A 112863-nucleotide genomic window follows, 5' to 3' on the forward strand; every position below is an offset into this window, starting at 1 on the left:
AAATCAGACAAACCTCTTGACAGATTCCTGCTGAATGTCCAAACACAAATAGCCGAGCTTGTTTCGGAAGAAACTGATCAGGTAAAAAAACTAATTACTATCATTTATTTCTGAACGATGAGGTGATAAAAAACGGAAAAGGCTTAAAAGGCTCCGCACTCGCTGGTCAGTATATCCTGGATATTTTTTTTGAAGTACATCCTCCGTATGAGGAATCATCATTCATCTGTCTTTAATCCATTTAAACCTTTCACATTTTAAAACCCAATCACATATCCATTCATTATGACATTATCTTTAAGAAAAATAATATCATTACTACTCATCACATCTTTAGTCTACAGCTGTAGTAATAAGAAGCAAAAAGAGGCCGGAGTAACCGCAACAAAAGTAATAGTAGTGCAAGTCAACCTAAAAGAGAGAGAAGATATCCTGAGTTACAGTGGTACCATTGAAGCCGAAAACACCGTATCTCTCGGTTTCAGTATACCGGGCAGAGTATTAGCTGTAAATGTTCAGGAAGGTCAGCATATCAAAAAGGGACAATTAATGGCCTCTATTGAGACTCAGGATTATCAGAATGCATTTGTGATCGCTAAAGCAGTCTATGATCAGGCGGCCGATAATTTCAAAAGATTAAATGAACTCTATCAAAAAAATAGTCTCCCGGAAAGAGACTTCATTTCAGCAAAATCGGCGATGGCACGCAAAGGCCAATAGAGATCTGTCCTCAAAAAAAGTTACTGACACCAGGTTACATGCCCCTTTTACTGGTATTTTAACAGAAAAACTGATAGAATCCGGAGCGTCAGCAGCACCAGGAGTCCCGGTATTCACTTTGGTAAAAACTGACCAGGTATATGCCAGAATATCTGTTAGTGAAAGCGAAATTGCCAATTTATCATCTGGCGTAAATGCATTAATTGATGTCCCCGTACTAGATAAAAAACTCGAAGGGAAAGTTAATATCATCAACCCTAAAGCAGAAAAAACATCAAAAAACTATGCGGTTAAAATCAGGCTGAACAATAGCGATGGGAAACTACTGCCCGGTATGATTGCTAATATCCTGATTAAGACAGGTAGAAAACGGAATACAATCCTGATTCCTGCACAATCAATTGTAAGAGATCCGGACAATATCACTTATGTTTTTATAGCAAAAGATAATAATACTGCAATCAGGAGGCGTATCACCACATCAGCTATAACTGGTATGAATGAAGTTATTGTGATTTCCGGAATCAGCTCAGGTGATCAGCTTATCATTTCAGGACAGACAAAACTTGAAGATGGGGCCCGGATCAGCTTCATTGCCAATCCAATTAGTTTAAAAAATAAAACAGAATAGGTGATGATACGGAACAAAAGAAAAATACATTTTTTAGAGGCTGCAATGAAACACAAACAAGTGGTCATTGTGGTGACTGCTATACTGCTGATCATGGGGATATTCGCATTACTGAATATGCCCAGAAGTGAAAATCCACGGATTGACATGCCTACAGCAATGGTCTATGCATTTTATCCAGGTGCAGACGAACACCAGGTAGAACAAGAAGTTACTAAAAAAATAGAGCAGTATCTATTTTCGTTTGAAGAGGTAAAAAAAAGAAAAACACGATCTGAAACTAAAGAAGGACAGACATTCATTACTGTAGAAATGGATGCAGACATCAAAGACAAGAAGAAGTTCTGGCACACGATGCAGTTAGACATAGATGCCAAATTACGTCCGCAATTGCCTCCCGGGATAATAGGCCCATTTGTCAATAGCAGTTTCAGTGAAGTAACTGCCATGATTATCGCCGTTTCTTCACCAGACCGAAATTACGCTGAAATCGAGAAATACTTAGATAAACTGGAAGATGGATTAAAAATAATCCCTACAGTTTCCAAGATCAATAGAAGTGGTGAGCAACGTCAGCAGCTATATGTGAATGTAAACGATCAGAAACTACAGCAATATGGTTTTGATATATCTACTGTTATCAATGTATTGAAACAGCAGAATATTACCGCCTATACAGGAGAACTGAATACAGGAGCTAATAACATTATTCCCATTCACAGCAGCAGCAGGTATAAATCTGAAAATGAAGTAGCAAATCAGATTATATATACAACGCCAGAAGGCACACTGGTAAGATTAAAAGATATTGCGAATATAGAACGCCGTTTTGAGGAGAAATCTTCTTTTGTCCGCTTGGTGAAGAAAAAGCAATGGTGCTATCTATTGATATGCAAGCAGGAAATAACATCGTGCAGTTTGGTAAAAAACTGGAAGCAAGAATTACAGAGATACAGCGGACCTTCCCTCCTGATGTTAAAATCAAAACAATAGTTAACCAGCCGGAAATAGTTCAGGATAGTATCAGTCATTTTATGATAGAATTTGGAATGGCAATCGTAGCAGTAATTGTCGTAGTGATGCTTCTTTTACCTTTCCGCGTGGCAACAGTAGCTTCTCTGGCAGCTCCGATTTCAATCATTGTCACTTTTGGTGTGATGTATATGATGGGACTGGAATTGCACCAGGTAACACTTGCTGCCTTAATTATCGTAATCGGTATGGTTGTAGATGATGCAATTGTGGTTGTTGACAATTATATTGAGAAACTGGACGAAGGAGTCACACCATGGACCGCAGCATGGCAATCTGCAAAACAGTTATCAATTCCTATATTGACAGCCACACAATTGCTATTATTTTCGCTTTTGCACCGCTGGCATTTTTTCAGGAAGGTATAGCAAAAGACTTTTCTGCATCCTTACCAGTTACGGTAACCATTGCTCTTGTCAATTCAATTCTGGTCGCTTTATTACTGACACCTTATATGTGTTATGTATTTATCAAAAAGGGATTAAAACATAAAATGAGTGACCGCCCTCTTGATCATAAGAGCTTATTGGACAAGTTGCAAAATGGCTTTGATAAAGGGGTTGAATGGGCTTTCAGATGGCCGAAGACAATCATGCTTATTGGAGCCGGCTCCGTTTTGTTTGCTGTTGTAATCGCTGGAAAAGTAGATCCCGAATTCTATCCGATCAGTGAAAGAAACCAATTCAATATGGAAGTTTGGTTACCAGCAGGATCATCACTCGAAAAAACTGAGAATGTAGTCAAAGATCTGGAACAGATTCTAAAAAAAGATGATCGAGTAGTTGATATTACAAGTTTTATTGGTATGAGCTCGCCACGCTTTCATACCTCTCATATGCCCCTGAAACACCAAGAAGAAATTTCGCGCAAATATTTATCACTACAAAGAGCAACAAAGCCTCTGATGATATGGTAAGGGAATATATCGGAAAATTAGATAGATTCCTGCCTGACGGTAATATCAAGCTAAAACAACTCAGTTTTCAAGAAGAAGCACCCATCGCAGTCAGGGTAATTGGCGAAAATGAAAATGACCAGAAAAGAGTTGCCTTGCAGATCAAACAAATCTTAAAGAAAGCGAAAGGCACTAACTATATAAGGTTAAATAATGACGAAGATTATTTCGGAATCAAACTCAATATTGATGAAGATAAAGCCAGTCGTCTGGGAATATCAAATCAAGCTATTACGCAAACATTAGGAGCGGGATTAAAAGGGTTCAATATTTCAACATTATGGGAAAGCGACAAACCAGTTGATATATTTCTCCGTTACGATTCCCTTAGTCGTCAAAACTCTCTTGCGCTCGAGAACCTGCACATCAGCTCTGCTGCTTATGGCAGTAAAATACCATTAAAAGAAGTTGCAGCGCTCACTCCGGATTGGCACACTGGAATGATTGCCCGTCGCAATGGTTTAAAAACATTATCAGTTTTCTCTGAAGCACAGTTAGGTATCAAACCTTCAAAAATCATGAAGGAAGTGCAGCCGGAAATTGAAAAAATAAGCCTGCCAAAAGGGATAACAATCAAATATGGTGGTGATGCTGAGTCGAGTGCTGAAAATGAACCTGGAATGATGACTTCTATGGGTGTGAGTTTAGTATTAATTTTTCTGACCCTGCTCTTTCAGTTTAAAAACCTGGGCAAATCACTGATTGTCCTGACTACCTTCCCTTTAAGTCTGTTAGGTGCATTCTCTGGTCTATATTTAACAGGAAATCCATTAGGTCTGACTGGTTTTATGGGAATCATCAGCCTGATTGGTATTGTAGTGCGCAATGGGATTATCCTGGTTGATTATGCCGACGAATTAATACGGGATCATCATTACACAAAGTTAAAGCGGCAGCAATAGCAGCAGCAAAACGCAGAATGCGCCCGATTTTCCTGACCTCATCGGCTGCCGCAGTTGGTGTATTGCCTATGATTTTAAGTAAATCACCAATGTGGGCCCCATTAGGAAGCGTCCTGGCTTTTGGTCTTATCGTTTCTATGATATTTACCTTATTCGTCATCCCGGTAATGTATAACCAATTTATTAAGCCAGAAAAAATTGAAGAAGATTCGTTAATCCAGCCTGATGTTGAGGATGAAATCTCATATAAAACCATATATCAGGAAATCCACTAAAGACAGCAGGATCAGTAGGTCTGACTAAAAATATTACAAATATGAATTTACGAAAATATCTCGCAGTTGTTTTAGGCCTTGTAGCGAGCTTAACAGCGCTCAGCAGCGATGCACAGGAAACAATAATTTCGTTAGCTCAGGCTAAGGAAATGGCCCTGGAAAACAATAAAAATATTAAGAGGGCAACACAAAATATTGGGCCGCCGAAGCTGCAAGTGCTTCAGTATATACAGCAGACAAACCATTTCTGGAAGGAAAAATCGCAGGATTATATCTGTCCAACCCGTTAAATATCATTTTACCAGAATTCAGTACCAATACCACATTGACAATAAACCAGGTAGTTTATGCGGGAGGGAAAATAAATTATGCCAAAAAAGCGGCTTCATCTCTGTTAGAAATACAAATCTCGCAAAGAGAACTAACCGTTAGTGAAGTGGTCCTAAAAACAGAAACTGCTTATTGGCAATTGGTTAACATGAAAGAAAAGAAGGTATTAGCAGAGGGTTATATTAAACTTCTAAACTCGTTGCACAATGATTTAAACAATTCTTATAAAGCTGGATTAATTTATAAGAATGATATGCTTCGCGTAGGAGTTCAATTAAATCAGGCAGAACTTAACCTGACAAAAGCTTTGGATGGAATTACCATGGCGAAATTAAATCTTGCTCAGCTAACCGGGTTAAACCATCAGATTTACGGTTAAAGACGATCCGTCTGTTTCTGCTGAAATCACCCCCGCAGCCATGAACTCATCAGATCATCGTCCTGAAATCTCCATGCTCAAAAAAGCAGTTGAAGTACAAGAGCTTCAAAGCAGAATTTTAAATGCCGACCGGATGCCAGTCATTGCATTAAGTGCAAATGGGCTATTTGCTAGAGGTAAAAATGCCAATTTTTCAAATGGGAACAATTACATGAGAGCCTTTTACGGGATGCTAAGTATTAATATCCCAATTTTTGATTGGGGAGGCAGAAAACAAAAAGTAAGAGAGCAGCAGTTTAAAGCTTCAGCTCAAAAGCTGGAACTGGAGGAAACCAGGGAGCTGATTAATTTAGAAATCCAAAATTGTTATCTGGGATTAAAACAATCCGTTCAGCGTCTGAATCTTACCGAAAAATCACTGCTGCAGGCCGAAGAAAATTTACGGCTAAACAATGACCGTTTCAAAGCAGGGACAGTTATTGGCAAGGATGTTCTTGAAGCCCAGGTATTATGGCAAGAGGCACTTTCATCCATCATTGATGCACAAGCCAACTATAAAATAAACGAGGCCATATACAAAAAATCAATTGGTAATTTAAAATAAAACAGGCCGGCAAAATCAAAGCCGGCCCTTATTTATTCACTGGTTAAGAAAGAAACTTTACCTTCGAAATAATTCCCCCCATTTCTATAATCAGCTTAAAATGGATAATAGCTCTATAATAAAATATACTATTGATGATATGCTGGCAATCCTGGGAGAGCCTTCCCAATCTGAGGGTTTGCATATACATTTCAATGAAAGGAAAGATGAAAAAATCCCATTCACTTTCCCTCATCGCTCCAATCATTATACGATTGGTTTTATCATTTCGGGCAGGATAAAAATCCAGTTAGACCTGATTACCTACGAACTCTTTGCGAATGATGTAATCGTAATTACCCCAAAAACAGTCATGCATATTTTAGAGATGGAAGGTGATTGTCAATCAATCATCGTCAGTTTCACACTCGACTTTGCCTTACAGAATGTCTTTAAGAAAAACGAAGTAGATTCGTTTGATTTCTATACAGCCAATATGATTCCAAAATTCACATTAGAGGAATCAGAACTGCAAAATTTCATTAATTTATCAAATTCGTTGCGTGAAAAGAATATAAATAATGATCCGGGTTTTTTTGGTGGTGAGATTGTATCCCTTGCTTTTAATCTATTAATGTATGAATTAGCAGCAACACACAAGAAAAAAAATGTGGACTTAAGATTGGCAATGTCACGGAAAGAAGCCTTAACATTCAAATTTCTTAAAACACTTGAAAAAAACTTCAAAAGTGAACGCAGCGTTCAATTTTATGCTGATTCTTTATTTGTAACTACCGGTCATCTTTCTAAAGTACTCAAAGAAATATCAGGAAAAACAGCTGGCCAGTTAATTGACGATGCGATTATTATGGAAGCCCGGTTATTATTAACCGAACCTCTGTCTAGTATTGCTCAGGTTGCAAATGAATTAGAGTTTGGTGATCAATCATTATTTGGCAAATTCTTCAAGAAAAATACTGGGTTTTCACCGTCAGAATATCGGAATAAAAAGCGGCATCTATAAACTAAACGATAATATCCATCGCCTGAACAAAAAGCACACACCACACTGACACACAGAAAATAAACATTCCAAAATGAACAGAAAATGAATATGAACAAGCTGTATTAATTTTCTTGTTTTGCCTAATTTCATGATGTAAAACAAGCATTTATGAAATCAACAACTAACGAAAAGTCGCTCCCCTTCCGTGTTGGTAAGTGGCTTCCATCCGACCAGACTGTTCTGGAAAAATGGCTAAATGAACTTATTACTGAAGTAGAAAAGGATAAAAGCCCTTTACTTCCGGTAATTGAAGAATTTAAAGAATTAATAGAGGATGACCCGGAGATTTTTATGTGGTTTCACCTGATGTTTGAGGAAGTCCCCCGTAAACCACCATTTAATAAGAATAAGAATCCCGCTGGCCAGCCACAGGTAAGAAATTATCATTTGATGTTGCACCTGATCAATAGAATAATGACCAAAGCCCCGGAATTCAATGAAACTGGTTTGGTTGGCTTCCCTATCAATGCGATTCTGGACTGGTCTATGGGAACTACAGCCGGTTATGCCGCGTTTTTGAATGAGAAAGTCAACTGGCAATTAAAAAGGATATTGAATGAATGGGCTATCTTTCTCTGTTCCACAGATTCTAAATATGTATTAAGTGAAAACCCAAAAACCGGGTGGTTTGGTGCAGATGCAAAAAAAGCAATGCCGGGTTTTGACAAAGAATTTAAATGTGATCCTGCCCTGCCTCATCATGGATTTAAATCATGGGATGATTTTTTCACCAGGGAATTCAGAGATGGACAGCGCCCGCTGGCAAGTCCTGATAATGATGCGATCATCGCAAATGCATGTGAATCTGCCCCATACAGGATAGCACACAATGTAAAAAAACATGATAAGTTTTGGATCAAGGCTCAACCCTATTCACTGGAACATATGATGGCTAATGATCCTCTACTGGATAATTTTATTGGAGGAACTGTTTATCAGGCCTTCTTAAGTGCATTAAGTTATCATCGCTGGCACAGCCCGGTTAGTGGTAAAATAGTGAAAGCCTATGTAGTGGACGGAACCTATTATGCCGAGGCATTGTCAGAAGGTTTTGACCCGTCAGGCCCAAATGACTCACAAGGTTATATCACAGAACTGGCTACAAGAGCACTCATATTTATTCAGGCGGATAATCCCGCAATCGGATTGATGTGCATTATGCCTGTTGGGATGGCTGAGGTTTCTTCCTGCCAGATTACGGTCTACGAAGGCCAGCATGTTAAAAAAGGTGATCAGCTGGGAATGTTTCACTTTGGAGGTTCTACTCATTGCCTGTTTTTTGGCCCCCAGGTTAAACTCGTATTTGACATGCATGGTCAGACTCCGGGCCTTGACTCCAATAATTTCCTTTAAAATCGAAAATCGCGACAGTGGGCTAAAGATTAAATTCAATCGCTTAAATCTTCAAAAAACATTTAACAGACTTAATATTACAAATTGAATAGCTATTAACTGATAGATGATAATCTGATTGTAATATGTTTTTTTAAGATCGAACGCAAAGGGTGCTCGTAAAGATTTTAAGGTAAATTAAGCAGGAACAGCCATTCAATGGTGGTTTGATTTATAAATAATCCCGAATTATGAAGATTAAAGCGATTGAATTACTTAGTAATAACATTATAGAAACCGAACATTTCTACAACAATACACTGAATATCAAAACAAATAAGAAAACCGAAACTGAGATATCTTTCTTAATAGGAACAACCCAGCTAACCTTTCAAAAATCTGAGGTGAAACATCCAAATTATCATCTTGCATTTGATATTCCAAATAATAAACTGGAAGAAGCTTTTAACTGGCTTGACCAAAGAACAGCTATATTACCAGTAACAGATGACAGTAACTTTTCCTCATTTGAAGCATGGAATGCGAAATCATTCTATTTTTATGATAACAATGAAAATCTGCTGGAATTGATATGCCGTTTTGATGCTGATAATCAATCATCTGCTTCATTTGACAGTAATGCTTTACTTTTTGTGAGTGAGATCGGTATAGTCACTGCTGATGTAAGCGCAATGGGAGAACAGCTGATCAGACAATATGATCTGGAATACTATGTAAAACAACCAAAAACAGAAAGTTTTGCGGTAGTTGGCGATGAAACGGGATTATTCATCCTGGTTAATCCAGACAGGGACTGGTTTCCTACAAAAAAGAAAGCACAATCATTTCAAACTAAAATTCAATTCAGTACAGTTCATCATCCTGATCAGCAGGTGTTCATTGGGGATTAACCGGCCATTTATTTTAAATAGTTTATTGATTGTTCTTTACAATTTCACAAAAGAATAATCAATGCTTTTACCGTTTCCTGATATGGTCGCTTTTAAAAATCCCGCCGGATAATTGATATTCGATTTTTTTTGGAAAATCATGCTCAGTATTTTCACATACGAAACCGCTTGAACTGATTGTTGTCAGCTTAAAATAAACAAGCCCCTTATTCTCCTTTACATCAACTACATAAAAAATATCATTATCCTTCACTATTAATCTGAGCTTTTCTACAAAGACAGTATCTTTTCCTTTAACTACTACACCAGTGCCCTTAAATTCATAAGCAGCTACTTTCACCCAGCTTTCAGTAGCTGTTTTGCCTGGTTTAACATCGGTACGGTTCCAGTTCCCAATCAGCCATTCCAGCTTTTTAAATTCCTGTTTTGCATTAAGCTTTCCATTAACTTTCGCCTGTCCGTATATATTGGTATTGATTACCATAATCAGGACAATAAAAAACAACCGTTGAATATTCATTATTCTTTTTTTTATTAAATATAATAATTTCGGTTAATATGCGCTCAAAACACATTGTAAATCAGCTATTAGCCAAGCTCCTCTTTGCATTGCATCATGATAAAATTTATTTAATTATAATAAAAAAAATATATAATATATCATTATATTCACTTATGGTTTATTTAATTAATCAATAACAAGACATCAACTCACATTACAACCACCTAAACATTAAACATTTTACCCATGAGAAAAACAAAAATTACAGGAATCACACTGGCATTGAGTTGCCTTTTTTTACTGACAAATTGTAAAAAACAGACTGACAATGCTACCCGGCAAGATGACCTTAAAACTTCAGGTTCACAAACCAACGCGGTTGGCACCTTAGCTGTTCTGTTTAATGGAGATGCTGCAAATGGCAGCAGTAATGTATGGAAAAATATAAACGTTGAACAAAACGGGAGTGTAACCACAGTAACTGATGAAACCGGAACTTTATGCTGGAGTTTCATCAAACCTGAAGGAAGTCACCGCGCGGAAGGTCACGGCGCAAAGAATTTTCAGGCAGTTGAGGGATCAGATATTTATATATGGGATGGACCAGTAAAATATATACATCCCTCTTTCTTTAAAAACTGAAGCCGTATTCCAATGGAAATCTTATCCTACTTCTTCAGATGGTGCTAATCATCCTTTAATGCTTCGTACAATTAGCGGAACATTACAACTACAGCACTTTGATGAAAATCATACTGCTACAGTTCCCTGGTCGATTCCGTTAGTATCCGGAACCTGGCAACAATTTGTTATCCGTATGAAAGTATCAAAAGACGCTTCAATTGGCTTCATAGAATTATGGTACAACGGGACACAGCAAACCTTCACCAATGGAAGTAAAAGATTAAAATGCAGGACTCTGGACAGTGATTACTGTGATCCAAAATGGGGTGTTTACGGCGGTGACTCATCAAAAGTGAACCACATTGTAAAGAAAATACGTATTGCTTCAACCTATGCTGATGCTGCTCAATAACAGCAACGTATTCTGCTAAAAAATAATACCACCAATTTAATCAGGCCTGCTAACTTTTTAGCAGGCTTTTTTGATCAGTGACAGACAGAAATCGCCTGCCCCAATTCACATCATATTTAATTAACATTATTATTAATCCTCAGATAAATTATTACCTTTTACTAATTAATTGCCTTCCATAAAAAACTGAAAATAATAAAAGATGAAAAAATTGTTATTGCTTGTTCCTATGTGCGCGAGTATGTTATTATCCTGCAAGCCTGGAAAACCAAATATCGATCCCAGACAAAAAGACCAGCTTTTATTCATTCATAAAATTGATCAGTTAGATCAGAAATTTTCGGAAAAAGATTCAGTAACAGACCAAGAGCTGGTCAATACTATGAAGGAACTATGTACTTTCACTAAAGATTCTCTGAATGCCAGTTTTAACAACTGGGCAGCTGAAGTTACTGAAATAGAAAAAGCACCGGATGGAAAAGTTGTACGTTGTATGATCAGAAAAGACTTATTCAAAAAAAAGAAGTACCCAGAATACTCGTCAATTATTTTCTTAAATTATGTATATGCTTCTGACAAAAAACTAACGGAAAAAATCAAAAACATAAAAGTACGTGATACTATACTCATAAGTGGTGCTTTTCGTTGCGAAAAAAACATGATTTATGTAACCCGTAAGCCAGATTTCGTGAATGACGATTCAGCATCATCAAAGACCCGGGATCTATTTAAAAACCCTAGATTAGCTGTTAAAGTATCAGATATAACAGCGGTTCATATCAAAAGGTAAATGAACCCTACCCTAATAGTTGTTGTCCAGAATCCTTTGAAGAACCAATTGCGACTGGCTTAGCTTTTTGCTCTTAATTGCTTTAAACAATTGCTCATGTAAATGATGGTTCATTGCAAAACGGCTGATTCCTTGTTTTTCTCTTGCAAGAAAAAAATTACGCATGATCAAGGTGAAACTATAATATAAATCAGATAATACAGGATTTAAAGAAGCCTTGGCAATCGCTGTATGAAAAGCAATATCTGTATCAGCACAAAGCTGAGCATCTTCAGCCTGAATAGCCAGTTTACGATTCTCTAAACATTGTTCGATCTCCTGAAGCTGTTCCTCTGTACGATTTTGCGTAGCCAATTTCACAATTTCCTTTTCCAGTAATCTCCTTACCGCATTGACGTCATCAAAATCTGCACGTCTTAACCGCTGCTCAATGCTGACTTCCTGGAAACTATTATTAACAAAAGTCCCTGACCCCTGCTGCACTTTCAAAATCCCTGAAATAGCCATTGTTTTAATCGCTTCTCTGATACTTGAACGGCCTACGCTATATAACTTCATCAGTTCAGGCTCGGAAGGTATCTTTTCGCCCGCTTTATATTTCCCTTGAGAAATATCTTCCTTTATCAGACTAATTACCTTTTCGTAAAGTTTCATGGTTTGCTTAAAATAACTACTTTGCAACAAACATACGATGTTTCTGACAAACATCATAAAATACATTACAATTCAATACATATTAATTCATAAAAACATTATTTAGCCACAAAAAACCGTTCACCACTACAAAGAAGCATTGGCCACAAACATATGATGTTAAATCAAACATATGATGTTTTATTTTAGAATATCATATTTGCATTCTATATTTGCCCTATATTAATCTAAAAAGATATGGCAACTACAAGACGCGGATTCATTTCCGCAGCATCTTTATCAACCTTTGGTTTGGTAACAGCAGCAACAAGCCTAAATTTATTAATTCCTAAAAAGGCTGAAGCAGCAGTAAAATCATCAATAAAAAATGGGCCAGACGGCCCACAGGCAGAATTGGAAGATTTTGTATACGACATTGAAAATGGAAGTAAAGGCTGGGTCGGTACCGGTGGCACTGCCAAAGAAGCCACTGTCGAAGAATTTCCAGTATCGCAAAGTATCGCAGGAGTAATTATGCGTTTAAACCCAGGTAGTTTCCGAGAACTACACTGGCATTCTATTGCAGCAGAATGGGCTTACGTTTTAGAAGGTAAAGTACGTACAACAGTTGTTTCTCCAGATGGAACCACATCAACTGATGACTTCGAAAAAGGTGATATCTGGTATTTTCCAAAAGGTCACGGACACTGTTTACAATGTTTAGGTGATCAATCATGCTTGTTCTTACTAAGCTTTGATAATGGCCATTTTTCCGAATTTGGAACCTTTAGTTCAACAGACTGGATCAGCCATATCTCCCCCGAAATACTTGCGCGCAATTCAGGATTATCAGCAAGTACATTTGCCTCCTTCCCGCACAAAGAACTTTATATTGGTACCGGAAAAATAGCCGTAGAACCAAAACCACAAAATATAGACCCTAATATTCCAATCAGTGATTCTGCCCATAAATTCCGTATGGAAACAGACGGCGTCTTTCAAAAATTTGCCGGTGGCTTTACAAGAAAAGTATCAGTTAAAGAATTTCCCATTCAAACCACATTAACTGCATTGCGTATGGACATTGAGCCTGGTGCAATTCGTGAATTACACTGGCATCCCAATGCAGATGAATGGCAGTATGTAATAAGCGGTAAAGGAAATCTAAGTATTTTTGGCTCTCATGGACGTGTAAAGACTATGGCCTACAAAAAAGGAATGGTTTCTTTCATTAAACAAGGTTATGGCCATTACATAGAAAACACAGGCACTGAAACACTCAAATTGATTATTCTTTTTTTAATGCAGGTGAATATCAGGAAATATCATTGAATGACTGGCTGACCTCTAATCCTGCTCAGCTTGTTGAAGATCATTTTGGGATTACACCAGCCCAGACAGCTAAATTAGCAAATCACAAAAAAGGAATCTTTTAGTTTAGCGAAATGTTCAAAAAGAATAATGCTCCTGAAATATGATTTCAGGAGCATTATTTAATAAAAAGGCCTTGATCTGCTGCTAGACAGACCAAGGCCTTATATCAGAAGTTAAAAAATTACAGACTAATACGCTCCAACCTCCGACAAGGCTGCAAATGGCTCTCCATCATAAGAAGACTTAGCTATTATTTTGTAATAGCGAATAGTCTGCGGAGATGGTAAATTAATGTATTGAGGGCCATTAACATTTGCCAATACAAATGATCCTGCTGAAACAAAACTTGTTCCATCAGTACTATATAGAATTTCAAGATCTTTCACAGCTCTCTGTAAACCATTCCTTTGTGTAATACTAATACCTTTCACTTGCTTAGCAACGGCCATATCTATCGTGAAAGAATGCGGATAAGCGGCTGTTGTACCTGAGTATTGCGAATGCCAGTAAGTATTGATCACCCCATCAATCAGGTTAGCAGATTTACCATCCTCATCAGAGGTTTCCTGAGAACTTACATTAATTACATTCCAGCCTGTTTTACTCAATTCATCTCTGCTGCTAAAGTTCAATACCGGGATACCATTTATAAACTCATAGTTATAAATCGTTTCGGTGACATTTCCATTATCGTGAACAAGCTTCACTTTCAGCTCATATGGATTACCATCTTTATACTTAAGCTCAGAAATCGGCATCTCAACATAAAAGCTATCCACCCCTATATTGCTTTAGATTCCCAGGTCGTAGCATTATAATCGTGGTTAACACCTATACCTTCATTATTTACATTAGGGTCATTGTAATAAACCACACTATTAACCTTATTATCTGAAGTGAATCTACCAGAAACAACAATCGATGATTTACCTGCATCATAATTCGCATGAATTTTACTGATTGAGGCTTTAACAGCTCCATAACGTGGCTTATCATCTTTATTAAAGATCTGGTTAACATTTAAAATCGCTGCATCAGTAGCGGTTAAAAATGTTTTTGAGATTCCTAATGTACCGTTACCAGCCCACATTAAAGCCATTCCAAGAGTCGCATTTTCAGATACTTTCTGACAGTTATGCGGTAAGTTTAAGCCATGACCCAATTCGTGCATCATCCCACCAAACCAAACACTAAAGCGTTTACCATCAGCATCGGTTTTACCCAGATTTTTAATATCCAATCCCTCATAATCAAGAGCATAACACCATTTTCCTGTTCCATAAAATGGCCCTCCGCTTGGTGTTCCATCAGCTTTAAATTCATAGCGTGGAATAATTACCAGGGTATGTGCACTCGTATTTTCTGTCGGATGTGCTGTGAAATAAGCATTGATCTCTTGTGAAACAGCACCATTGCCTCCAGAATAAGGATAACTGCTTTTAGGTTTAGTACCTCTGACCACAATAATCTTCACACCTTTAGTTGGGCTGGTAAATAAACCAAAAGTTTTATCGGCATAACCATTGCGGGCCATTTCGTCCTTATAATACTTCTGCCCCCATAACATCAGGTCACTTAAACGTTTCTGATAACCTGGCAGTGTATCCAGATCATTAGGTATAAAATAAACAAGATTAAGATTATGGATATGGTCACTGCTATATCCATCAACAGTAGTAATAACGTCTGCTGGAGCTCCGCCTCCGCCTGCTGTGTCTACAGCTTTCTTACAAGCCATAAAGCTAATCAGTACAGGGATTAATAGTAATAGTTTTCTTTTCATAGAAGATATTTGGTTAGGTTAGGATATTGTACTAAAGCACAATGCTTTATAGAATGTAATCTATAGATATCTATAAACAATATGCATCATAAATGATACGCAAACGTTTGACCTTACGAAAGGTGATTATTAAATATTGCTGTACGTTATTCCAGATTTCTAAAAAAAAACAGCCTGTTCAGCACTATAATTTAAGCTATCAAAGAGCTTTATTAAATATAGATCAGCCAAATTCTGCTTATAAACTAATGATAATTAGCCTCTTTATAGTAAAAAAGCAGATAATCAAGGTTTAAAGTAGCATATCAAACGTTTGCGCAAAATTATATCCTATGATTTAGAGCTTGTCTAAGCTAGCAGCAGAATTGCCCATAAGGAAACTGAAGAGATTGCAATCCATAGGATAACTCCCTGAAGAAATGGCTTTAGCCCTACCGACTTAATTACTTTAAGTGATAATCCACTTCCAATCAGAAACAGCGTCAAAGTCAACCCTACTTTAGCAATATACTGACTAAATATGGTGCGAAGGGTTTGATCGCTGGCAAATAAGTATTGGCTAACATTGCCAAAACAAACAAGCCTATGAAATAAGGAATTTTAATTTTTTTCTGATCTGTTTTAAAAAGAAAAGCAGTTCCAAAAGCCACCGGAATGATCCATAATGCACGTGCTAATTTAACTGTGGTAGCAATTTGTAATGCTTGTTCTCCATATTTACTGGCTGCACCAACTACCGAACTTGTGTCATGAATAGCAATCGCACACCATATACCAAACTGACTTTGAGACAAATTTAAAGCATGACCGATACCCGGAAATATAAATAAAGCTGCCGAATTCAGAATAAATACAATACCCAGTGCAGCTGAAATCTCTTTTTCACCGGCTTTCATAACCGGAGATAAAGCAGCAATTGCACTTCCTCCACAAATAGCGGTACCAGAAGAAATCAAAAAAGAAGTTTTACGCTCAATTTTGAATACTTTACCAAGATAAAACCCAGTGTAAGCACACCAAAAATAGAGGCTATTGTAAACAGGAAACCTTCTTTACCAGCTTTTAGTGCAAAGGACAAATTCATACCGAAACCCAGCCCAATCACTGCTAATTTTAACAGCCAGTTAGTTGCTTTATGGTTTAAATGAAGAAAAGGATGTTCCATGATCTGGGCGATGACCAATCCCAGCAATAATGCCAATGGCGGAGACATCAATGGAAAAAGGCAACATAGTGCGGCAAGGATAAATATAATTTGACGGGTTATCAGGCTCATTTGCATAATCTTTGTGTTTTGTTGTGCAAAGATGTCCCAAATGACCAGGCAGGTCAAATTGATAAAATTAATCCGCCATTACCTGAGGTTATGAGTTAATCGTGCATGACGTAAAAAAACATCTGATAAACCATCTGGTTTACCCTGAAGATGAATGAAATAGAAATTACGTTCTATATTTAATCCGGCTACGTCAATCACTCTTAATGTGCCGCGCTGCAATTCATTTGTCAAAGCATGAATAGATATAAAGGCCAGGCAATTAGAATGCATTAAATATGATTTGATACTTTCAGTACTTCCCAGCTGAATTTCTACTTTAAGATCGGATACCCTCATCCCTATTTCCTTCAAAGCATAATCAATGACTTCCAGTGTTCCAGAGCCCTGCTCACGCATCACAAAAGAATTTTCCTGAAGCAGCTCTTTACTCAGCTCAGTTTTTTTAGCCAAAGGATGATCCTTACCGCATACCAGAACAATTTCATCTCTGATAAACTCTGTATAACTAATTTCCTGATGTTTAGACCTTCCCTCTATAATACCCAGCTGTATTTCCTTCTCCAGCAAGGCTTTCTCTATTTGTTCAGTATTACCATTAATCAAATTAATTTCGATGGCTTTGAATTTGTTTCTGAACCCTGCAAGTATCGGTGCTATTACATATTGAGAAATCGTAGTACTGGCTCCAAGATACAGAATACCTTCTTTTTTATGGACAAGTTTCATATCAAAATCGATATTCCGATAGATATCAAACAAAGATTCAGTATGTTTCAGTAACAGTTCTCCTGCCGGGGTTAACTGTATTTTATTGCCTTTACGCTCAAACAATTTGTTATCGTATTGCTGTTCCAATTCATTAATATGCTTAGTAACAGCAGGTTGCGTGATGAATAATGCAGCTGCAGCTTTAGTAAAACTAAGGCGTCTGGCAACGGTATAAAACACTTCTAAACGAAAGTCTGACATAAGCTGCCAAGGTAATATATTTATCTAACAAAATTTTCCCCTACATTTACACCCTTAATATGCTATTTCTGCAATGTCATTAACATGCAAACCTGTTTGAGCATAGAAAACCTTTAAATACGAATGAAAGAAACAAAATGAAGAATAAGCAAGTCTCCTTTATAGCAATTCTGGTAATTATTGCATTCTTTATTGTATTGCTGCTAAGAACATCCTTCACCTTATATACTGAACAAAAAACACTTCAGATCACAAGTCTGCAAAGGGATGCAAATAATGAGAAGCTCTATAAACTGGATACCATTAACATGGGATTGCAGGAAGCTGAAAATAATTTCAGGATGTATACCTCTTTATGGGGAAAAAAAAACAATATTTCATCAATTACAGTAAAGGGATAAAAAACGTATCTGCACTACTGGAAAGTTTTTCAAAAGAAGACCTTAATAAGGTTTCAACAGATATTTCGAATGACATAGCCAAAAGGGATAAACAGATTTTATTATATACCAGGATAAAAAAAATGACAGACTCGTTGATGTCTGTTAATTTACTGGTAAATACTTCAAAAATCTCTGCTCCTGCATCTTTATTTAAACCATCCCCAAGACCTGTCGTTAAGAAAATCATAAAAACTGAAGTCATCGGGCCCGCTCCGGAAGTTAAAAAAACAAAGTTCTTTCAACGTTTAAAGAGTGCTATACTAAATAAAGAGGATAAAAAGGATACGGCAAAAACCAGTAAAACAGAAACTATGTCCTGTCCTGGAAGCTTCTGAAAGTGATAACCTTTACAGTAAAAAACAGATAGATGATATAGAAAAATTCTATAGAAATATTTTTCAGAATCAGAGAGGGAACCATAAACTCCTGACTGAGAATGAACGGTCAATTTTAAAATTGAATGAGCAGATCCTGGAAAACATCAAAGTAATGTTCCATGAGTTTAGTGACAGGGAACACCAGTTACAGCAAACCAGGAAGAGGTTACTAAGAGACAAAACGCTGCATTCTCTGGAAGTTATAGATGTTTCTGGAAAAATTAATTTCCTGATTAATGTGTTTTCCATTGTGATTATTATCTCATTATTGATTACACTGTATCGTGCCTATAATAAGATTGTCCAGGCAAATAAGCTAGCTTCCGAACAAGTAATTGTTAAATCGAGATTTTTCACCAGTATAAGCCATGAGATGCGTACTCCTCTCAATGCAATCCTGGGAGCAACAGAACAACTAAAAGCTACTCCATTAAACTCAGAACAACAAGGAGCTATGGCAAATTTACTGGAAACTTCATCTTCCATGTTATTGTCTGCTGTAAATGAAATACTTGATTTCTCACGTTTAGAAACCGGGAAATTATCTCTTTCAAAAACACCTTTTCTTTATAAAAGTATTTTGCATGAAATAGTTGCAGCTACTGCTGTACTGGCAAATCAGAAAGGATTAAAGTTGATCTTAAATCAAAAAGACGCGCCAGATTTACTGGTAACAGGGGACCCTTATCGTCTTAAACAAATCATGGTCAACCTGATTGCCAACGCAATTAAATTCACAGATAAAGGAGAGGTTCTTGTCAGTGTAAGCGCAAAGAGAACAGAAACCGGCCATGTTCAGTTATACGTAGAGGTAAGTGATTCCGGAATTGGAATTTCCGAGAAAGAACTACCTTTTATTTTCGATGAATTTTCGCAGGTCATCAATAATAAACGTATGGACTGGCAAAAAGGCTCTGGATTGGGATTACCAATTTGCAAAAATGGTAGATCTTCATCATGGAAAAATAACAGTACAAAGTACTTTAGGTAAAGGATCAACCTTTTTCCTGGAAATCCCTTATCCTATTGCTGAACAGGCTACTGAAAATTTAGCAGACAAAGCAGGTTTGGCTTTACAAGCAGATCGTTTTAAGAATATTCATTTGCTGGTTGTTGATGATGCGAATATGAATTTACTGGTTATTAAAATGATATTTAACAAACTGGATATTAGTTTTGATACAGCCACTAATGGTGAAGATGCCTTAAAAGCATTTGATACGCGTCATTATGATATGATATTAACAGATATTGAAATGCCAGGAATGGATGGACTAGAGCTAACAAAAAAAATCCGTTCCAACCCTGATGCAAAAAAATGCAGGACTCCAATTATTGCTATTACTGGTCAGATTTCTCCTGAATCACATCAAAATTATATCTCTTCCGGCTTGAATGATTACCTCGTAAAGCCTTATAAAGAAAATGAGCTGCTGGAAAAATACTCGATTACCTCCCATAATTTCTTGTTAATTACGATTTCAAAAGACTAGTTCTGGTAAGGGCGCTAGAGGGGTTGTGGCTAGGGCTGAACCGGTATTGAAGTGCCTCAGGCCGGTTCAGGTGTAATTCAAACCTAGCCACAACCCTACACAATCCAGCCAGTATTACTAAGTACCTGCTTTTAGATAACCACATACAAAAAGCCCATATTATTTTATTAAATATTATATCGTAATGTCTCAGATTTGAGAAATTATTCCTATTATTGCGATACCTTATGAAAAATACAAAACAAAAAATTATTGATACTGCGATAGAAATCTTCAATGATGACTATTCGAGCTCGCTTGAAAAAGTAGCTGAGCGGTCTGAAGTTACCAGGAGAACACTTCATAGATACTTCACTGACAGAAATGACTTACTCAAAGCTTGCCAGCTGGAGATGCAGGAAAACTGCAAAGCCAATATCACCAATGCAATTAATAGTTCTGAAAATCCACTGATGATCCAGTTAGAGCAGATTTTATATGCAAGTATAGACTGCGGATCAAAGTACTCATTTTTACACAAATTACATCAGCAGCAAGATCATCAGCATCAAAAAGATGATAAAGATTGTGCTGCCTACGATGATACTTTTAGTAAAACAACATCAATTATCCTGGAACTTCAAAATCGGAAAATCATTAGTCCAGATATCACTCTGGCCTGGATAACACTGTTTTTAAGTGGAATAATAACCACCACTATCCTTTCTTCTACCACAGGATCTGTAGCAAGAAATGATATTAAAAATTTCGCATGGTTCTCTTTCAGTAAAGGGATAGGAATTAATAAATTATAAAAAATGGAAAACAAAGAATTTGAAGTTATTATAATTGGAGGCAGTTATAGTGGACTAGCAGCAGCTATGTCCCTGGGCAGAGCCATCAGAAAAACATTAATCATAGATAGTGGCTTACCCTGTAACCAGCAGACTCCACACTCTCATAATTTTATTACACACAGGATGGCTTTAGCCCTGCACAAATTGCAAAAACTGCCAAAGACCAGGTTTTAGTTTATCCAACTGTCAGTTTTTTGGATGACAAAGTTTTACAGGTCACGGGTGAAAATAATAATTTCACAGTTTTAACGGCTGGAGGTATGAAACTCAGGGCAAAAAAACTCCTTTTTACCACAGGATTAAAAGATCTTCTTCCAGAAATCCATGGTATTGCATCTTGCTGGGGTATTTCAGTAATTCATTGTCCATATTGCCATGGTTATGAATATAAAGGACAGCCTACAGGAATTTTATCAAATGATGACACAACCTTTCATTTCAGTAAACTGATCTTAAACCTGACAAAAGATCTCACCGTTTTCACCAACGGAAAAATCCAGTTTAGTTCAGATGAGGAAGATCAAATCAATGCAATGAATGTGACTGTTGTTACCAAACAAATAGCTAGTATAGAACATGTAGCAGGTCAGCTAAATAGTATTCGGTTTGAAGATGGAACATATCAAAAAAAAATGATTTTTATATACCAGGCCACCATTTACTCAGCATTGTACAATTCCTCAGTCAATGGGTTGCGAAACAGATCCAAAAGGATTAATTAAGATCGATAACTTAAAAAAAACCAGTATACCGGGAATTTATGCTGCCGGAGACTGTACTGAAGCCATGAGATCTGTTGCAGGTTCTGTTGCAGCTGGCAGTGCTGCTGGTGCTTTCATTAACCATGAGCTGATTATCGCATAGATTTTAAACTGCAAATAATTAGTATACAATTATTTGCAGTTTAAATATTTTTTATCCTTAACTTAATATAACCAAATCAATCTATCTTAAAAAGGAGGTTATATGAACATGGTTCAAAAAATAGAGCACTGGGGTGATATTCATCACACCAAGTGGCTCGACGTAGTCCGCATTGGGCTCGGTTTATTGATTTTAAGTAAAGGTATTGCATTCGTCAGTGATACCGGAGTCCAGCAGAAGGAATGGATCATACAACACAACACACTAGGATTTTCAGGGTTAATGGCAGTTGCAGTATTACATACCGTCGCTTTTGCCCATCTGGTTGGTGGTTTGCTGATTCTTATTGGACTGGTGACACGTTTTGCGGCTGTGATCCAGATCCCTATCCTTTTAGGAGCAATCTTCTTTGTAAATATTTCCAAAGGATTCTCTTTTTTAAATTCAGAATTATGGCTGTCAATTATAGTATTGCTTTTGCTTGTTCTGTTTTGGATAGTAGGCTCAGGTCCCTATTCTGTAGACAACTATATGAGGACACATCGTCCAAAACCTTAATTTATAGCGTAAGTTATGCTTACGCTATAAATTAATAGATTATTGACTCCCCCCACACGCTTAAAGCAAATCAGTACCGCCATTATTGGCTATAATTACTCCCATCACTATATCCTGATAACTTCCAGTTTTAGGATCACCGTCTGCTGCATCATTTCGTGAGGTTAGTGTATATCCTTTTAAGACTGTTGCCAAAGGATAGTTAAAGATAAATTCCTATTTTTACGAGCAGTAACTAACCAATTCTTTTATATAATTTTTATGCAGGCAAATATTAGGAATAATGCCATGTCCTTGCTTGATGATGCCGAATTGGTTAATCAGATTAAACAAAATAACAAACACGCTTTTGACGCGCTATATAATAAGTTTGCAAAAACCCTTACTGGTTATGGCATGCGTCTTACAGATGATATACAAATAATCGAAGACAGTATTCATGATGTTTTTGTATGGATCTGGACAAATAGGACTAAATTTGAGATCAGGTATTCTTTAAAGAGTTATCTGATCAAATCGGTAAGAACGACTATTATTCATAAATTAAAAACACAGCAAAAAAATGTACGCACTGATTTTATAGACAACGAAGAAGAAATATTAAGCGATTTTTCATTTTATAATTCTGTTGAATCTGAATTTATATTAAAGGAAAGCCATAAATCTACAGCCGTAAAGGTTCTGGCAATGCTAGAAACACTTTCGCCAAAACAAAAAGAACTGATACATTTACGTTATTATCAGGAATTGAGTTTTAAAGAGATTGCTTCACTTTTAAATATCAGTATCAAGGGCTGTTATAAATTAATGGGCAGGGCAATAGACGGGCTGAGACAAAAACATCTTCTTATTCTATTTTTACTTTGGATACATGGGGTAATTACTTCATGAATATCCTCTTATAAATTATAATCGATAAAAATGTCATACCAGGAATATACAACAGCTGATTTTGTAAACGACGAGAGTTTCACTAACTATGTGAAAGCCTCTGATCCGCAAGCTGTTTTATTCTGGGAAAAGTGGATTCACGATAATCCATCTTGCCTGGAAAAAATAAATGAAGCTAAAGAAATCATTGATTTACTTTCTTTAGGGAAAGATCCTTTAAAGGAGGAGTTTTATGAAAGTCTTAAAAATAGGATAGAGAGTACAATTGCCGGCCAAAGAACCGAATATCCGGTAGTTGCCAAAAACAACTTCTCTTTCTTCAAAATAGCAGCAATTCTTACAGGATTGGTTATTGGCACTGGGTTATTCTTTTATATAGCAAAAAAATCCGAAAATATGGCTTTGCTGACTGTATCAGTCCCATATGGCCAAACAAAAACACTGTTATTACCTGATAGTTCTACAGTAATACTGAACGCGAACAGCTCAGTTAAATATCCTGAAAAATGGGATAAACAGGACCGGCAGGTTTGGCTAACTGGTGAAGCTCATTTTCAAATTAAACATATTGAGCCTCAAAATCAATTGCCGGTGCCATTTACAGTACATGCAAATCTTACAGATGTAAATGTTTTAGGAACGGTATTTAATGTAGACAGCCGAACTGATAGTACGTTGGTTACTTTGGTAAGTGGAAAAGTCGCTTTAAAATTACAGGATCAGTCCCTTACCATGTCACCAGGCGAATATGCTGTTTGTAGAAAAGGGGAAAAAGCCTACAGCAAAAAAGCCGGGGATAGAAGAACAACTTACCTCGTGGATTGATGGCAGATATATTTCAAAAAAAAAAAACTGCACTATCCGAAGTATGCGACAGATTATCAGCATATTATGGCAGAAAATACTTAATTAAAGACAGATCAATCATTGAAAAAGAAATTTCTGGCACACTAGAACTTAAAAATGAAGCTGTTTTAATTCAGACTTTGGCGGCTTTGCTGAATACTACAGTAAAAAAGAATGGCAGGGAAGTTTATATCGGGAGTTAATTTATATATAACAGGCATTATCCTGTTTGCTCTCCTTAATATTTTCATTGAAGATGTACATGGACAGCATAAAATCATAATCCCGAACCAAACGCTCTCCAGCGAACTGGATTTTCTTTCCAACAGGTTTAAGGTCAGTTTTGTTTATGATGCCGGTTTGATCAATGAAGCGAAATTATCGAACTATAAACGTTTAGACAATCCAAATCTGGATTTGATATTAAACAGCTTATTATCTCCTTTAAATCTATCTTTTAAAAAGTTTCTGATAGTCAATATATTATCAAAGCTGGCGTGCCTCTTTTAAAACCCGAAATAAAGCCTGTCATTATGAATCTGGATGAGGTTGCTATTTTAGGCTCCCACGCCAGAATGCCTCGTACAAAACTGCAAACAGCATTGCCAGTAGACATTTTTAACCAGCATACCCTTACACAAACGGGTCAGCCAGAGCTGGCTCAAATGCTTCACTATACGTCTTCTTCTTTCAACTCTTCAAAATATGGAATTAACAATGTAGCTTCATATGCAGAGCAATCAACCATTCGCGGAATGGGCCCCGATCAGCTCCTGGTTTTAGTAAACGGTAAAAGAAGGCATAATATCTCTGCATTAAACCTGAACAATACGATTGGAAAAGGAACTGCAGGCACAGATTTAAGTGCTATTCCGGCAGCTATGATTGAAAGAATAGAAATATTGAGGGACGGTGCTGCAGCGCAATATGGTTCTGATGCAATTGCAGGTATTATAAATATCGTCTTAAAGAAAGACCCTGGAGGCCTTTACACTACCCAGCTTGGACAAACACTAAAAGGTGATGGAATTTACACTCAAAATAATTTAAGCTACGGTTTGCCCCTTAGTGCAGGTAAAGGATTCATAAATTTCACGCTTAATTATCAATATCAACAGGCTACCAACCGTGCCAGAGACTATACAGGATTGGTTTATAATACGATTAGCGACACTTCCAAACTAAGCAATATTGCTTTTCCTACCCCTACCGACAAACTTAACGAGAATAAACGCAGAGACGATCTATTGGTTAATGAAAAAGGATTTAAACGCAGACAAGGCCAATATGGTGATGCAGAATTCAAGAATATATCCATGTGGTTCAATATGGAAACTCCTTTAAACAAGGAATGGAAATTTTATTCGTTTGGCGGTTTTTCACGAAGAAGAGCCGTAACATTCGGGTTTTACCGTTTCCCAAATTTCTATCCTGCCTCATCAGTACTTTTCCCGGAAGGCTATCTGCTGAATTTGAATTTCCCGCAGTTTTATCGAACAGATCTTTAGCCGCAGGTATTAAAAAAGTAAGTACGGATAACTGGAACATGGATTTCAGTGCCATTTACGGATATAATAAATTGAATAGTGAAGCAGTCAATACGGTTAATGCTTCCATGGGCGAGTTTTCTCCTTTAGTTTTTAGCACCGGAGGCACAATGCTGCAACAGGGAATTCTGAATATCGATTTTTCAAAGAAGCTAGCTACAGGTATAACTTTTGCAGCTGGCGCTGAATCCCGTCTTGAAAACTATCAGATTATTAGCGGGGATGAAGCTTCTTATCTGGATGCAAATCCGGCTGGCACACCTGCTTCATTATTAAAACTTCCTGGAACCAATGGAAGACCAGGCTTTCAGCCGGAAGAAGTGCTGAATAAGTATCGGGCTAATATTGGGGTATATGCCGAGTCAAATATAGATCTGTCAACGAAAACGTTGCTCTCTGCAGCTGCCAGATATGAGCGTTACGTGATTTTGGCGGTAATCTTTCTGGTAAAATAGCCATAAGACACAAATTAAGTGAACGGTTTGCCATAAGGAGTTCACTGAGCCGGAATTTCAGGGCTCCGTCATTACAGCAAGTATATTATGAGCAGCAGCAATTTCAGTTCTTTCAAAAAAATGGACAGTCTGACGTTCACCTTGTACAACATTTCCGCAATGGCAGTCCTGTTTTACTGCAGTTAGGTGTGCCGAAACTCAGACCAGAAACTTCACTTAATCTAAGTGCGGGGATTGCTGGAAGTATTAACTCTTCATTTTCTTTCTCCGCCGATTTCTACTATATCCCTATTCGGAACAGGATCGTTGTTTCTGGCAGATTAGATAGTTCTATAACAGCATTAAAACCAATACTGGCTAATGCAGGTGTTACGGATATACAGTTTTTCATTAATGCATTAAACACTTATACAAAAGGTATTGAACTCACCGCTAATTACGCAGTAGTTTTTGACAATCTACATTCGGCTGACCATTAATGGAACTGCTTCTTTTAACCAGACCAGAGTCAAAATGAGAGTGGCTAACCTACCCCTTTCAGGAGGAGGTAATATACCAGGCTCTATTTTACTTCCCCGCATTGATATTGGTATTATTGAAAAAGCCCAGCCAAACAACAAAATGATATTATCATTTATTTACCAGCTTAATGCTTTTAACTTCCTGCTCCGCAATACCTATTTCGGACAAGTAGCTGCCTGGGAAAATGACCCGGTTTTTGATCAGACTTTTAGCAGTAAAGTGATTACTGATCTTCAATTATCCTGCAGGTTAGGCAAGAAATTTACAGTCACAGCTGGCTGCAATAATCTCTTTAATATTTATCCTGATGAAATAAAAGAGATCAATGCGCTCAATACCAATCTATCTTTTGGCGGACAAATTCCTTATAGCCGGACAGCTAACCAATTCGGCTTCAACGGCATGAATTATTACATGAGTCTTCAGATTAAATTTTAATCTATTATTTTTCAAAATAATGGGGTAAAAAAAAATCAGCTGTTCCCTCTTAGCTGATTACAAACCAAATATTTAATATGAGACTCTATCATTACCTGTTAGGCTTTATGTCTGTAATGCCAGCAATTGTGCAGGCACAAAACCAAGACCCGCCAGCCGATCCCCTCAACATTTTTCTGAACAAAGAAAAAACCCATTATGTGAAGTTTGGTGGCTATTTACAGGTGTGGTTAAGAAATACACAGCTCAATCCCGGTAGTAAAATCAATGATTCTCAAGTCGGCTCTATAACTGATGTTTCTTTACGAAGAGTAAGATTAAAAGTTACAGCTATGCCAGTAGACAATCTGATGCTGGTTCTTCAATTAGGGCCAACTAACGTCAATAATCTAACTAAAACAGATACTTATGTAGATTTTCTGGATGGTTATGTGGATTATAAAATCAACAGCTATATCTCTGTTGGAGGGGGACGTTCATCCTGGACAGGTCTTTCCCGGTATGCCACGGATACACTAAAACCCTGATGTATGAAACCCCATTAATCAATCTGGGGGACATTAACAGAACAGATATTACGCAACGGAAACTAGGTTTATTTGTCAAAGGTGCAGTTGGAAAATTAGATTATCGCTTTGCTTACGCCACACCATATAATACCGGAGGTACAGCTCCTTTAGAAAATATTGCAGTTTTTAATACTAAGGTTATCAAACCAAATTGGTCAGGCTATATCAAATGGCAATTTTTTGATAAGGAAAGCAATGTCATGGCCCAATCGCCGGGAGCTTATCTGGGCAAAAAGAAAGTACTGAATATAGGAGCTGGTTTTGAAATCCAGAAGGATGCACTATGGCATAAAAACCTGGCTAAAGACACTATTTCTGATAATCTTAAACAATTTGCGGCAGATATTTTTTATGATACCCCGCTTAATAAAGAAAAAGGAACAGCTTTCACTTTTTATGCAGTTTACCACCACCATGATTTTGGACCGAATTATACAAGGTACTTGCAATTGGTAATCCCGCAAATGGTTTAGACCCCAGCAAAGCATCATTTAATGGTTCTGGAAATGGCTATCCTGTTATTGGTACAGGTAATAGTTTCAGTGCTCAAACCGGCTTTCTGCTCCCCTATTTTAATCAGAAGAAGAAAGGTGCTCAGTTATTGCCAGCTTTAGGAATCCAATATTCCAATTTTGAAAGATTTGCAGATCCAATGATTACTTATGATGTGGGTGTCAGCCTCCTGCTGAAAGGTCATGCTTCAAAATTTGTCTTTAATGCACAGAGCAGACCCATATTTATGGCACAGCCAGATGGACAAATTACAGCAATCAGCAGAAAAATGATGTACGTGCTGATGTATCATATATCAATTGATTAATAAAACATTATTTTTAAACCTTCAATATGGAAATTACTTTAAACGCACCTATTAAAACGCAGAACAGAAGTTTGATGAAAAGATTATTTACTAACCTCACTTTCTGGGTTCTAATCGCAATTATATAGCTGGTGTTGTGCTGGGAACTTTGAATCCTGCGCTGGCAATTAAAATGGAAATCTTTGGTAAAACCTTTGTGGATATTATCAAACTATTCATAGCGCCCATTATCTTTCTGACTATAGTTTTAGGGATCAGCGGTATGGGCGATCTGAAAAAAGTAGGACGTATCGGTGTTAAATCTCTGCTATATTTCGAAGTGGTGACCACGTTCGCACTTGCCATAGGGATATTTGTTGCTTATGTAATCAGACCTGGACATATTGACCGGTCAGGACTTAATATACAAGATCCATCAAAGTATACTAAGGCTGCAGAGTCTGGCGCTGGTTTTGACTGGGGCAAGTTTTTCATGTCTAATCTGACTTTACAGGTATTAGTTGTTGCTATTACTGTAGGTGTTGCCCTCAATTTTTATTCAAAAAGGCAGGCTGTTATCGGTGTATTGGGTAAGGCATCAAAGATTGTTTTTACTGGTTTAAAATATGTGATGTATCTTGCTCCTTTTAGGTGCTTTTGGAGGAATGGCTTATACAATTGGTAAATTTGGCTTACAAACGCTGATTCCTCTGGCTAAACTAATGGGTACAGTTTATCTGACCATGGCTTTGTTTATTTTCATTATTCTGGGTTCAATTATGCGGTATTTCAATTTAAGTATCCTTAGTTTTCTGAAATATATTAAAGAAGAACTACTACTCGTCTTAGGAACTTCTTCATCAGAATCGGCCCTGCCTTCTATTATGAAAAAGCTGGAGCAACTGGGATGCAGTAAATCTGTTGTTGGTTTGGTTATCCCTACTGGTTATTCTTTCAATCTGGATGGTACATCAATCTATTTATCAATGGCTATTATCTTTTTAGCTCAATTGTATAACGTTCATTTATCATTTCCGGAGATGTTAAGTATAATAGGCATACTGATGCTTACTTCTAAAGGTGCTGCGGGCGTGACTGGCAGCGGCTTCATCGTATTGGCTTCTACGCTTACCGCAATCCATAAGAGATCCCTGTAGAGGGACTGGCATTCCTGTTAGGTGTAGACAAGTTTATGAGTGAAGCCCGTGCGATCACAAATATTATTGGAAACGGGGTAGCGACGATAGTTATTGCGAAGACCGAGAACGAGTTTAATCCGGGAGAAGATAATGTGCTAGCACTAAAAAAGTAGACCGATTTTACAGAAATCCTATTAAAAGAAGAAGCCGGCCCATTATAAATGATCCGGCTTCTTTTATAAAGTCTGCTTGCGCAAAGACTGTATATAATTATTTGTCGCTGTTTTTCTTTTCAGTTACTTCAGTACGAATGTCCTGAGCAAGTGTTTTTAAATCTTGCATTGCTTTACGCACTCTAGTACCGGCAGCACCGTTACCTGAATTGTAAAACTTGTCTGCGTCTGCCTCAACTCCGGCGATTAACTCTTTTAATTTTGCGAATTTTTCCATGATATTTTGTTAATTAAATTTGATTTTGAGCTTAAAGCTTAAGTTAAGTTAATAATTGTTTGTTTTCTTCCAAATCATTAACGAACGATAATTGGGTTTTAATATGTCCGGATGTATATTTAAAACCATTTCTATGAGGTATTGTTGAAGATACTGTAATTCAGCAAACTCATAAGCGATGAAAAAGAAGAATAAACTTTAAAAACTTAAAATAACTGATTTACAGCTATTTAACTTAAATAATCTACAAAAACACACCCTATCGGGCTATAATAGTGTTACCGAACACCGTGAAGGATCTGAGCTTCCTGCTATTGAAAATCTAAATCATGTGGAAGGATTAAAAGATCAGCTAAAGAAGGCTAAAAACAATCATTCTGACAATACAATGACAAAAAATAATGATCCATTGTATGATAAAAACTCGAAAACAGATCACGGCAGTGGCCAGAGAGATGACAATGAAGACGAAAAACAGAAGATTATCCGTACCTGATCTCCCGCCATATGGAAGAACATAATTAAGCCTGTTTAATAAACTGCAGGAGACGGCTGATTAGATTTCAAGTCAATTTTTGTTCTGTTCAGTTTAGGGAATAAAGCAATAACCAGCAAAACCACGACCAGCACTATACTAATTAGCAGGTAATAATCCATCATTGCTCTCAACTGTGCCTGGCTGTCTACAGTTCTGCTCAGTAAACCTCTGGCTACCTTAGCTGCCTGATCTGGTGCCATACCTTTATTAGTCAGCGCACCGGCATATTGAGTCAATCGTTCTGACACAACTGTGTTCAGCCCGCTCAGGTGTTCCTGAAAACGGTTAATGTGATTATTTTTCTGCTGAAGCTGAAAGTAATTGATTAATGCGATACTGCTGCAAAATCCGGTAAAACGAAAAAAACACACCTGTAGCTGACGCTGAGCTCCCCAAATGTTCAGGTACCGAAGAAATCGCAAAAACAATAATAGGTGTCATCAGCATCCCCGCTCCCATTCCTTGTATAATTAAAGGGATCACATAAGTTGACGGATCAGCTTGTGTGGTAAATAGAAACCACATCCAGACATGGAAAATCAGCAATAAGACAAAACCATATAGCCAAACCAGACGTATTGGTCTTTTCATGATAATCAGGCGGGACGAGATCAAAACACTGATAACAATACCAACGATATTCGCTGCCATAATATACCCTATATGTATAGGATCCATTCCTAAGATCACAGCAAAATAAATAGAAACAATCCCTAAAGCACCGCGGATCAGATAAAGTATAAAGATCATAAACATCCCTACATTAAAGTTTCTGTGTTTAAATACATCGAGGTTTAAATATGGACGTCTCAGATGGAGCTGACGAAAAATGTGTAATCCTATGAGTACTACAGTACCGGATAAACTCCATACGATTCGCGGATCCTGTAGCCAGTAATATTGTTGTCCATATACCAATGTATATCCTAATAAACACAGGACAGAAGAATAAATGATAAAACTGTAAAAATCCAATTGATAAAGCGGCATTTTCTTGTTCAGCCTGATATTATTCATAATCACCAGCAACAAAATACCACCGGGGATATAAGCAAAAATGATAAACTTGTATAAAACATTATAATCAAATGCGTCTAATATAGGAGCCGTAATGATAGTCGATATTGGAGTAATACAAAGCAGCAGACAGTAAAATATAGAGTAACCAATTTCTCTGGCTCTTTCATTATACAGGCTTCCAAAAATAAGGGTAATACAAATACTGGTCGACATACAATTAGACATCCCCTGAAGAAATCTAAAAACCAGTAAAATATATAAGTTCTGCGTATGAAAACAGACATATGCTGTAGCCATTTGAATAACAATGCTCAGTATAAAGTATTCTCTGGTTGCGATGAAGATGAAAAATCTTCTTTCCAAAGCAAAGAATCCAGCTACTGCTGCATAAAAAACAACCATAGAATATTGGACATCAGCTGGCTCAATACCATAATATCCTGCCGCTCCTGGCCCGCTGGCCGTAGATAGTCCGAACAGTAGAAGACCAGGAAAAATCACCAGAAATATATGGTCGCCCTGATTAACCATACAGGTACCCAAGATTTAAATACAGGCAAAGCTAAACTCATTAGTCTTTACTTATTTTTACATTTACGTTCATACCTGCACGCAACTGATCCACTACTTCTTTACTTTCTGTCAGTTTAATTTTAACAGGTATACGCTGCACAATTTTCACAAAATTACCCGTAGAATTATCCGGAGGAAGCAAAGAGAACCTTGCTCCTGTTGCAGGAGACAGAGACACTATTGCTCCTTTAAATGTTTTACCAGGAAAAGCATCAGCTGTAATTTCTGCTGCTCCGTTGATCTTCATCTTGGCAATCTGTGTTTCCTTGAAATTAGCAATCACCCATTTACCAGCTTCCTGATCTACGATATAAGCAAGTGTTTGCCCGGTCTGGATCTGTTGTCCTTCCTGAATTGTCCTTCTGCCCATTTTCCCATTATAAGGCGCACGTATTATGGTATAACTCACATCCAGTTTCCCTCTGCTTAACAAAGCTTTACGACGTTTAATTTCTGCTTCGTAAACTCCTTTTTGTGATCTGATATCATTTACTTTTGATAAAGATGCCTGATAGTTCTCCTGAGCTGCCTGATATTCTGAAGTAGCCACATCCAGGGCTGCCTTGCTATTTTCCAATTGCTGCTGTGTAGCTGATTCTACTTTAAATAATTTGGAGTACCTATCGTAATCCTGTTGTTGTTTCACCAATTTTGCTTTTGCAGAAGCAATTTGAGATTGACTTGCCTGAGAAACTTTAGATGTTGTCAAAACATTGCTTTCCAACACATTAATTTGTGCTTGTGCATTAGAAAGTGCAGCCTCAGCTTCTTCTTGCTGTAATTGATATTCACTGTTATCAATGATCAGCAGCGTATCTCCCTTTTTAACTTCCTCGTTCTCTTCGTATTTAATCTCCCTGATAAAACCTCCCACACGGGAAGTAACCGGGTTAATGTATTCCTCTATCTGCGCATCGTTAGTATCTTCATAATTGTAAAGCTGAACCAGGGATATAATTCCCCAGACAGCAAGTCCTACAGCAATGATTCCAGCTATCCAAGCCGTTATTTTAGTTATCAGCTGATCAGTATTCGTGTAATTATTCTTTGTTTTCATTCTAGAGGTTACCTATTGCCTTTTGTAATTGATAAAATTGTAATTGAGCTGCGATTCTTGCCGCAGCGTAATCGAAACGAGTTTGAAGTAACTGTGTATCTGCATCCAGTAAATCTGTCACCAATGCCAGCTGATTGAAATAAGTATTATTTACAATCCTTAAATTCTCTGTAGCCTGGGTGATATTTTCTTTAGCCACATCAATGCGTGTCAGTGATTCCTGGTATCTCAGATAAGCTTCATTCACTTCCTGTCTGATTTTATCCTCAGTATCTGAATGTTCTACTTCCTGTTGCTGATATTTGAGTTCTGCTGCTCTCGCCTTATGTGTATTGTGATAAAAGGCCGAAATCGGGAAACTAGCTTTGACACCAGCCATACCCAAACCATATAATGCAATTGAATAGGGATAGATAAATATCTGCGGATACGAATAAGAGTAGGTTGCGAACAATCCCAACTTAAATGACACATTTGCTTTCACGTTTTTCAATTCCAGCTTACGCAATTCAGTCTCTTTTTCAGAGATCTTGAAAGCAAAGGAATGGGACATTGCATCAGACAAATAACTAGTGTAAGGTTTCAATACTGGTAAGTCAGCTTTTGCATCATCCGCAGGTTCTATCACAGTTTCATCCGGTAATCCGGTCAGAATATTCAGCTTTTGGTTCGCAATAGTTAAATCATTGTTCAATTGAACCAGTGCCATTTTTTGTCTGGATAATTTCAAAGTGACCCTAAGCACATCGCTCTTTAATACAACTCCGTTCTTTAACAACTGTTTGATTTCTTCCAGCTGTTTTTCCTGATCACTGATATCTTTTAATAACAATGCTTTGAAGATATTACTTCTCTGAAGATCAAGAAAGTAAGCTGTAGCTCTTAGTTTCATTTCAGCAGTAGTCAGGTTTCGCTGTTCAATAGCGATCTCATTTTCTTTCTTTTCTTCAGCAATTTTAATATTGGTTTTATTACCGTTATACAGATTCAAGTATGCGCTGCCACCAAATTTATAGGAGGTATGCACCACTTCAAACTGAGTTGGAGAATGAAATAGTCCGTTTTCATAGATTGGAAGATTACTGACTTTTGCATATTCGCCTTCGGCAGAAATTTCGGGAAGACGCTCCGCTTTAGCATCCTTTATACCTTCAACAGTTCTTTTGACGCTAAGATCCTGCATTTGGATGTTTCTATTATTTGCTGTTACTTTTTCCCAGATCTGGTTGAGAGTCATTGAGATTTTGGCTGTTTGCTGGGCATTAACCGTGTTGAACAGGAAAATAGCGCAGCAAAGCATAACGAGTTTTTTTATTATTGTAGTACATGTCTTTAAGAATGATACAAAATTACAGCTATGAAATACTTGTAATTTTATCTATTATTACCAAATATTTGTCCATTCCAGCCAATGCCACTATTAGACACAGGAGCCTATCTTAAAAACATTGATTTTAAGCCTAAAAGCATATTTATTGTACATGAGAAATTAGAGCGCAGCTTGCCTAAACACTCCCATACCAAAGGTCAGCTTACTTATGTAGAGGGTGGTATTGCCTATATTTATATTGAAAACAAGACTTATATTATACCAGCAAGACATTATGTATGGATTCCGGGAGGGCGGGAACATTACCTTAATGTAAGAAATGCAGCTACGGTTACCCATAACTTATATTTTTATACGGAAGATGATCATTTAGACCCTTTTTATCAAAAACTTGGAATTTATCCAGTAAACAGCCTGTTATTTGAGATGCTTGTTTTTGCTGAGAACTGGACGGGGACAGTTGAAAAGAAAGATCCAGGTTATCATTTCCTGGCAGCGATCAAGGATATCCTGCCTCAGTTAAGCACTAAATCATTCCCGATTGCATTGCCTACAACATCTAATTCAAGGTTAAGACCGATTGTGCTCTACCTCTCTCAGAATTTTGCGCAGCCCCTGACTCTCGAAAACCTGGCCAGCCGTTTTGGAATGGGAGAACGAACCTTATCCCGCTTATTTCAATCCACCATGAGCATCTCTTTCTTACAGTATCTTAAATTATTAAGAACCGTAAAGGCTATAGAATTCATTATGCTGGGCGATAAAAGCACAACAGAAATTGCCTATTTAACCGGATATAATAGTCTGGCGGCCTTTAGCAAAGCATTTTTTCAGCTTACTAATATCAGGCCGTCAGATTTTGGCAAGAAGGATTAATCCAGCCTTTTTAAATAAAAGTCAGTTGGTATATCAACTATCAGAGGAACCTTTTCTACTGCTACAAAGCTTAAGTCAAGACCAAACCCTCTTTCTTCCGGTACACTAAACGTTTTAAGGATGGTATAATAAGCCATTGTGAAACGCTCAATAAAACGAAGACTGTTAGCGTTCGAAAGTACTTTCTCAATCACACAACAAATCTGAAATCTCCTGCTATATTATGTTCTTTTAAGGAAGCATATTTACTGGTGATATCAATTTCACCATTTTTAACCATCTCTTCTACTACTTTTCTAAACAGTACGTTCACACGTTGTTCTACACGGAACCCAAGACGGAAATCTATTCTGATCAGTTTTTTATCCACTAACTGTTCAACTTTATATTCCATTGTAAAAGGCTCGTCGGTCACATCAACGTGCAGTAACCAATATACATCAGCTCTTTTTGGATGCTTCTGAATAATAGAATACATAATCGAAGACTCAATCTCAAAATTAAAATTGGCACTGGTCAGGTAAACAAGCTGCGAAGCATATTTAGGTATAGTGTCATCTTCACTGATCTTACTGATAATCGGGAAGTACTTTTCTATATCTACAAAGCGCATATAGCGGTTTCTGATTCTTCTGCCGTTTGACCATGCCCACATAATAGAGAAAAGGGACATACCAAGTATCAGCGTAAACCATCCTCCATGTAGTATTTTCACTGCATTACCTGCAAGGAAAGTCAACTCAATCACACCGTAAATAGTTAAGAATATCACAATCAGGTACATCGGAACCTTTTTGCGCATCAGGAAAATTGACACTAAAATGGTAGTCATCAGCATCGCTACGGTAATTGATAAACCGTACGCTGCTTCCATATGTTCTGATTTCTGGAAAATCAGGACAACCAGGATACAACCGATAAATAATACCCAGTTCATTGAAGGCACATATAATTGTCCTTTTGAATTACTTGGGTAATTGATTTTAACTTTAGGCCATAAATTTAATCTTACCGCTTCTGAAATAAGCGTAAATGAACCTGAAATCAACGCCTGGCTAGCTACAGCAGCAGCTACAGTTGCAATCAGAATACCATAGATTAAGAACCAGTCTGGCATTATATGGAAGAAAGGATTAATTTCTCCTAAATGTTTCCCCTGCAATTGCCATAACCATACACCCTGCCCCATATAGTTTAAAATCAAACAGATTTTAACATATACCCAGCTCACACGGATATTTGAACGTCCGCAGTGACCAAGATCAGAATAAAGTGCCTCAGCTCCTGTAGTACATAAGAATACTGCTCCGATAATCAGGAATGCTTCTGGATTAGTAGTCAGGATATGGTAAGCATAATAAGGGTTGATTGCTTTTAGAATTTCAGGGAACTGCATTACATAAACGGCACCTAAAACAGCAATCATAGTAAACCAGATCCACATAATCGGGCCAAATGCTTTACCTATAAATGAGGTTCCGAATTGCTGAATACCAAAAAGAAAAGTAATGATCAGAATAACGATCGGCACTGTTGGCAGATCCTTGTAAATGATCCCTAATCCTTCAATTGCTGAAGAAACTGTTACCGCAGGGGTCATAATTCCATCAGCTAAAAGTGCTGCACCGCCAATCATTGCTGGAATAATGAGCCATTTTGCTTTACGTTTAACCAATGAGTATAAAGAGAAAATACCACCCTCACCTTTATTGTCTGCCTGAAGCGTTATGATTACGTATTTTATAGTTGTTTGAAGTGTTAATGTCCAGAAAATACAGGATAAACCTCCTAATATCAAGTCTGCAGTAATTAACCTGTCGCCAATAATTGCTTTAAAAACATAGAGTGGAGAAGTACCTATATCTCCGTAAATAATCCCTAAGCTAATTAATAAACCTGCCGCGGTTAGCTTATTGACGTCTTTATGATTTGCCATTTTTTTTATTTGAGTGGCGCAAATGTAGGGATTGTTCTACATTGAAGAGCACGATAATCATAAAAAAATCATATTTAATCCAATCTGTTTAAACATCTTACAATTTTCTTAAAGGATACTCTATTCCAATATTAAATCTATGTTAACTTAAAACTATCATTAACAGAATGATAATTACACATTACCAAACTGTTAATTTACCTTTACACCGTGCCGCTACCTATTTTCATTTTCCACGAATACTCTTTAGAATCGAGCTGTTTGACCCTAATGTCGGATCTTACATTTCCCATAGCTATAACAAATCCGGTGCGACAATCGTCACCACTACCCGAACGATCAAGATTCGGAGAGGGTTATTGAATAAACAATTTAAAGACCCTACGCTCATCCCTGAAACTGATTTACGGAAATTGATTGCCTGATAGCTAATCTCATACAGATTTGATGAAGACTTAACATTACCTGTTTATTTTTACAGAAACCCCATTCCTATGAATTCTGTATTTAACTTCTTCAGTCCAAAAGATAAAAAATTCCAGCCCTTGTTTGAGCAGGATGCTAAAAATCTGGTTAAGATATCAAATAGCTTGTTACTTACTGTAACCACTGAAGATGATGAAAAGCGTATTGCTCATTTCAGAGAAACCGAAAGACTGGAACAGGCCGGGGATGATATTACGCATTCGATTTTCCTGGAACTCAGCAAGAATTTTATCACTCCGTTCGACAGAGAAGATATCCATGCCATGCTTTAGTTAGTGCGCTGGATGATGTTGCGGATTATATATATGCAACATCTCTGAATATTGAACTCTACAAAATCACTGTTTTCAGTCAGGAAATTGTACATCTTGCCAAGTTAATCACAGAAATGTCCAAAGATCTGGAATTAGCGATAATGGAGCTCCGTAATTTCAAGAATACCAAAATTATTGCTGATGTTTGTTTAAGAATTAATAAAGGAGAGAGCCAGGCAGATTTTCTTTGCAACACTGCCATTGCCCGTTTGTTTATCTCAGAAACAGACGCTATAGAGCTCATCAAGCAAAAAGAGATTCTCCAGACGCTGGAGATGGCTACCGACAAATGCGATGATGCAGCGAATGTGCTCGAGGCTATCCTGATTAAAAACGCATAGATAAGCATGTTATCAGAAAAAAAAAAAAAACACCCTTATTCAAATTAAACCAACCAGACGACAACTATAAATTTCAGCCGCTGCCTGAGCCATTTGGAGCATATCCATACCGGTTAAAACCAGAAATATCTTTACCTGATCCTCATAAAATGGTGTTTCAGGTTGCAGGTGATACCGGAGGTTTAAAATCCCCTACTTTCCAAAAGCTTATTGCAGAGGAAATGGGCAAACAATATCATCAGGCTAAAAACCCTGCCGATCAGCCTTTATTTCTTTATCATGTCGGTGATATCGTTTATCATTTTGGCGAAGCAGATCAATATGAGCGCCAGTTTTTCACGCCCTATAAGGATTATCCTTCTCCAATTTATGCCATTGCCGGCAATCATGACAGTGATGTCAATCCAAATACTAAAACTCCCTATTCGAGTCTTTATCCGTTTACGAGTGTATTCTGTGGAAAGGTTCCAAGACTGGTTCCTTTTGGCACAAAACTAAATCGTATGAGCGGAATACAGCCTCATGTCTACTGGACCTTACAAACTCCATTAGCAAATATTATAGGACTGCATAGTAACGTCCCTAAATTTGGGGTAATTACCGAAGAACAGAAGATCTGGTTTATTGAAGAACTTAAACAGGCGGCTACTGAACATGCTGATAAAGCAATCATTGTTTGCGTACACCATGCCCCATATTCAGCAGATTTTAACCATAGTTCAAGTTTGCCAATGATTAATTTTATGGAATCATGTTTTGAAGAGGCTGGGGTGATTCCAGATCTTGTACTAAGCGGACATGTACATAACTACCAGCGTTTTAACAAAACCTATGCTAATGGAAAAACCGTTCCTTTTATTGTTTGTGGTGCAGGTGGATTTGATGAACTGCATTGGTTAATGGAGAGTGATGACGTCATGTATACCAATAAGAGTGAACTTTTCGATACAGTTACTTTAGAAAATGCCTGTACAATGCAGCATGGTTTTTTAAACCTGGAGATAGAGAAAACTGACGAAGGCCACCAGATTAACGGAAAATACTATGCGATTCCGCATGAAGGACTGAAAGCTGATGAAGATGCCACACTGTTCGAAGAGTTTACGTATTTTTGTAAACATGGCGACAAACAGGTTGTTCAATAAATCTTCTTTGCAAAATTCTAAAAAAGACAGTTTAACTATAAAAGAAAGAATGGCTGCGCTGGGAAATCTGCCTGCATTCTTTAAAATGGTGTGGCAGACAAGCCCACGCATGATGATTTCTAATCTGCTATTGCGGATAGCACGATCTGCGACTCCTCTGGCTATGTTATTTGTCGGTAAACTGATTATTGATCAGATTATCCTATTCAGCACCCCCCCTCAAAACCACGACTTAACTTATCTCTGGGAGCTTATTGCACTGGAATTTGCATTAGCAATAAGTTCCGATTTACTAAGCAGGGCGATTTCATTGCTCGACAGTTTGCTTGGAGATCTTTTTTCTAAACATACTTCGGTACAGATTATGGCTCATGCAGCCACTTTAGATCTGGATCAGTTTGAGGATTCTATATTTTATGATAAACTGGAACGTGCCCGCCAGCAAACTGTAGGCCGTACAATTTTACTTTCACAAGTAATGAGCCAGTTACAGGACCTGATTACAATGGGTTTTCTGGCAGCAGGACTAATTGTATTTAATCCCTGGTTAATCTTGCTTTTATTTGTAGCTATCCTCCCTTCTTTTCTGGGAGAATCTTATTTTAATGATCAGAGTTACGCTTTAACAAGAGGACAAACACCTGAGCGAAGAGAATTGGATTATCTGCGCTTTTTAGGGGCCAGTGACGAAACGGCTAAAGAAATCAAAATATTTAATCTTTCTGGTTTTGTAATTGACCGGTTCTCGGTTTTATCAGACAGGTTTTATAATGCGAATAAAAAACTGGCTATACAACGTTCCGCCTGGGGTGTATTTTTTGCTATGCTAGGCACAGCCGGATATTACGGTGCTTATGTAGTCATTATTCTGGATGCAGTTTCAGGAAAAGTAACCATTGGCGAGCTGACTTTTCTTGCAGGTTCATTCAGACAGTTAAGGACTTTACTGGAAGGAATCCTGACGCGTTTCACGGCGGTATCACAAGGTGCTATTTACCTGCGTGATTTCTTTGAGTTTTTTGAGATCAATCCAAAAATTACAACTGCTGCAATACCTATCCCCTTCCCAAGACCTATTCAAACAGGTTTTACTTTTGAGGATGTAGGCTTCCGTTACCTGAATTCTGAGCGATGGGCAAACAGACATTTGAGTTTTACTTTGTTCCCTGGTGAAAAACTGGCTTTAGTAGGCGAAAACGGTGCAGGAAAAACTACGTTAGTCAAATTACTTGCACGCTTATATGATCCAACTGAGGGGCGTATTTTATTGGATGGAATCGATTTGAAAGCATATGATCTTGCTGATTTAAGGATGAACCTTGGAATTATTTTTCAGGATTATATCCGTTATCAAATGAGCTTTTCACAAAATATAGCGGTTGGAAACATCAAAGAGAAAGGTAATGATCCTTTGATCAGATCAGCAGCACATCAAAGTCTCGCAGATCAGCTTGCAGAAAAACTACTACCGGGACACTATGATCAGATGCTGGGTAAAAGATTTTCTGAAGGTGTGGAGCTTTCTGGTGGAGAATGGCAGAAAGTAGCCTTGGCAAGAGCTTATATGAAAGATTCACAATTACTGATTCTCGATGAACCAACTGCCGCATTAGATGCCAGGGCTGAGTATGAGGTCTTTCAGCGTTTTTCGGAGCTTACACATGGAAAATCAGCAGTATTGATTTCTCACCGCTTTTCTACGGTAAGAATGGCTGACAGAATCCTTGTGCTGGAAAAAGGAGAATTAGTAGAAATAGGTAGTCATCAGCAGTTGCTGGATAAAAACGGCCGTTATGCAGAATTGTTTAATCTTCAGGCTATGGGTTACCGTTAGTTATTGCTAACCGTATTTCAAAGGGGTCCAATGGATCAGATTTCCTGTAAATTCTTCGTTGAAGTAAAGAAAAAAATCTTCTACGGTTGCAAAACCATCATTAATTACCAGACGTACCAATGTTTCTTTGTCTCAATCAATTCGTAATTTATAAAAACAGCAGGCCCGTCATCATTAATTAAATTGGAGTAATCAATCTGTATCCTTTGAACAGACTGACATCTTAATATGGGTGCAAATTGAAATTCATCAGTTGAATTTAAATTAATAACCAATTGGATTTCCATACCGGCTCTCCATTCGTTATCTAAGTCTCTGCGGATCGTATGGATTTTTGCTTCCAGAAACTCCCCGAAAGTATCTCCATCCCAGCATTTACCAAATTTCTCAAGGTGACGACGCTGATAATCCTGATAACTCCCTTCAAGATCACCAGGACCTAGTAGTAAACCTTTCCATATTTTCTCTAAAAAATAATTAGGCTGATGATTAACTTCTGTTCCGAATGATAGTTTCATGTTATCTGTGTGCTGTATAAAATTGTGTAGGTGATACTCGTAACAGTAAATCCATTTCTTGTGGCGTAAGCTGTGGAAAATCAGCTGCAGCTGCAATATCTTCTAATTGTGCAAGCGTTTTATTCCCATAACAGCACTGTTTAAAGCCTGATGCTGTAAAACAAAACGAATAGCAGTCTGTGCAGGAGAACCATTTCTACTGGTTATAGAACGAATAATTTCTGCCGCATGAGCAACTTCTGCTGCTGTAAAGTTTAAATAAGGGGCAGCTGGTTTATCAACTAATAATCCTTGTGCTATACTTCCGCGTCCTAAAACGCCAATGCTATTGTTTTTAAGCAAGTCCAGACATTCTTCTTCCGGCCTTCTGTCCAGCAAGCTATACTGCATCATTACACTAACGACCTCAGACCGCTGAACGTATTCACGGATTACATTTGGCCGGATAGATGAAATACCGTAATGTCTGATTTTCCCTTGCTGTTTTAAAATTTCAAAGGCTTCAATTGTTTCATCAATCGGATCTTCAATAGTTCCTCCGTGTAATTGATAAAGATCAATATGATCTGTTTGCAGTCTTTTCAGACTTCCTTCTATCGCAGATAAGATATACTCTTTTTTCGGGTTCCAGTCCCAGCCATTTCCATCTGTCCTGTGCTGATTTCCAACTTTGGTGGCGATAATAACCTGATCTCTTTTTGATTTTAAAAGAGCGCCTATTTTGACTTCGTTTTCACCATGTTCATAAAGGTCTGCTGTATCAAAATAATTGATCCCAAGATCCAGTGCTTTCTCAATAATCAGCTCATTGTCCCTGGTGTTTCCAGATAAAGACATACAGCCGAACCCAATTTTGCTTATTTCCAGATCAGATTTTCCAAGTTTTGAATATTGCATCTTATTTATTTTTGTAATAAGCGTTTGCTCAATAACACGTGTCAATTATTGATTTAGTCAACCTCGTGCGTTGCCTAAATTAATTGTTTTTTTCAGAAAAGCCTTAATATTCTGTTAACGGGAATGAACAATTTAACCTATTTTGTTGTTTAAAAAACAATAAATAGAGGAAAACCCTAATTTAATTAATGGATACTTTTACTACGATTACCATTTGGGTAACTATCAGCGCGCTCATTTCTTACCTGAATCACCGCTATGTTAAATTACCAGGTACGATAGGTATCATGGTGATTGCGATTAGCCTTTCAGTAGTCATTATGATTACTGGAAAGACTTTTCCGTCAGTTTATAATTTCATATCAGAACTTACTTCAAGTATAGACTTCACTAAAACCCTGTTGGATGTCATGCTGGCATTTTTACTTTTTGCCAGTGCATTACATTTTGATTTTGAGAAACTTAAGGCACAAAAAAGACCAGTACTCATATTGAGTACCGTCGGCGTAATAGGCTGTACAACAATATTCGGTTTTCTTTTTTACTGGACTGCGTCTTTTCTCCATGTAGAAATCCCACTGATGTATTGTTTCCTTTTTGGAGCTCTGATCTCTCCTACCGACCCTGTCGCTGTATTATCAGTTTTAAAGAAATCAAAAATACCTCCTTCGCTGGAAACTATCATTGGCGGTGAATCTTTATTTATTTAATGTGTGTGGGTATTCTTTTATTCGTCACCTTAAGGGAGTTAACAGAAAATACAGGCATGGCTTTTTCCTGGTCGCACTCCTCCTTATTATTTGCACAGGAAGTATTTGGCGGAATTTTACTGGGTGTTGCTTCCGGTTATTTCTGTACCAGACTGGTAAAAAAAGTTGACGAGCTGCAAACTATAATTATGATAACCTTATCCATGGTGATGGGGATTTCTGTAGTTGGTGGATTACTTCATGTATCGATTCCGCTGGCAGCCGTTACCGCAGGACTCATGCTGAGCAATATGAAATTAGGAGAAAATGCAAATACAGTCCATCTTAAAGACATATTAGATAAGGTTTGGGGACTGATTGATGATCTGCTGAATACGATTTTATTTGTGATGATCGGTTTACAGATTGTAGTAATTCCTTTCTTTAAAAACTATTGGCTGATTAGTTTACTCTCCGTTGTTTTTGTGCTAATCGCAAGGGGCCTGAGTATTGCTGCGCCGACAATTTTGATGAAAAGATCTCTGAAAACTGATTATAACAGGTTAGGAATTTTGATCTGGGCAGGTTTAAGAGGAGGTATTTCTGTTGCACTTGCTTTATCTTTACCCGATTCACCGTATAAACCATTGATTGTCTCTGCCAGTTACATCATCGTTATATTTTCGATTATCGTGCAGGGACTAACCTTAAATAAGGTAGTTAACAAATTGGTAAAATAAATTCATAATGAATATATGCACACAAACATTTTTGACCATATTACGAAGCAGTTCCAGCTTCCATTTACGAACCCGGTACTGATATTTTCATTATTACTTTTTATCATATTAATTGCCCCGATTTTACTGGGAAAGATAAAAATACCCGGTATTGTAGGATTTATCATTGCAGGGATACTGATTGGCCCAAATGGCTTCAATATCCTTAAAAAGAATTCAGCAATAGAGCTTTTTGCGACAATAGGCTTATTATATATCATGTTTATTGCCGGTATTGAACTTGATCTTGCGGAGTTTAAGAAGAAGAAAAACATAAGAGTTTTATATTTGGGTTTCTGACCTTTGCTGTGCCGATTATTATTGGTTTCCCGGTCTGTTATTATCTGCTGCATTATTCTCTACTAACTTCGATTTTAACAGCGAGTATGTTTGCTACACATACTTTAGTCGCCTACCCTATTGTCAATAAATTTGGGATTGCTAAAAATGAAGCGGTAGCAGTAACCGTTGGAGGAACAATTCTGACCGATACTGCGGTACTGATTATTCTGGCAGTGATTATGGGCTCTGTGGAAGGTGAACTGAATAGTTCTTTCTGGATACAACTGGCTATATCACTTACCATTTTCACAGCGACTGTATTTATAGTAATCCCAAAAATCGCCAAGTGGTTTTTCACTAAACTGGAAAGTGAGAAAACTTCCCATTATATTTTCGTCTTATCTGTCGTCTTCTTTTCAGCTTTCTTAGCGCAGCTTGCTGGTATCGAACCTATTATCGGAGCTTTCGTAGCCGGACGGACTCGCTTTAAACAGACTGATCCCCCACTCTTCAATTCTGATGAACAGAATTGAATTTGTTGGTAATGCTTTGTTTATTCCGTTTTTCCTGATCAGTGTAGGTATGCTTGTTGACCTGCGTGTATTGTTCAGGGGGCCTGAGGCATTGGTAGTTGCAGGTGCGCTAACTTTGGTAGCTATTTTAGGAAAGTACTTCTCAGCTACTTTAACACAATGGATTTTCAAATACACTAAGAATCAGCGGTTGCTCATTTTTGGACTGAGCAGTGCTCATGCAGCGGCAACACTAGCGATTATACTCGTAGGTTACCAGGCTAAAATTATCGATGATAACATTCTTAACGGAACAATCATCCTTATTTTGATTACCTGTGTCTTTGCTTCTTTTGCGACCGAGAAAGCCAGCCGGAATATTGTATCTGAGGAAGAGATTAGCGGACCAGAGCCTATAAAAAACATGGAAAACATCCTGATTCCTATTGCCGATTTCAACACATATGGAGACCATGCTGGATCTTGCTGTCTTATTTAAAGATAAAGATTCCGAACGGCCGATAAGCCTTCTTTCGGTAGTTCCTGATAGTGATAATGCACAGGCCAATTTACTGATCGCCCGTAAAAAATTAAATGATTCTGTAAAGTACGCCTCTGGAAATGATACTTTGGTAAAAGTGATTGCTACATTAGATCACAATATATCGAGTGGTGTACTTCGTATTGCAAAAGAAAAATCTGCCAATATTATCATTACCGGGTGGCCAAGAAAGTCAACAGTTATTGATAAGTTTTTAGGCGATAAATCTGCTGCACTGATAGAAAAATCACCAGCTAATTTATTTATTCTGCATCTCAATAAACCAATCACTGTACATACAGGGATACAATTAGTTTGCCCTCCGGCATATTTGATGGAGAAAAATATGATGGTATGGCTGGCTAAAGTATGTAAACTGAGTACTGAGCTGAGTTTATCAGTTAATTGTTTTTGTGATCAATCAAAAAACAACAACATATCGAACATGCGTTAAAAAGTATAAAATCCAATGTTATATTTAAATTTGATGCTACTGAAATCTGGAAAGACTGGAGGATATTGAAGCAAAAAATAATGCCTGATGACTTTATGATTGTAGTCTTAGACAGGAAACTGGAGACGACTTACCTGCTTTCACTGACTTATACGCAGCGTAAGCTTGAACATCTTTTTGAATCACAGACCAAACTTTTGATTTATCCGCAGATTTAGGGGGCAATATTAGAATGCGGGTTTACACCCGCAATTATTTACCAGCCTTTTCGCTTACGCAATGATAAGATCTGCTCAGCATGGTGTTTACCATGCCAGTTGTACAAATTTGTCATTTGCCATAACGGAACATAGGTGTTATAAACAGGATGATAATATTCACGGGTCCAGTCCTCGTCTGTCATTTGCAGCAGCAAAGAAGTCCAGCGACGGTGTAAAGCATGAACAAGCGTAATAGAGACATTCAAAGGTACATCAGTAACATCAGGTAACTCTGCCCATAATTGCTCTTCGTAAGGTTTAATCGTCGGGCGGTCTTCGGTCAGTGTCAGTTTTAATCTGATATAAGCATTCATATGACTATCAGCTATATGATGAATTACCTGTATCGTATTCCAGCCTCCCTCTCTGTAAGGGACATTCAACTGTGCTTCGTCCAGATTTTCGATACAATAATCCAGTAACAAAGGAAGAGACTTGATAGAGCCTATCCATGAAGTAAGTAATTGCGGAGTATAGGTTTCAGCAGGCACATAACGTCCGATTGGGTAAGCATGCTGTTCTTGAGAATTTTCCATAGATTATATTTTAAAAGAGCTGAGTATAATGTTCCACTTTCGGAAAAGGATCATAAAAATGATGAAGCAGTTCTTTCCATTTCAAGTATTCATCTGATCCTCTGAATCCAATGGTATGATCTTCCAGTGTTTCCCATCTCACTAACAAAAGGTACTGATCAGGATTTTCTATACATCGTTCGTTGAAGTTCATGGTTAATGTAGCCCGGCATTCCGGAGATTATCTTCTGCGCTTGCTTAAAGGCAAGTTCAAATTCATCTGTCTGGCCTTTTAAAACATTTAATGTCGCTTGTTCAAGTATCATTCTATAAAATAGATTTTAGGAAATATGATATTCTTCCAGTTTACGATAAAGAGTTGTTAACCCAATACCTAATAAACGCGAAGTTTCAGTTTTTTATTATTACCAGTATATTTTAATACTTTAATAATATGCATTTTTTCGATAGTTTCCATTTTCATTCCATCTCCTTCGACAGCCCCATGATGAAATTCATAAGGAAGAAGGCTGGCACTAAGCGACTGTCCATCAGACAAAATAACCACCCTTTCTATCACGTTTTTCAGTTCTCTTATATTCCCTTTCCAAACGTGATTAAGCAGATCAGTACTAAACTGTTCATCCATCGTAAAATCAGGCTTATTTACTTTAGCCGCAAATTGTTTCAGATAATGTTTAGCGATGAGCAGCACATCCCCTTTTCTTTCATTTAAAGAAGGGAGTTCTATAGAGAAAACAGATAACCTGTAAAATAAATCCAGCCTGAAACGGCCTTCCTCCGCTTCCGTTTTCAAATCTCTGTTAGTTGCGGCTATAATACGGACATTTACTTTCGTGGTTTGTGTATCCCCTACTTTAATAAAAGTTTGATTTTCAAGTACACGTAATAATTTAGCCTGTAAATCGAGGTTCATTTCACCAATTTCATCCAGAAACAGGGTTCCTTCATTAGCTTCCTGTAACAAACCCTTTTTATCTTTCTGAGCACCGGTAAAAGCACCTTGCTTATAACCAAACAATTCACTTTCAAGCAGATCAGGATTAAAACCACTGCAGTTTAAAGCGACAAAGGGTTTTACTTTTCGCTGGCTTTCAAAGTGAATAGCCTGTGCAAAAACTTCCTTACCCGTCCCTGTTTCTCCTAATAACAATACAGTAGTATCAGTTGGCGCAACTTTTCGGGCAAGATCAAGATCGATAGCGGCCAAAATAGGTTTAGACTGCCCTAGTATAGATGTAAAATCGTATTGTTTCTGTATTTTAGATTCCAGCTCAAAGACCCGGTATTGCAGTTTCGCCTTATCCATAGCCTTATAGACCAGTGGGATGATCTTATCGTTATCATCTCCTTTAGTAATATAATCAAATGCGCCATTCCGCATGGCTTTCACCCCATCCTGAATAGTTCCAAAAGCAGTCAGATTGATAACCTCTGCATATGGTTTTATTTCTTTGATTTGTTTAACCAGTTCTACACCATTGATATCCGGTAGTTTTACATCACTGATAACCACATGAACTTCTTGCGTTGCCAGGACTTTAAGGCCTTCCTTGCCTGTATTGGCCTGGAACACAGTAAATCCTTCCAGTTCTATAATTCTCGCCAAAAGACTGCATATCTTTTTTTCATCATCAATAATCAGAACACTTTGCTGCATAGTTAAAATTTTCATCAAAAATAGTTATAATAAGACATATGTAATCCAGGGTAATCCTGTAATAATTGGTAACACGGTCATATTCATTAAAAAATCTTATTTTTGTACAATAAAAATCCTCACCGTTTTGGCTAAAATCAAAAAGAATTCACATAAAATCCTTTACAGAAAGTATTCCTCTAATATTAAATATATTATGATGGTGCTTACTGTACTTATCATTACGTTCTTTTTACCTAAACAACCGCGTTTCAGGTATGAATTTCAGAAAGGTAAAGTATGGTTAAATAAAGACCTTGTTTCTCCTTTTAGCTTTGCAATTCTAAAAACTAATCCACAGGTAACTACCGATAAACAGGATGCCCTCGAGAATGTCCTTCCTATATACAGATATAGTCCAGAATTATATACTGCTGTTGAGGAAGCTTACATGAATGAATTTGATGTAAAGTGGCGGGGAAATGCTTTTCCTGAGGAAGAGAAAAATCCTAATAAAATTGCTTCATTAAAATTATTAAAAAAAGCATTTATGAGAAAGGGATTATTGCGATTAACCCTAAGCACCAGAAAGGCCGGAAATATTACGACATATCACTACTCAACAATAATATCACGAAAACGATCAGCACACAGGATGTTTTTACTGTACAAACTGCGTTAGATTATTTCAATACGACCTTTACCTCTACCAAAGTAAAAGAAAAGGAGGTGGTCATGAATCTTGTTGAAGACCACTTGCAGCCCAATATTGTTTTCGATGAAAAACTCACTGCAATTGTCCAGAACAATACCATAAACAGCCTTTCTACGACTCGTGGAATGGTACAAAAAGGAGAACTGATCATCGCTAAAAACAATGTGATTGATGATGAGGTTTTCCAGAAGCTTCAATCCTTCAAAGAGACTTACGAAGCGCAAACTAAAACTATTGGTGATAGTAAACTGGTATACCTTGGCCAGATCTTACTGGTAGGGTTTATTCTGAGCCTGCTAATGGTATTCCTTTCTATGTTCAGAAAAGATATTTTTAGTGTGATAACAGACAATTATCATTATTGCTGTTAATCATTACCATGCTGTTGCTAGCACTGACCTGGTCTATTAAGCTGAACATGCCAAGTCTTTATTATATTCCTTTCTGTATCGTTCCGATCATAATCAGGATCCTTTTTGATACACGTCTGGCATTGTACCTGCATTTACTGGTTATATTGATAGCAGGCTTCTTTGTCCCTAATAGTTTTGAATTCGTATTCTATCAGGTTACTGCCGGTATGGTTGCGATCTATAGTATCAGAAACCTGATTAAAAGAGAACAATTACTATTATCTGCGCTATTTATCTTAACAGCTTACTTTATCTGTTTTGTAGGGATTGCGTTATTAAGGGATGGTTCATTTAAAGAGATTGAATGGATCAACTTTGTACCTTTCATTATCAGTGTTCTTTTATCCTTACTGGCTTACCCGCTGATCTATGCTTTTGAGCGTGTATTCGGAATAACTTCTGATGTTGCCCTGATTGAGCTAACGAACACAAATAACAAGCTATTAAGAGAACTAGCGTTCAAAGCTCCGGGTACTTTCCAGCACTCGTTACAAGTAGCCAATTTAGCAGAGGCAGCGATCTTCAAGATCGGTGGAAATTCATTATTGGTAAGAGCTGGTGCTTTGTATCATGATATTGGTAAAATTGAGAACCCTCAATACTTTATTGAGAACCAGAATACAACTTTAAGCCCGCATGATAAACTGCCTTATGAACAAAGCGCGCAGATCATCATTAAGCATGTGCACAAGGGAATTGAAATTACCCGGAGACATCAGTTACCGGAAAGTGTGATTGACTTTATCAGAACGCACCATGGAAATACGCGTGTAGATTATTTTTATCAGTCTTTCCTTAAAAATTCTCCAGAGAAATTTGTGGACGAAAACATCTTCCGTTACCCTGGTCCTATTCCTTTTTCTAAGGAAACCGGGGTATTAATGCTTGCCGATTCGGTCGAAGCAGCCTCAAGAAGTATCAAAAATCCGAACGCTCAAAACATAAATGATCTGGTTGAACGCATCATTAATTACAAATTGGAACAAAACCAATTAGATAATTGCGATTTAACGTTAAAAGATATAGAAACTATAAAGCTGATATTCAAGACAATGCTTATGAGCATCTATCATGTGCGTATAGATTACCTACAAAATGTTTAATTTTTTTTTGTTTTAATGATTGTATTACTATATTTGCAACCCCGGAAAACGGGTAACAAATTTAAACGGAGGGATGCCTGAGTGGCCGAAAGGAACAGTTTGCTAAACTGTCGTACTGGCAACGGTACCGAGGGTTCGAATCCCTCTTCCTCCGCTGAATTAAACAGAAAGCCTGCAATCTTAAGATTCGCAGGCTTTTTTGTTTATCTTTATTTAACTAGAGGAGACCATGTTGGAAATAGACTTACAACTCATACCTAAAGATCTACTTGAACACTACAAAAAGGTTGTTTCTGAAGAGACGTTATTAGCTGAATTTAACAAATTTGGAGAGATGCTCCTCTTTCTACAGATGAGTTTAGCTTTTATACATCAGTAGCGTCCGTATATTCAAGTAAAATTGAAGGAGAATCCATAGAACTAGACTCCTACATAAAGCATAAGCGTTTTCATATTGAATTTCAACCTGATTATACACGTAAAATAGACGATCTATACCTTGCTTATAAATTTGCCTCGGAAAATAGACCGGATAAAGAAACCTTTGCAGAGATGCACACACTTTTAGCCAGACATATTGTATCTACAAACTGGCTGGGCAAATTTAGAAATCAGAATATGTTTGTGACTACAAAAGATGGGCGAATTGAATATATCGCAACCTCACCTTTTGAAGTATCTTCTGAGATGGACAAGTTATACGCAGATCTTGAAGCATTACTCAGTAATGAATTGACTATCTCAGAGACCTTCTTTTTTGCTAGTATGATTCATCTTCTATTCGTAAAAATCCATCCATGGAACGATGGTAATGGACGTAGTCCCCCGCTTATTTGAAAAATGGTTCCTTGCTCAAAAACTTGGAAATAAAGCATGGTTTATCCAGTCTGAGAAACATTATTATACGGAGCATGAAACTTACTACAATAATATAAGAGCATTGGGCTTGGAATATCCTTATCTAGATTATACCAAAGCTTTACCATTTTTATTGATGCTACCAAAGTCCATAACAGAGAAAGAATAAGAGCCAATCTGATCATTCAAGATAAACTAATAATCTGTTATGGGTACAACAAGAATCTCAGCAACTTTATAAGTTTTAATTTCATTAGACTTACCGAGGGTTCGAATCCCTCTTCCTCCGCTAAATGGGATTCCGTTTAAAATCATCGAATAAAAATCAAATTCAAGAATTCTAGGTGTTCAAAGTATTTTTTCGATTAAAGTGGGATTAGGTTAGAACACTTTGTTTTAAAGGATCAATGCCAAAAGTTGTGGAGTAGGGGGTTAAAAAGAAATGTTAAAATAAGTTTCCGAATCTTTTGTTTAAATATTACTTCTCCAGTGACGTTTGCATCTGCAAACGCAAACAACTATGTTTACTGGATATTCCGCTGCATAGTAAGCCACGATTCCGCTACAAAGTGGTTCTTCGTCACTTTTAGCGAGCCATACACTTAAAGACTTGTTTCAAATAACAAATGTAAAAACAGAAGCCCTGATACGATCTGCAACAACCAGGTTTAAAGCAGTCGGGGGGGGGTGAAAAGCTCTTTAAGGAAAATTGCTAGTACGGTATTTCATTTTTAACCCGTTCCAATTGGTACAAATTTAATACACCAGGTTCAATTTTCAAATCGGGTCTAAAGTATAACACACCTGTTACGAAATGGCGGGTAAGCTGGTTACTGTTGGTGATAACAACGTTCGAATCAAAAACAAGGTGTTTACTCAGGAGCCTACCAGATTCAGAATCCAAAACATAAAAGTTTAGTATGAAAGGCCCCTCCTCTCCAAGTTCGCTCAAAAATACATCATATTTTTCATTCTGCGGACGGATTTTCAAATCATCGTAATTTAATGTTTTAATCAGTTCTATGTCGTTGTAATAATTAATGCCATTTTTATCTACCGTTATTTTGGTAACATTACTTTTCGTTTTTTTTCGCTCCGTTACTATCAGCCATCCAAAAAACCACACCAGCAGTAAGGACAGTACAAGCATTCCTATTTTCAAACTGATTGAACTATGTCTTGAATTAAAAACGAGTATCGTTGATACTATCAAAGCAATGGGTACATATACAGACATCAGCCACCCAAATCCTTTGATGAACGAAGTGAAAATGTGGGAATGCCTGGATGTTATTTCGGGGAAATTGTTTTTAGTAAATGTCATTTTTAAATTATGTCCCTGCGCAATGTGGTATCTGGTCAGCGCGGTCCTTCTCCACGGGGTTCAATTTTAGAATTTATGATTGCCTTAGAAATTTGTTTCCCAAGGTTAGTTTTTTTTAATTCATATGAAAATTTACTGAATTCTGATTCAGCAATGTTGTGATCTATTACGCCCTGTAAAAAACAGGATTGCAAGATCCCAAGTGCACAGTAAGAATTATAATTTCTCCTTATAAATAGTAGAGCTAAGTCCAAATACCTTTTATTTTGAATATCTCTCTCACTGATCAGCTCCTTCATAAATAGAGTATCCTTAATAGCATCGGGGCCTCTTGCTTTGAATTTAGCAAGCAAAGCCTGACTGTCTTTTTGTAGAGGCTTCACCAGATTATTATAGTTGACAACATCAGTGTTATTTTTAGAACCTATCACAGTAGCATCTTTAATATTATGTGTATTTGATACAACCAGAAGAGGTGAGCTGGAAGACATAAGATAGACCGCCAGCTGGTCAGAGTCATCGGCTGGTGGCGATGTTATACTTTTACGACGAATAGTAAGAAATACCACTTCGGGCACATTGTTTTTTAGCAAAAATGAAAACTGACCATTAATAATTAATGTTGAATCAATTGCCTTAAAAATAAGACCCGATGTGTCAGGGTATTGCAAATATACTTTTGTTGAGTCACTAAGTTTGTTCAGCCTGCCTTGAATGGTAACCCTATTCTGAGCCCTTGTGACTAAGGGTATTACACAAATTAAAATGACTATTATCGCTCTCATTATCGGTGTTTTATGAATTTAAATTCTTTTTAACATCACTTATCTAAAGGCTGGTGTCTTTACCAATTTGTAATTTTTGATAACAGATCACCACCTAGACAGAAACCTTCGGGCTTCATCTTGCTTGTAAGTTAGAAAATTCCTATAATTTCAAGAGCCTTCTTGCTAAATTTCAGATAAGTAACAATAACTTTCGATCCAATTTTGTAACGATTATAATCCTCTTGTTTAACTTCAATCCTTATTTTTTCATTATTAAATGGTCAAAAAAAGTCAGGCATTCTGCATGCTCTGTTTCGTCACGGTTAATCACTACACTCGTTAACCTATATACTAACCCCGCAAAGAAATAGCAAAAAGAAGAATAAAACATTAACCCAATGCAAGAGAAAGCGATATAATCATAATATTTCAGGTCGTCTAAAGTTTCCTTATTTACAGATAAAACAGGAATGATTACTAAAAAGAATATGCCAACAATGAGCGTAATTACAGCGACTCTCATGAATACTTTTTGTTCCGTCTCCATTTGCTTTATTTCCTCTTCTGTCAATGGAATATTTTCTTGTAACTGTATTTGCGAATTGTCAATTTGATGATCTTCCATTATCTTATTTACATGGTGCAACTACTAAATTAGTAGAAGATCCATCTTCATTCCCAATCTTTTTATTAGGTTTCAAATGGCACAATGTCTATAGCTTTTGGTTTGCCAATGGTAAGCACCTCTATTTCGTTAAAAGACACTATTTCAACAAAATTCAACATTATAAAAATGAATAGCTCCTTTGAATAATACAGATATTAAGGGGTTTATGAGAGATCTTATCTATCCCAAAAGTATACTTCTTCAAATTGACTCTCTCTATAAAGAGACTAATTATCTAAAATTTGCCTTAAAACAGCAAAAACACCTTCAAGGTGTTCTATTAGAATCCCCTCTTCCCCCATATTGCCAACCACTTGGGTACTACCTAAAAATAAGTATTTGTAAGAATTTCAAAGAAGTAGCTAGTACACTTGGGTTTTGCACAAAAAATCCATTCGAAGCCATTAAGCCACGCTTTTGGCAATACCTTGTTGTGCGTTCGGCTAAATTTCAATTTTTAGTTGTTCCAAAAGTCTTTTATTCATTTCCGTAATTGCTTTTCTTGTTGATGTCGTTCTATAAACGTCAGCACCCGAAGAAATTAACAAATCGAAAATTTGTTTTAAGTCCCAAATAGTTTCTTTGGGTAAAGATCTATCTTTAGCCATCCAACGATTTTCAACATCAGCACAAGCACGCATTAATACAGAATTTCCATAACTGTCAACAGAATTTACATCTGCTCCTTTTTCAACCATAATTTTCAGCAAAGAGAATGTTTTGTCGAAGTGTTCTTTTACTCCCTTTAATTCATAAAGATGCTTTTTTTCTTCATTCCACGGGTCGACAGCAAATTCAAATCTCGCCAAAGATACTGTTGCCATTATCGCATCGTGTAGTACTGGCATTTTCCATTCATTAACTGATGTAGCGTCTATGAAATTTACATCTACTCCTTTTTCAAGTAAGTACTTTGCTGCCCAAAAATTCCTTGCCTTAAATGCAATTTGTAACGGAGATTGTCCATCGTCCTTTTTTGGAGGTTGTTTAGCAACACAATTTACAAGGTCAGGTTTTTTCGTAATTAGTTCTGTTATTTTGTTCGTGTCTTTTACTCGGATTGCAGTAAATAATGCTTTCATTTTTTCTCTGTGTTATTTTCTGAGGTTTCAGTCATAGCTGACGCACAACGGCAGAGAGTGTGAAAAACCTCTGGCACTGCATAAATATACACACAATGTTAATCCCTGAAATTCCAGACCCCTTTTCGATGATGACATCCTTTATTATATTTTTTCCTTTATTGTCTGTCATAAAACATTATTGTTAACGGTTTTGGCCTTGCAGAAGTGGGAGCAAATAAGTGCACTTCAGCCTAACCTTGCACTAAAGATAAATAAAATCATTTCGTTGTCTTTAATTGTTTTTTATGGTTTCAATAAAGGGTGTTTTTTTGTAAAAAAAAAACGTTAAACTCTTATTAGTTAACAACAAGTAAGTGAATCATCTCTATGACAACGGCTTATTTATATATCCGTGCACGGATGAAAACAAAAAGGCTATTCTCTCCCTTTGCCAGAGTCGAACCGACTAAGGTTATACAAAACTTTCGAATGATTACTAATTCAGCGAATATACTTCATCTAAAGAGTTAAAAGGCTACAAACGCCAACTACAAAAAAGATTAGGAAGAAGTGTCACACTATTTACCCAAAATCTGCCTCAAAGCACTAAAAATCCCCTCCAGGTGTTCTATTAGAATCCCCTCTCCCCCGCTGAACAAGGGGAGACCGGATGATTTATCAAATTAATTTGCTAAATCATCCTTTTTAATACCACATTTATTCTTTTTTATTTCATCTTTCAGCTTACCGAAGCGATAGTTCAGGCTGACAATAAACCGCCGATAATAAGACTGGTTGTTGGTTATTTGCAGAAAATCCGGGCCGATGACTTGTTCATTGAATCAGATTCCTTACTGGATCCGCCGTTTCAGGGGTACAGATTATTAAAACACCTTTTCCAACTAATTCTGAAATTCCAACGACATGATCTTTGTGAAAATGGGATAAATGCACATACTTTATCGGTTTCCCTGATAGCTACTGCGCAATCATTCCGGTGATTTTATTTACATTCCTGGACCTTCCCCTTATGTTTGGAAGCGGCAGTATGCTCGATCCCATCGCACAATATCCTTTTATATTGCCTTCTGTAATTCTATATCAAATATTGATAACCTGGTATTTCATCTACCGTTATGCCTCCAGATAAATTATGTGAGTTTAAAAAATCCGGTAATGGCCCTTAGGTCCAAAACTCCCAATTAGTGAGATTTTTAATTATATATTTGACAGACATAATTCTATAGAATGGAATCAAAGTATAGTTTGGTCATTGTAATATTTGCATTGTGTTCTGCTATTCATTTACAGGCACAGCCAATACAAAAAATGGTACCACATAAAAACTATCTGGGTGTGGTGCAAGGGGATAATGTCGTTTTTTTTCAACCGGGTAAAAACTCTGCCCCTACCAATAAAACAATGCTTAAAGACTCCTGGGTAAACAGTATAGAATGGGCAGAAACAACTCCTGGTGCCCATCCCTCGTTGCCAATAATTAAAATTACTGCCGGAACCAAACAAATTATTGCCAGCGAAAATATGTATGCGCTGATAAGTGACAGCGTGATCAGGCTTCAGGGTTATGATATGAGGGTTAAAGACACAGCAATTGTTTATTCTATTCCAAAAGATAAAAAGTATCAATTTATTTATTTGCTTTCAACATCAACATTTGCATTAGTAGCTGTTTGTAACAATCAATTGGTGATTACAGATTTTGATCATCCATTTAAGCCTTTTGATATATCTGAGAATAATACGTTCCGTATTCCTGATCCTTTTACTCATGTCTTGATGTATGACGGGAACGGTGACCATAGTTTCGGTTTATTGGTACAAACTAACAATATCCTTCAGTTTTATGGTAAAGAAAGAGGTATTAAAGAAGGCCTGTATTACAAACATCTGTTTGAATATGATTTCCCCCTTCCGGTTAAAGCAGATGAGGTATTTACGTATGATAAAAAGTACGTCGGACTAAGGACAGGAAATTTGGTAAAATTCTATTCATTAAACGAAGAGAAAAAAAAATGGGAATATGCCAGAGATCTTGACTTTTTGATCCCATTAAAGAGATGAGCCTAATGGATTAGCCCCCCTTTCCCATAATATTATAGAGCATAACCAACCCCAGATGACTATCTCAAGATTAATTATACAAGTGTCCGGGGTTGTTACTTTAAAAAACTATCCAGATAGCCCAATATTTTTTTAGTCTGCATCATCAGGCTGACATGTCCCTGCGAAGGAACAATGGCCAATTGCGATTTTGGCATCACTCCAAAATCAGCACATACAGCACCTCCCAATAGTTGATATGTTTTTATCAGCTCAATTTTATCCAGGCCATCATTGTCACCTGAGATCAGTAATACAGGCGGGGTGATTTTCGCAATATTTTTTTCACCCATGTTGAATGCTACATGATTAAAAGCGATCATCTGTTCCAGAAACTTTGTCCATTTTGTTTTGTCTGGTGCTACTGCATCATATTCCGTTTTCATAGGACTATTCGCAAATAATTCAGGCTTCATACTTTTAAACGCACTAGTTACTTCGGGCATCCAACCACTACTTTTATAAGTAGATGAAATGATCACTAATTTTGTTACCCGTTTAGGGTTTTGTATTGCCAACTGGTAAGCACGCAGCCACCAAAACTATAACCTGTAATAGCTGCACTATCAACTTTTAAGTAATTCATTACTCCTTCCACATCACTTGCCAGGGTAGAATAGTCCAATTTTCTTTCTGAGAACGGTGTATGCCCATGTCCCTGCAATTCAATAGCAATTACTTTTCTTGTTTTTGACAATTCAGGTATTAATTGTCCCCAGTTCATCTCAATGGTCATAAAAGCACCATGGAGTAAAATGATAGGCTTCCCCTCACCATATACCTCGTAATAAACTTTAATGCCATTGACAGGTACATAGCCACTGTCAGCGGGTTTACGCTGTTGTCCATTAGACTGAAATACTGTAATAAAAAACATAGCAATTATTAATACCAGTTTGAGGAAATCAGATCCTATAAATACTTTTTTCATAAAACGTTATTTAAATTATTTTGAATTTATTGACAATATAAAGATGACAACCATTTCGGAATTTAATACTGTGTAAAAACGACAATTTTGGGGGTAAATCCAGACAAAATATCGTAAATCAGATGGGCTCTTAAAATTTTTGTCATTTGTTTATCTTAGTTTTAGCAAAGGTTAGTTAGCGTTATCAATATCTATGAAATTCTATATTACAATTCTTGTCTCTTTAATTTGGTGTTTGCCGGCAATTGCTCAATCGCCTCCTGGCCACGCAAAAACAGACACGCAAAAATATCTTCTTGAATATGCCCCGGGAGTATTACGCATAAAAGGTAATTTGTTGCCTATAGGTATCTTAGCCATATCCGATAAGGGGCAAAAGTCACAAACCAAAGGTTTTTTAAATGGCCTTGATAATTGGTCGAAATATAAAATAGAAGTAGACAGCGGCACTTACTCAAATGGAAAAATTAAAATAAAAGGAAGTGGAAAAGTATATAAAAAAGGTGATTCACTAACAATTAATGTCTACACAAAAAAATTGTTTTTAGGCGGGAAGGATAAGTGGTTATTCATGCAAAAAATACCATATAATTATGAAACCAATATAAATATTTTAACCCCGGAGAATTTTCCGAAAGCACCTGGTGACCATGTTCAGTTTGGTATACGAGAGTACTTTGACAACAAAATGTTTATTGACAAATGGACCCCGGCTAAAAAAAATTTAAAAGATTTTGTTTTCCTATTTAATGGTGCTCATATTTCAAAATCAAAAAGCGATTTGAAAATTGATAAAGACCCAACCAAAATTAAAAACAATAAAATACAGTTGATAACTTTATTAGCTAAAAAACACTGCTATAACTGATACGCTTAACGTTTTACTTGATTATGTTGCAAACTATCAATTCAATATACAATCGGGCGGAAGAGGGTATGATTTAAATGTTACGGCAGATATTTATCACGATCCGGTCATCAATGCTCAATTGCTGAAAATTAAGATAAAAAATGAGGCTACCAATAAAACCTATAATTATTGGGTTAATACAAATGGAGGTTCGATTGCTATTTCAAGTAAAAGTGGAAATGGAAATGGCAGTGACGGTGTAAACGGTACGGATGGTTCTGCGGGTACGCCGGGATCGTCTGGAACGGTTTCGACAAATATAGTAACTACAATCAATAGCGACGGAACAACTACCACCACTACCAACATGGTAACCGGACCGGGTGGAGATGGCGGAAACGGTCAGAACGGTTCAAACGGACAGGACGGCGATGGAGGCGGTAATGGTGGAAACATTACTATTAATTATTCGCCTGCCGTTACACCATTTCTAAACCTGATTAAAGCATCTAGTACCCCGGGTAAAGGTGGGTCCGGAGGTAAGTCCGGCAAAGGTGGCACAGGGGGTAGTGGAGGCAGTGGAAACCCGAATGGAAATACTGGTCCAAATGGACAGGATGGTCGTCCCGGTTCCGATGGCTCAAATGGGCGCAGGGGAAATGTGACTTTTACAATGACCAATCCGATAGGGTAAAACTGAAGCTGATGATCTCAGTACTGGTCCTGAATATCATCACCCACTTCCCCTCTTTGTTTGTTTTGTGTGAGAATTTATCCGGGAAGATGGTCAGGCCTAAAGGTCAGCAACGATAGCGGACGCCCGGAGTAGCATTTTCCAATGCCAGCCTGTATAAATGAGCGGCATCCAGCCAAAGAAGCCTGTGGCTCCGGTAACAAATACGCGCATAATTGATTTTCTTTTGTTTGTACAAAAATGGGCCGCGTTGATGGACTGGATTTATCCAAATCTGCAAAAATATACAAACATCAAGAATCAAGATTGCTTCCGCATGCTCTGCTTAATCTTTTCCCTATGCTGTTCACCCCAGACACTTAATTCACCTATCACATTTTTCAGAGTCCTGCTATACTCAGTAGCTTCATAAATAATGCTTACCGGGGTTGTCGGATATACGTTACGGCTGATAAAATCATTCAATTCCAAATCTTTTAGTTCTTTAGCTAATACCTTGGAGGATATACCAGTGATTTCATTCTGTAGCTCGTTAAAACGCTTTGACGATTGCACCAGGCAAAGAATCACAGCCAGCTTCCATTTCCCATTAATAACATACAGCGCGTCAAGTACATTTTTGAGCGAGTGTGCGCATTCTTCATTATCCGGAAGGCGCTCATTTACAATCATCTTCATCAAGCAAATATAATCACTTACCTCAATGTAACCGCTTTCCTTTGGGTAAGTACTAACATTTGATCAGTTGGTAACCATACTTTTACTTCTGATAAGATTATAAATAAATTCATTATGAAACATATCCTTCATTTAAAATCAAGCATACAAGGTAAAGAGTCGTACAGCCTAAAACTGGGCCACGCTATCGTCGAAAAAATCCACGATAAATATCCGGATAGTACGCTGGAAGAATTAGACCTGGTCGATATCGAAATTCCACATCTTACCCCTGCTGCCCTTCGTACATTCTTTATTCCTGGAGATCAGCTGACTGAAGAAGAAAAAGGATCTATTCGCTTTTCTGACGAGATGGTTAAACAGTTATTGGCCGCGGACTCATTGTGATTGGTGCACCGCTTATCAATTTTACTATCCCTACAGTTTTAAAGGCCTGGATTGATCATATTACCAGAGCGGGAATAACTTTTGGGTATGGTGAAAATGGTCCCGTTGGAAAAGTAACAGGAAAAAAAGTTTATGTAGCAATGTCTTCCGGTGGCATCTATTCACATGGTCCCGCTAAAGCCAATGACTTTGTTGCTCCTTATCTGAAGGCCTTCCTCGGCTTTTTAGGCATGACAGATCTGACAGTATTCCGCGCTGAAGGACTAAAAGTACCGGAAGTAAAGGACTATGCGATGGAGAAAGCAATTGAAAGTATAATGATTGATTAAGCCTGAACAACCTGTCTTTTATAAAGACAGGTTTATGCTAACTAAATGATTGACGGAACTCCATTGGAGACAGCCCTGTTTTGGACTTAAACAGTTTACTAAACGACTGAGAATGCTCAAACCCCAATTCATAGGCAATCTGACTAACAGACATACTGGTGGCAGCTAATCTTTCCTTTGCTTTTTCAATCAGTTTTTTCGTGTATATGTTGTTGTGTGTTAAGCCCGGTTGTTACTTTTAGCAAGGTGCTCAAGTAGTCAGGAGAAAGATTCAGCTGTCCCGCAATGTATTGAACAGTAGGTAATCCCTTCATCATGGCATTGCCGTTAAAATGTTGATCCAATAATGTCTCCAGCTGGTCAAGAACCTGATGGTTGGCAATCTTTCGGGTAATAAACTGGCGATTATAAAACCTGTCCGCATAATTAAGTAAAACTTCAATCTGGGAAACAATAATCTGCTGGCTGAATTTATCAATATTTTCGTGGTATTCATCCTTGATGTTTTGCATGAAGCGGGTAATAATGTCCTCTTCCTTTTCTGAAAGGAACAAGGCTTCATTGACCGCATAACCGAAGTATTCATATTTCTTTATTGCTTTTGCCAGCGGCATATCCCATAAAAAGTCAGGATGGATCAGTAGCATCCAGCCTGACTTGTCCAGTGCGTGCGTCCTGGCTCACCTCAATTCTAAAAACCTGACCCGGTGAAATAAAAAACACAGTACCTTCGTCAAAATCATATTCCTTCTGACCGTATTTGAACTTGCCATTTATATTCTTCTTCAATGCGATAATATAGAAATCAAATACCCAGCTGATCTTATTGTCATCCGGTGAATGTTTGATTGCTGCATAATCCACCAGGCTTATTAACGGATGCTCAGCTTTAGGAAGCCCTCTGACCCGATGATATTCGCTGATAGACTTTATACGATGAATTTGTTGGTTGGCCATACTCATAATAAAATATTCAATATTACAAATTAATTACCAGGGAATCTCCCCTCCTTCTTTGAAGAATTTACCAGATGTACCTGGTAATGCCTGAGTAGCCAGGTCTACAATAGCTTTGGCACCCTCTGCAACAGTTTTTGTGCCTTGGAAGCCGTTCAAATCAGTAGCAGTATAACCGGGGGTAACACTATTTACACGAAGATCACTACTGCTGAATTCATTGGCCAGCATAACAGTAAAGGCGTTGAGCGCAGTCTTGGAAGCCCCATAAGCCTGATAATTGTCCCAGTTGGGACTTCTGCCAGGTGTAGTATGCATGGTCAAAGACCCCACTTCACTGGAAACATTCACAATGGATGGTGCTTCAGATTTCCTGAGCAAAGGAAGAAATTGCTGCGTTGTTTGGACAGCACCAAAGTAATTGGTTTCAAATAACTGCCTTAGAGCAGCCACGTCACATTGAGAAATATTTTGAGGCTGATCACCCGGAATGCCAGCATTGTTAATCAATACATCCAGAGCTGGTATCTTGCTCTCTAATGTCGCTTTTGCCCTAATGACAGAATTTATATCCGTAACATCGATTTCAATGGCTTCTACCAGATATAGACCTAAAGCTTTCAATTGACCCTCTGCTTCCAGACCGTTGCTTTTACTTCTGCTCCCCAGATAGACGAAATATCCCAGCTTCAGAAGTTGTCTTGCTGTTTCCAGACAATACCTTTATTGGCTCCTGTAATTAAAACTGTTTTCATCGTAAATGTTCTATTAATTTTGATTCTTATGACTACAAATATCCCCTTTCTCTAAATGTTGGATGTAGGCTAATCCGTAAATATTGAAGCCAAAACCTCTCCAAAACAAGATGAGTATAATAACATGCTTTACCTTGTTCCAGCAACCTGTCAGAATGTAACAATAACGCTTAATAAGACACATCAACATTGCTCAGTTGCCGTAAGGATTAGATTTGAAAATACGCCGGGCGATACTCATATTATTGTATAAAAAAATACCGTAACTTTTACAATCTCTTAAATAATGAAGAAGCAAAAATATAATCATCTATATGAATCAATCCCCTCTTTATTCTAATTCAGCCGAGGCAACAACAGGAGTAAACACCAAATCCATTCAGATTACAGATCATAAAGTTGAGTACCTTTCTTCATTAACAGCCTTGCGTGGGATAGCTGCGTTACTAGTAGAGTATTTCATTTTGAAATGGCTGTTGCCCGGTTTGTTCCTGCTTCGCAAACCATGTTTTTCGAAAAATGTTATCTCATGGTCGATCTGTTCTTTATCATGAGCGGCTTTATCATGATGCATGTATACAGCATTCAGTTTAAAAACAATATACACGCAAAATCATTAAAAAACTTTCTTGTTGCCCGATTTGCAAGAGTATATCCATTACACCTATTTTCGCTCCTGTTGTTAGTAGTAATTGTACGCTGGATTACCGACTGGGGCAATCCGCCTATCATTTTTGAACAGCCAGCTGATATTCTGCCTAATATTTTTTTACTCCAATCCTTTGGAGTTACCAAGATCTACTCCTGGAATATCCCTTCCTGGAGTATCAGTGCCGAATGGGCTGCTTACCTTCTGTTTCCGATAATTGCGCTAAGTATTAATAAGAAAAAAGCTGTCTCGGTTATACTTTTAATCATATTTGTAGTAGCTGCATATTATTCTATCATGTATTTACTCCCGCGAAAAAACCCAATAACTCCCTCTATACCAGTTCCTCATAACCTGAATACAACATTCGATTATGGATATATTCGCGGAATAGCTGGATTTACAGCAGGTATACTTGTATATCTTATCTATGAGTTGCGCGCTATCAGGAAAGCTTTCTCCTCTGACCTGCTATCATTGCTGATCATTGTGGGGATAACTGTGTCTATGCACTTTTCACTAAATGATGGAATAACCGTTTTCCTATTTGCAATGCTTGTACTTAGTCTAACGGCTAATAATGGTAGGATAGCTAATTTTTGTAATCGAAAAATTTTACAATTCCTTGGGAATATTTCTTATTCCGTTTACCTCATGCAGATCTTTCTGCAAGAGCCATTTTCGCACGGTATATATCTGCCAGGCATTACAGGAATAGGAAGAGGTAAACAGAATATTGATTTTTCCAGTGGAATTCTATATTGTATAGCTTATCTGATTCTACTCATTCTCCTGTCTTATGTCACTTATCAATGGCTAGAACGTCCTAGCAGAAAGTTCATAAACCGCATCTGGGGGAAATAATAGCATGTAAGAAAGATCAAGGGCTAATTCACGTGTTCCTGGCTCTTTTTTTTAATCTATTCCTCAACTAGTGATTAAAATAATTACATGAGGCATAGTTTTTGTATGTGATAATAAATTAACATATGGAAAATAACTTCAACGTAACAACAACAGAAAATGGAAAGATAGCAGCTATTATTAGCTATATCACCATTATTGGATGGCTTGTAGCCTACTTTGGTATGCATAAAGACAAGAAAACAGAACTTGCCAGCTATCACTTAAGACAAACCTTATTACTTTATATTGTAAGTTTTATTTTAGGGCTTGGACAACGTATCATCCTATCAATTATACCTTCCGGATTTATATCTACAATATTTGGTATAGCGTTTCTTGCTATATTTATATTATGGATTATTGGATTGATCGGCGCTATTCAGGGGGTTAAGAAAGAAATTCCTCTAATTGAAAAAAAAAAAAGCACAGGAGCTGTTCCCAAATATTTAAGTAAACCTCAGAATAGTTACAGGTATTAAAAATGGCTGTAAGTAAATTAACTTACAGCCATAATAACCTCTCCTTCCCTCAAAAAATAACTTTACATATTACAATTTCTCAAAATATTGCCCCTTAAATTGATACTTAATTTTTCCACTAGTCACTTTACCATTGGAAAGTATTAAAGGGATGGCAATTATCCTGTTTTTTTTGTCATAAACAATCGAATAATCCGGAACCTCCTGATCCCTATTGGATTGACTGCTCACATCGACTTCGTAGCCAAATTGGTTTTTGAGGCCAGATTTTGTTTTGATTAAAACTGCTTTGTCATTTAATTTTCCGTCATCAATTGAGAATATTTTCACTTTGTGGTAAGACATCGCTGAACTTAAAACAGAGATACTTTGTGTTACATAAAATGTTTTATTTTCAGAAATCACATCGTTGATTTGAGTTGAGTATAAAAAGCATCATCGGCACCTTCGCTACGATTAGTAATTCCTTTGGAAAGAACCTTTTTTTTATCCCTGAACTGGAAAATTTTATTGTATCTCCGCATTGTTCCACCCGTCTCATCATCCCAGGAATATATTCTGAAATTTCCATCTTCGGAAGTCACTATTTTCATCCCATTTTCAACCAGGGTTTTGAAATTATAGCCAATTGTCGCAGGATATGTTTTAAGGCATTTTAATACTTGCTTACTAAAGATTGAATCGTATTTCAATGCAGAATCTAAAGCATAAATTTTGTCACTGGAACCGTCATAAGAAGCCCAATAATTTGTTTTGGCGAAGGCATTATTCAATTTTTTTTTTCTTCTTTTTTGACGTTCTGTGCAAATACTGAAGTAGTTAAAAATAAGGACAAGAGAGTTATTGTTTTCATACAGTTTAGGCCACAATTTTTATTAAAACATTCTTCTGACTGCTAATATATCGGATAATGACTATAAATAATCTTAAATATAGCTGTAACTAAAAAATATTATACCCAGCGTTTATCTATTCAACTAAGTATTTACTATATAATCATTCAAATGAATGACCATGTAATAAATATGAAAGCCCTAATCAAAACGCCAAAAAAGACCTTCCCAATTGACAAATTCTTCTTCCACAGATCCTGTTTTGTTTATATAAACCCTCCTGAGCAGCTCGTTCATTAGCCTTGCAACCTTTAATCAATTTAGAATGTTGCCTGGCAAATAAGTTCATTAAAATAATTGGGTAAGCTGATATACATATGTTTCAATACCACTACGCAGCAACCCGACTAAACGTTGGGTAGAAAATCACATTTTCTGTAAAAATATAAGAACAAATAAATATTTACGAATACAAACCTATATTTACCTCCAATTAAATGTAATACCCATGTATCTGTTTAAAAATTATTTTCCTGTAGTATTAATTCTCCTTTTTTTAAGTTGTAAAAACAAAACCAGGAATGAAACTCAAACAGAACTTCCAAAAAAAAAAAAACAAGAAATAACCAGCAAAAACAACTCAATAATCCATAAAGACACAACCCACACCGACACTACAATTTCAACGATTGATACTATAGCAGTACTTACAGCTTTCAAAAACACTGTCAAAACAGCCCAGTTCAGAAAAGAGCTACAGATTGCTAAAGATGATTCTGATGGTTCAGTCTTCGATTCTGAGCGCCCGGTGCTAATTGGTGATATTAATGGAGATCATTTAGCAGATGCTATTATGCCATTTTCTATTGAAGGACGTGGTGGAGGAAACAATTGGGATGCACACTATGCAATCTTCATCAACAAAGGTGGCAAACTTGAATATAAATTTTCATTTTCAAGAGGAGGTGATCTCGCTGAACGACAAATCCAGTTTATGAGCATTCAGGACAACGTGGTAAAAGGTGCTGAGGTACCAGGGTTTAAATTTCCTGAGGGAGACAGCACTGCAGTAAATTACGTTTATAAAAAAGGTAACCTTATTGAAAAAAAGTAGTCTTTTAATGATTTGATAAGCATTGTTTTATTCTCCGCCCCTGTTTTGAGGAACATATTCTGAACATGTTTGGCAACTGTTCTTTCAGATATAAATAACTTTTCACCAAGATCTTTATACTTTAATCCTTCAGCAATTAATTCAGCAATCTCTATTTCACGGACTGTTAAATTATAGAAACTGCATTTTTCCGCGAAATTAGAAGCAGTCTCCTTTTTTGCAAAAGTATTCACGCTTCCAATTTCATTGCTCATCTCTGCAAGTCTATCCTGTTCATATTTTGATTGTTTAACGAATTGCCTCATCAGGATTGTGTTAACGACCAAAAATCCTGCATTACATGCGAATGTTATCATCCATTTATCAACTCCTAACCAGGCACCAAAAATCGGGATTACACTTATTGGAACCACAGCAAAGAAAATACATAGTCTTTCAACAAGTAATGCCTCATCTTTATAAAGATTATAGTCCTTATATATCTCTTTAATCGCCGTAAAAAAAACAGAGTAAGGCCATATAATACCGGAATAATATATACAGACTTTCTTGTAAACGAAATATCATTGTTCATTGGATAAAGAATTCCGTAAAAGAAAACCATTGGAAGGATGATAAAAAGGAAACCATACCTGCCATGAAACCTGAGAGATTTCAAGCCCATCGCCTTATAAAAGTATAATGGGCAGTAAGCTGCAAAAATATAACCGAAGCCATAACCGAAAAAATTCTGCCATTTCTCTGGCACAAAAGTAATCCTTTGATCAGGAAAGAATCCCTCAAAAATATTGTATAAGATCAGGAAGAGGACAATATACAAATGATATAAACTTTTGTACTCTCTCTTCCTTGTCAGATAACTAATCCATTGGTGAAATAACAATGCAACTTCAATTATGATTATAAAAAATATAATGAGCGGCATATTGGTGTTAAAAAATGTCATAACACGATTAATTAAATTCCTGAAAATCGGGTTTAGCTTCTCTTGCAAACCCAGACTTCACACTTTGATCAGCAACTACAGCCTTATCTTTCAATTGTGTTTTTATCACCTGATTAAATTTCCTTTATAGATTAATAATTTACACCAGTTTCACAATACATAAATTAAGAACAATACAAGTGCTTTATGATTAAAGAATGTTGCTTACGAATATACAGACATTACATTTAATCAGAACTAAAAACTTAGGTAAACATCAAATATTATTAATTAATCCAGCTAGATTCTAATCCTGTAAGCCTGTATTTATAAATAAACAGGTTACGCAAACGTTTGCACAATGTTACGAACGTCTCCCTCTAAAGAAATCACTAGATTGAAAAACATTATGCCACAAAAATGAAAAGAACCTGTTTAAGTATTTTAATAACAGTATTGTCCTGTTTATCCGTCTTTGCTCAGCAAAAACACCCAAATGTAATTGTTATTTATGCAGATGATCTCGGCTATGGCGATGTAAGCTGTTATGGTGCAAAAAGTATCAAAACCCCTCATATAGACAGATTAGCTAAGAATGGACTTAGATTTACTGATGCACACGCAACAAGTGCAACCTGCACCCCTTCCCGCTTCTCTATTCTGACAGGCGTATATGCCTGGCGTAAAAAAGGGACAGGAATAGCTCCAGGAAATGCAGCTTTATTAATTGATACTACACAGATTACTCTGGCAAAAATATTTAAACAAACGGGATATACCACCTCTGCTATCGGTAAGTGGCACCTAGGCTTAGGCGGTAAAGGCGGGCCTGACTGGAACGGTGAAATTAAACCAGGGCCACAAGAACTTGGTTTTGACAAATCATATATCATCCCTGCTACTCTGGATAGGGTTCCCTGTGTAATTGTAGATGATCATCATGTTGAAAATTTTGATCCAAAGGATCCGATTACAGTTGATTATCATCAAAAAAAAACAGGTGACTGGCCAACGGGCAAAGCGCATCCTGAATTGCTAACGATGAAATCATCAAATGGCCATGATAAACGATCATCATTAATGGCATTGGCCGTATCGGATATATGACCGGAGGTAAAGCTGCGATCTGGGACGATTATACCTTAACAGAGAAGCTGACTAAGCAGGCTGAAAGCTTTATTGCAAAAAACAAAGAGAATCCATTTTTCATGTATTTCGCTTCCCCTAACATCCATGTTCCAAGAACACCTAATAAAATGTTTGCAGGTAAAAGTGGAATGGGGCCACGCGGAGACGTAATTTTAGAATTTGACTGGAGCGTAGGGCGCATTATGAAAACGCTCGATAGCCTTGGACTGACCAAAAAAACAATTATTATTTTAAGCAGCGATAACGGTCCTGTTGTCGATGATGGATATCAGGATGAAGCAGAGACCCTAATGGGTGGACATAAACCAGCAGGCCCCTTAAGAGGAGGTAAATACAGTGCTTTTGACGGAGGAACCCGCATTCCGTTTATTGTGAGCTGGCCTTCAGTTATAAAAAACGGGACAAGCAGTGCCTTAATTAGCAGGTAGATTTAGTCAGATCTTTTGCAGGTCTTTTGAATCAAAAACTGAATGCGGAACAGGCTTATGATAGTTTTGATATGAGCAATCAGCTTTTAGGAAAATCCAGGAGTAACCGTCCTTATCTGATCGAAGATGCATCTGGATTAGGAATAATTGTTGATAACTGGAAATATATTGACCCTAACAATGGGTCTGCTTATGATCATTCTACCAAAACCGAACTAGGCAACAGTAAAGAACCACAACTCTATAATTTATCATCTGATATTAATGAGCGTAAAAATCTTGCATTGCAATATCCTGATAAGGTTAAGTCATTGTCAGAGAAACTTCAGCAGATAAAAAGTGAACACGGTTATCATTTGTAATAGATCAAATGTATCTTACTTGTCTTCCGGATGCGCCTGTCCGCGATGGCAAGTAATACAGTTTACAGCAAGAACAGCTTTAGTATTATATACATCTTTGACATGAAAATCCTTCTTCTTATTAATACGATAAGTCATCTTCATCATTGACCTGGCAATGTCCTTTTCTGGTTTTGCGTCACTCGCGAAATCCAGATGTTTAGGATCATCCTGGCTGGCTGCATGGCAAAAGCTACACTTGACACCTAATGCTGCCTTAAACCCATCCATAACCTTATCCAGATCTTCATGACTGATATCTTTAGGAAGAACTTTAAGATTAGTGGCTTTTTTATCTTCTTTGGGCATAAATGCACTCAATAGAATAACAGTGCCTAATAGCACAGAGAGGGTAGCGATTGTTTTATATCTCATGACATTCAAATTACTTATACCTAATGTAAAAAATATTTTGACTTCCCATAACATGTATCCAATTCTTTACCACTATTTAGAAACATTCAAAGCCCCTTAATCAAATTGACGAGGGGCTTTGAATTTATAAAATATAAGCATGCAGCTTAAAGATGGGTTTGTTTCTCTTTAAAACCTGATTCTTCCAATTGAAGTGTAGTATGTGATATCTTAAAATTCTCAGTTATATGCTTCTGAAGGGCTGATAGGACCAACTTACCAGTAGTTCCTTCCTTTAAAACAATATGAGCGGTCATTGCATTTACACCAGATGTTAAAACCCATACATGCAGATCGTGCATATCTTCCACTCCTTCTACCTGTAGAATAGAACTGCGCAGTTCAGCCATGTTAATTTCTTTTGGTGTTCCTTCCAATAAAACCCCTATTGATTCTTTCAGTAAAATCCATGTTCTCGGTAAAATGAAAAGACCAATTCCGGCAGATAATAATGGATCTGCATAATACCAGCCGGTTGTCAGCATAATAATACCCGCAGCAATTACCCCTATCGAAGTCAGCATATCAGAAAGCACCTCAAAATAAGCACCTTTCATATTCAGACTTTCACTGGAACTTTTTCTAAGGATGACCATTCCCGCTACATTTACCAGTAAACCTACTGCTGCAACTATAATCATCTCCTTACTCTGAACTTCTGGAGGGTTAAGAAAACGCAGATAAGCCTCATAAAGTATATAAATCGAGATACCGATTAAAACTACTGCGTTTGCCAGTGCCGCTAATATTTCGGCCCTGTAATAACCATAAGTACGTTCTGCTGTCGCTTTGCGCTCCGCATAGTTTATCGCAATTAATGCCAGTGCTAAACCACCTACATCGGTCAGCATATGTCCGGCGTCTGCCAGTAAGGCCAGACTTTTAGTCATTACTCCACCAATAACCTCCACAATAAGGTACAAAAGCGTAAAGCCAAGTACAATTTTTAAACGGCCCTTATTTTTACTAGCCTGCGAAATAGTTCCTTCACGTTCCATAAAGCTATTTAGATTAATAATTTAATATTTATAAGGTGAAGAGATTACTCCTCCTCACTATTTTTCATCTTCGAGATTAAATCATAAGCTCCCTTTGTCACCACTTTTGATGTCGCAAGATTTAAACTTGCAGGGAGTTTAACTTCAACATAACCCGCATCCGCCGAACCTATAGTAACTTCTAAAAGCTGGAAATGATAATTAACTTCTTTTTTCTCTCCCTCACGCTGACCAGTTTGTATAAAGATGTATTTCTTACCTGCAAAATCAGCTATTGCAGATTCAGGCAAAGCATTTACCTCTTCCGTTCCCGTTTCAATCAATGCATTCAGATAAGCACCAGGTATCAGGTTCCTGCTTTGCGTATTGGCTACACAGTGAACCGTAACAGTCTTATCTTCATTTATTTCCCTTCCAACAAGTGTAACTGTTGCCGTACGTTCTTCAGCCTCATTTTGCAATGAAAAACGAACCTTCTGTCCTTTCTTTATTAAATCTACGTCTTTTTGAAATACCTTTAACTCAACGTGTAAATTAGCACTGTTTACAATCTCAAACATCACATCATTCGGACTTACAAACTTGCCTGAGTTTACATTGACCTTTGTTACATAGCCATTGATCGGTGCATAGATATTGATTGTACTACGGATATTACCAGGTGTTAAAGTAGCTGAGTTGATATTAATCAGCATCAAACGCTGTCTCAAAGCACTTTCTCTGGATAACATAGTTTGATACTGTGATTTGGCCTGCTGTAATACCTTTTGTGCATTGATATTCTGCTTAGCCAGCTCCTGCTGTCTTTTATATTCAGAATCGGCAAGTTCCAGCTGACTCTTATTTTCCAGATAATCCTGCTGCAATTGTACATATTCCTGATTTTGAAGCACAGCGATAACCTGTCCCTTATTGACAGTAGACCCTTGTAATAACGGAGTTGATTTCACAATCCCTCCCATTTGAGTCGTAATACTGATTAGATTTTCAGGTGGTACATCTATCGTACCATTGACTTTAAGGACACCGCTTATTGATTTTTTCTCCACCTGACCTAATGTAACCCCGCTCGCATTATATTGTGCAGTAGTTAACTCCACGGTATTAGGTTCTTCCTTAGCCGGAGCCTCAGTAGAAGCCTTACTTTCTGCCTCTTTTTTGTTTCCACACGAAACAAGAAATAACGTAGCGAAGGAAAGTATATAAACAGCCTGTTTGAATTCAATTACTCTTTTCATCTTATATTTTATCTTAAATTATTTTAAATCAATTAGATACTGAAGCGTATAAACCGATTGATTATATTGATTAATTGCTTGTAAATAGCTAAAGCGGATATCAGAATAAGTCCGTAAAGCCTGTGAAAATTCCAGATATCCTATATCTCCGCTTTGAAAAGCAATCTGCGACTGCTTTAAGATGAGATTAACATTTGGCAAAGCATTTTTCTCATAATAATCAATACTGTGTGAATTCTTCAGCAGATCCTGCTCAGCCTGTTTATATTGAGTCTGCAGATTTGTCTGGAACAAACTGAATTCATTCTGTGCAATCTGTTTTTCAATTTTGGCTGCCTTAATCCGGCCAGCAAATGGTTTGTAGAAGAGCGGAATGGATATACCAGCTTGTATACCTTGAAAGCGCTTTCCAGAACCAAAATACTGATCCTGCCCATTGATTGTTTGATTGCCAATAATAGACTGATTAAAATATCCGACAGTAAAATCAGGCCCTGCCTTAGCACGCTCCACTCTTAATGATTTATCAGCAATTTCTATCTGCTGCTGCTGTAAAGCCAGTAATGAGGTATTGACCAGGCTATCAGGAGCAACCTGATTCCAGCTTTCTTTCTTCAACTTCTCATTGCTAACGTCTATCGCTTCTTTCGTATTCAGCAGTCTTTGTAATTCTGAGCTGTAAATTGAAATATCAGCTAAATTTTTCTCCGACTGATTACGAACTTCATTCAATTGAGTTTCGGCAGTAGTACGTTCCAGCAGGTTAGTTTCACCCGTCTGATACCGCAGAGAAGATGCTTTCAGGAAGTTACTAAAGATAGAATCCTGACTTTTATACAATTTCTGAAGCGCCTTAAAATAACTCAGCTGTGCATAAGTACTTTTCACCTGACGTACCAGTTCATTTTGTGTAACCGAAAGATTTAACTCGCTGCTGCGAACCTGCGCATCATATAGATTACGCTGATTTTTAATCAATCCGGGAAATGGAATATTCTGCTGAACTGATATATTATTATCTCTTTTGATACTATTGAATTGTCCATACTGCAAATTCAGGTTCGTCTTCCCTAAATCAAATGCAGTACCTTTTATGGCCTGCTGTTTACTGATCTGTAGTTGTGACGATTTAATAGTCTGATTATTATTCAGTGCGATTTCAACAGCTTCCTGTACAGTTACAGGTCTGCCGTTTACCAGACTCTGAGCCCTGGTTTCCGAAGGGATGAAAGACAATCCCATCAGGAAAATAACCGCTACCGAAGTAACTGCCTTTTTACCTTTTTTGAAGTTTTCGAAATAAGTATATAACACGGGCAAAACGAGTAAAGTTAAAATAGTAGAAGTTAGTAAGCCCCCAATCACAACGGTCGCCAGAGGTTTCTGTACCTCAGCCCCCGCGGCAGTAGAAAGTGCCATAGGAAGAAATCCTAATGAAGCCACAGTAGCGGTCATTAAAACAGGTCTCAATCTGAGTGCTGTACCTTTGAGCACAATCTCTTTGAGATCGCTGATCCCACTAGCCTTCAACCTGTTAAACTCAGTGATCAGTACGATCCCATTTAATACAGCGACCCCAAACAGCGCGATAAAACCTACACCGGCAGAGATACTGAATGGCATCCCCCTCAGCAATAGCGCGAATACCCCGCCAATAGCAGCCATAGGAATAGCAGAAAAGATCAGGACAGATTGTTTTACTGATCCAAAAGAGAAATACAGTAATAATAAAATGAGTGATAAGGCAACCGGAACAGCAATTGACAAACGTTGTTTTGCTGCTTTTAGATTTTCAAACTGTCCACCGTAGGTGATATAATATCCAGGAGGCAATTTGATTTTCTCATTGATTTTTTGTTCGATCTCGTTAACAACTGTAGCAATATCCTGACCACGAACATTTAATCCGACGATGATTCTGCGTTTAGTATCTTCTCTCTGAATCTGATTTGGCCCGATCTTGAATTCTACAGCAGCCAGTTGAATCAGCGGGATTTTACCCCCGTTAGGTGCAGAAATATAAATGTTCTTCACATCATCTATCCCCTGTCTGTTTTGCTCAGACAAACGGACAACCATGTCGTACCGTCTTTCACCTTCATAAACCAACCCGGCAGACTGTCCTGCGAATGCAGAATTAATAGCCTGGTTAACAGTTTCAATATCTATTCCGTAACGGGCTAACTGATCCCTGTTTATTTTCACTACAATCTGCGGAAGACCGGTAGCCTGTTCCAGATACAAATCTTTTGCACCTTTAACCGTAGTCACTATTTTCCCGATTTTCTGAGAAATATCTGTCAGCGTCTGTAAATCATCACCAAATATCTTAATCCCGATATCCTGTCTTACACCCGAAATCAACTCGTTAGATCTCAGCTGTATCGGTTGCGAAAAACCAAAAGTAACACCAGTAACTTTATCCAGAGCTGCAGCCATTTTATCTGCTAATTCTTCTCTGGATTTTGTGGTCACCCAATCCTTTTTATCCTTTAAAATAATGGTTAAATCAGTAGCTTCCATCGGCATTGGATCTGTAGGGATTTCTGCAGAGCCAACCTTACCTACTACTTCTATCACTTCCGGAAACTCCTTTAACAAGATTTTAGAAGCCTGATTAACTTTATCAATCGTCTGACTCAGCGAGCTTCCTGTCAGTAAACGTGTCTCTACAGCGAAATCACCTTCTTCCAAAGTAGGGATAAACTCGCCTCCCATCCTGGTAAACAAGACTATACTGATAATCAGTAAAACTCCCGATAAAACAACAACCGTAACACGTTTACGTAAAGCACCATTGATTAACGGCGTATAATACTTCTGAAAGAAGTCCATCATCCGGTCAGAGAAATTCTTTTTAGTGACTGGTTTTTTTTTTTACTAAGCAGTAGTGATGACATCATTGGTACATAGGTCAGCGACAATAAGAACGCACCTAAAATAGCAAAGAAACACAGTTTGAGCCATCGGGCCGAACATTTTCCCTTCAATGCCGACAAGAGCAAGAATCGGAAGATATACGATTAGAATGATGATCTGTCCAAAAGCTGCCGCACTCATCATACGGGTAGCTGATTGCTCTACCTGTTCATCCATTTCATCCTGTGTCATCATTCTTGTCAGTTTACTGGCTCCAAGAAGGTGCATCGTAGCTTCTACAATAATCACGGCCCCATCGACAATCAAACCAAAGTCAATCGCCCCCAAACTCATCAGATTACCAGAAACGCCAAATACATTCATTAATGAAATAGCAAAAAGCATAGCCAGCGGAATCACTGATGCCACAACTATACCTGCCCTGAAATTACCCAGGAATAATACCAGCACAAAGATTACAATCAATGCCCCCTCAATCAGGTTTTTCGCTACCGTACCAATCGCACGGTCTACTAAAGCACTTCTGTCCAGGAATGCTTCTATAACAATACCATTAGGGAGGGTCTTATTGATCCTTGCAATTTTTTCTTTGACCTGTTTAACAACGTTATTGGCATTTGAGCCTTTTAACATCATCACAATACCACCTACTGCCTCTCCCTGACTTTTAGCTGTTGCACGTGTTAAAGCACCATAACGTATTGCATTTCCGATTCTAACATTAGCAATGTCACGAATCAAAACAGGAATTCCTGTACTTGTATTTCTAACTACAATTTTGTTAATGTCTTCTATATTTCCAACTAATCCTTCACTGCGGATAAAATAAGCATTGGGTTTTTTATCAATATATGCTCCACCTGTATTCTGATTATTTCTTTCCAGCGCTTTGAATACATCACTGATACTTAAATTATAACTATTCAGTTTGTTGGGGTCCATCGCAATCTCATATTGCTTTAACAATCCACCGAAACTGTTTACCTCAGCAATACCTGGTGTTCCAAGAAGCTGACGTCTGACAATCCAATCCTGAATACTTCGCAGCTCTCTTGCGTCATAGGTCTTTTCAAAGCCTGGTTTTGCATGAACTACATATTGATAGATCTCTCCTAATCCTGTTGAGATAGGTGAAATCTCAGGATTTCCAATTCCCTGGGGAATATTATTTTTAGCCTCAGATAGTTTTTCATTAACCTGTTGTCTTGCCCAGTAAATGTCTACATCATCGTGGAATACAATGGTTACTACCGAAAGGCCAAAACGGGAAATGGAACGCACCTGCTCAATTTCCGGAATGGTAGACATCGTTTGTTCAACGGGAAAGGTAATTAACCGCTCTACTTCTTCCGAAGCCAGAGAAGGGCTTAAAGTGATAACCTGTACCTGGTTATTTGTAATATCCGGTACAGCGTCAATGGGTAATTGTTTCAGTGAATATACCCCCCACGCAATCAGCGCCAGGGTAAACAGACCAATCACCAATTTATTCTGAATAGAAAATTTTATGATCTTACTTAGCATATCTTATTTATAATGAGATATCAAAAGATAATTCCCAAACGGAATAACCAAATCCTTTGATAAAAGCATTGATGGAATTATTAAATAATAATGAGCTATATCATGCTAATAGCATGTATAGAAAAATGAAGATGATTTAAGAGATCAGTTGTGGTGGCTGCCAGATCGGAAGATCGACAGTGATAAATTTTCCGGATAAATGCGCAGAAAGCACAGGAATATGATCCGCAAAAGGGCTAGAAATTATTAATGCATCTTTAATCACAGAAGCAGTTGAGCAACAGGCACAGTTACAAAAAGGACTGCAATTGTCATTGTTTCTTTCCGAATGATGCGCTTGTTCAATTTTAGTACTGCCATTCAAAGCGGGCATAGCATCACCACATGGCACTAAATTAAGCACCAGCACTAATACGATCCCTATGAATGATAATAATCTCATATAATTGATGAGACGAAGGTAATAAACAAATTATCTAATTGCACCATTTAATAAAACTATGCAATCAGATTGCAGCGTGATTAAAATTAAACAGCTTTTAATAAAGCAATAATAAGTATATTTATAAAACACCAGGCTAAATATGGATCTACCTCAAAACCCCAAACCGCGTAAAAAGAAGTTCTGGAAATTTTTAACGGTCTTAGGGCCTGGTTTGACTACAGGTGCAGCAGATGATGATCCCTCAGGAATTGCTACTTATTCCCAAACAGGTGCACAATTTGGCTATGGGCAATTGTGGACGGCACTTTATATGCTTCCATTTATGATTGCCGTACAGGAAGCTTGTGCCAGAATCGGAATGGTCAAAGGGAAAGGTATTGCAGCAGTAGTTAAAGAACATTACAGCCGCCGGGTACTTTATGCTGTAGTTGGTTTGGTAGTGGTTGCCAATACGATCAATATTGGTGCAGACATTGGGGCGATGGCCTCGGCTGCGCAACTATTAATACCAGTACATTTCGTCATACTCACTTTACTTTTTACGACTATAATCCTTTTACTGGAGATATTTACCAATTACAAAACCTATTCTAAAATTCTAAAATTCTGAAATGGCTTGCTTGCAATTTCTCTGCTTGCTTATCCAATTACGGTATTCATTGTAGATCAGCCCTGGCCAACGGTTTTAAGAGCCACTATTATTCCGCACTTTGAACTCAATTTTGCTTTTGTATTTATTATTACTGGTGTTCTTGGAACTACGATTTCGCCTTATATGTTCTTTTGGCAGGCATCTCAGGAAGCAGAAGAAGAAAACGAAAGACATCCTATAAAAGATGGCAGACTAATCAGCTGGAAAAGTATCAAGAATATGCGTATTGATAATACAGCAGGTATGATTATCTCTGAATTTACTACCTGGTGTATTCTACTGGTTGGGGCCACAGTATTACATGGAAGTGGTGTGCACGACATTAACACTGCCGCAGATGCAGCAAGAGCTTTAGAACCGCTGGTTCATTCCTTTCCCAATTCTGGCTTTCTCGCCAAGCTTATATTTTCTATTGGCATCATTGGCTTAGGCTTACTGGCCATACCAGTTCTTTCAGGATCAGCAGAGCTTATGCAGTATCCGAAGCTTTCAACTGGAAAGCAAGTTTAAATCTCAAATTAAGAAAAGCTTATGGGTTTTATGGCGTGATCATCATTGCTACATTGATTGGTTTAGCTATAAATTTCATAGGCATCGACCCTGTTAAAGCATTGGTCTATGCAGCTGTACTCAATGGTGTGGCAGCAGTACCTTTATTATTCCTGATTGGAAGAATAGCAATGAGCAAAGAAATAATGGGTGAGTACAAAAGTGGTCTGCTTTCTAATATTCTAGTCTGGATAACCTTCGTTGCTATGGGTGCAGCAGCTATCGCTATGTTTTACACTATTTAAGTATATTTACCCTGTTGAACTATCTCTCAAATCTTTATGATCAGAATTAAAATCTGCCTTTTTGTTGCTGTAATAGCACTATCCTTCTCTACTCATGCTCAGAATATTCAGGATACGGCCAAAAAAGATCAGCAAAATATCAACGAAGCTTTACTATTATTAAAAGATCAGCAGCAGCAAAAGATCGATTCATTGGTCAAAATCCAGTTAAAGAACGAACTGCAGTCTGCTGCGGGTAACAGTAAAAAGACAATAGAGTTAGAGAACAAACTACGTCAGATTGCCATCAGCGATTCTTTAAGGAAAATTCATCAGCTGGAGAAAATACAGGCCCTAAAGAAAAATGCAAAAGGATATCCGGTCATCCTGAACACAGATACTTTATTCTACATCTATGTTAGAACCGGTTCTTTTAATGCGTTGGAAAGAGCCGATGCTATTTCAAAAAAAATAGAGAAGCTCTATGATGACCCATTTTACAAAGCAGATTCACTAGCGATCAGTCCGAATGAGGATAGTTATGATTTAGTTTATAAAAACAACGACATTATCATGTCTGTAGCTAATCTTGACGGTTTATGGTTTGCTAAAAGTAACGAGGCTTTAGCTAAAGAATATCTGCAGAAGATCAAGCACAGTATTGAAGCCGAGAGGAAAGCGAATAGTCTGGTTAACTGGCTTAAAAAGAATAGGACTTGTCGTCTTAATTATTGTCCTGCTCACAGTTATTATTTCAGTAATTAACTTTCTTTTCAAACGAACAGCTTCGTTTTTATCTTCTAAACGTGAAAGCTATCTCCAGGTTTTAAAGATCAAAAACATCAAGATATTTACCCCGGAACATTTTGAAAAGGCCCTGCTCAGGTTAAATAACATCCTTCGCATAGCAGTAATCATATTGATCATTTACCTGTCTCTCCCTTTACTATTTAGTATATTTCCTGAAACTGAAGCCTGGACAGGTACATTGCTGGGCTGGATATTAAGCCCGATGAAAGCTGCCTTAAATGCGGTAGCACATTATCTTCCTAACCTGTTTACCGTAATTGTAATCTGTCTCATTTTCAAATATGCAATCCGCGGAATAAAGTACTTTTTTTACGAAATCAAACTAGGTGAGATTCAGCTTCGTGGCTTCCACGCTGACTGGGCAATTCCTACATTTAATATCCTGAATGTGCTTTATGCATTTATGCTCATTCTTATTTTCCCTTATTTGCCGGGTTCTGGCTCTCCCGCATTTCAGGGGGTATCCGTGTTTTTGGGAATTCTGATATCTCTGGGTTCTTCCAGTGCGATTACCAATATAGTTGCGGGATTAGTGATTACTTATATGCGCCCTTTTAGAATTGGGGACAGGGTAAAAATCGGAGACGTTGTTGGTGATGTCCTGGAAAAAACCATGCTGGTTACGCGAATCAAAACGATCAAAAATGAGGATATTACCGTTCCAAATTCCATGGTACTTTCCAGTAGTACCATAAACTATTCAAGCCATACGAAAAAGGAAAACCAGGGTTTAATTGTACACCAGACGCTTACTTTAGGTTATGATATTCCTTACAAGGATATTTATGACATGTTAACCAGAGCAGCATTAAAAACTGAATATATTCTGGAAGACCCAAAGCCTTTTGTATTGCAAACCAGTCTGGATGATTTTTATATTTCATACCAGAGATCAATGCCTATACCAGAGAAGCTAATAAACAAGCTGCAATTTATAGTAAACTATTTGAGAACATTCAGAATGAATTTAATGCTGCCGGAGTAGAAATTATGTCTCCGCACTACCGTGCTACGAGAGATGGAAGTCCGCCGGCAATGCCACCGGCTGCTGGTTAAATTTTAAGCTGAGGAATTTTAATTTTACCAGCTGCCCCCTGAGCCGCCGCCGCCACTGCTACCACCACCCCAGCTGCCACTGCTTGAAGAAGAACTACTGCTGCTACTGCTACTGCCAGAACCAGACGATCCGGAGTCGTTGTCTGAGCGTGAAACTACTGGGATTACAATCATTTGTATCAATTCCTCATAGCCACAATTTTCACAGGTACAGGCTTCTTTTCCTTCTCCTTCTTTATTATATGTTGGTTTGGTAACAACAATTACTTTATGGTATTGAAATGTCCTGAAACTACATTGCGGACAAAGCTCAAAAGACTTAAACTGATTGCCCTCATCATAACTTATTTTTTTTTTGCTCCTGCTGGTCCTGGCTCACCCAGATATCATAAGTATTTACTCCCAGTTTTTCTTCTGCAAGCTGCCCTGCACTTAAATACGGAGCACCCTTTTTATTTTTATTCCGGTCAACCCTGATCATTTCTCTATTCTGCGTATCCAGAACCGCCTTAAAACGACCAGCAGATTTCTTTCTCCTCGCTCCTTCAATAACTATCCCGAGCAAGATCAAAGGGGAAGCAATAAGATACCATTTCGCTCTGCTATTTAGTAGCTCCACACTTCTTGTGAAGTTTAAATCGTCAGTATTAGTTTTTCTTAATGCACTCAACGCGTTAAAATATCTGAAAAACAATAAAAATGAAAGAAAAACATACATGACAACTGCAATATCAAAAGCATCACAGCGTTTAAACCATGAAATCACAGGTTCAAATCCCAAAATAATAATCAGGAGAAAAACTGACAATACTAATCCCAGACAACCAATCCCATTTACTTTATCATAACCAACCATCTGTTTGGTCTTCTCCCTGGAAACATGTGGTGTCACTTTTTTAATATCACTAAAAACAACTATAAACAGCAGTAATACCAGAACGGATGGGATAATTGCCTTAAACCATAAGAAACGACCCTTTTCCTGCTTTCCAAGTAACTGATCAAGTTCCTTTTTATTAGCAGGCTGAGCCAGATAATCTGCAATAGTATTTAATGTAAGCGCAGTTCCTTCGTTGTACTTTTCTTCCTTAAAAGCAGGTACAAGATAATGATCACCAATTCTTTTCAGCGCAGCATCCGGAAGAAGCCCTTCCAGCCCATAACCAGTAATAAAACGATACTGTTTTCTGTCAACAGCGATAAAAAGGAGTAAACCATTATTTGCTTTGCCTTTACCTATCCCCCATTTATTGAACAAATTCAGTCCAAAATCAAAAGGATCACCATTTTTATCAAAATCACGCACAATAACAACCGCCATTTCTACTTTGGTTGTTTTCGAGCCCCCAGCGATTAAGTGGTTAAGTGAATCCACGGCATTGCTACTCAATACCATATCTGGATTACTTACATAACCATTTCCACTAGCTTTAGGATCCTGAATCTGATCTATAGTATATCCTTCCTGTGCATGAATAAATCCGGCTCCGCACAGAAAAAAAAGCAACAGGCAAACTATCTTTTTTAAATACATCTAAATTACTTCAAATTCAGTTTTACCCTCTGGGATATAAAATAACAGATCCAGACTGAGCTCCTCTTGTTTCTCCTGATTTTGCAAATACATTGCTGGTTCACCATTTAAGCGTTTAAAAGCAGCCATTTTACCATCAGCGTAATAATGAAAAACAGCATCCGGTGCTAAAGGCATGAGTTCAAAACCATCCTCAAAATCTTTAACCAGATTTTTCACACGTCTTGTTGACTCCCGTTCATTCAGGTACATACTGGTGGCCATGATATGCTCCCTCTTAGCCAGTTCCTGTTCAAACTGAGCATATCTTTTGTTACTGATGGATTGTGCCAACCGAGCATAAGCCTTTCTTAGCTTCGATTCTACATCATCCACATCTTTTAAATGAACTCCTTTACGCCAGCCTTCTAGCTGATAGGAAATCTGCGCATCAAACTGATCACGCTTCTGACTATAGGGTAGCTGTTTTTTAAGATCAGCTTCCGGAAATTTATAAGACAACAAATCATGCTTAAACTCAAACCCATAACTGACATCATACAATTTCAGCTTATAGGCCATTGCCGCATTTACATCCAATACAGTTTGCCCGGAATGCGGAAAAACCCTGACATCAAGCTTTTGAATCCCGCTATCCAAAATAGCAAAATTGACCGGGGCTATCGAAGAAGCTTGTCCGGAGTTATCCAATATCATAACAGGAATATCATTAACCCGTATCTCAAACAGACAAGCCGAAGCATTAAATTCGATTACATAATATGGTTTCAAGACAGTTGTATTAATATAAAAAAATAAACAGTTATCAGTATTATTTACCAGCTTTAGCCAGGGCTTCTTCAATCAGTGCCTGCGGACTTACCGCGTAACCTTTTTGTCCAAGTAATTTATAGATATCTTTATTATCATTTTTAAACACAGCCAGGTTTGAGGTCTTAACACCAGTCTTATCTAACTCCTGCAAAAGGAAATAAATCACATTGTCCTTTACCCATACACATTGTCTGAAATTCACACCACTATCATTATCCTTTACCGCTCTGTCTACACCAGGAGCTCCCACTTTTTCCTGAATGGATTTAACCAGGCCATTATTTGGTGAGGCATTATAAAGTCTCAGTTCATACAAGGCCAGTATCCCACCCTTTTCTGTATAATGGAATATGACTTTATTAGTCATATTATTACCTGCACCGGATAGATCCGAATGATTATAGATTAATAATTTAGGAGAGGTGCTTTCAACTCTATCATAACCAGACAAAGTTTTCTCCTCTGATGGGCTGGTACTCACCGGAATACCAGAAGATTTATCATCAATGGATTGAATCGTTTCTTTGAATGTAACACCAGCTAAATCAAAACCTTCAGCTACCGGAGCAGCAGACTCGGTTTTAACACCCTTATCTTTTTCTCCATTACTTTTTGAATTACACGATTGAATAGTCATAGCGAATAGAATAACGAAAATAGTTGCTTTCATATAATGATTAATTTTTGTTTAAGAATTTCTGATTAAAGGTATATCTGCGCTTACTCCCGCATATTTTTCTAAATTTTCGATCACATCAAACTCAGGGATCAGTGTTGCTTTCGCTTCATAATTGTAAAGCTCATATTTTTTATCCGTTTTTAGCATGCCTTTTTTAACAGAAACCCCTACCTCTACTTTAAAAATAAATTTAACCTTTAAACCGTCAAATTTCAGTTCGGGTCTGTAATTAAGGCCTCTTTCATCATAGTTCAGGTTGTGGCCAAAAGTCACGGATGCAGTTCCTGTAGCCTTCACTTTACCGTCAGCAAAAGCCTCAACTCCCATCACAGTTATTTTGCCTCTGACCTCAACCCCAGCATCAATCTCCGCTTTCAAAGTAGCGCCAAGCTTCGCATTGGCAATATTCTGATCAGATTTGGTATTAATGGTCAGATTAGTTTCGCCCTGTATGGTTCCGGTAATAATCAGGTCAATATACATTTTCCCACTAAATACCGATCCTTCTTCCTCACTCATCCAGTCTCTGAAATCATCAAATACCTTTTTAGCGGCAAGATTAGCTGCACCACCTGTTAAAAAGCCGGCTACACCCTGTACGGCTGCATCCAGTAAATCTATTTTCACTTCCAGACCAATCAGCGGATCTGCCTTAAAATAGAACTTAATCTCGGTGCCTATCTCATTGATTTTCTTAAGTTCACGCTGCCCTCTTTGTAACTGCCATTCAGCTCCTAAGCAGAAATTTGGTTGCAACATACTAATTGACAAGCCCATAGGGAGCTTTTTCACCTTTCCTTTTGTAGTATCAGTTATAGCTTTAGAAAGCTCTTTCAGAGAGGCGAACACATTAAAAAGCCATTTGATCTTTTCACTGTATTTTAACGTTGCATCATAATGACCGCCATAAGTAGCACCCGATTTATTCCAGTTCGCTTCCAGTACTACACCAAAATCAATCTTCGTATATTCCCATCTTTTTTCAGCTCCGATTCTTCCTGCCTGTTTCTGCATAGCTTCATGCTGTTTAGGGGATAGTTTCTGCCACTTCACACTTAACTTCTCACTCATATTCAGGAAAAAATGGAAATCCCATTTAATATCTGAGTAAGCAACAATAGCGATCGTAGCCCGCTCCGGATTCGAGAAATATCTACAGGAATTGATATAATAAAGAAATTTATTGGGTGGATTTAAAATGGGCCAGATATATTGCAGCGGGATGATTTCCAATTTTGACAAATCGGAATACACTTCTGTTTCAATCTGCTCCCCCTTAATGGTTAATTCATATTTCGGATTAATATCATGTTTATCCGTAGTCAGCTCAATAACCTTAACCTTCTGATTATCATGCGAAGGCGTCCTGATGCAACCTTTATTTTTAAAATTCTGAATGATTATCGGTAATTTTTCTTTTTAGCCTTAGCATCTCCTGCAAAAGTTTCATAAACGATACTCTCTGCATTATTTTCAAAGATCCGGAAAAGGATGGTGGTACGTCTGTTCATCTGATGCTCTGCTTCGGTCAGGTGATCACCCTTAATAGCTGGCATACTTTTCCCATAACCTTTGGCTACAATTCTCGACTTCGAAACTCCTTTATCTACCAGATAATCTACTGCAGATTGGGCACGTTTTTCGGACAATGTCATATTATACTTATCCGTTCCCCTGATATCAGTATGTGAACCCAGTTCAACCGGAACATATGGAGACTCCAATAAAAATGTAGCCAGCTTATCTAAAAGCGGACGCGCAGCACTTGTAATGGCCCACTTATTAAAATCATAATAGATTTCTTCAGATCTGGAAAGCACTTTTTTTCGGGTCTTTCAATTGCAATTTACCCTCATCAAAAAGCAGGAAAGGCTCACCTTCTATCACTTTAAGTACAGTGAAACTACAGGGCTCGAATCTTTTTATATTCAAATCACTCTCGCCAATTTTGACTGGCAGATTATTCTCGGCCTCTTTAACCGTCTTATTATAGATTACGGGTTTAATCTCCAGATAGCGGGCATGCGAATCATCCTGATGATCATCTTTGATATAATCAGTTGTTCCGTCAATACATACTCTGACATAAAGCTCATGTTCTATCTTATCGGCGCCAATTTTACTAAACCACGTGAAAGTATTACGGATCATGAAGTTAACCTCTCCGTTGGTACAATCGATATTGGTATAAGTAAAGATCTTTTTATCGGTTCCCCATTTGCGGCAGTAGACCACTACGGTTAACGTATATCCATTGAGCCCCTCGGTCACCAGGCTTAGATTTACATCTTCACCATAACTTATTTTTTTCTTTTTACGAATATCAGCACCGCCTGGTTGCATACTCCAGGAAGAACTTACTATTTTTTGCGGGCAATACCCGCGTACCAATAAACCTGATTCATCTTTTGTATCCGGTTTACCAGTTAATGAAGCTCCCAGATAATAGGCCTGAGCACCACTCAGTTTTTTTGAAATACTAAAATTTTTAAGTATCGACCCTGCTCCCTGATACTGTACAATAACATCTATTTTCTTATTATCATATAATCTCCAGAGAATTTTATTCTTATCAGTATCTGTTGTATCCGGAAGCCACTCCGTTACTGTAAATTTTGATTTTCCTCCTCCAGGGATAACCAAAATCCTACCACCACCCATTTTTGGGTAAAAAACATTATCAGGCGCAAGGGCTATTTTTTTGACTCCTTTGTTGGACATTATTTTTAAGCTAAGATGATTCCTTCTGCTGTTAATTTGGGTTTATGAAGTGCCTTTGGATCAATTCCAGGATTCAAAGCCTTTTGCACTTTAGGATTAGCCTGTTTCATCTGCTTCTTACTTGCTTCAGCAGACTGTCCATGCTTCAATACCATGATACAATCAGGTCCTCCTATCGGACATGTCGCTTTACTGCTTTCCACTAAGACCTTTCCACCGTTAGTTAAAGTAGCTTTTTCATAAAATCCTTTCCATTCAGTAACTATAACATTACATGGTTTCCCAAGCTGTTTCGCACAGTTGCCAAAACTATTATTATTAAAAGTCTGACCAATATCTTTTGTACTGGCTATCAGCTTTGTACTGCCGTCTTTGTCATTGGCATATTCCTTTTTCTGGCTCAACACCTTTAATTTATCGGGTGCAGATCCAAAATTACATTGACATATTGCCCCTTGAACAAGTATATATTTTTCTGCCATAACTTAACCAAATAACGTTTTCATAAATTTTGAGAATCCTCCTGCCGGAGCTTCTTCTTTCTCTTTAGTTGTTGAAGCATTAGCCAGCAGATCTTCTGATTGCTGATCTTGCACCTGATATCTCATACATACTGATACTGATAACTTCTTTGCATTGAAGATTCATTTCCCAACTGACTTCCAGCGCTTCTATACTTTTTGTCACAGCATTCAGGGCATACCTGGCCTTATAACTGGCTTCCACTTTAGGGATTGTATCATTTTCAAAACGCATAGTAGCGAAATCATCTTCTCTGATCAGATCTGCAATACTTCTTTCATCAACTGACACGCCTTCATGTCGGATTTCTAATTGATCACTATCATTATATAACGGACTAACAGTCTGTTTGACAGAAAATACCAGCGGTAATGAATCTCCGACCAGAGGAAAGTGAAGATCATCTTTACTTTCAAGCTCCTGCTGATAGGATTTATATATTCCTGCAAAAAAAGTTCTTACCACTAAGTCTTTCCTTATAGCGTTGTCTATTCTGTCAGGGTCATTAATAACTATTTCCATCTGAGCCAGATAGTTCTCAGTTTCCTCTCCGGTAAAGTAGTCCAGACAGATTTCCTTCACGGTTTTCCAACGTTGCTGTATTGCTTCTGTATTTGCAATAGAAACATATGATCCTGCAAAATCAACATGTAACTGCAATGGATAAAATACGCTTCCTGTTTGCAATGCAAGTTGCTCAGCAACTGTTTCAGGCAGACTATCATTAATATATACCGGACTGACTTTCTCTACTTCGAAAATCCGCAAATTCTGAGCAATGGTCTTTTTATAGGTAATAGAGATTTCATACTTCAAAACTGTTTCCAGCCCGTCTGAACCAAAAACCTCACGCAGGCCATACACCCTTTTAAAAAAAGGAGGTACTAACTGCAACCAGACAGAGTGGTTTGAAGCAAATGAAACCTGTCTATCAGGTAAAATAAGGACTGTTTTATTTTCCATTAATCAGAAATAACTGTTACTACCTATAACATTTATATATCTACTCAGAATCATGCTGAGTTTTAGCTTTTTGTCTTATTATTTTGATTTCTTTCCCTTCTGTTTTTAGGGTTACTGTTACTGCAACTGTATACTCAGTTGGATCTACCTCAAAATGTAATTCTGCTTTGCCATCCTGTGGTACCTTCGCAAATGCCGATTGAATTTCTACTTCATCAAAGATGATATTAGTGATCATTTTGCGTCCTTTCTGATCAATCCATGTTACATCTATTTCTTTAGGCACAGCCCTTTGCTCAAAACTATTATTAGCCAAAGAGCCATTGAAAATCTCTTCCTCTTCTGCATTTAAATATTTACAGTATATCTCGTAAAATTTAGCTGTATTCAAATTTGCATTAAAACGCCAATTATATCTTTTTAACCACTTATCTACCTGATCAGTTTTGAAACCTTCTTTTTCAGCTTTCTCACGAAGTTCTTTTGGCAAATTACGTTCATATGCATTTTTAGCAAATCCAGGTTTAAATATATGGGCATAATCAGCTCCAAATTCCTGAGCTGTTAGTTGAACTTCTTTAGCCTGGAATTTACCTACCTCAACTTGTTTATGTCCACCAGCTAACCATAGCACTACAGTACCCCCGGGAGTCATGCCCAACGTCAGGTAATTATAATTTCTTTGTTCATTTGTATGGTGATCTAAGAACCCTTTTTTAAACAGCTCCGAAATTTTCTGTTCAGGCAAAGCAAAACGACCACGATAAAACTTATTCTCAGCATATGAAAGCCAGGTAATAGACAAGCTATCTGGATTTTTTTTTTTTTATTAGGTCCTTTATCCATTATACAACCACTATTCCCCCATCCTGCATGAACAAAGGTACATATGGGTAATCCAACATTAGAGTTTTTACCAGTAATAAACTCTCCCTTTATGATTATAATAGGGTACTCTTTTGGGGCTCCTATAGTAGGTATCCAATCATACGCTTCCCTTTCCATCCCTTTACAAGATAAAAAACTAGTTACCAGTACAAATTGAAAAACTATCAGTTTAAATACCACACCTTTTTTAACTATCATAGTTAATCCTTCTTTTCAACAACAACCTTCCCCTATTCACTATCATGCTGTGTTTTAGCTTTTTGTTTCACTATTTTAATATCTTTGCCCTCAGTTTTAAGAATTACTGAAACTGTATATTCATTTGGATCTACCTCAAAATGTAATTCTGCTTTACCATCCTTTGGTACCTTCGCAAATGCCGATTGAATTTCTGCTTCATCAAAGACAATATCAGTTATCATTTTTCGTTCTCTCTCATCAATCCATTCTACATAAACTTCTTTTGGAACAGCTCTTTGTTCCAATTTATTATTGAGCAGCTCCTGCCCAAAAATTTCTTCTTGTTCTGCATTCAGATAAAATGGTCGAAGCTGATAAAACTTAACTGCTTTTGAATTAACAGCAAAATTCCAATTATATCTTTTCAGCCATCTTTTTAACAGCTCATGATTAACACCATTTTTGGCTACTTGCTCACGAATTTCTGGCGCTACATTTCGGTCATAAGACTCCCTCGCAAATCCTGGCTCAAAAAGATAAGCTTCGTTTGATCTGAGGTCATGTTTTGTTAGTTTAACTTCTTGAGCCTGAAATATACCTACTTCTACTTGTCTTACTCCCCCAGTTAACCATAAAACTACTCCCCCCCCCGGGGTCATGCCAATTGTCAGATAATTATAGGTCTTTTGCTCATTCATATCATGATCTAAGTAGCCTAGTTTAAATAAATCTGAGATCTTCTGCTTATCCAATGCAAAACGCCCGCTATAAAATTTATTGTCTGCGTAAGAAAGCCACGTTATAGCAAGACTATCTGGGATAGATTTTTTATCTGGACCTCCTACCATTACACTTCCACTAGTTCCCCATCCCTGATTTACAAACTCAGATCCTGGTAAAACAGTATGATCACCATTACTTGAAATAAACTCTCCTTTTATAATTCTTATTGGATATTCTTCTGGAGCTCCGATGGTAGGTATCCACTTATATTCTTGTTTTTCCATACGCTGACATGATGATAATTGTACTGAAAGTATAAATTGCAAAACGAACGATCAGCTTAAATAATATAGTTTTTCTAACCTTCATAGTTATGCCTTTTAAGTTGCCCTCCTTCAATATTTGGTTGAAATGCTTTTGCAATTCCTTCAAAATTAGATGACCAGTGCAAATAGCCATTTCTTAAAAGACGCAAATTTTTCTGTTCTACTATTTCTTTATTATATGCAGCTTTCGTAAGCTTACCCATTTTTAGCTCTTCATCTAATTCTTTAAAATATTTGAATTTAAGCGGTTCTGCATTTCCAAATACATAATCATGAAGTCTGGTCTTAATAAAACACAATAAATGTTGTGGATTATCGCTAATAGGATATTTTTTCTTCAAAGCAATCTCATCAATAGTTAAAGGTTTAGAAAATTTCAAACTAAACTCACACATAAAATGCAAGGGAATAAAACTATAGTGATTTATAAAATCTCTCGTACCTATTAGTTTGCCTTTATTAATTACCAACTGACGGTCTAAATACCAGCTTTCATTAATCAGACGTTGTTTCTCTTTTTGCAACTCAGCATTAGTTCCTTTTAAAATACTCGGTACTATTTCCTCACCACTCGGATAACTCCCACCTATATCAGAGTGAACTCCTGGCATATCTTTTTCAATACCCCTGGTCCCTGCACTTTGTATACGAGTAAGTGCAAAGTACTTTCGATGCTCATCACTAGCTGTTAGATGAATAACTCTTTCTGTTGAACCAAGAGAATTCAAATGAAGTTCTTTAACATCATTAGTAAAATCAGGCATAAGTGAAAAACCATTATTGTAAGATGAAACCGTATCAAACAGACCTACAAACCGAATCTTTATCTCCTTAACTTTTATCTTATTTTCCAATAACCTCCTGCCTAACTCTCCCCCCTTTGGTAAATTTTCAAGTGTTGTACGTTGCCCATGTACATCAAATTTATTCTTAAAAAACCCAGATGACACATTTGCTTTATAGGGAAGGCGACCTACCTCGAAAATAAAATTTCTAGCCGCTGCAGCGCCCCTACTAAAAAAAAAAACATCAATAGTGAGTGTTTTAACATTTTTACCTGGCACTTTTGATGAAATCTGATCAGCCAGACTAACACATCCTTCCATAACTCTGGCAGGAATACCAGTTGCATTTGCTCCAAATCCTGAGCCATCATCATCATCCTTTTCTTTCTGCTTGCTGCCCATTCCCTCCACATATATCTTAATGATAGAAGCACCAACCTCCTTACATACCATGAATAATCTAGCTACATTTGAATAGTCGTTCTGATAGCTACCTTCACCAGCCTTACTTTTAGTATTGTACATATTATTTAGCGTCCCATCGAAAAACATACCAGCTAAAATATCTACCCCATCCACAGTAGTAAACTTCATTTCTTTCGGTTCACCAAACTTAACTCCTTCTGCACCTTTTTCATTTATGGTACCAGCAGCATTAGAATTTATTGTCTTAGCAGAGGAAGTGTGCTCCAGCTTCGCAATTTCATTCATATGCCCATTAGATATCTTTATGATATTACCTTTGCTCATAATTAAAACAGGTTACTTTTTTCCCCACTGTTGTTATGAATGGTCTTTGCAGCATGTTTGGTAATGCTCCCCTCGAGACTACTCAAATTGAGTGCACCAGCTGCCGTTTTTGTAATATTTGTCGCCTCACTCTGAAAAGCATCAACAGCAATTTCTGAGATGTTTGCTGCATTTAGCGTATAGTCCGCACCTACACTTATCTGACTATTTACGCCGACTTGTGTACTCATATTATTTCCTGCCATCAAAGTGATATCATTTCCTACCCGCACATCCAGATTCTCTGCTACATTAATCTGCATATTCTTAGAATTCAACGTCATATTTTCATTTGCAGTAATCGTAATATTATTTCCTGCAGTATCAATATGAATAATATTTTTATTGATATCCGTAATTGTAATCCCATGTCCCGAAGGCCCGTCATTAAATTCAACTAAATGGCCACTTCGGGTCGCAATACTTTTCATATATGGTTCGCATCAGATCCACCCGCCCCTGTAGAACCATGAAAAATACTTCCCATCACGAACGGTCTGTCCGGATCATTATACCTGAACCCGACAATTACCTGGTCACCAACTTCCGGAATAAATACATACCCCCTGTTCTTTGAAAAAGGTTCACTAGAACCACCATCAGGAGTCAATACCCTGATCCAGTCTGTCGTTGCGTTATTTTTTTGCCATAACATCTGTACTTTAATCCTGCCCGTTTGAGAAGGATCATTGTTATCTGTTACAATAGCCACCTGTGATTCGGCCTGAGGAACGTGAACGCGTTCAACCGTCAGCACCTCCGTATCCGCAGGAACTCCTTTAAACGTATTTGTGTACCTGCTTAAACCATCAATATGATGTGTAATTTCTGTGATTAAAAATTTACTCAGAGAATCCTGGTTAAATACCCCTGTATCATTTTTACGGGAGACATAAACATCTGCAATACTCCCAATATTCAATGCGGTATTAGTACTTTTTTTCACCAGTAATATCTGATAAATTAGAAGCCATTGCGGCTTTATGTTTTTCAGCGAGTTTATCCAGCTGACTTTTATTTTCCACTCTCGGTTTAATCGGGTGGTTTACACTATTGTCAAAAACAGAAGAAGACTGCTGCAATGCATGTTGAGAGAAACCATTTAGTCCTTCTACATGCCCAGGCGCCTGGGCATCCAGTGTACTGTTTTCTTCAGAACGATACGAGAAATAAGAGAAACCCATTGGAAGAATCCGAACCGCCATATTCATCACATTCAGGTTCTGACCATGTACCAGTTTCACAGATTTTTGTTCAGATGGCTTACCAAAATGCAATACCCGGCCATCATAATAAAAGAACTCTCCGTATTCTGAGCTCAATCTGTTAATAAAGCTGAAATTGCTTTCCTTAAACTGCGTTATATATTTAAGACTTTCTCTGTAAACAGGTTTAATAGAGAAATCAATGTCATTTTTGGCCACGCCAGAAGTCACCTTATTGACAATGTCATCCAGTTTCATATCACTAAAAGAAAGCATGTTTCCACCACTTTCAAGCAAAATTGTCGGAGAATAGCCCTTAATAATAAGGTTTCCTCTTAAACCATGGCTTTGAGAAAGATTAACCTCGCAAACTACCCCCTTAAAAGCCGTATTACCATGATCAATACTTATGATAAAGCCCTTACCAATCCACGATTTAGACTGGTCAATTTTAAAAGACCCGGTTTCTTCGATTACATCCTGGTTAATGATGAGTTCAAATTCGTGATGACGATTAAATGCCTGGGTAATTTTAAGAGAATTAAAATGAATAATTTCTTTATCATCAATATGTATTTCCAGATTAATTTTCTTTTCCATTTGTTGGAAGTTTGGTCGTTTGAAGATTGATTATATTTTTGATCCTGATCTCAGGAAATTTGGTCTTTTGGAGTAACATCTGGTTTTGGAACTATCATATAGCAACGTTTTTATTTGCATAGAAAACAGACAAAAACAAGCTTACACCTATCAAATAATAAATTAACAGGAAATAATAATTAGCTAAAATGATTTTATAATTAAGGCAGCAAAACACAAAGTCTTGCTGCCTTAAAAAATAGATTAGGCTTTTGGCCAGTCGTTAGTATGTTCTGCATTTCCAAGCTTAAGCTTGCGTGCAGATAATACAAAACTTAAAGTCATTGGTGTTTTATCATTTACAGCAATACCTTCATTATATTGAATGATATAACCATCTTCGAATGATAATTCTTTCATTTTCGCATCTTCTTCACCTTTTTTGAAAGTAATAGTTCCAGATAAAGGTTTGTACTGGTTATTAACCATCGATTCAATAACTGAAGTATCTTCTGTCGATTCGATCTCAACATGGATAGTTCCGCCATATACACCTGATGATGGACGGCCTTTAGCGTCTACATCTCTATTTAATGAAAAACTGCATTGCAGCACATCGAACTCTTTTGATCCTAGAGTTAATCTGGTTTTAAAAAAAGCCATGATAATATTTTATTGTAAAAATTTGTTAATTGATTAACGCAATAAGATTAAATATCGGTATTATTTAGCTTTATACTAAACATGATATTAAAATTTAATAGGTTAATTACGCTTTAGGCCAGTCATTAGTATGCTCTGCATTGCCAAGCTTTAATTTACGGGCTGAAATCTGAAATTTCAACGTCATTGGGTTATCACCCGTGATCCTGATTCCTTCCGAATACTTAACAATGTATCCATCTTCAAAATGAACTTCTTTCATCTTTGCATCTTCTTCAGATTTTTTGATGAGCAATACGCCGGCAAGAGGTTTATATTGATTGTTTACCATCGCTTCTACAATAGAGGTATCTTCAGTAGATTCGATTTCTATATCAATCGTACCACCATATACTCCGGAAGAAGGTCTTCCTTTTGCATCTACATCACGGTTTAGGGAATAAGCACAATGAAGTACATCGTACTCCTTGCCCGAAAAGGTTAATCTTGCTTTGAAAGAAAGCCATAACTTTAATTTTTGGGTGAAATATTTATTTATTACTATACAGACAATAACAAAAAGTTTGCCATTATTACCAAAACTCCCCAACACGGAGTCAGGCAGCATTTTTAGGCTGAACAAATAATTAATTGCTGATTAACAGGACAGTTTGCCTATAGATTGGTACAAATAAATATTCTGCCAGCAGGCATTACCTGTGGCAGAATAAATTAAAATACCTGATTAAGCTTTAGGCCAGTCGTTAGTATGTTCGGCATTACCGATTTTCAACTTACGTGCTGATATTACAAAACCTAAAGTCATTGGTGTATTGTCGTTAACGGCAATTCCCTCATTGTACTGGATGATGTAACCATCTTCGAAAGATAGTTCTTTCATTTTTGCATCTTCTTCGCCCTTTTTGAACACGATAGTTCCTGAAAGTGGCTTGTACTGGTTATTCACCATTGATTCGATCACCGAAGTATCTTCAGTTGATTCTACTTCAAGATGATAGTTCCACCATAAACTCCTGATGAAGGACGTCCTTTTGCGTCTACATCTCTGTTTAATGAATAGCTGCATTGCAACACATCGTACTCTTTTGAACCTAAGTTCAGTCTGGTTTTAAACGCCATGATAATTTTTTTTTAAATGTTAAACGGTCAATTACAATTAAGCCTTAGGCCAGTCATTAGTGTGCTCTGCATTACCCAGTTTTAATTTACGGGCAGAGATCTGGAATTTCAAGGTCATTGGATTATCTCCAGTGATATTAATTCCTTCTGAATACTTAACGATGTATCCATCTTCAAAATGAACCTCCTTCATCTTTGCATCTTCATCAGATTTTTTGATTAGCAAAGTGCCGGTTAAAGGTTTGTACTGATTGTTTACCATTGCTTCAACAACTGAGGTATCTTCGGTAGACTCGAGTTCAATATCGATTGTTCCACCATACACTCCGGAAGAAGGTCTTCCTTTTGCATCTACATCACGGTTTAGAGAATAGGCACACAGTGAAGTACATCGTACTCCTTGCCCGAAAAGTTTAATCTTGCTTTGAAAGCCATAACTTTTTGTTTTAGGGTTATTATTTATAATTACTGTGACATTAGCAAATACTCTGCCACTATCATCTTATAATCAACAAGATAAAACAAATTATCCAAATAACCTACAAAAAAGATACAATGCTTAGATGATCTTCGATCCAAAGGCTTCCAGCTTCCTTAACCACTTCTTACTGTATTCGTTATCCAGAGAATAAAGCTGTCCGATCGTGTTGGTTAAGACAGGATGAAAACGACAGTTTTCAAAAACGTTTCTTTTAATAGACAAGTAAGTAATTTTCTTGTCTTGTTTCCAGTACTCAAATGTTTCCTGGTCAAGAATAGAAACTATCCTTGCTGATTTACCACTAAAATTATTATTGATCCCCTGTTGTGCAGCATGAAAAACCTGGTTCGGCATAAATAACCGGTCAAAGAACCCCGTAATCCTGGTAGGAATAGAAGATAAATAAACCGGGCAGAACAATACGACATGATTTGCCCACATGATTAAATCAAGTGCACGTTTCAAATCAGGTTCCAGTTCAGTAACCCTGTTATTGAATTGCTTGTTAGAATTAAAAATCAGATCAACGATAGCAATCTCTTTGATATGTGCGCCGGCTTCTTTAGACCCCTTAACATATGCCTGGATCAAATAACTTGTAGCAGCAGTCTTTTCAGGATCACCATTTATGATCAGTAGTTGTTTCATGTATTTGCGGGCCTATGTAAAGTTCAGATGCTAAAATATGAAGAAATTGTTAAGCGCGGAAATGTGAACTGATATATAAAAAAATATCCGGCTCAGATTAGTGTAATCTGTCCGGATATTTTTAGAAATTGTATAAAATCTATTTGTTTCTCAAAAACGAAATGGATTATTACTGCTGTGCATATTCAGAACTCCAGGTAGTTTCTTCATCCTCCCCTTTTTGCCCGTCAAGTTTCACTACGAAACTTTTGCAGGGAAATAAGGAGTAATGTGAATATCCAGGTGAATCTTATCTTTTTGTAATTCATCACGCTCAAAACGCATAATTTTGAAACGCTCAATTAAACGCTCTGGTCCTTGAATCCCGTCCAGAAATTTAACAATCTGTCCACGCAGGTCCTGTTCAGTTTTAGAAGTCCAGTTCTCAAAAGCCCTTCTGTTTAAGAAATCGAAAAGCACTTTGGTTACATAATCAAACACACGTACTACAGAATAAGTCTGTAAACCGATGTTATCACCATTAAACAGTGTCTTAGCAGAGAAAGCCATTACTTTTCCATACTCATTCACCATTGGCACTAAACCAATGCGCTCTAAATGTGAAATTTCACTCTTTTTAAGATCAAACTTAACCCCATCCACATCATTGATAGCACCATGTTTTTTACCAGCAGTTACCTGCGACATCAAAGTATAGTACATTTTTCCGGCTAATGCCGCAGATCCAGGTATAGTCAAATCATCATCTTCTTCGCCTACTTCGCTAACCTTGCCCCTGCCAACTAACCAGTTACAAGTCATAATCACATTTGATCTGAAAGCATCTGCACCAGTTAAGTTCGCTGCCGTAAATAAATCAATTACATCATCAGGCTGATCAAGATCGGCAAAATCTGTTACCAGCATCGCTTTATTTTCGTAAGCCACCTTACCCCATTTCTCAACCACTTTATTAGAACCCATATAACCTGGGATAACCATTAAAGAATAGTTTTCACGTAAGTCAAGACGGTCATATTTTTGTTTCAGCTCATCACTTACAAAATCTACAAATCTTGGATTGTCCAGATCTTTAATCTGATCCATAGAAGCATTCAGCAATACAACGTTTTTCAATTTGTCCGCCTCAGTATTCTGATAGAACAAATTAACAGATCGGTAAGCCTGCTCAAGCTCTCTTGTGCTTTCCAGTGCTGAAGCTATATTTTTATTCAGGTTTTCTTCTGCCGCCAATAACTTCTCGGTACTTTTGTGTCATTGAAGCCACAGAATCAGAATCTTCCAATACATCAATCCACAACTGGATTTTCTTTTTCAATTCTTCTCTTTCTTTTTTCTTCTCATCACCAGTCAGAAAAAAATCTGTTTTCTTGCTTTTCTTTCCGGATTTAAATTTTGTAACCCATCTACAGTTGCTTCCAATAAATCGAAACCACCAACTCTTGCCAGTTTGTCTAAGCTCTCCTGGAGAGAAAGTTTCCCCTTTTTTCTTCTTTTTCCGCCGGTTTAAATCCTGCTGCCTGGGAGGTATCTTGTGCTAATTTTTGTTCTTCTGGAGTTGCCATAATATCTTTTTGTAATCTTAACCTATGTATACCTGATCTATTTATTCTCTTCTAACTCTGCTACGAAATTTTTCAAAGCACTGATGAATGCATGTTTTGTTTCTGCGTCATCAAGAGTAGATTTTAAAGTTTTGTTTGATTTAAGCTGCTTAATAACATTTAAAGACATCTCACGCTCAATATTAATATTATTCAGGTGAGTACTCTGGTTAATGATACTTTTCACAGAAAAATCTCCAAGGTTGTTGAAATGAAGAGTTTCTGATACAGGCATACCATCCTGTCTTTCAAAACCCACATTAACTTTAGGCTTATAATGATTAAAGACCTCCTGTACAGTTTTTAAACCCTCTACTTTTTCAGGCTTGATCGGTTCATTATCTGTTAATTTTTGAATAAAAAGCGTTTTATTATGGGCGATATCTGCGAATGCTTCCGAAGTATCTATCTTTCTTTCGTTTCCGCCAATTTCATAGTTAAACATAGTATTGATATTTAAGGGTTTAAGATCTATTAATAATAAAAATATTGATTTTAATTTTAGAAAACAGTATTTTCTTATAATTTGTTTTCTAATTCAGTAACAGGACTTTGCTCAATTATTTCCCATTCCAGTTTTTCTTCTGTCTTGTTTTTCTTAATCACAATTGTACTGCCTTTCTTCAAAGCACCAGAAATGATATATTTTGAGATAGGCCTGCGCAATTCATTACGGATCACGCCAGATAACTGTCTTGCACCATACTTAGGTGTAAAGCCACTTAGCGCCAGCATTTTCGTCGCTTCTTCTTCTATTTCAAAAGCTATGCCTTGTTTATGCAATGCATCAATCAGACTTTTCAACTGGATCTCGAATATTCTGACCACATTACTCTCATTGATTGGCGCAAATGGTACAATCTCAGACAGACGTGCTAAAAACTCTGGTCTGAACTGACGGGACATAATTTCCATTAACTGTTGTGAAGTAGGGATTATTCCTTGTCCAACCTGCTCAGCAATCCATTCACTTCCAATGTTAGAAGTAAATAAAATCAGGGAATTAGAGAAATCTCCCTCTTTACCTAACCTGTCATGCATATGTCCTTCATCCAGAATCTGTAAGAAAGTATCAAATACAGATGGATGAGCTTTTTCAATTTCATCAAATAACAGTACAGAATAAGGCTGCTCTCTGATCTTGTTAACCAGCATACCACCTTCTTCATAACCGACATATCCCGGAGGCGCACCATACAGTAAGGCCGCTGAATGCTCTTCCTTAAACTCAGACATATCAAAACGGATCATTGCCTTTTCATCATTGAATAAGAATTCAGCAATAGATTTGGCAAGCTCTGTTTTTCCTGTTCCTGTAGGGCCTAACAAGAAGAATGAACCAATAGGCTGTCCTTTTTTGTTCAACCCACTCCGTGATTCAAGTATTGCATCAGAAACGGCTTTCAAAGCCTGATCCTGTCCAACTACCCGTCTTTTCAGGAAAGCCTCCATGTTCAGCAGTTTTTCTTTCTCCTGCGCCTGGATTTTCCCCAGAGGAATACCCGTTTTTTTATAAGACACAATAGAAGCGATATCCTGTTTAGTTACCTCATCAGACTTACGTTCAGTCAAGACTTTCAGTGCATCCAGATTTTTGGCAATATACTGATGGTACTCATCAGCAGTTTCAAAAGCTTCAACCTGCGTTTCATCTGTCTGCTGCTGCCCCAATAATACAGGGCTTACCTTATCCTGCAATTGGTTATATAACCATTTATAATCCGTTAACTCAGTAACCTCGTCAATATCCGACAATTCTAATTCAGCCAGTGTCTGCGTTAATTCTTCCAGTACTTTCTCCGAAGTGTCGTTCATCATCTTCATTGCAGCCATAGAACGGTCCAGCAAATCAAAAGCAGAATCCGGAAGCCTGCGGTCTTTCATATACCGCTTCGCCAGTCTCACACATTCAGGAATCGCATCCGGCTGAACTTTCAGCTGATGATGCTCTTCATATTTAACAGTCAGTTTTTCCAGCATTTTTATTGCCGAAGCCTCATTAGGCTCATTCACCTGCAAAACCTCAAACCTTCTGCTGAAAGCCTGCTCAGGCTCTATAATTTTCCGGTACTCATCAATTGTTGTTGCGCCAATAACAGTGATCTCTCCTCTTGCCAGTTCTGGTTTTAGTAAATTACCAACCCCACCACCAATCGGCCCCTTGTTATCCAGTAACGTATGAATTTCATCAATGAATAATACCGCCTTATCAAATTGCTTGATTTCTTTTAAGATATTTTTCAGACGATCTTCAATCTCCCCTTTGTAAGAAGCTCCCGCGATTAAAGATCCAAGATCAAGTTCAAATAGCTGAACCCCTTTTAGTAATTCAGGGACATTATCCGCAATGATATCCTGTGCAAAACCATCTACTAAAGCAGTTTTACCAACTCCTGCATCTCCTGTAATAATCACATTTGGTTTAGTTCTGCGGCAAAGGATCTCCATGATCATTCTAGCTTCTTTATCTCTTCCAATGATAGGATCGGTCTTGCCATCTCTTGCCAGCGCAATCCTGTCAATACAGTATTTATGCAAAGCAGTAGTACCTGCGTTTCCTTTACCACCTTTTTCCGAACCAGAAACAGGTGCCACAACAGCTTGTAATTCTTCATCCTTCAAATAAAGATCAAGTAGTTCTTTTTCTTTGATCGGGAACGATTTCAACTGATCCGGCTTAAACCCAACTGTAGGCTTGCACAAAGCAGTGAGCACACAAATAGGTGTAATTAAATCCAGTCCAACCTTGATTCTTACCAGGTCAGCTTCTTCAAAAACCTTTGCAATTTCCGGGCTGCCTTTTACTTCCTCTGCTGAGGACGAGCTTTTCTCCAGTTCTTCAATTCTTACTTCAGCCCATTCACTGATATATTCTTCATCTTTCCCTATGGAAGACAAAAAACCTCTCAATCCAACTTCCTTATGCATTAAACCTTTTAAAAGGTGAGCAGCAGTAAATTCAGGATTACGGTACTCTTTAGCGAGGGATTGTGCAACCCTGATCGCTAATTTTACTGATTCACTAATGTTTGTTAGACTCATAATAATCTGATACTAAGGTGTTTCTTTTACAGCACTTTCATTAGCAGCGGCCTGCACAAAATTCTTTTCCGTGATATAGTAGTAAGTTTTTCCATTGGAATTAAACTGCTGCTGTCCAATTTGCGTTCCTCTTTTAATCTGCTCGCTGGAACTGATCAGGAATTTTAAATAAGCTTCAAAGTCCGCTTGTGGCATTTTACTCTGGCTTTTTAAATCTGCAACAGTGTATTTATTCAGCAGTTCATTCGAAACAGGCAAACCAGTTACAGTTTTAAGATATTTAGCCAATGTCATCTGTTTGATATTACCTTTAGAAATATCTACATCCAGTAAATTACGCAGCACATTGAAATAGTTCTTCTGTAGTTTTTTTCTGAAAGAAGATTGATCCGCCTGAAGATTCTGTCCGATCATTAACGAAAATATATCACTGATCTGTTTATACTCCATTGTATTTAAGATCAATGCATATTGCAACAGCTCTTTATTTTTCGATACAATATCAGAATGAACAGAAGAAGTCATAAAATATTTGAAACCGTTGTGCGGCATTTTATCTGCAACCTCATCACCTACCGGCGCGTTCAAACGGCTTTCAACAACTGCTGATGATAAGTTTTTTACGCTCGATACCAGTTAATCTGAAAGCACTATCCAGAGAACTCACCTGGCTATTAATATCCATATCAGTCTCTTTAATGAAACGACGCACAGCGATGTTCATAGACTCATTGGAATTCACAGATCCTTTAGTAGGGAAAACTACCCCACCCTGTATTAAACTGTTTTTAGGATAATCCAAATAATAAGAGATTGAATCCAGACGACTTGTATTATAGGCCTGGGTATTATTCAATCCTTCACCTTTTATCAAAAATCTTTTCTTTTTATCTGCTGAATAAACAGCCGACTCAGATACCAGTTTTTTAGATTGCAATACAAAATTATTGAACAGCTGATCGTAATCACTATACACCTGAATAGCCAGTAACCTTGCATCTGCACGTGCAAACTCTTCAGTCAGCTGAGATAATCTGTAAGAAGAAGACGTTTCATTTCCAGTACTTCCAATCAAGACAATCAGATTGGTTTCGTTTTTATGGTTTTTAAACATGTTTAATCCTGCCTTTATCCCATCAAAAACAGGTTCAGCAGTAATTCTACCATTATATCTTTCAGTTCTCTTTGCTTCAGTAGAAAGGAAACTCATGAGTTTTCTATAATCCGGAGAGACATTAGGCGTACTTAATATCCCAGGAGCTTCATTTCTATAAACCACAGCACCGTAACTTACCTTCTGTTTTTTGCCATAATCATTGAAAATATTTTCGAAGGATTGAATTGTATTCGTTAATCCTGAGAAATATCTCGACATCGGGCTACCACCATCTACTACAAAAATCACATTGATCTGGTGGATATTTTTCCTTAACTCTAAGTAAGTAAGATAAGATAAAGTAGATCCGTTAATCGTAATCAGCTTATTGTTTGATTTATTATAAACATCAGTTGCAACGCCCATGGTATAATTCCCGGCACCGTCGTCATTTACAACAGGCGCACTTCTCAGGATAATATCATTTTCAGATAAAAGCGGATCCATATGCACACCACTCAATGCCAGTGCAACTGAATCACTCTGCTCATAAGAATCTATCTGTTTAGGTGTAATATATAACCTGTCACCCCAGCTATGAACAGCATCAGTAGCTATCCAGCCATAAATACTTTTTCTTGCACTGTCAGTAACCAGCTGATCTTCATTTCCGATCAGGTATTTCTTACCATCTTCAGATTTTTTAAAGATATAATTGAGTTCATGTAACTTGACTTTTGATACTTTCTTTTTAAGCTCAGGCGAACTGTAAACATAAGCCGAGTCTGTATTATCATAATAAAATCTGGACTCAGTCAATGGAACCTTACCGTTAATGATAGCGATCGATTTTTCCGGATAACCTGTTTTCTGGTTAGAATATGATCTTTGCCATAACAGCATTTTTGATTTTGGAATCCATCCGTAACTGATGGCACTTTTCTTATCATTGATCTTTCTGCCTCTGATCATTCCAGCTTTGTACTTAATCAGTTTTAAGTAACCGTTTTCATCTTTAGAAACATAAAAAGGTTCCATAAAGTTCAGCTTCTTCATAATCAGACTTCCGCCAGGTGCTGTAGTTGTATAATTTTCATCTCTATCAGAGAAAACTATCCAGGGCAGACTTGTTTTGCCGCCATCATCACTTAAATTAGTATTGGCAGATGGTTTAGCATAAGCCTTAGGCATGTATTTTACTTTTTTCCCAAATGCTGAAGGCGATTGCGCCATTACAAAAGCAGTTTGGGCAATGAGTATAGAGAGTGATATAATTCTTTTCATAGCAGGTTATTTTTTTACTGTATTCGCTGAATGTTGTTTGATATTTACCAGAGTTGCGCAGGTAGAATTAGGGCTAATGGTCAATTGTGCTTCATCAACAACAATTTCTCCGCCGAAAGTCAGTCCCATACAGTAAGAATAAAAATCGCTTGATTTCTTAACCCCGTCCTGATCAACAGCTACGGTCACCTTTTCATTGTTACACATATACCTGCGGATCAGGTAATAGTAATTTGATTAAAATCTGCTCCGTTAGCAATTGCCTGCAAACGGGCTCTGATATCGTCAATAACCTTTTGTTCACCCTCACCAGGCACAATCATATCATTATCAAGTTCCGCATTGGGATCAGTAATGAAAATAGTATGATAAATAGGTCTGTGGCTTCTGTCAGTAGTTAATTTAACCATGAATTTTCCAGGCGTATGAAAAGTATATAAAGCGGTTCGGCCCTTCACATCTACCCTGTTTGTTTCTCCGAAAGACCATTCAAACTGATTGGCTTTTCCCTCGGCTTCCACCCTGACCTCTTCGTTCACGACTCCGGATGTTGGTCCGCTGATTGTAACCATAGTATCTAAGGCTGCAATAACAGTATCTCTTACAGTAACCGGAAATTGTTCTTTTAATTCACCATCAACGGTTAGTCTGATGATATATGATCCTGCTTTATTATAGCGGTAACTTCCGTTTTGAGTGGTTAATTTCGCACCGTTACCGAATTCCCAGAGCCATTTTTTCGCACTTCTTGTATTATCAGTAAATACAAGGTCTTCATTCAGGTACATCTCATCTTTTAAAATCCTTGCATCAACATTACGTTTATCAAAAAAAGAACTCTTAAGCATGAAAATAAGTGCTGCAATAATCAGGATTGCAATAAAAATATACAGAAAGATGTACCCCTGTGAATTACTGCTTACTGATTTTCCATTATTAGTATTAGTATCGGCCATATGTTTATATTTTGGGTTTATTTAATTGATTTATACTGGTCACCTCGCATTGGGTTGACTTCCTATGGTTTGTCTGAGCTGACGTGTAGACAACTTACAATCTTCAAGGGATTTACTTAAGCGGTCCATATCTTTGTTATTCCCTTTGAGTTCTCTGCGATTGTAAAACAAATCACTATAAAGCTGAGATGCCTGAAGAAAGCTCTTATAGCGCAGATCATAGGCTTTTCTTTCATAATTCGATTTAATTGAAGCCATCGAGTTTTTGATATCGTTCTCCAGGAAAACAGCCTGCACACCAGGATCAAAAGTCATGATGTCCTTATAAGTAGTATCGATAGTTGCCCTTTGCTCTTTAACAGTAGCTTCAAATTCTGCGTTTTGTTCCAGTTTATCAGCAAGATCCTGCTTAGAAACTACCCGACCATGATCATAGTCATAAAACAGCCCGAAACTTAATAATCCGGTAGTAAACAAGAATATTCCTATAAAAAAAAAAGGAATTGATCTCTTCGTTCTTTTATACTTAGTTTAATCATAATTACCTATTAAATCTTCCTCCTCTTATTCTTCTGGCCGCAGTACTGTTTGTTTTAAAACATGCGTCAAGTTGTGTTTTTAAATTTTCTATCTGAAACCGGGTTGTAAACAACGAATCTTGTATACCCGCCATTTGCGAAACGTCATCAGTCATTTTCTTATAAAAAAAGAAAACTGCTTACCGTTGACTTCTCTTTTTTAATAATGTCTTTGATTTTGAAATTTGTATTTTGGATATCTTCAAGCATGATTGATTGCCTGATTATTCATCTCCTCAGAATTAATGGAGGTGTATTTTGAAAGTTGTTTAAATCTTAAAAGGATCATATCAAATTTGGTATTGATATCTTTCCGTTTAGCAAGCAGCTGATCAGTTTGTTTTACCTCTTTTTCTAAAAGCTGGTATTCAAACCTCGAAGCTGCAAAGAAGAGATAGACGCAGATCACAGCGAATATGGTAAGGGAAATGAAATTAAAAATAAAAAGCCGGTAAGACTTGTTCAGTTCCTGAGCGTTGATAGGTTTCATCAAAAGTTGATTAGATTCGAGAGGTGTAAATTTTTAATTATAGTAACATGTTTAATAAATGTATTGTTAATATATGTCTAATTTATGAATTTTGGACGTAATATTGATTAACCATTTACCAATTATTGTTCCATTTAAGTATTATCCTATGTCAGATTTCTTATACAACAAACCATTTCGATTAAAAAACATTCTTGAAAACAAGGACCTTTCAGAAGCCGATTTGGGGGTAAATCTATTTCTCAAAACATTGAGTTAATTATTTTTACAAGGTTTGGAGAACACAGGCATAACAGGAACTTTGGCTGCGAAATATGGGATTTAGACTTCGAATTAATAGTTAGTGAGACTACCTGGGAAGAAAAATTCAGACAATCTTTACTCAGGTCAATCACAGAATATGAACGCCGGTTGTATCAGGTTGAAGTTGAAATCAATATGACTGAGGTAGAGAAGAAATTCTCTATGAGGAACGTCACAGAAATCAAGAAAAAAGTTGACATCTCTATCTGGGGTAAGATGAATATAACAGGAGAAAAATATTATTTTAACACAGGCTTATTCTTGAGTCCGCTATCCAGTTAGGCTATAGTGTTCTATTTTAAGGAAACACTGAACTAATTTATATACAGATCACTACATAACAAACCCGTTACAATAGCATAAAGACGGTTTGGCTTACACAATTTCAGATTAATTTTTTTAAGCCAGGCCAATAACAATTACAAACAAATAAGACCATATATAAGCTCGATGAAGAACATATTTTACTCCTCCAAAGACGAAATAAGAAATAGAATTTTAAAAAATGCACTCGACTATTGGGGTATAAAAAACACGAATGATTTTGATCCGCTGGTTAAATTACTAATTGAAGCACTAAGCACAGAGCTATTCAATGTTTCAAACGACGTAAAAAATCTGGAAAACAGGATCCTTGATCGTATCTCCCGTATTCTGGCTTCAGATACTTTAACGACCGCTCTACCCGCACATGCAATTTTACATGCACGTGCTATTGAGACTTCTGAAGTCATTGATACAAAAACCCAGTTCTTTTTCAGGAAAAGGCTGAAAGATAAAAACGAAAACAGCGGAGAAAACACATCAGATATCTTTTTCAGTCCATTAAAACCAGTAAAAGTATTCCATTCAGAAATAGCTTATCTCGCTAACGGAAGCAATGTATTTAAGATTGATGCTCAGCATAATAAATCTTTACTCACCCATAGCAACCCGGGAGAAGGGCTCGATAAACACACACTTTATATTGGTATAGAAAACCCACCCGTATTAGCACATTTACCTGGCCTGAGTTTCTACTTTGACTGGCGTAATTATGTTGTAAATGACAGTGTATATGACCTTCTTACCCTATCTAAATGGTTTTTAAATGATTTACCAGTTAATCTGTCTCTGAACAAATTCTATATAGAACCAAAAAAAAAACATACAATCTCCTTTTGAGAATCAGGATGTTTTAAACCTAATCACTGAGGATGTTAATGCTTTCTACTCCAGCAGGTTTCTGACCATAGATGAAGAGAATATATTCCCTCAGCAATCTTATTTACAGCTTTATCCAAAAGAATTTGAGACCACCTTTCAGGCAGGTAGCCTGGGAAGCTTCAAGAAACCTATACTCTGGTTAAAAGTGGTCTTCCCTGCTGCTATTAGCGAAGCCATGCTTGACGAATTACACGTCTCTATCAATGCCTTCCCGGTAGTCAACAAAAGAATCCATGATTTTAAACACCGTCTTAAGATGATGACTAATATCATGCCTATCAAACTACAGGATCACGATCAGTTTTTATGTGTTGATTCACTGACTGATAAAGCAGGAAATTCTTATTCTGAGATCCCTCATAGCCATGACGATGATTCTAATGCAGGCTCATTTTCAATCCGTTATGGTGGATCAGAGCGATTTGACAATAGAAATGCAAAAGAGATTGTAGATTATCTCTTTGAATTATTAAGAGACGAAAAGGCCGCATTCTCGGCCTATGGATCTGATTTCTTAAACAGTTCATTAAAAGAATTGGAACAAAATATATCAGTCATTGAGCAAAAGACTAAAGCACAACTCATCACAATCAAAGAATTACTCAACTATATAATTGTAAAACCACTAAACAACGCAGACATACTCTTCCTTGAATTCTGGTCAACAAATGCAGAAATGGGTAATCAAATTAAATCAGGCAGTCATTTACAGTCATCGAAAAGCAGTAAAACAATACCAGAAAGCCTGTTTTTATTAAGCAATACAAAAGGTGGAAGATCAAGATTAAACGCTACGAACAGGGTTCAGGCCTATAAATATGGTCTGACTACTGGAAATAGGCTGGTCACCCAATCAGATATTATTAATTTCTGTTTCTTTGAGTTGGGGAGCAAAATAAAGGCAGTCAACATCAGAAAAGGGCTTATACCAGCACAAAATCCAAAGGAAGGGTTTCTTAAAACCACAGATATCATCATCACTCCTGCTCAGCAAAACGGATTAAATGAAGAAGAATGGAGATCTATGCTCAGCCTGACCAAATCAAAATTAGAAATCCGAAGCACAATGAATATCCACTACAGGCTTTTACTGAGTTAGGAATAGCTGATTTAAAGATAAACTGTGTATCCTAAATAGGAATTATTGCTCTCTGCACCCAGTGAGCCAACCTGGTTTTGCGGGATAGCGACTAAATTTGTAGTCACTTCAGTTTCAAGGTACAAGATAAGATATAGCAAGATCTATCAGATGCGCATGAGCTGTCCCAGGCATAAAGTTAACCAGCTTCCTGATGTCAGCAGGGCCTACATTGATATAAACATGTTCTTCATCACTTAAGAAGCTGCTGCCAATAATAGAATTGATGCCCAAAGCACCATGCCCCAGCCTGAATTGCAAACCTTCATCAATGGGTGAAGGCTTAACATTTGTACTTTTTAAGACAGCCTCAACAGGTACCTTAAAAAGTACAGTCAGTAATTGTCCAAGAAATTTAAGGTCATTACGTTTTTGATGAATAACCGGTAGAAAATGCATCCAGATTATGCTTTGCTCCATATCAAGCAATTCAAACTCTTTCCATTCGGCAGCAAAGATATTAGTCAGATCATTATAGGTAGTTCTTTTGTCCAGCCTGTTTTCATAGAGCTGTAATACGGTTTTAAGATAATTCACCTCAGCCTCAAAAGGCATAAAGAACTTTCTTGCATCTTTTTCTTCTGCCCTTCTCAGTTGTACGTCCTCAACCATTTCCTGCTCAGACATACCTGAACTTCCTGTTGGAGGAGTATGAAACAATCCTTCAGGAAGCATATCATAAAAACCTTCCTGGTTGACTTCTATATTTAAACAGTCCTTACGTTTACTATCAGAATAATAAAATGAATAATTGCCAATATCCTTCGCATAAGCTCTTTGTTTTGCGCCTATTGGAAGTACGGCAATCTGATCAGAGTGAAAATCACCATTCTCAATCAGCTCTGCAACTTTTGTGATAGCTTCAAAATCAGTATTGAGATCGTTCCTTAAATGTAATCTCTGTTTCATCTGTTTATATTTATTGTTTTTCTTTTGTCAGATAGATCCTTTGATGATTAAAACAATCATCAAGGATTCATATATTTATTTACGATATAATTAAACTAATATACACTAATAACTATACCATTATTATTTTGATAGATTTAAGGTATTATATTTGTTAAGAGTTAAAAAACATCAAGTACAATTTAATGGACGTTCAATCATTCTTTATCCGATATTTATTATTCCCTTTAATTTTTGTTGTATCTGCTGCCCTGCTCTCAATTGTAAATAAGAAAAATCAGTTTCTTAATAACAAAAGATTGATTATTGGCATCCTGGTATTAAGTTTAGTGCTCGCGCTGCCTGGCTTCCTTGGGTTTTTGAGCTTTGATTTTATGCCCTGGGGATATATTATCTGTCAGATCTATTATGTGATGATCGGCATCCTGTTTGTTTATCTGTTTACAAAAAAACATCCGAAAGAATTACTGGACCGCAAACTCTTTATAGTCTTTGGTATATTAGTCGGTTCTCTGCTTAGTTTTTATTTGTTTCAGCTCGCTTTTAACTGGCTTAGTGATATTCACTTTGGCATCTGGGCTGCAACAAGCATCCTGACTTTTATCATTCCATTATTATTCTGGTGGGCTTATGTAGCACTGATTAGTATTCCCACTGAAATTGAAATTTATAAATCTGGCAATACCCTTCAAGTCCTATAAACATAGATATGGATCATTTAGATTTTGACCGTATGCTGGTTCTGGAATTGGAATTATATAAAAACACGGATGATCCTGAACCTTTACGTGTGAAAGCTAAAGCGCCAGAAAATATAATATTCGGTAACTGGTTTTATAAATTTATTGAAGATTATAACCTGAAATTCCCTAAAAGTCCTGTGAAATATATCAGCGAAGACAACGAGTCTTTTAAATGGATATTTTTCATCAAAACATCATTTTTCAGAAAGAATATTTTTATTGATCCGGACCATGATATTCTCACCAACCGGATCACAGAAAAAGTTACTATTTATGCAAAAAGGGTATCTGAAAATGCCAACAAGCCTGAAACAATTGGAGACGAATCTATTTTCATATAATTAAACTACTATGATTTCACCATTAAAATATAAACCCGTTAACTGGGTGGATGGGATGAAACTATCAAGCAGCCATTTCGTTGCTACAGATCAGTTTAACCAGGACTTTGTGAGAGATGCCAACTCGATATCTTTGAATAACTTCAATTATGGTCTTCTCCCTCCTTTTGCTGGTGAGCGTGTATCACACGATATAGAAATTGCTGAGAAGGCGACAAATCATATTGAGATTAAGGTAAGACATTGTAATGCGGTTACTGCCGAAGGTTGCAGGATTGATATCGCGAATACTTCAAATTATGATAACCAGCTTTCTTACAGTCAGTTTTTCAGTAATGAGAATACAGATTATTCCAAAGTTGCAATCTATAATATTTTGTTGCTGGTCAATCCTTTTGAAAGAGTACCTTCGGGTAGCCCTGATCCACAGGATAATCCACCAAGATATCCTGATATTTCAAAGAAATACAGTATTGCAATCCTGCCTGCATCAGAAATGACTCCAAATGCAAGTGATAACTATCACTTGACTATAGGGCAGTTTGTTCTCGAGAATGGCAGGATCTCTATCAATACCAGTTATATTCCCGAGAGCAGCTCTATCGTCAGCCACCCTGGTCTGATCAGATATTATGAGCTGTTCAGTACATTGATTAACGATCTGCAATTAGCGGCCTTTAAAATCATCGACAAAACTTCCGCTAAGGACTCTATTACTCCTCTGGGGAAAAACATCCGTTTGTTATCTGAGAAATTACTGGATTATATCGCACAGATATTTTTCAGTTACAGGAATTTAGGTTATCAGCAATCGCCTGTCCATATCGTAGGTTACTGTTCAAATCTGGCGCATGTGTTTTTTACAGGTATTAAATTGATTGAGCCCAGAGAAAGAGAAGAAATGCTTAAATATTTCTATGAGTGGCGTGATGTAACTCCCGGAAACTTTGAAGAACTGCTGGCACGTAATATCGAAATGATCTATGATCATCAGAATATCCATGCTTCAATGTCTACGATTGAAGAATTTTTAAAAGTAATGGTAGCGCTCTGGAATAAACTAAGCATGCTTGAATATATTGGTCAGCGTAAAGAAAACATTGTTGTTGCAGAACAGCAGATGGTACAGCAGGTTCAAACGAAAAGAACCTGGACTTTGCTGGATTAGATCCTGAAAAAATAAAAGGAGATTTTTTTTACGTCATCTCCTTCTAAATTAACTTATTATTTTCTATCTGCAGGCATCCACCTTATTGACAAAATTCTTATTCGTCCCTTAAACACTCTATAGGGTTCTTTAGCCCGGCTTTTATTGCCTGTACGCTCACTGTAATCCATGAAATAAGCAGTGCAAGAAAACCAGCTCCGGCAAAATACCACACCTGTAACTCTATTCTGTAAGCAAATGTATCTAACCAATGTTTAGTGACAATGTAACTCAATGGCAATGCGATTAGAATTGCTATCAGCACTGGTTTAACAAAATCTTTAGATAAACTGTAGATAATCCCCCACTCACTTGCTCCCAAAACCTTTCTGACACCAATTTCTTTAAGTTTCCGCTCTGCTGTAAAAGAAGCCAGCCCAAACAATCCTAAACAAGATATTACTACAGCCAGCATCGCAAAATACCTTGATAACAACGAGATCCTGTTCTCAGCAACATATTGCTGCTGGAAGTCCTGATCTAAAAATTTGTATTCCAGATTAGCCCCCGAATTAAAATCCTTATAAAGCTGTTGAAGCGCAGCAATAGTTTCCTTTTCCTGTCCTGCCTTGATCTTAACCATGATCCGGTTCGTATTCTTAGCATTGTATAAGAAAAACATAGGTTTTACCACTTCATGCATCGACTCAAAATGAACATCTTTCATCACACCAACAATCTGTAGCTCCTTACCCCATAAAGTAAATATCTTGCCCACAGGATTTTTCAATCCCATGATTTTTATTCCAGACTCATTAATGATGATTTTTGTACTGTCAGCACCAAACTGACTTGAAAATGCACGGCCGCCAGCCATTTCCATTCCCATAGTCTCAATCAGGCCGCTATTAATACCTGCAAACTGGAAATTAATCACCCGCTTTGGATCTCTGCCCTCCCAGTTGAAATCACCAACCGTTCCTTTGACATCTCCAATGAACCGTTTATCCATACTTGAAGCATTAACTACACCTGGAACTTTTTTTACTTCCGTAATAAAAGTTCCGGCATTGGTTTTCAGTTTTCCTTCTGCTTCAATATACAGCACATTATCTTTTTTGTAGCCTACCTGGGAATTCTGGACAAATTCAATCTGTTTATAGACAACCAATACAGATACAATCAGGATAACCGAAAGTGTGAATTGAAAAATCACTAAACCCTGACGCGTCCATAACTCTCCTGCACCATGAGTTAACTTTCCTTTTAGTGCTGCCGCAGGATTAAATCCAGATAGATATAAAGCCGGATAACTGCCAGAAATTAGTCCTGTAAAAATTGTTATTCCCGCTAAAGCTAAAACGAGCTTCAGGTCAAAATGTAAAAACAACAGTTTCCCAGTAATTTCATTGAACTGCGGAAGCAGGAGTTCTACCAAAAGCAACGAAAAAAAAAACAGAGACAAAAATGTTAAGAAAAGAGACTCCCCAAGGTATTGCAGAATCAATGATTGGCGGCTCGCCCCCATCACTTTCTTAATGCCAACTTCTTTCATCCTGACCGAAGCCCTTGCAGTAGCCAGATTCATAAAATTGACACAGGCAATAATCAAAATAAATACAGCAATCAGAGAAAATAGTTTAACATATTCAATTCTGCCTCCTGCCTGCTGACCATTTTCATATTTATCGTATAAATAACTATCTGTATAAGCTCTGATGAATAGTTCTCTGCGAGTCACACCCTTTGACTTCATAAAGTCCTTGATCTTAGCATCAAAAGCTTTCGGGTCCGCATCTTTTTTCAAAACTACATAAGTATTTGGCCCATGATTTTCCCATTTCACTAAACCAGA

Annotated in this window: 142 protein-coding genes, 1 tRNA gene and 8 pseudogenes (2 of these 151 cut by a window edge); 78 read left to right on the plus strand and 73 right to left on the minus strand. The window is 37.3% G+C overall.

What is annotated here, in order from left to right:
• From ACWYN3_RS16105 to ACWYN3_RS16160, 12 genes and pseudogenes are all read left to right on the plus strand, one after another.
• Positions 1–114, plus strand: partial view of a hypothetical protein gene (locus ACWYN3_RS16105; RefSeq protein ID WP_456222042.1) — the end only. The gene continues 444 nt to the left of window position 1, outside the view; 114 of the gene's 558 nt are visible here — the last part of the coding sequence; the start codon falls outside the window, past its left edge; it ends in the stop codon at positions 112–114.
• A gap of 171 nt (positions 115–285) precedes the next feature.
• Positions 286–720: an efflux RND transporter periplasmic adaptor subunit gene (locus tag ACWYN3_RS16110; protein WP_456222043.1), complete on the plus strand. Its 435-nt coding sequence runs from the start codon at positions 286–288 to the stop codon at positions 718–720.
• Positions 641–1351, plus strand: coding sequence for an efflux RND transporter periplasmic adaptor subunit (locus ACWYN3_RS16115; RefSeq protein ID WP_456222044.1), 711 nt, complete (start codon positions 641–643; stop codon positions 1349–1351). Before ACWYN3_RS16110 ends, ACWYN3_RS16115 begins: the two co-directional genes overlap by 80 nt.
• 93 nt (positions 1352–1444) lie before the next feature.
• Positions 1445–3299: pseudogene (locus ACWYN3_RS16120) on the plus strand (efflux RND transporter permease subunit).
• On the plus strand, positions 3293–4240 hold the full coding sequence (locus ACWYN3_RS16125; RefSeq protein ID WP_456222045.1) for an efflux RND transporter permease subunit: 948 nt from the start codon (positions 3293–3295) through the stop codon (positions 4238–4240). Before ACWYN3_RS16120 ends, ACWYN3_RS16125 begins: the two are co-directional and overlap by 7 nt.
• 17 nt (positions 4241–4257) lie before the next feature.
• The gene (locus ACWYN3_RS16130) at positions 4258–4515 is read left to right on the plus strand and encodes an efflux RND transporter permease subunit (protein ID WP_456222046.1); all 258 of its coding nucleotides are present in this window, start codon (positions 4258–4260) and stop codon (positions 4513–4515) included.
• Between the two features lie 41 nt (positions 4516–4556).
• Positions 4557–4805 (plus strand): hypothetical protein, encoded by a 249-nt coding sequence (locus tag ACWYN3_RS16135; protein ID WP_456222047.1) that lies wholly within the window; start codon positions 4557–4559, stop codon positions 4803–4805.
• Positions 4806–4810: 5 nt separating this feature from the next.
• On the plus strand, positions 4811–5224 hold the full coding sequence (locus tag ACWYN3_RS16140; RefSeq protein ID WP_456223039.1) for a TolC family protein: 414 nt from the start codon (positions 4811–4813) through the stop codon (positions 5222–5224).
• Between the two features lie 40 nt (positions 5225–5264).
• Positions 5265–5828: a TolC family protein gene (locus ACWYN3_RS16145; protein WP_456222048.1), complete on the plus strand. Its 564-nt coding sequence runs from the start codon at positions 5265–5267 to the stop codon at positions 5826–5828.
• 100 nt (positions 5829–5928) lie between these two features.
• Positions 5929–6831 (plus strand): helix-turn-helix domain-containing protein, encoded by a 903-nt coding sequence (locus ACWYN3_RS16150; protein WP_456222049.1) that lies wholly within the window; start codon positions 5929–5931, stop codon positions 6829–6831.
• 150 nt (positions 6832–6981) lie between these two features.
• Complete coding sequence (locus tag ACWYN3_RS16155) at positions 6982–8226, plus strand: phophatidylserine decarboxylase associated domain-containing protein (protein WP_456222050.1); 1245 nt, start codon at positions 6982–6984, stop codon at positions 8224–8226.
• A gap of 230 nt (positions 8227–8456) precedes the next feature.
• Positions 8457–9116, plus strand: coding sequence for a VOC family protein (locus ACWYN3_RS16160; protein WP_456222051.1), 660 nt, complete (start codon positions 8457–8459; stop codon positions 9114–9116).
• Between the two features lie 67 nt (positions 9117–9183).
• Here the strand turns inward: ACWYN3_RS16160 and ACWYN3_RS16165 are convergent, their stop codons facing one another.
• Positions 9184–9636, minus strand: a complete 453-nt coding sequence (locus ACWYN3_RS16165) for a DUF6265 family protein (RefSeq protein WP_456222052.1) — start codon at positions 9634–9636, stop codon at positions 9184–9186.
• Between the two features lie 228 nt (positions 9637–9864).
• On the opposite strand from ACWYN3_RS16165, the gene ACWYN3_RS16170 reads away from it, so the two are divergent.
• The 3 genes from ACWYN3_RS16170 to ACWYN3_RS16180 all read left to right on the plus strand — a co-directional run bounded on the left by ACWYN3_RS16170 (position 9865) and on the right by ACWYN3_RS16180 (position 11444).
• Positions 9865–10260, plus strand: a complete 396-nt coding sequence (locus ACWYN3_RS16170; RefSeq protein WP_456222053.1) for a hypothetical protein — start codon at positions 9865–9867, stop codon at positions 10258–10260.
• A gap of 58 nt (positions 10261–10318) precedes the next feature.
• Positions 10319–10654, plus strand: a complete 336-nt coding sequence (locus ACWYN3_RS16175; RefSeq protein ID WP_456222054.1) for a heparin lyase I family protein — start codon at positions 10319–10321, stop codon at positions 10652–10654.
• A gap of 202 nt (positions 10655–10856) precedes the next feature.
• Positions 10857–11444: a hypothetical protein gene (locus ACWYN3_RS16180; protein ID WP_456222055.1), complete on the plus strand. Its 588-nt coding sequence runs from the start codon at positions 10857–10859 to the stop codon at positions 11442–11444.
• Between the two features lie 12 nt (positions 11445–11456).
• On the opposite strand, the gene ACWYN3_RS16185 is transcribed toward ACWYN3_RS16180, so the two are convergent.
• On the minus strand, positions 11457–12098 hold the full coding sequence (locus ACWYN3_RS16185) for a FadR/GntR family transcriptional regulator (protein WP_456222056.1): 642 nt from the start codon (positions 12096–12098) through the stop codon (positions 11457–11459).
• A gap of 237 nt (positions 12099–12335) precedes the next feature.
• On the opposite strand from ACWYN3_RS16185, the gene ACWYN3_RS16190 reads away from it, so the two are divergent.
• On the plus strand, positions 12336–13409 hold the full coding sequence (locus ACWYN3_RS16190; protein ID WP_456222057.1) for a cupin domain-containing protein: 1074 nt from the start codon (positions 12336–12338) through the stop codon (positions 13407–13409).
• A gap of 230 nt (positions 13410–13639) precedes the next feature.
• Here ACWYN3_RS16190 and ACWYN3_RS16195 read toward each other — a convergent pair whose 3' ends face one another.
• The 5 genes from ACWYN3_RS16195 to ACWYN3_RS16215 all read right to left on the minus strand — a co-directional run bounded on the left by ACWYN3_RS16195 (position 13640) and on the right by ACWYN3_RS16215 (position 17482).
• The gene (locus tag ACWYN3_RS16195; protein WP_456222058.1) at positions 13640–14230 is read right to left on the minus strand and encodes a discoidin domain-containing protein; all 591 of its coding nucleotides are present in this window, start codon (positions 14228–14230) and stop codon (positions 13640–13642) included.
• A 2-nt stretch (positions 14231–14232) separates the two neighbouring features.
• The gene (locus ACWYN3_RS16200) at positions 14233–15234 is read right to left on the minus strand and encodes a hypothetical protein (protein WP_456222059.1); all 1002 of its coding nucleotides are present in this window, start codon (positions 15232–15234) and stop codon (positions 14233–14235) included.
• A 494-nt stretch (positions 15235–15728) separates the two neighbouring features.
• Positions 15729–16190, minus strand: a complete 462-nt coding sequence (locus ACWYN3_RS16205) for a YeiH family protein (RefSeq protein ID WP_456222060.1) — start codon at positions 16188–16190, stop codon at positions 15729–15731.
• Positions 16187–16567, minus strand: a complete 381-nt coding sequence (locus ACWYN3_RS16210) for a hypothetical protein (protein ID WP_456222061.1) — start codon at positions 16565–16567, stop codon at positions 16187–16189. The genes ACWYN3_RS16205 and ACWYN3_RS16210 overlap by 4 nt, the downstream gene beginning before the upstream one ends.
• Before the next feature lie 21 nt (positions 16568–16588).
• Entirely contained in the window at positions 16589–17482 is an 894-nt protein-coding gene (locus tag ACWYN3_RS16215) for a LysR family transcriptional regulator (RefSeq protein WP_456222062.1), read from the minus strand.
• Positions 17483–17619: 137 nt separating this feature from the next.
• Between ACWYN3_RS16215 and ACWYN3_RS16220 the strand changes: the two genes are divergently transcribed.
• From ACWYN3_RS16220 to ACWYN3_RS16260, 9 genes are all read left to right on the plus strand, one after another.
• Positions 17620–17883, plus strand: coding sequence for a hypothetical protein (locus tag ACWYN3_RS16220; protein WP_456222063.1), 264 nt, complete (start codon positions 17620–17622; stop codon positions 17881–17883).
• The gene (locus ACWYN3_RS16225) at positions 17838–18260 is read left to right on the plus strand and encodes a hypothetical protein (protein ID WP_456222064.1); all 423 of its coding nucleotides are present in this window, start codon (positions 17838–17840) and stop codon (positions 18258–18260) included. Before ACWYN3_RS16220 ends, ACWYN3_RS16225 begins: the two co-directional genes overlap by 46 nt.
• Positions 18261–18381: 121 nt before the next feature.
• Complete coding sequence (locus tag ACWYN3_RS16230; protein WP_456222065.1) at positions 18382–19293, plus strand: sensor histidine kinase; 912 nt, start codon at positions 18382–18384, stop codon at positions 19291–19293.
• Positions 19244–19795 (plus strand): response regulator, encoded by a 552-nt coding sequence (locus ACWYN3_RS16235; RefSeq protein WP_456222066.1) that lies wholly within the window; start codon positions 19244–19246, stop codon positions 19793–19795. Before ACWYN3_RS16230 ends, ACWYN3_RS16235 begins: the two co-directional genes overlap by 50 nt.
• Positions 19796–20022: 227 nt before the next feature.
• Complete coding sequence (locus ACWYN3_RS16240; protein WP_456222067.1) at positions 20023–20589, plus strand: TetR/AcrR family transcriptional regulator; 567 nt, start codon at positions 20023–20025, stop codon at positions 20587–20589.
• Between the two features lie 3 nt (positions 20590–20592).
• Positions 20593–20805: a hypothetical protein gene (locus ACWYN3_RS16245; protein ID WP_456222068.1), complete on the plus strand. Its 213-nt coding sequence runs from the start codon at positions 20593–20595 to the stop codon at positions 20803–20805.
• 20 nt (positions 20806–20825) lie between these two features.
• Positions 20826–21353 carry a hypothetical protein gene (locus ACWYN3_RS16250; RefSeq protein WP_456222069.1) on the plus strand — a complete coding sequence of 176 codons (528 nt, stop codon included), beginning with the start codon at positions 20826–20828 and terminating at the stop codon, positions 21351–21353.
• Positions 21319–21495, plus strand: coding sequence for an FAD-dependent oxidoreductase (locus tag ACWYN3_RS16255; protein WP_456222070.1), 177 nt, complete (start codon positions 21319–21321; stop codon positions 21493–21495). The genes ACWYN3_RS16250 and ACWYN3_RS16255 overlap by 35 nt, the downstream gene beginning before the upstream one ends.
• Before the next feature lie 102 nt (positions 21496–21597).
• Positions 21598–22053 carry a DoxX family protein gene (locus ACWYN3_RS16260; RefSeq protein WP_456222071.1) on the plus strand — a complete coding sequence of 152 codons (456 nt, stop codon included), beginning with the start codon at positions 21598–21600 and terminating at the stop codon, positions 22051–22053.
• 60 nt (positions 22054–22113) lie between these two features.
• Here the strand turns inward: ACWYN3_RS16260 and ACWYN3_RS16265 are convergent, their stop codons facing one another.
• Complete coding sequence (locus tag ACWYN3_RS16265; protein ID WP_456222072.1) at positions 22114–22248, minus strand: hypothetical protein; 135 nt, start codon at positions 22246–22248, stop codon at positions 22114–22116.
• A 66-nt stretch (positions 22249–22314) separates the two neighbouring features.
• On the opposite strand from ACWYN3_RS16265, the gene ACWYN3_RS16270 reads away from it, so the two are divergent.
• The 12 genes from ACWYN3_RS16270 to ACWYN3_RS16325 all read left to right on the plus strand — a co-directional run bounded on the left by ACWYN3_RS16270 (position 22315) and on the right by ACWYN3_RS16325 (position 29277).
• Positions 22315–22944: an RNA polymerase sigma factor gene (locus ACWYN3_RS16270; RefSeq protein ID WP_456222073.1), complete on the plus strand. Its 630-nt coding sequence runs from the start codon at positions 22315–22317 to the stop codon at positions 22942–22944.
• Positions 22945–22974: 30 nt separating this feature from the next.
• Positions 22975–23769 carry a FecR family protein gene (locus ACWYN3_RS16275; protein WP_456222074.1) on the plus strand — a complete coding sequence of 265 codons (795 nt, stop codon included), beginning with the start codon at positions 22975–22977 and terminating at the stop codon, positions 23767–23769.
• A complete protein-coding gene (locus ACWYN3_RS16280) occupies positions 23769–23993 on the plus strand; it encodes a hypothetical protein (RefSeq protein WP_456222075.1) in 225 nt (74 codons plus the stop codon). Before ACWYN3_RS16275 ends, ACWYN3_RS16280 begins: the two co-directional genes overlap by 1 nt.
• 330 nt (positions 23994–24323) lie before the next feature.
• Positions 24324–25298 (plus strand): TonB-dependent receptor plug domain-containing protein, encoded by a 975-nt coding sequence (locus ACWYN3_RS16285; RefSeq protein ID WP_456222076.1) that lies wholly within the window; start codon positions 24324–24326, stop codon positions 25296–25298.
• A 38-nt stretch (positions 25299–25336) separates the two neighbouring features.
• On the plus strand, positions 25337–25792 hold the full coding sequence (locus ACWYN3_RS16290) for a hypothetical protein (protein WP_456222077.1): 456 nt from the start codon (positions 25337–25339) through the stop codon (positions 25790–25792).
• Positions 25793–25824: 32 nt separating this feature from the next.
• Positions 25825–26271, plus strand: a complete 447-nt coding sequence (locus ACWYN3_RS16295) for a TonB-dependent receptor domain-containing protein (protein WP_456223040.1) — start codon at positions 25825–25827, stop codon at positions 26269–26271.
• A gap of 34 nt (positions 26272–26305) precedes the next feature.
• Positions 26306–26752, plus strand: coding sequence for a hypothetical protein (locus tag ACWYN3_RS16300; protein ID WP_456222078.1), 447 nt, complete (start codon positions 26306–26308; stop codon positions 26750–26752).
• A gap of 77 nt (positions 26753–26829) precedes the next feature.
• Positions 26830–27279, plus strand: a complete 450-nt coding sequence (locus ACWYN3_RS16305; RefSeq protein WP_456222079.1) for a hypothetical protein — start codon at positions 26830–26832, stop codon at positions 27277–27279.
• Positions 27279–27794: a hypothetical protein gene (locus ACWYN3_RS16310; protein ID WP_456222080.1), complete on the plus strand. Its 516-nt coding sequence runs from the start codon at positions 27279–27281 to the stop codon at positions 27792–27794. Before ACWYN3_RS16305 ends, ACWYN3_RS16310 begins: the two co-directional genes overlap by 1 nt.
• A 128-nt stretch (positions 27795–27922) precedes the next feature.
• On the plus strand, positions 27923–28141 hold the full coding sequence (locus ACWYN3_RS16315; protein ID WP_456222081.1) for a hypothetical protein: 219 nt from the start codon (positions 27923–27925) through the stop codon (positions 28139–28141).
• Between the two features lie 136 nt (positions 28142–28277).
• Positions 28278–28805, plus strand: a complete 528-nt coding sequence (locus tag ACWYN3_RS16320) for a cation:dicarboxylate symporter family transporter (protein WP_456222082.1) — start codon at positions 28278–28280, stop codon at positions 28803–28805.
• A complete protein-coding gene (locus ACWYN3_RS16325; RefSeq protein ID WP_456222083.1) occupies positions 28786–29277 on the plus strand; it encodes a cation:dicarboxylate symporter family transporter in 492 nt (163 codons plus the stop codon). Before ACWYN3_RS16320 ends, ACWYN3_RS16325 begins: the two co-directional genes overlap by 20 nt.
• Before the next feature lie 252 nt (positions 29278–29529).
• On the opposite strand, the gene ACWYN3_RS16330 is transcribed toward ACWYN3_RS16325, so the two are convergent.
• Entirely contained in the window at positions 29530–29709 is a 180-nt protein-coding gene (locus ACWYN3_RS16330) for a histone H1 (RefSeq protein WP_068396067.1), read from the minus strand.
• A gap of 331 nt (positions 29710–30040) precedes the next feature.
• On the opposite strand from ACWYN3_RS16330, the gene ACWYN3_RS16335 reads away from it, so the two are divergent.
• A complete protein-coding gene (locus ACWYN3_RS16335; RefSeq protein WP_456222084.1) occupies positions 30041–30205 on the plus strand; it encodes a hypothetical protein in 165 nt (54 codons plus the stop codon).
• A gap of 35 nt (positions 30206–30240) precedes the next feature.
• On the opposite strand, the gene ACWYN3_RS16340 is transcribed toward ACWYN3_RS16335, so the two are convergent.
• From ACWYN3_RS16340 to ACWYN3_RS16355, 4 genes are read right to left on the minus strand one after another with little or no spacing between them, the layout of a single operon-like run.
• A complete protein-coding gene (locus ACWYN3_RS16340; RefSeq protein ID WP_456222085.1) occupies positions 30241–30495 on the minus strand; it encodes a hypothetical protein in 255 nt (84 codons plus the stop codon).
• A gap of 46 nt (positions 30496–30541) precedes the next feature.
• The gene (locus tag ACWYN3_RS16345) at positions 30542–31798 is read right to left on the minus strand and encodes an MFS transporter (protein ID WP_456222086.1); all 1257 of its coding nucleotides are present in this window, start codon (positions 31796–31798) and stop codon (positions 30542–30544) included.
• 40 nt (positions 31799–31838) lie between these two features.
• Positions 31839–32897 carry an HlyD family secretion protein gene (locus tag ACWYN3_RS16350; RefSeq protein ID WP_456222087.1) on the minus strand — a complete coding sequence of 353 codons (1059 nt, stop codon included), beginning with the start codon at positions 32895–32897 and terminating at the stop codon, positions 31839–31841.
• A 1-nt stretch (position 32898) separates the two neighbouring features.
• Positions 32899–34134 carry a TolC family protein gene (locus tag ACWYN3_RS16355; RefSeq protein WP_456222088.1) on the minus strand — a complete coding sequence of 412 codons (1236 nt, stop codon included), beginning with the start codon at positions 34132–34134 and terminating at the stop codon, positions 32899–32901.
• A gap of 174 nt (positions 34135–34308) precedes the next feature.
• Here ACWYN3_RS16355 and ACWYN3_RS16360 point away from each other — a divergent pair, with 174 nt between their 5' ends.
• Positions 34309–35103, plus strand: a complete 795-nt coding sequence (locus ACWYN3_RS16360; RefSeq protein WP_456222089.1) for a helix-turn-helix domain-containing protein — start codon at positions 34309–34311, stop codon at positions 35101–35103.
• Here the strand turns inward: ACWYN3_RS16360 and ACWYN3_RS16365 are convergent.
• Both ACWYN3_RS16365 and ACWYN3_RS16370 read right to left on the minus strand, forming a co-directional pair.
• Positions 35100–35297, minus strand: coding sequence for a hypothetical protein (locus ACWYN3_RS16365; RefSeq protein ID WP_456222090.1), 198 nt, complete (start codon positions 35295–35297; stop codon positions 35100–35102). The two genes, ACWYN3_RS16360 and ACWYN3_RS16365, sit on opposite strands and share 4 nt — an antisense overlap.
• The gene (locus ACWYN3_RS16370; RefSeq protein ID WP_456222091.1) at positions 35294–37039 is read right to left on the minus strand and encodes a KUP/HAK/KT family potassium transporter; all 1746 of its coding nucleotides are present in this window, start codon (positions 37037–37039) and stop codon (positions 35294–35296) included. Before ACWYN3_RS16370 ends, ACWYN3_RS16365 begins: the two co-directional genes overlap by 4 nt.
• A gap of 167 nt (positions 37040–37206) precedes the next feature.
• Here ACWYN3_RS16370 and ACWYN3_RS16375 point away from each other — a divergent pair, with 167 nt between their 5' ends.
• The 5 genes from ACWYN3_RS16375 (at position 37207) to ACWYN3_RS16395 (ending at position 41159) form a co-directional block, all read left to right on the plus strand.
• Positions 37207–37464: a hypothetical protein gene (locus tag ACWYN3_RS16375; RefSeq protein ID WP_456222092.1), complete on the plus strand. Its 258-nt coding sequence runs from the start codon at positions 37207–37209 to the stop codon at positions 37462–37464.
• Positions 37465–37533: 69 nt separating this feature from the next.
• A complete protein-coding gene (locus ACWYN3_RS16380; RefSeq protein ID WP_456222093.1) occupies positions 37534–37797 on the plus strand; it encodes a DUF47 domain-containing protein in 264 nt (87 codons plus the stop codon).
• 50 nt (positions 37798–37847) lie between these two features.
• Positions 37848–38180 (plus strand): DUF47 domain-containing protein, encoded by a 333-nt coding sequence (locus tag ACWYN3_RS16385; protein ID WP_456223041.1) that lies wholly within the window; start codon positions 37848–37850, stop codon positions 38178–38180.
• Between the two features lie 149 nt (positions 38181–38329).
• Positions 38330–39325 (plus strand): metallophosphoesterase family protein, encoded by a 996-nt coding sequence (locus ACWYN3_RS16390; protein ID WP_456222094.1) that lies wholly within the window; start codon positions 38330–38332, stop codon positions 39323–39325.
• A complete protein-coding gene (locus ACWYN3_RS16395; RefSeq protein WP_456222095.1) occupies positions 39261–41159 on the plus strand; it encodes an ABC transporter ATP-binding protein in 1899 nt (632 codons plus the stop codon). The genes ACWYN3_RS16390 and ACWYN3_RS16395 overlap by 65 nt, the downstream gene beginning before the upstream one ends.
• Positions 41160–41263: 104 nt before the next feature.
• Here ACWYN3_RS16395 and ACWYN3_RS16400 read toward each other — a convergent pair whose 3' ends face one another.
• Both ACWYN3_RS16400 and ACWYN3_RS16405 read right to left on the minus strand, forming a co-directional pair.
• Entirely contained in the window at positions 41264–41677 is a 414-nt protein-coding gene (locus ACWYN3_RS16400) for a hypothetical protein (RefSeq protein WP_456222096.1), read from the minus strand.
• 102 nt (positions 41678–41779) lie between these two features.
• Positions 41780–42574 carry an aldo/keto reductase gene (locus tag ACWYN3_RS16405; RefSeq protein ID WP_456222097.1) on the minus strand — a complete coding sequence of 265 codons (795 nt, stop codon included), beginning with the start codon at positions 42572–42574 and terminating at the stop codon, positions 41780–41782.
• A 188-nt stretch (positions 42575–42762) separates the two neighbouring features.
• Between ACWYN3_RS16405 and ACWYN3_RS16410 the strand changes: the two genes are divergently transcribed.
• From ACWYN3_RS16410 to ACWYN3_RS16440, 7 genes are all read left to right on the plus strand, one after another.
• Entirely contained in the window at positions 42763–43284 is a 522-nt protein-coding gene (locus ACWYN3_RS16410; protein ID WP_456222098.1) for a cation:proton antiporter domain-containing protein, read from the plus strand.
• 56 nt (positions 43285–43340) lie between these two features.
• Complete coding sequence (locus tag ACWYN3_RS16415) at positions 43341–44003, plus strand: cation:proton antiporter domain-containing protein (protein ID WP_456222099.1); 663 nt, start codon at positions 43341–43343, stop codon at positions 44001–44003.
• Positions 44004–44018: 15 nt separating this feature from the next.
• Entirely contained in the window at positions 44019–44342 is a 324-nt protein-coding gene (locus ACWYN3_RS16420; RefSeq protein WP_456222100.1) for a cation:proton antiporter domain-containing protein, read from the plus strand.
• Positions 44343–44350: 8 nt separating this feature from the next.
• The gene (locus ACWYN3_RS16425) at positions 44351–44857 is read left to right on the plus strand and encodes a cation:proton antiporter (protein WP_456222101.1); all 507 of its coding nucleotides are present in this window, start codon (positions 44351–44353) and stop codon (positions 44855–44857) included.
• Complete coding sequence (locus ACWYN3_RS16430) at positions 44844–45335, plus strand: cation:proton antiporter (protein WP_456222102.1); 492 nt, start codon at positions 44844–44846, stop codon at positions 45333–45335. Before ACWYN3_RS16425 ends, ACWYN3_RS16430 begins: the two co-directional genes overlap by 14 nt.
• Positions 45301–45831, plus strand: a complete 531-nt coding sequence (locus ACWYN3_RS16435; RefSeq protein ID WP_456222103.1) for a universal stress protein — start codon at positions 45301–45303, stop codon at positions 45829–45831. Before ACWYN3_RS16430 ends, ACWYN3_RS16435 begins: the two co-directional genes overlap by 35 nt.
• Positions 45832–45896: 65 nt before the next feature.
• Positions 45897–46049 carry a hypothetical protein gene (locus ACWYN3_RS16440; protein ID WP_456222104.1) on the plus strand — a complete coding sequence of 51 codons (153 nt, stop codon included), beginning with the start codon at positions 45897–45899 and terminating at the stop codon, positions 46047–46049.
• Between the two features lie 38 nt (positions 46050–46087).
• Here the strand turns inward: ACWYN3_RS16440 and ACWYN3_RS16445 are convergent, their stop codons facing one another.
• From ACWYN3_RS16445 to ACWYN3_RS16460, 4 genes and pseudogenes are all read right to left on the minus strand, one after another.
• Positions 46088–46627 carry a YfiT family bacillithiol transferase gene (locus ACWYN3_RS16445; protein WP_456222105.1) on the minus strand — a complete coding sequence of 180 codons (540 nt, stop codon included), beginning with the start codon at positions 46625–46627 and terminating at the stop codon, positions 46088–46090.
• Between the two features lie 10 nt (positions 46628–46637).
• Positions 46638–46820 carry an antibiotic biosynthesis monooxygenase family protein gene (locus ACWYN3_RS16450; RefSeq protein ID WP_456222106.1) on the minus strand — a complete coding sequence of 61 codons (183 nt, stop codon included), beginning with the start codon at positions 46818–46820 and terminating at the stop codon, positions 46638–46640.
• The gene (locus tag ACWYN3_RS16455; protein WP_456222107.1) at positions 46786–46932 is read right to left on the minus strand and encodes an antibiotic biosynthesis monooxygenase family protein; all 147 of its coding nucleotides are present in this window, start codon (positions 46930–46932) and stop codon (positions 46786–46788) included. Before ACWYN3_RS16455 ends, ACWYN3_RS16450 begins: the two co-directional genes overlap by 35 nt.
• A gap of 15 nt (positions 46933–46947) precedes the next feature.
• Positions 46948–48287 (minus strand): annotated as a pseudogene (locus tag ACWYN3_RS16460) (sigma-54-dependent transcriptional regulator).
• Positions 48288–48483: 196 nt separating this feature from the next.
• Between ACWYN3_RS16460 and ACWYN3_RS16465 the strand changes: the two are divergent.
• The 5 genes from ACWYN3_RS16465 to ACWYN3_RS16485 all read left to right on the plus strand — a co-directional run bounded on the left by ACWYN3_RS16465 (position 48484) and on the right by ACWYN3_RS16485 (position 51334).
• On the plus strand, positions 48484–48948 hold the full coding sequence (locus ACWYN3_RS16465) for a hypothetical protein (protein ID WP_456222108.1): 465 nt from the start codon (positions 48484–48486) through the stop codon (positions 48946–48948).
• Positions 48909–49352 carry a hypothetical protein gene (locus tag ACWYN3_RS16470; RefSeq protein ID WP_456223042.1) on the plus strand — a complete coding sequence of 148 codons (444 nt, stop codon included), beginning with the start codon at positions 48909–48911 and terminating at the stop codon, positions 49350–49352. Before ACWYN3_RS16465 ends, ACWYN3_RS16470 begins: the two co-directional genes overlap by 40 nt.
• Before the next feature lie 8 nt (positions 49353–49360).
• Positions 49361–50497 (plus strand): HD family phosphohydrolase, encoded by a 1137-nt coding sequence (locus tag ACWYN3_RS16475; RefSeq protein WP_456222109.1) that lies wholly within the window; start codon positions 49361–49363, stop codon positions 50495–50497.
• Between the two features lie 67 nt (positions 50498–50564).
• Positions 50565–50651: transfer RNA gene (locus tag ACWYN3_RS16480), tRNA-Ser, on the plus strand.
• A gap of 329 nt (positions 50652–50980) precedes the next feature.
• Positions 50981–51334, plus strand: coding sequence for a Fic family protein (locus tag ACWYN3_RS16485; protein WP_456223043.1), 354 nt, complete (start codon positions 50981–50983; stop codon positions 51332–51334).
• Between the two features lie 733 nt (positions 51335–52067).
• On the opposite strand, the gene ACWYN3_RS16490 is transcribed toward ACWYN3_RS16485, so the two are convergent.
• The 4 genes from ACWYN3_RS16490 to ACWYN3_RS16505 form a co-directional block, all read right to left on the minus strand.
• Positions 52068–52679: a hypothetical protein gene (locus tag ACWYN3_RS16490; protein WP_456222110.1), complete on the minus strand. Its 612-nt coding sequence runs from the start codon at positions 52677–52679 to the stop codon at positions 52068–52070.
• Positions 52680–52714: 35 nt separating this feature from the next.
• Positions 52715–53464, minus strand: a complete 750-nt coding sequence (locus tag ACWYN3_RS16495) for a DUF4369 domain-containing protein (RefSeq protein WP_456222111.1) — start codon at positions 53462–53464, stop codon at positions 52715–52717.
• A gap of 241 nt (positions 53465–53705) precedes the next feature.
• Positions 53706–54071, minus strand: a complete 366-nt coding sequence (locus ACWYN3_RS16500; protein WP_456222112.1) for a hypothetical protein — start codon at positions 54069–54071, stop codon at positions 53706–53708.
• 485 nt (positions 54072–54556) lie between these two features.
• A complete protein-coding gene (locus ACWYN3_RS16505; protein WP_456222113.1) occupies positions 54557–55195 on the minus strand; it encodes a hypothetical protein in 639 nt (212 codons plus the stop codon).
• A gap of 1230 nt (positions 55196–56425) precedes the next feature.
• Here ACWYN3_RS16505 and ACWYN3_RS16510 point away from each other — a divergent pair.
• Positions 56426–57259: a hypothetical protein gene (locus tag ACWYN3_RS16510; protein WP_456222114.1), complete on the plus strand. Its 834-nt coding sequence runs from the start codon at positions 56426–56428 to the stop codon at positions 57257–57259.
• A gap of 95 nt (positions 57260–57354) precedes the next feature.
• Here ACWYN3_RS16510 and ACWYN3_RS16515 read toward each other — a convergent pair whose 3' ends face one another.
• Positions 57355–57780 carry an alpha/beta fold hydrolase gene (locus ACWYN3_RS16515; protein ID WP_456222115.1) on the minus strand — a complete coding sequence of 142 codons (426 nt, stop codon included), beginning with the start codon at positions 57778–57780 and terminating at the stop codon, positions 57355–57357.
• An 8-nt stretch (positions 57781–57788) separates the two neighbouring features.
• A complete protein-coding gene (locus ACWYN3_RS16520; RefSeq protein WP_456222116.1) occupies positions 57789–58229 on the minus strand; it encodes an alpha/beta fold hydrolase in 441 nt (146 codons plus the stop codon).
• Positions 58230–58422: 193 nt separating this feature from the next.
• Between ACWYN3_RS16520 and ACWYN3_RS16525 the strand changes: the two genes are divergently transcribed.
• Together ACWYN3_RS16525 and ACWYN3_RS16530 are read left to right on the plus strand one after the other, a co-directional pair.
• Positions 58423–59097, plus strand: coding sequence for a hypothetical protein (locus ACWYN3_RS16525; protein WP_456222117.1), 675 nt, complete (start codon positions 58423–58425; stop codon positions 59095–59097).
• 121 nt (positions 59098–59218) lie between these two features.
• Complete coding sequence (locus ACWYN3_RS16530) at positions 59219–59773, plus strand: hypothetical protein (protein ID WP_456222118.1); 555 nt, start codon at positions 59219–59221, stop codon at positions 59771–59773.
• A gap of 300 nt (positions 59774–60073) precedes the next feature.
• Here ACWYN3_RS16530 and ACWYN3_RS16535 read toward each other — a convergent pair whose 3' ends face one another.
• Positions 60074–60451: a winged helix-turn-helix transcriptional regulator gene (locus ACWYN3_RS16535; protein ID WP_456222119.1), complete on the minus strand. Its 378-nt coding sequence runs from the start codon at positions 60449–60451 to the stop codon at positions 60074–60076.
• A gap of 114 nt (positions 60452–60565) precedes the next feature.
• Between ACWYN3_RS16535 and ACWYN3_RS16540 the strand changes: the two are divergent.
• Positions 60566–61167 (plus strand): annotated as a pseudogene (locus ACWYN3_RS16540) (FMN-dependent NADH-azoreductase).
• Positions 61168–61204: 37 nt separating this feature from the next.
• Here the strand turns inward: ACWYN3_RS16540 and ACWYN3_RS16545 are convergent.
• Genes ACWYN3_RS16545 through ACWYN3_RS16560 form a run of 4 tightly spaced genes read right to left on the minus strand, consistent with a single transcriptional unit; the run spans position 61205 to position 62838 of the window.
• The gene (locus ACWYN3_RS16545) at positions 61205–61375 is read right to left on the minus strand and encodes a helix-turn-helix domain-containing protein (protein WP_456223044.1); all 171 of its coding nucleotides are present in this window, start codon (positions 61373–61375) and stop codon (positions 61205–61207) included.
• On the minus strand, positions 61353–61814 hold the full coding sequence (locus ACWYN3_RS16550; protein WP_456222120.1) for a helix-turn-helix domain-containing protein: 462 nt from the start codon (positions 61812–61814) through the stop codon (positions 61353–61355). Before ACWYN3_RS16550 ends, ACWYN3_RS16545 begins: the two co-directional genes overlap by 23 nt.
• On the minus strand, positions 61795–62130 hold the full coding sequence (locus tag ACWYN3_RS16555; RefSeq protein WP_456222121.1) for an AraC family ligand binding domain-containing protein: 336 nt from the start codon (positions 62128–62130) through the stop codon (positions 61795–61797). The genes ACWYN3_RS16550 and ACWYN3_RS16555 overlap by 20 nt, the downstream gene beginning before the upstream one ends.
• A 27-nt stretch (positions 62131–62157) precedes the next feature.
• On the minus strand, positions 62158–62838 hold the full coding sequence (locus tag ACWYN3_RS16560) for an SDR family NAD(P)-dependent oxidoreductase (RefSeq protein WP_456223045.1): 681 nt from the start codon (positions 62836–62838) through the stop codon (positions 62158–62160).
• Between the two features lie 510 nt (positions 62839–63348).
• Between ACWYN3_RS16560 and ACWYN3_RS16565 the strand changes: the two genes are divergently transcribed.
• Positions 63349–64392 carry an acyltransferase family protein gene (locus ACWYN3_RS16565; RefSeq protein WP_456222122.1) on the plus strand — a complete coding sequence of 348 codons (1044 nt, stop codon included), beginning with the start codon at positions 63349–63351 and terminating at the stop codon, positions 64390–64392.
• A 125-nt stretch (positions 64393–64517) separates the two neighbouring features.
• Positions 64518–64913: a DUF4870 domain-containing protein gene (locus ACWYN3_RS16570; RefSeq protein WP_456222123.1), complete on the plus strand. Its 396-nt coding sequence runs from the start codon at positions 64518–64520 to the stop codon at positions 64911–64913.
• 69 nt (positions 64914–64982) lie between these two features.
• Here the strand turns inward: ACWYN3_RS16570 and ACWYN3_RS16575 are convergent, their stop codons facing one another.
• Complete coding sequence (locus tag ACWYN3_RS16575) at positions 64983–65318, minus strand: hypothetical protein (protein ID WP_456222124.1); 336 nt, start codon at positions 65316–65318, stop codon at positions 64983–64985.
• The gene (locus tag ACWYN3_RS16580) at positions 65315–65686 is read right to left on the minus strand and encodes a hypothetical protein (protein ID WP_456222125.1); all 372 of its coding nucleotides are present in this window, start codon (positions 65684–65686) and stop codon (positions 65315–65317) included. The genes ACWYN3_RS16575 and ACWYN3_RS16580 overlap by 4 nt, the downstream gene beginning before the upstream one ends.
• Positions 65687–66254: 568 nt before the next feature.
• Between ACWYN3_RS16580 and ACWYN3_RS16585 the strand changes: the two genes are divergently transcribed.
• Entirely contained in the window at positions 66255–66860 is a 606-nt protein-coding gene (locus tag ACWYN3_RS16585) for a hypothetical protein (protein WP_456222126.1), read from the plus strand.
• On the opposite strand, the gene ACWYN3_RS16590 is transcribed toward ACWYN3_RS16585, so the two are convergent.
• Positions 66827–67165, minus strand: a complete 339-nt coding sequence (locus ACWYN3_RS16590) for a response regulator transcription factor (RefSeq protein WP_456222127.1) — start codon at positions 67163–67165, stop codon at positions 66827–66829. The two genes, ACWYN3_RS16585 and ACWYN3_RS16590, sit on opposite strands and share 34 nt — an antisense overlap.
• A 7-nt stretch (positions 67166–67172) precedes the next feature.
• Between ACWYN3_RS16590 and ACWYN3_RS16595 the strand changes: the two genes are divergently transcribed.
• The 4 genes from ACWYN3_RS16595 (at position 67173) to ACWYN3_RS16610 (ending at position 69724) form a co-directional block, all read left to right on the plus strand.
• Positions 67173–67322, plus strand: coding sequence for a hypothetical protein (locus tag ACWYN3_RS16595; RefSeq protein WP_456222128.1), 150 nt, complete (start codon positions 67173–67175; stop codon positions 67320–67322).
• A gap of 883 nt (positions 67323–68205) precedes the next feature.
• Positions 68206–68892 (plus strand): sulfatase-like hydrolase/transferase, encoded by a 687-nt coding sequence (locus tag ACWYN3_RS16600; protein ID WP_456222129.1) that lies wholly within the window; start codon positions 68206–68208, stop codon positions 68890–68892.
• Positions 68889–69362, plus strand: coding sequence for a sulfatase-like hydrolase/transferase (locus ACWYN3_RS16605; protein ID WP_456222130.1), 474 nt, complete (start codon positions 68889–68891; stop codon positions 69360–69362). The genes ACWYN3_RS16600 and ACWYN3_RS16605 overlap by 4 nt, the downstream gene beginning before the upstream one ends.
• A 26-nt stretch (positions 69363–69388) precedes the next feature.
• Entirely contained in the window at positions 69389–69724 is a 336-nt protein-coding gene (locus ACWYN3_RS16610) for a hypothetical protein (protein ID WP_456222131.1), read from the plus strand.
• Between the two features lie 15 nt (positions 69725–69739).
• Here the strand turns inward: ACWYN3_RS16610 and ACWYN3_RS16615 are convergent, their stop codons facing one another.
• From ACWYN3_RS16615 to ACWYN3_RS16640, 6 genes and pseudogenes are all read right to left on the minus strand, one after another.
• Entirely contained in the window at positions 69740–70138 is a 399-nt protein-coding gene (locus ACWYN3_RS16615; protein ID WP_456222132.1) for a c-type cytochrome, read from the minus strand.
• Positions 70139–70284: 146 nt separating this feature from the next.
• On the minus strand, positions 70285–71175 hold the full coding sequence (locus tag ACWYN3_RS16620) for a cation diffusion facilitator family transporter (RefSeq protein ID WP_456222133.1): 891 nt from the start codon (positions 71173–71175) through the stop codon (positions 70285–70287).
• 44 nt (positions 71176–71219) lie between these two features.
• Positions 71220–72413 carry an efflux RND transporter periplasmic adaptor subunit gene (locus ACWYN3_RS16625; protein ID WP_456222134.1) on the minus strand — a complete coding sequence of 398 codons (1194 nt, stop codon included), beginning with the start codon at positions 72411–72413 and terminating at the stop codon, positions 71220–71222.
• Between the two features lie 18 nt (positions 72414–72431).
• Complete coding sequence (locus ACWYN3_RS16630) at positions 72432–73655, minus strand: TolC family protein (protein ID WP_456223046.1); 1224 nt, start codon at positions 73653–73655, stop codon at positions 72432–72434.
• A 114-nt stretch (positions 73656–73769) separates the two neighbouring features.
• A pseudogene (locus tag ACWYN3_RS16635) lies at positions 73770–76817 on the minus strand (efflux RND transporter permease subunit); the annotation flags it as partial.
• A 136-nt stretch (positions 76818–76953) separates the two neighbouring features.
• Positions 76954–77259: a DUF6660 family protein gene (locus ACWYN3_RS16640; RefSeq protein ID WP_456222135.1), complete on the minus strand. Its 306-nt coding sequence runs from the start codon at positions 77257–77259 to the stop codon at positions 76954–76956.
• Positions 77260–77401: 142 nt separating this feature from the next.
• Here ACWYN3_RS16640 and ACWYN3_RS16645 point away from each other — a divergent pair.
• The 4 genes and pseudogenes from ACWYN3_RS16645 (at position 77402) to ACWYN3_RS16660 (ending at position 80482) form a co-directional block, all read left to right on the plus strand.
• Positions 77402–78424 (plus strand): annotated as a pseudogene (locus tag ACWYN3_RS16645) (NRAMP family divalent metal transporter).
• Positions 78373–78708 (plus strand): divalent metal cation transporter, encoded by a 336-nt coding sequence (locus ACWYN3_RS16650; protein WP_456223047.1) that lies wholly within the window; start codon positions 78373–78375, stop codon positions 78706–78708. The pseudogene ACWYN3_RS16645 and the gene ACWYN3_RS16650 overlap by 52 nt, the downstream one beginning before the upstream one ends.
• A gap of 36 nt (positions 78709–78744) precedes the next feature.
• Entirely contained in the window at positions 78745–79452 is a 708-nt protein-coding gene (locus tag ACWYN3_RS16655; protein ID WP_456222136.1) for a hypothetical protein, read from the plus strand.
• Entirely contained in the window at positions 79349–80482 is a 1134-nt protein-coding gene (locus ACWYN3_RS16660; protein WP_456222137.1) for a mechanosensitive ion channel family protein, read from the plus strand. The genes ACWYN3_RS16655 and ACWYN3_RS16660 overlap by 104 nt, the downstream gene beginning before the upstream one ends.
• Positions 80483–80577: 95 nt before the next feature.
• Here ACWYN3_RS16660 and ACWYN3_RS16665 read toward each other — a convergent pair whose 3' ends face one another.
• The 30 genes and pseudogenes from ACWYN3_RS16665 to ACWYN3_RS16810 all read right to left on the minus strand — a co-directional run bounded on the left by ACWYN3_RS16665 (position 80578) and on the right by ACWYN3_RS16810 (position 105221).
• Entirely contained in the window at positions 80578–80727 is a 150-nt protein-coding gene (locus ACWYN3_RS16665) for a hypothetical protein (RefSeq protein WP_456222138.1), read from the minus strand.
• Between the two features lie 163 nt (positions 80728–80890).
• Positions 80891–82060, minus strand: a complete 1170-nt coding sequence (locus ACWYN3_RS16670; protein WP_456222139.1) for a TPM domain-containing protein — start codon at positions 82058–82060, stop codon at positions 80891–80893.
• 27 nt (positions 82061–82087) lie between these two features.
• The gene (locus ACWYN3_RS16675; RefSeq protein WP_456222140.1) at positions 82088–82858 is read right to left on the minus strand and encodes a hypothetical protein; all 771 of its coding nucleotides are present in this window, start codon (positions 82856–82858) and stop codon (positions 82088–82090) included.
• A 40-nt stretch (positions 82859–82898) separates the two neighbouring features.
• Positions 82899–83570: a hypothetical protein gene (locus tag ACWYN3_RS16680; protein ID WP_456222141.1), complete on the minus strand. Its 672-nt coding sequence runs from the start codon at positions 83568–83570 to the stop codon at positions 82899–82901.
• A gap of 18 nt (positions 83571–83588) precedes the next feature.
• Positions 83589–84821, minus strand: coding sequence for a hypothetical protein (locus ACWYN3_RS16685; protein ID WP_456222142.1), 1233 nt, complete (start codon positions 84819–84821; stop codon positions 83589–83591).
• 158 nt (positions 84822–84979) lie between these two features.
• Positions 84980–85399 carry an OmpA family protein gene (locus ACWYN3_RS16690; protein ID WP_456222143.1) on the minus strand — a complete coding sequence of 140 codons (420 nt, stop codon included), beginning with the start codon at positions 85397–85399 and terminating at the stop codon, positions 84980–84982.
• Positions 85383–86300 (minus strand): hypothetical protein, encoded by a 918-nt coding sequence (locus tag ACWYN3_RS16695; protein ID WP_456222144.1) that lies wholly within the window; start codon positions 86298–86300, stop codon positions 85383–85385. The genes ACWYN3_RS16690 and ACWYN3_RS16695 overlap by 17 nt, the downstream gene beginning before the upstream one ends.
• A gap of 5 nt (positions 86301–86305) precedes the next feature.
• On the minus strand, positions 86306–86782 hold the full coding sequence (locus ACWYN3_RS16700) for a DUF4280 domain-containing protein (RefSeq protein WP_456222145.1): 477 nt from the start codon (positions 86780–86782) through the stop codon (positions 86306–86308).
• Positions 86783–86861: 79 nt separating this feature from the next.
• A complete protein-coding gene (locus ACWYN3_RS16705; protein WP_456222146.1) occupies positions 86862–87785 on the minus strand; it encodes a hypothetical protein in 924 nt (307 codons plus the stop codon).
• Between the two features lie 40 nt (positions 87786–87825).
• Positions 87826–88596: pseudogene (locus ACWYN3_RS16710) on the minus strand (DUF2931 family protein); the annotation flags it as partial.
• Between the two features lie 307 nt (positions 88597–88903).
• Entirely contained in the window at positions 88904–89860 is a 957-nt protein-coding gene (locus ACWYN3_RS16715) for a DUF2931 family protein (protein ID WP_456222147.1), read from the minus strand.
• Between the two features lie 74 nt (positions 89861–89934).
• Positions 89935–91437 (minus strand): T6SS phospholipase effector Tle1-like catalytic domain-containing protein, encoded by a 1503-nt coding sequence (locus tag ACWYN3_RS16720; RefSeq protein ID WP_456222148.1) that lies wholly within the window; start codon positions 91435–91437, stop codon positions 89935–89937.
• Positions 91438–91439: 2 nt separating this feature from the next.
• Positions 91440–91907 (minus strand): hypothetical protein, encoded by a 468-nt coding sequence (locus tag ACWYN3_RS16725; protein WP_456222149.1) that lies wholly within the window; start codon positions 91905–91907, stop codon positions 91440–91442.
• Positions 91904–92422, minus strand: a complete 519-nt coding sequence (locus ACWYN3_RS16730) for a phage baseplate assembly protein V (RefSeq protein WP_456222150.1) — start codon at positions 92420–92422, stop codon at positions 91904–91906. Before ACWYN3_RS16730 ends, ACWYN3_RS16725 begins: the two co-directional genes overlap by 4 nt.
• Positions 92406–93281, minus strand: coding sequence for a contractile injection system protein, VgrG/Pvc8 family (locus tag ACWYN3_RS16735; RefSeq protein WP_456222151.1), 876 nt, complete (start codon positions 93279–93281; stop codon positions 92406–92408). The genes ACWYN3_RS16730 and ACWYN3_RS16735 overlap by 17 nt, the downstream gene beginning before the upstream one ends.
• Before the next feature lie 243 nt (positions 93282–93524).
• Positions 93525–93923: a type VI secretion system tube protein TssD gene (gene tssD / locus ACWYN3_RS16740; protein WP_456222152.1), complete on the minus strand. Its 399-nt coding sequence runs from the start codon at positions 93921–93923 to the stop codon at positions 93525–93527.
• A gap of 106 nt (positions 93924–94029) precedes the next feature.
• The gene (tssD, locus tag ACWYN3_RS16745; protein ID WP_456222153.1) at positions 94030–94545 is read right to left on the minus strand and encodes a type VI secretion system tube protein TssD; all 516 of its coding nucleotides are present in this window, start codon (positions 94543–94545) and stop codon (positions 94030–94032) included.
• A 102-nt stretch (positions 94546–94647) separates the two neighbouring features.
• Positions 94648–94884: a type VI secretion system tube protein TssD gene (gene tssD / locus ACWYN3_RS16750; RefSeq protein WP_456222154.1), complete on the minus strand. Its 237-nt coding sequence runs from the start codon at positions 94882–94884 to the stop codon at positions 94648–94650.
• Between the two features lie 20 nt (positions 94885–94904).
• A complete protein-coding gene (gene tssD / locus ACWYN3_RS16755; protein WP_456222155.1) occupies positions 94905–95042 on the minus strand; it encodes a type VI secretion system tube protein TssD in 138 nt (45 codons plus the stop codon).
• Between the two features lie 37 nt (positions 95043–95079).
• The gene (gene tssD / locus ACWYN3_RS16760) at positions 95080–95508 is read right to left on the minus strand and encodes a type VI secretion system tube protein TssD (protein ID WP_456223048.1); all 429 of its coding nucleotides are present in this window, start codon (positions 95506–95508) and stop codon (positions 95080–95082) included.
• 93 nt (positions 95509–95601) lie between these two features.
• Complete coding sequence (locus tag ACWYN3_RS16765; RefSeq protein ID WP_456222156.1) at positions 95602–96171, minus strand: NAD(P)H-dependent oxidoreductase; 570 nt, start codon at positions 96169–96171, stop codon at positions 95602–95604.
• A gap of 169 nt (positions 96172–96340) precedes the next feature.
• Positions 96341–97593, minus strand: a pseudogene (locus ACWYN3_RS16770) (DUF5458 family protein).
• A 180-nt stretch (positions 97594–97773) separates the two neighbouring features.
• Positions 97774–98220 (minus strand): hypothetical protein, encoded by a 447-nt coding sequence (locus ACWYN3_RS16775; RefSeq protein ID WP_456222157.1) that lies wholly within the window; start codon positions 98218–98220, stop codon positions 97774–97776.
• Positions 98221–98294: 74 nt separating this feature from the next.
• Positions 98295–100817: an ATP-dependent Clp protease ATP-binding subunit gene (locus ACWYN3_RS16780; protein WP_456222158.1), complete on the minus strand. Its 2523-nt coding sequence runs from the start codon at positions 100815–100817 to the stop codon at positions 98295–98297.
• Between the two features lie 12 nt (positions 100818–100829).
• Positions 100830–101405 carry a hypothetical protein gene (locus ACWYN3_RS16785; protein WP_456222159.1) on the minus strand — a complete coding sequence of 192 codons (576 nt, stop codon included), beginning with the start codon at positions 101403–101405 and terminating at the stop codon, positions 100830–100832.
• Positions 101406–101412: 7 nt separating this feature from the next.
• A complete protein-coding gene (gene tssR / locus ACWYN3_RS16790; RefSeq protein WP_456222160.1) occupies positions 101413–103197 on the minus strand; it encodes a type VI secretion system protein TssR domain-containing protein in 1785 nt (594 codons plus the stop codon).
• Positions 103198–103203: 6 nt separating this feature from the next.
• Complete coding sequence (locus ACWYN3_RS16795) at positions 103204–103404, minus strand: hypothetical protein (protein WP_456222161.1); 201 nt, start codon at positions 103402–103404, stop codon at positions 103204–103206.
• Between the two features lie 11 nt (positions 103405–103415).
• Positions 103416–104153 carry a PKD domain-containing protein gene (locus tag ACWYN3_RS16800; RefSeq protein WP_456222162.1) on the minus strand — a complete coding sequence of 246 codons (738 nt, stop codon included), beginning with the start codon at positions 104151–104153 and terminating at the stop codon, positions 103416–103418.
• Between the two features lie 39 nt (positions 104154–104192).
• Entirely contained in the window at positions 104193–104657 is a 465-nt protein-coding gene (locus ACWYN3_RS16805; protein WP_456223049.1) for a type VI secretion system transmembrane protein TssO, read from the minus strand.
• A 276-nt stretch (positions 104658–104933) separates the two neighbouring features.
• Complete coding sequence (locus tag ACWYN3_RS16810) at positions 104934–105221, minus strand: hypothetical protein (protein ID WP_456222163.1); 288 nt, start codon at positions 105219–105221, stop codon at positions 104934–104936.
• A gap of 261 nt (positions 105222–105482) precedes the next feature.
• Between ACWYN3_RS16810 and ACWYN3_RS16815 the strand changes: the two are divergent.
• From ACWYN3_RS16815 to ACWYN3_RS16830, 4 genes and pseudogenes are all read left to right on the plus strand, one after another.
• Positions 105483–105614, plus strand: a pseudogene (locus ACWYN3_RS16815) (GPW/gp25 family protein); the annotation flags it as partial.
• Positions 105615–105632: 18 nt separating this feature from the next.
• Entirely contained in the window at positions 105633–105806 is a 174-nt protein-coding gene (locus ACWYN3_RS16820) for a hypothetical protein (protein WP_456222164.1), read from the plus strand.
• 168 nt (positions 105807–105974) lie between these two features.
• On the plus strand, positions 105975–106688 hold the full coding sequence (locus ACWYN3_RS16825; protein WP_456222165.1) for a hypothetical protein: 714 nt from the start codon (positions 105975–105977) through the stop codon (positions 106686–106688).
• Positions 106689–106875: 187 nt separating this feature from the next.
• Positions 106876–107829 carry a hypothetical protein gene (locus ACWYN3_RS16830; protein ID WP_456222166.1) on the plus strand — a complete coding sequence of 318 codons (954 nt, stop codon included), beginning with the start codon at positions 106876–106878 and terminating at the stop codon, positions 107827–107829.
• Between the two features lie 114 nt (positions 107830–107943).
• On the opposite strand, the gene ACWYN3_RS16835 is transcribed toward ACWYN3_RS16830, so the two are convergent.
• Positions 107944–108777, minus strand: coding sequence for a type VI secretion system baseplate subunit TssG (locus ACWYN3_RS16835; protein WP_456222167.1), 834 nt, complete (start codon positions 108775–108777; stop codon positions 107944–107946).
• Positions 108778–108962: 185 nt separating this feature from the next.
• Between ACWYN3_RS16835 and ACWYN3_RS16840 the strand changes: the two genes are divergently transcribed.
• The 3 genes from ACWYN3_RS16840 to ACWYN3_RS16850 are packed head-to-tail and all read left to right on the plus strand — an operon-like array spanning position 108963 to position 111029.
• A complete protein-coding gene (locus ACWYN3_RS16840; RefSeq protein ID WP_456222168.1) occupies positions 108963–109478 on the plus strand; it encodes a TssN family type VI secretion system protein in 516 nt (171 codons plus the stop codon).
• Between the two features lie 8 nt (positions 109479–109486).
• Complete coding sequence (locus tag ACWYN3_RS16845; protein WP_456222169.1) at positions 109487–109861, plus strand: TssN family type VI secretion system protein; 375 nt, start codon at positions 109487–109489, stop codon at positions 109859–109861.
• 10 nt (positions 109862–109871) lie between these two features.
• Positions 109872–111029 carry a hypothetical protein gene (locus ACWYN3_RS16850; RefSeq protein ID WP_456222170.1) on the plus strand — a complete coding sequence of 386 codons (1158 nt, stop codon included), beginning with the start codon at positions 109872–109874 and terminating at the stop codon, positions 111027–111029.
• A 97-nt stretch (positions 111030–111126) separates the two neighbouring features.
• Here the strand turns inward: ACWYN3_RS16850 and ACWYN3_RS16855 are convergent, their stop codons facing one another.
• Positions 111127–112863 carry the 3' portion of an ABC transporter permease gene (locus ACWYN3_RS16855; RefSeq protein ID WP_456222171.1) on the minus strand. It continues 537 nt past the right edge of the window, so the window shows 1737 of its 2274 coding nt (coding positions 538–2274); its start codon lies off the right edge, out of view; its stop codon occupies positions 111127–111129.

The sequence above is a fragment of the Pedobacter sp. NJ-S-72 genome, assembly GCF_053890575.1.

Coding starts and splice junctions, on each gene's coding strand:
- ACWYN3_RS16640 (WP_456222135.1), bottom strand. CDS start 77,259: ATGAGATTATTATCATTCATAGGGATCGTATTAGTGCTGGTGCTTAAT.
- ACWYN3_RS16255 (WP_456222070.1), top strand. CDS start 21,319: ATGGGTTGCGAAACAGATCCAAAAGGATTAATTAAGATCGATAACTTA.
- ACWYN3_RS16775 (WP_456222157.1), bottom strand. CDS start 98,220: ATGTTTAACTATGAAATTGGCGGAAACGAAAGAAAGATAGATACTTCG.
- ACWYN3_RS16180 (WP_456222055.1), top strand. CDS start 10,857: ATGAAAAAATTGTTATTGCTTGTTCCTATGTGCGCGAGTATGTTATTA.
- ACWYN3_RS16700 (WP_456222145.1), bottom strand. CDS start 86,782: ATGGCAGAAAAATATATACTTGTTCAAGGGGCAATATGTCAATGTAAT.
- ACWYN3_RS16620 (WP_456222133.1), bottom strand. CDS start 71,175: ATGGAACGTGAAGGAACTATTTCGCAGGCTAGTAAAAATAAGGGCCGT.
- ACWYN3_RS16285 (WP_456222076.1), top strand. CDS start 24,324: ATGAATCTGGATGAGGTTGCTATTTTAGGCTCCCACGCCAGAATGCCT.
- ACWYN3_RS16150 (WP_456222049.1), top strand. CDS start 5,929: ATGGATAATAGCTCTATAATAAAATATACTATTGATGATATGCTGGCA.
- ACWYN3_RS16840 (WP_456222168.1), top strand. CDS start 108,963: ATGGACGTTCAATCATTCTTTATCCGATATTTATTATTCCCTTTAATT.
- ACWYN3_RS16400 (WP_456222096.1), bottom strand. CDS start 41,677: ATGAAACTATCATTCGGAACAGAAGTTAATCATCAGCCTAATTATTTT.
- ACWYN3_RS16850 (WP_456222170.1), top strand. CDS start 109,872: ATGATTTCACCATTAAAATATAAACCCGTTAACTGGGTGGATGGGATG.
- ACWYN3_RS16525 (WP_456222117.1), top strand. CDS start 58,423: ATGAAATTCTATATTACAATTCTTGTCTCTTTAATTTGGTGTTTGCCG.
- ACWYN3_RS16305 (WP_456222079.1), top strand. CDS start 26,830: ATGAGACTCTATCATTACCTGTTAGGCTTTATGTCTGTAATGCCAGCA.
- ACWYN3_RS16215 (WP_456222062.1), bottom strand. CDS start 17,482: ATGTCAGACTTTCGTTTAGAAGTGTTTTATACCGTTGCCAGACGCCTT.
- ACWYN3_RS16225 (WP_456222064.1), top strand. CDS start 17,838: ATGGGGAAAAAAAAACAATATTTCATCAATTACAGTAAAGGGATAAAA.
- ACWYN3_RS16475 (WP_456222109.1), top strand. CDS start 49,361: ATGCTGTTGCTAGCACTGACCTGGTCTATTAAGCTGAACATGCCAAGT.
- ACWYN3_RS16590 (WP_456222127.1), bottom strand. CDS start 67,165: ATGAGGCAATTCGTTAAACAATCAAAATATGAACAGGATAGACTTGCA.
- ACWYN3_RS16160 (WP_456222051.1), top strand. CDS start 8,457: ATGAAGATTAAAGCGATTGAATTACTTAGTAATAACATTATAGAAACC.
- ACWYN3_RS16585 (WP_456222126.1), top strand. CDS start 66,255: ATGTATCTGTTTAAAAATTATTTTCCTGTAGTATTAATTCTCCTTTTT.
- ACWYN3_RS16800 (WP_456222162.1), bottom strand. CDS start 104,153: ATGGCCGATACTAATACTAATAATGGAAAATCAGTAAGCAGTAATTCA.
- ACWYN3_RS16155 (WP_456222050.1), top strand. CDS start 6,982: ATGAAATCAACAACTAACGAAAAGTCGCTCCCCTTCCGTGTTGGTAAG.
- ACWYN3_RS16810 (WP_456222163.1), bottom strand. CDS start 105,221: ATGAAACCTATCAACGCTCAGGAACTGAACAAGTCTTACCGGCTTTTT.
- ACWYN3_RS16570 (WP_456222123.1), top strand. CDS start 64,518: ATGGAAAATAACTTCAACGTAACAACAACAGAAAATGGAAAGATAGCA.
- ACWYN3_RS16310 (WP_456222080.1), top strand. CDS start 27,279: ATGTATGAAACCCCATTAATCAATCTGGGGGACATTAACAGAACAGAT.
- ACWYN3_RS16280 (WP_456222075.1), top strand. CDS start 23,769: ATGGCAGATATATTTCAAAAAAAAAAAACTGCACTATCCGAAGTATGC.
- ACWYN3_RS16270 (WP_456222073.1), top strand. CDS start 22,315: ATGCAGGCAAATATTAGGAATAATGCCATGTCCTTGCTTGATGATGCC.
- ACWYN3_RS16275 (WP_456222074.1), top strand. CDS start 22,975: ATGTCATACCAGGAATATACAACAGCTGATTTTGTAAACGACGAGAGT.
- ACWYN3_RS16550 (WP_456222120.1), bottom strand. CDS start 61,814: ATGCTACTGATCCATCCTGACTTTTTATGGGATATGCCGCTGGCAAAA.
- ACWYN3_RS16190 (WP_456222057.1), top strand. CDS start 12,336: ATGGCAACTACAAGACGCGGATTCATTTCCGCAGCATCTTTATCAACC.
- ACWYN3_RS16600 (WP_456222129.1), top strand. CDS start 68,206: ATGAAAAGAACCTGTTTAAGTATTTTAATAACAGTATTGTCCTGTTTA.
- ACWYN3_RS16430 (WP_456222102.1), top strand. CDS start 44,844: ATGAACAGAATTGAATTTGTTGGTAATGCTTTGTTTATTCCGTTTTTC.
- ACWYN3_RS16780 (WP_456222158.1), bottom strand. CDS start 100,817: ATGAGTCTAACAAACATTAGTGAATCAGTAAAATTAGCGATCAGGGTT.
- ACWYN3_RS16450 (WP_456222106.1), bottom strand. CDS start 46,820: ATGAACTTCAACGAACGATGTATAGAAAATCCTGATCAGTACCTTTTG.
- ACWYN3_RS16245 (WP_456222068.1), top strand. CDS start 20,593: ATGGAAAACAAAGAATTTGAAGTTATTATAATTGGAGGCAGTTATAGT.
- ACWYN3_RS16500 (WP_456222112.1), bottom strand. CDS start 54,071: ATGGAAGATCATCAAATTGACAATTCGCAAATACAGTTACAAGAAAAT.
- ACWYN3_RS16175 (WP_456222054.1), top strand. CDS start 10,319: ATGCTTCGTACAATTAGCGGAACATTACAACTACAGCACTTTGATGAA.
- ACWYN3_RS16510 (WP_456222114.1), top strand. CDS start 56,426: ATGGAATCAAAGTATAGTTTGGTCATTGTAATATTTGCATTGTGTTCT.
- ACWYN3_RS16835 (WP_456222167.1), bottom strand. CDS start 108,777: ATGAAACAGAGATTACATTTAAGGAACGATCTCAATACTGATTTTGAA.
- ACWYN3_RS16715 (WP_456222147.1), bottom strand. CDS start 89,860: ATGGAAAAACAAGAATATAAGTGGATACCTACCATCGGAGCTCCAGAA.
- ACWYN3_RS16395 (WP_456222095.1), top strand. CDS start 39,261: ATGCCACACTGTTCGAAGAGTTTACGTATTTTTGTAAACATGGCGACA.
- ACWYN3_RS16170 (WP_456222053.1), top strand. CDS start 9,865: ATGAGAAAAACAAAAATTACAGGAATCACACTGGCATTGAGTTGCCTT.
- ACWYN3_RS16135 (WP_456222047.1), top strand. CDS start 4,557: ATGAATTTACGAAAATATCTCGCAGTTGTTTTAGGCCTTGTAGCGAGC.
- ACWYN3_RS16235 (WP_456222066.1), top strand. CDS start 19,244: ATGGTAGATCTTCATCATGGAAAAATAACAGTACAAAGTACTTTAGGT.
- ACWYN3_RS16445 (WP_456222105.1), bottom strand. CDS start 46,627: ATGGAAAATTCTCAAGAACAGCATGCTTACCCAATCGGACGTTATGTG.
- ACWYN3_RS16110 (WP_456222043.1), top strand. CDS start 286: ATGACATTATCTTTAAGAAAAATAATATCATTACTACTCATCACATCT.
- ACWYN3_RS16695 (WP_456222144.1), bottom strand. CDS start 86,300: ATGTCCAACAAAGGAGTCAAAAAAATAGCCCTTGCGCCTGATAATGTT.
- ACWYN3_RS16725 (WP_456222149.1), bottom strand. CDS start 91,907: ATGAAAAGTATTGCGACCCGAAGTGGCCATTTAGTTGAATTTAATGAC.
- ACWYN3_RS16495 (WP_456222111.1), bottom strand. CDS start 53,464: ATGAGAGCGATAATAGTCATTTTAATTTGTGTAATACCCTTAGTCACA.
- ACWYN3_RS16260 (WP_456222071.1), top strand. CDS start 21,598: ATGAACATGGTTCAAAAAATAGAGCACTGGGGTGATATTCATCACACC.
- ACWYN3_RS16300 (WP_456222078.1), top strand. CDS start 26,306: ATGAGAGTGGCTAACCTACCCCTTTCAGGAGGAGGTAATATACCAGGC.
- ACWYN3_RS16220 (WP_456222063.1), top strand. CDS start 17,620: ATGAAGAATAAGCAAGTCTCCTTTATAGCAATTCTGGTAATTATTGCA.
- ACWYN3_RS16360 (WP_456222089.1), top strand. CDS start 34,309: ATGCCACTATTAGACACAGGAGCCTATCTTAAAAACATTGATTTTAAG.
- ACWYN3_RS16125 (WP_456222045.1), top strand. CDS start 3,293: ATGGTAAGGGAATATATCGGAAAATTAGATAGATTCCTGCCTGACGGT.
- ACWYN3_RS16455 (WP_456222107.1), bottom strand. CDS start 46,932: ATGATACTTGAACAAGCGACATTAAATGTTTTAAAAGGCCAGACAGAT.
- ACWYN3_RS16630 (WP_456223046.1), bottom strand. CDS start 73,655: ATGGGATTGTCTTTCATCCCTTCGGAAACCAGGGCTCAGAGTCTGGTA.
- ACWYN3_RS16520 (WP_456222116.1), bottom strand. CDS start 58,229: ATGAAAAAAGTATTTATAGGATCTGATTTCCTCAAACTGGTATTAATA.
- ACWYN3_RS16375 (WP_456222092.1), top strand. CDS start 37,207: ATGATAATTACACATTACCAAACTGTTAATTTACCTTTACACCGTGCC.
- ACWYN3_RS16765 (WP_456222156.1), bottom strand. CDS start 96,171: ATGAAACAACTACTGATCATAAATGGTGATCCTGAAAAGACTGCTGCT.
- tssD (WP_456222155.1), bottom strand. CDS start 95,042: ATGGCGTTTAAAACCAGACTGAACTTAGGTTCAAAAGAGTACGATGTG.
- ACWYN3_RS16825 (WP_456222165.1), top strand. CDS start 105,975: ATGAAGAACATATTTTACTCCTCCAAAGACGAAATAAGAAATAGAATT.
- ACWYN3_RS16680 (WP_456222141.1), bottom strand. CDS start 83,570: ATGAAAGCAACTATTTTCGTTATTCTATTCGCTATGACTATTCAATCG.
- ACWYN3_RS16845 (WP_456222169.1), top strand. CDS start 109,487: ATGGATCATTTAGATTTTGACCGTATGCTGGTTCTGGAATTGGAATTA.
- ACWYN3_RS16605 (WP_456222130.1), top strand. CDS start 68,889: ATGACCGGAGGTAAAGCTGCGATCTGGGACGATTATACCTTAACAGAG.
- ACWYN3_RS16130 (WP_456222046.1), top strand. CDS start 4,258: ATGCGCCCGATTTTCCTGACCTCATCGGCTGCCGCAGTTGGTGTATTG.
- ACWYN3_RS16380 (WP_456222093.1), top strand. CDS start 37,534: ATGAATTCTGTATTTAACTTCTTCAGTCCAAAAGATAAAAAATTCCAG.
- ACWYN3_RS16615 (WP_456222132.1), bottom strand. CDS start 70,138: ATGAGATATAAAACAATCGCTACCCTCTCTGTGCTATTAGGCACTGTT.
- ACWYN3_RS16405 (WP_456222097.1), bottom strand. CDS start 42,574: ATGCAATATTCAAAACTTGGAAAATCTGATCTGGAAATAAGCAAAATT.
- ACWYN3_RS16665 (WP_456222138.1), bottom strand. CDS start 80,727: ATGATTGTAATCCCAGTAGTTTCACGCTCAGACAACGACTCCGGATCG.
- ACWYN3_RS16490 (WP_456222110.1), bottom strand. CDS start 52,679: ATGACATTTACTAAAAACAATTTCCCCGAAATAACATCCAGGCATTCC.
- ACWYN3_RS16355 (WP_456222088.1), bottom strand. CDS start 34,134: ATGACTCTCAACCAGATCTGGGAAAAAGTAACAGCAAATAATAGAAAC.
- ACWYN3_RS16625 (WP_456222134.1), bottom strand. CDS start 72,413: ATGAAAAGAGTAATTGAATTCAAACAGGCTGTTTATATACTTTCCTTC.
- ACWYN3_RS16465 (WP_456222108.1), top strand. CDS start 48,484: ATGATGGTGCTTACTGTACTTATCATTACGTTCTTTTTACCTAAACAA.
- ACWYN3_RS16505 (WP_456222113.1), bottom strand. CDS start 55,195: ATGAAAGCATTATTTACTGCAATCCGAGTAAAAGACACGAACAAAATA.
- ACWYN3_RS16290 (WP_456222077.1), top strand. CDS start 25,337: ATGGATTTCAGTGCCATTTACGGATATAATAAATTGAATAGTGAAGCA.
- ACWYN3_RS16795 (WP_456222161.1), bottom strand. CDS start 103,404: ATGTGTAACAATGAAAAGGTGACCGTAGCTGTTGATCAGGACGGGGTT.
- ACWYN3_RS16555 (WP_456222121.1), bottom strand. CDS start 62,130: ATGAGTATGGCCAACCAACAAATTCATCGTATAAAGTCTATCAGCGAA.
- ACWYN3_RS16115 (WP_456222044.1), top strand. CDS start 641: ATGAACTCTATCAAAAAAATAGTCTCCCGGAAAGAGACTTCATTTCAG.
- ACWYN3_RS16145 (WP_456222048.1), top strand. CDS start 5,265: ATGAACTCATCAGATCATCGTCCTGAAATCTCCATGCTCAAAAAAGCA.
- ACWYN3_RS16185 (WP_456222056.1), bottom strand. CDS start 12,098: ATGAAACTTTACGAAAAGGTAATTAGTCTGATAAAGGAAGATATTTCT.
- ACWYN3_RS16435 (WP_456222103.1), top strand. CDS start 45,301: ATGGAGACCATGCTGGATCTTGCTGTCTTATTTAAAGATAAAGATTCC.
- ACWYN3_RS16350 (WP_456222087.1), bottom strand. CDS start 32,897: ATGAAAACAAAGAATAATTACACGAATACTGATCAGCTGATAACTAAA.
- ACWYN3_RS16705 (WP_456222146.1), bottom strand. CDS start 87,785: ATGGAAAATAAAACAGTCCTTATTTTACCTGATAGACAGGTTTCATTT.
- ACWYN3_RS16330 (WP_068396067.1), bottom strand. CDS start 29,709: ATGGAAAAATTCGCAAAATTAAAAGAGTTAATCGCCGGAGTTGAGGCA.
- ACWYN3_RS16655 (WP_456222136.1), top strand. CDS start 78,745: ATGATCAGAATTAAAATCTGCCTTTTTGTTGCTGTAATAGCACTATCC.
- ACWYN3_RS16345 (WP_456222086.1), bottom strand. CDS start 31,798: ATGGTTAATCAGGGCGACCATATATTTCTGGTGATTTTTCCTGGTCTT.
- tssD (WP_456222152.1), bottom strand. CDS start 93,923: ATGGCTTTTTTTAAAACCAGATTAACTCTAGGATCAAAAGAGTTCGAT.
- ACWYN3_RS16415 (WP_456222099.1), top strand. CDS start 43,341: ATGGCTTTTTCCTGGTCGCACTCCTCCTTATTATTTGCACAGGAAGTA.
- ACWYN3_RS16240 (WP_456222067.1), top strand. CDS start 20,023: ATGAAAAATACAAAACAAAAAATTATTGATACTGCGATAGAAATCTTC.
- ACWYN3_RS16535 (WP_456222119.1), bottom strand. CDS start 60,451: ATGAAGATGATTGTAAATGAGCGCCTTCCGGATAATGAAGAATGCGCA.
- ACWYN3_RS16390 (WP_456222094.1), top strand. CDS start 38,330: ATGGTGTTTCAGGTTGCAGGTGATACCGGAGGTTTAAAATCCCCTACT.
- ACWYN3_RS16200 (WP_456222059.1), bottom strand. CDS start 15,234: ATGAAAAGAAAACTATTACTATTAATCCCTGTACTGATTAGCTTTATG.
- ACWYN3_RS16165 (WP_456222052.1), bottom strand. CDS start 9,636: ATGAATATTCAACGGTTGTTTTTTATTGTCCTGATTATGGTAATCAAT.
- ACWYN3_RS16720 (WP_456222148.1), bottom strand. CDS start 91,437: ATGAGCAAAGGTAATATCATAAAGATATCTAATGGGCATATGAATGAA.
- ACWYN3_RS16325 (WP_456222083.1), top strand. CDS start 28,786: ATGGCTTATACAATTGGTAAATTTGGCTTACAAACGCTGATTCCTCTG.
- ACWYN3_RS16370 (WP_456222091.1), bottom strand. CDS start 37,039: ATGGCAAATCATAAAGACGTCAATAAGCTAACCGCGGCAGGTTTATTA.
- ACWYN3_RS16565 (WP_456222122.1), top strand. CDS start 63,349: ATGGCTGTTGCCCGGTTTGTTCCTGCTTCGCAAACCATGTTTTTCGAA.
- ACWYN3_RS16735 (WP_456222151.1), bottom strand. CDS start 93,281: ATGGAAAAGAAAATTAATCTGGAAATACATATTGATGATAAAGAAATT.
- tssR (WP_456222160.1), bottom strand. CDS start 103,197: ATGAAAAGAATTATATCACTCTCTATACTCATTGCCCAAACTGCTTTT.
- ACWYN3_RS16420 (WP_456222100.1), top strand. CDS start 44,019: ATGCACACAAACATTTTTGACCATATTACGAAGCAGTTCCAGCTTCCA.
- ACWYN3_RS16410 (WP_456222098.1), top strand. CDS start 42,763: ATGGATACTTTTACTACGATTACCATTTGGGTAACTATCAGCGCGCTC.